The organism is Streptomyces sp. NPDC059008 (genome assembly GCF_042749045.1).
In the GTDB taxonomy this organism is placed as follows: domain Bacteria; phylum Actinomycetota; class Actinomycetes; order Streptomycetales; family Streptomycetaceae; genus Streptomyces.
In genome coordinates, this window is record NZ_JBHYJC010000003.1 from 207,308 (window position 1) to 319,256 (window position 111,949).

At 71.8% G+C, this 111,949-nt stretch carries 109 protein-coding genes and 3 pseudogenes; 69 read left to right on the forward strand and 43 right to left on the reverse strand.

What is annotated here, in order from left to right; genetic code table 11:
- Nucleotides 1-282, forward strand: a pseudogene (locus ACFWZH_RS06205) (hypothetical protein); the annotation flags it as partial.
- Nucleotides 283-381: 99 nt separating this feature from the next.
- On the opposite strand, the gene ACFWZH_RS06210 reads toward ACFWZH_RS06205, so the two are convergent.
- Nucleotides 382-1,071 (reverse strand): SDR family oxidoreductase, encoded by a 690-nt coding sequence (locus ACFWZH_RS06210; RefSeq protein ID WP_384426166.1) that lies wholly within the window; start codon nt 1,069-1,071, stop codon nt 382-384.
- A complete protein-coding gene (locus tag ACFWZH_RS06215; RefSeq protein ID WP_384426168.1) occupies nt 1,068-1,964 on the reverse strand; it encodes an NAD(P)H-binding protein in 897 nt (298 codons plus the stop codon). The genes ACFWZH_RS06210 and ACFWZH_RS06215 overlap by 4 nt, the downstream gene beginning before the upstream one ends.
- 67 nt (nt 1,965-2,031) lie before the next feature.
- Between ACFWZH_RS06215 and ACFWZH_RS06220 the strand changes: the two genes are divergently transcribed.
- Complete coding sequence (locus ACFWZH_RS06220) at nt 2,032-2,841, forward strand: LysR family transcriptional regulator (RefSeq protein WP_384426171.1); 810 nt, start codon at nt 2,032-2,034, stop codon at nt 2,839-2,841.
- 89 nt (nt 2,842-2,930) lie between these two features.
- On the opposite strand, the gene ACFWZH_RS06225 is transcribed toward ACFWZH_RS06220, so the two are convergent.
- Both ACFWZH_RS06225 and ACFWZH_RS06230 read right to left on the reverse strand, forming a co-directional pair.
- Nucleotides 2,931-3,473, reverse strand: coding sequence for a YciI family protein (locus ACFWZH_RS06225; RefSeq protein WP_384426174.1), 543 nt, complete (start codon nt 3,471-3,473; stop codon nt 2,931-2,933).
- 81 nt (nt 3,474-3,554) lie between these two features.
- Entirely contained in the window at nt 3,555-5,069 is a 1,515-nt protein-coding gene (locus tag ACFWZH_RS06230) for a serine hydrolase domain-containing protein (protein WP_384426177.1), read from the reverse strand.
- Between the two features lie 109 nt (nt 5,070-5,178).
- On the opposite strand from ACFWZH_RS06230, the gene ACFWZH_RS06235 reads away from it, so the two are divergent.
- The 3 genes from ACFWZH_RS06235 (at nt 5,179) to ACFWZH_RS06245 (ending at nt 9,650) form a co-directional block, all read left to right on the forward strand.
- Entirely contained in the window at nt 5,179-6,399 is a 1,221-nt protein-coding gene (locus tag ACFWZH_RS06235; protein ID WP_384426179.1) for a sensor histidine kinase, read from the forward strand.
- Nucleotides 6,390-7,037, forward strand: coding sequence for a response regulator (locus ACFWZH_RS06240; protein ID WP_384426182.1), 648 nt, complete (start codon nt 6,390-6,392; stop codon nt 7,035-7,037). The genes ACFWZH_RS06235 and ACFWZH_RS06240 overlap by 10 nt, the downstream gene beginning before the upstream one ends.
- Nucleotides 7,038-7,232: 195 nt before the next feature.
- Complete coding sequence (locus tag ACFWZH_RS06245) at nt 7,233-9,650, forward strand: SpoIIE family protein phosphatase (RefSeq protein WP_384426185.1); 2,418 nt, start codon at nt 7,233-7,235, stop codon at nt 9,648-9,650.
- A gap of 78 nt (nt 9,651-9,728) precedes the next feature.
- Here the strand turns inward: ACFWZH_RS06245 and ACFWZH_RS06250 are convergent, their stop codons facing one another.
- The 3 genes from ACFWZH_RS06250 to ACFWZH_RS06260 form a co-directional block, all read right to left on the reverse strand.
- A complete protein-coding gene (locus ACFWZH_RS06250) occupies nt 9,729-10,892 on the reverse strand; it encodes an NAD-dependent formate dehydrogenase (RefSeq protein ID WP_384426188.1) in 1,164 nt (387 codons plus the stop codon).
- Nucleotides 10,893-11,104: 212 nt separating this feature from the next.
- Complete coding sequence (locus ACFWZH_RS06255) at nt 11,105-11,383, reverse strand: antibiotic biosynthesis monooxygenase family protein (RefSeq protein WP_384426191.1); 279 nt, start codon at nt 11,381-11,383, stop codon at nt 11,105-11,107.
- Nucleotides 11,384-11,467: 84 nt separating this feature from the next.
- The gene (locus ACFWZH_RS06260) at nt 11,468-13,393 is read right to left on the reverse strand and encodes a fumarylacetoacetate hydrolase family protein (RefSeq protein WP_384426193.1); all 1,926 of its coding nucleotides are present in this window, start codon (nt 13,391-13,393) and stop codon (nt 11,468-11,470) included.
- Nucleotides 13,394-13,471: 78 nt separating this feature from the next.
- Between ACFWZH_RS06260 and ACFWZH_RS06265 the strand changes: the two genes are divergently transcribed.
- Nucleotides 13,472-14,071 carry a TetR/AcrR family transcriptional regulator gene (locus tag ACFWZH_RS06265; protein ID WP_384426196.1) on the forward strand — a complete coding sequence of 200 codons (600 nt, stop codon included), beginning with the start codon at nt 13,472-13,474 and terminating at the stop codon, nt 14,069-14,071.
- Between the two features lie 47 nt (nt 14,072-14,118).
- Here the strand turns inward: ACFWZH_RS06265 and ACFWZH_RS06270 are convergent, their stop codons facing one another.
- The 3 genes from ACFWZH_RS06270 to ACFWZH_RS06280 all read right to left on the reverse strand — a co-directional run bounded on the left by ACFWZH_RS06270 (nt 14,119) and on the right by ACFWZH_RS06280 (nt 18,239).
- The gene (locus ACFWZH_RS06270; RefSeq protein WP_384426199.1) at nt 14,119-15,870 is read right to left on the reverse strand and encodes a PKD domain-containing protein; all 1,752 of its coding nucleotides are present in this window, start codon (nt 15,868-15,870) and stop codon (nt 14,119-14,121) included.
- Between the two features lie 311 nt (nt 15,871-16,181).
- Entirely contained in the window at nt 16,182-16,778 is a 597-nt protein-coding gene (locus tag ACFWZH_RS06275) for a Type-2Aa cytolytic delta-endotoxin (protein ID WP_384426201.1), read from the reverse strand.
- Nucleotides 16,779-16,871: 93 nt separating this feature from the next.
- Nucleotides 16,872-18,239: a helix-turn-helix domain-containing protein gene (locus ACFWZH_RS06280; RefSeq protein ID WP_384426203.1), complete on the reverse strand. Its 1,368-nt coding sequence runs from the start codon at nt 18,237-18,239 to the stop codon at nt 16,872-16,874.
- 423 nt (nt 18,240-18,662) lie between these two features.
- Here ACFWZH_RS06280 and ACFWZH_RS06285 point away from each other — a divergent pair, with 423 nt between their 5' ends.
- Together ACFWZH_RS06285 and ACFWZH_RS06290 are read left to right on the forward strand one after the other, a co-directional pair.
- Nucleotides 18,663-19,373: a DUF4232 domain-containing protein gene (locus tag ACFWZH_RS06285; protein ID WP_384426206.1), complete on the forward strand. Its 711-nt coding sequence runs from the start codon at nt 18,663-18,665 to the stop codon at nt 19,371-19,373.
- Nucleotides 19,374-19,488: 115 nt separating this feature from the next.
- Nucleotides 19,489-19,950, forward strand: a complete 462-nt coding sequence (locus tag ACFWZH_RS06290; protein ID WP_384426208.1) for a hypothetical protein — start codon at nt 19,489-19,491, stop codon at nt 19,948-19,950.
- A gap of 83 nt (nt 19,951-20,033) precedes the next feature.
- On the opposite strand, the gene ACFWZH_RS06295 is transcribed toward ACFWZH_RS06290, so the two are convergent.
- From ACFWZH_RS06295 to ACFWZH_RS06310, 4 genes are all read right to left on the reverse strand, one after another.
- Complete coding sequence (locus tag ACFWZH_RS06295; protein WP_384426211.1) at nt 20,034-20,816, reverse strand: GNAT family N-acetyltransferase; 783 nt, start codon at nt 20,814-20,816, stop codon at nt 20,034-20,036.
- A 70-nt stretch (nt 20,817-20,886) separates the two neighbouring features.
- Nucleotides 20,887-21,690, reverse strand: coding sequence for an SDR family NAD(P)-dependent oxidoreductase (locus ACFWZH_RS06300; protein ID WP_384426781.1), 804 nt, complete (start codon nt 21,688-21,690; stop codon nt 20,887-20,889).
- A gap of 357 nt (nt 21,691-22,047) precedes the next feature.
- Nucleotides 22,048-24,567, reverse strand: coding sequence for an ATP-binding protein (locus ACFWZH_RS06305; protein WP_384426214.1), 2,520 nt, complete (start codon nt 24,565-24,567; stop codon nt 22,048-22,050).
- A gap of 332 nt (nt 24,568-24,899) precedes the next feature.
- A complete protein-coding gene (locus ACFWZH_RS06310) occupies nt 24,900-25,274 on the reverse strand; it encodes a hypothetical protein (RefSeq protein ID WP_384426216.1) in 375 nt (124 codons plus the stop codon).
- A gap of 662 nt (nt 25,275-25,936) precedes the next feature.
- On the opposite strand from ACFWZH_RS06310, the gene ACFWZH_RS06315 reads away from it, so the two are divergent.
- From ACFWZH_RS06315 to ACFWZH_RS06360, 10 genes are all read left to right on the forward strand, one after another.
- Complete coding sequence (locus tag ACFWZH_RS06315) at nt 25,937-26,104, forward strand: hypothetical protein (RefSeq protein ID WP_384426219.1); 168 nt, start codon at nt 25,937-25,939, stop codon at nt 26,102-26,104.
- A gap of 205 nt (nt 26,105-26,309) precedes the next feature.
- Nucleotides 26,310-27,893 carry a radical SAM protein gene (locus tag ACFWZH_RS06320; protein WP_384426221.1) on the forward strand — a complete coding sequence of 528 codons (1,584 nt, stop codon included), beginning with the start codon at nt 26,310-26,312 and terminating at the stop codon, nt 27,891-27,893.
- Nucleotides 27,894-28,006: 113 nt separating this feature from the next.
- On the forward strand, nt 28,007-29,890 hold the full coding sequence (locus ACFWZH_RS06325; RefSeq protein ID WP_384426224.1) for a carbamoyltransferase C-terminal domain-containing protein: 1,884 nt from the start codon (nt 28,007-28,009) through the stop codon (nt 29,888-29,890).
- A 138-nt stretch (nt 29,891-30,028) separates the two neighbouring features.
- Entirely contained in the window at nt 30,029-30,931 is a 903-nt protein-coding gene (locus tag ACFWZH_RS06330; protein ID WP_384426227.1) for a phytanoyl-CoA dioxygenase family protein, read from the forward strand.
- Nucleotides 30,924-32,276: an MFS transporter gene (locus ACFWZH_RS06335; protein ID WP_384426230.1), complete on the forward strand. Its 1,353-nt coding sequence runs from the start codon at nt 30,924-30,926 to the stop codon at nt 32,274-32,276. The genes ACFWZH_RS06330 and ACFWZH_RS06335 overlap by 8 nt, the downstream gene beginning before the upstream one ends.
- 3 nt (nt 32,277-32,279) lie before the next feature.
- Nucleotides 32,280-33,215: an NAD(P)/FAD-dependent oxidoreductase gene (locus tag ACFWZH_RS06340; protein ID WP_384426233.1), complete on the forward strand. Its 936-nt coding sequence runs from the start codon at nt 32,280-32,282 to the stop codon at nt 33,213-33,215.
- Between the two features lie 120 nt (nt 33,216-33,335).
- The gene (locus ACFWZH_RS06345; protein WP_384426236.1) at nt 33,336-34,253 is read left to right on the forward strand and encodes an SGNH/GDSL hydrolase family protein; all 918 of its coding nucleotides are present in this window, start codon (nt 33,336-33,338) and stop codon (nt 34,251-34,253) included.
- A gap of 11 nt (nt 34,254-34,264) precedes the next feature.
- On the forward strand, nt 34,265-34,450 hold the full coding sequence (locus ACFWZH_RS06350) for a hypothetical protein (RefSeq protein WP_384426239.1): 186 nt from the start codon (nt 34,265-34,267) through the stop codon (nt 34,448-34,450).
- Nucleotides 34,451-34,463: 13 nt separating this feature from the next.
- Nucleotides 34,464-36,344, forward strand: a complete 1,881-nt coding sequence (locus tag ACFWZH_RS06355) for a carbamoyltransferase (protein WP_384426241.1) — start codon at nt 34,464-34,466, stop codon at nt 36,342-36,344.
- The gene (locus tag ACFWZH_RS06360; RefSeq protein WP_384426244.1) at nt 36,322-36,495 is read left to right on the forward strand and encodes a hypothetical protein; all 174 of its coding nucleotides are present in this window, start codon (nt 36,322-36,324) and stop codon (nt 36,493-36,495) included. The genes ACFWZH_RS06355 and ACFWZH_RS06360 overlap by 23 nt, the downstream gene beginning before the upstream one ends.
- Nucleotides 36,496-36,567: 72 nt before the next feature.
- Here the strand turns inward: ACFWZH_RS06360 and ACFWZH_RS06365 are convergent, their stop codons facing one another.
- The 3 genes from ACFWZH_RS06365 to ACFWZH_RS06375 are packed head-to-tail and all read right to left on the reverse strand — an operon-like array spanning nt 36,568 to nt 38,526.
- Nucleotides 36,568-37,194 (reverse strand): class I SAM-dependent methyltransferase, encoded by a 627-nt coding sequence (locus ACFWZH_RS06365; protein ID WP_384426247.1) that lies wholly within the window; start codon nt 37,192-37,194, stop codon nt 36,568-36,570.
- Nucleotides 37,195-37,222: 28 nt separating this feature from the next.
- Nucleotides 37,223-38,077 carry an NAD(P)H-binding protein gene (locus tag ACFWZH_RS06370; protein WP_384426250.1) on the reverse strand — a complete coding sequence of 285 codons (855 nt, stop codon included), beginning with the start codon at nt 38,075-38,077 and terminating at the stop codon, nt 37,223-37,225.
- Nucleotides 38,074-38,526, reverse strand: coding sequence for a nuclear transport factor 2 family protein (locus tag ACFWZH_RS06375; RefSeq protein WP_384426253.1), 453 nt, complete (start codon nt 38,524-38,526; stop codon nt 38,074-38,076). The genes ACFWZH_RS06370 and ACFWZH_RS06375 overlap by 4 nt, the downstream gene beginning before the upstream one ends.
- A gap of 141 nt (nt 38,527-38,667) precedes the next feature.
- Here ACFWZH_RS06375 and ACFWZH_RS06380 point away from each other — a divergent pair, with 141 nt between their 5' ends.
- Complete coding sequence (locus ACFWZH_RS06380) at nt 38,668-39,303, forward strand: TetR/AcrR family transcriptional regulator (protein WP_384426256.1); 636 nt, start codon at nt 38,668-38,670, stop codon at nt 39,301-39,303.
- Nucleotide 39,304: 1 nt separating this feature from the next.
- Here the strand turns inward: ACFWZH_RS06380 and ACFWZH_RS06385 are convergent, their stop codons facing one another.
- Nucleotides 39,305-40,102 carry a phytanoyl-CoA dioxygenase family protein gene (locus ACFWZH_RS06385; RefSeq protein ID WP_384426259.1) on the reverse strand — a complete coding sequence of 266 codons (798 nt, stop codon included), beginning with the start codon at nt 40,100-40,102 and terminating at the stop codon, nt 39,305-39,307.
- 335 nt (nt 40,103-40,437) lie between these two features.
- Between ACFWZH_RS06385 and ACFWZH_RS06390 the strand changes: the two genes are divergently transcribed.
- From ACFWZH_RS06390 to ACFWZH_RS06415, 6 genes are all read left to right on the forward strand, one after another.
- Nucleotides 40,438-41,331, forward strand: coding sequence for an SMI1/KNR4 family protein (locus ACFWZH_RS06390; protein ID WP_384426260.1), 894 nt, complete (start codon nt 40,438-40,440; stop codon nt 41,329-41,331).
- A 456-nt stretch (nt 41,332-41,787) separates the two neighbouring features.
- Nucleotides 41,788-42,555 carry a hypothetical protein gene (locus ACFWZH_RS06395; RefSeq protein WP_384426263.1) on the forward strand — a complete coding sequence of 256 codons (768 nt, stop codon included), beginning with the start codon at nt 41,788-41,790 and terminating at the stop codon, nt 42,553-42,555.
- Nucleotides 42,556-42,757: 202 nt separating this feature from the next.
- A complete protein-coding gene (locus ACFWZH_RS06400; RefSeq protein ID WP_384426267.1) occupies nt 42,758-43,243 on the forward strand; it encodes a hemerythrin domain-containing protein in 486 nt (161 codons plus the stop codon).
- A gap of 119 nt (nt 43,244-43,362) precedes the next feature.
- Nucleotides 43,363-44,079 carry an amidohydrolase gene (locus tag ACFWZH_RS06405; RefSeq protein ID WP_384426270.1) on the forward strand — a complete coding sequence of 239 codons (717 nt, stop codon included), beginning with the start codon at nt 43,363-43,365 and terminating at the stop codon, nt 44,077-44,079.
- A 153-nt stretch (nt 44,080-44,232) separates the two neighbouring features.
- Nucleotides 44,233-45,297 carry a PP2C family protein-serine/threonine phosphatase gene (locus ACFWZH_RS06410; RefSeq protein WP_384426273.1) on the forward strand — a complete coding sequence of 355 codons (1,065 nt, stop codon included), beginning with the start codon at nt 44,233-44,235 and terminating at the stop codon, nt 45,295-45,297.
- Between the two features lie 38 nt (nt 45,298-45,335).
- Nucleotides 45,336-45,734: a VOC family protein gene (locus ACFWZH_RS06415; protein ID WP_384426276.1), complete on the forward strand. Its 399-nt coding sequence runs from the start codon at nt 45,336-45,338 to the stop codon at nt 45,732-45,734.
- A gap of 32 nt (nt 45,735-45,766) precedes the next feature.
- On the opposite strand, the gene ACFWZH_RS06420 is transcribed toward ACFWZH_RS06415, so the two are convergent.
- The 3 genes from ACFWZH_RS06420 to ACFWZH_RS06430 all read right to left on the reverse strand — a co-directional run bounded on the left by ACFWZH_RS06420 (nt 45,767) and on the right by ACFWZH_RS06430 (nt 48,602).
- A complete protein-coding gene (locus ACFWZH_RS06420; RefSeq protein WP_384426279.1) occupies nt 45,767-46,627 on the reverse strand; it encodes a YwqG family protein in 861 nt (286 codons plus the stop codon).
- Between the two features lie 83 nt (nt 46,628-46,710).
- Entirely contained in the window at nt 46,711-47,358 is a 648-nt protein-coding gene (locus tag ACFWZH_RS06425) for a LuxR C-terminal-related transcriptional regulator (RefSeq protein ID WP_384426281.1), read from the reverse strand.
- Nucleotides 47,343-48,602 carry a sensor histidine kinase gene (locus ACFWZH_RS06430; RefSeq protein WP_384426284.1) on the reverse strand — a complete coding sequence of 420 codons (1,260 nt, stop codon included), beginning with the start codon at nt 48,600-48,602 and terminating at the stop codon, nt 47,343-47,345. The genes ACFWZH_RS06425 and ACFWZH_RS06430 overlap by 16 nt, the downstream gene beginning before the upstream one ends.
- 193 nt (nt 48,603-48,795) lie before the next feature.
- Between ACFWZH_RS06430 and ACFWZH_RS06435 the strand changes: the two genes are divergently transcribed.
- From ACFWZH_RS06435 to ACFWZH_RS06445, 3 genes are all read left to right on the forward strand, one after another.
- Nucleotides 48,796-49,236: a hypothetical protein gene (locus tag ACFWZH_RS06435; RefSeq protein WP_384426288.1), complete on the forward strand. Its 441-nt coding sequence runs from the start codon at nt 48,796-48,798 to the stop codon at nt 49,234-49,236.
- Nucleotides 49,237-49,477: 241 nt separating this feature from the next.
- Nucleotides 49,478-50,155, forward strand: coding sequence for an EF-hand domain-containing protein (locus ACFWZH_RS06440; RefSeq protein WP_384426783.1), 678 nt, complete (start codon nt 49,478-49,480; stop codon nt 50,153-50,155).
- Between the two features lie 14 nt (nt 50,156-50,169).
- On the forward strand, nt 50,170-51,984 hold the full coding sequence (locus ACFWZH_RS06445; RefSeq protein ID WP_384426291.1) for a sulfatase: 1,815 nt from the start codon (nt 50,170-50,172) through the stop codon (nt 51,982-51,984).
- Nucleotides 51,985-52,020: 36 nt separating this feature from the next.
- Here the strand turns inward: ACFWZH_RS06445 and ACFWZH_RS06450 are convergent, their stop codons facing one another.
- Nucleotides 52,021-52,779, reverse strand: a complete 759-nt coding sequence (locus tag ACFWZH_RS06450) for a DeoR/GlpR family DNA-binding transcription regulator (protein WP_384426294.1) — start codon at nt 52,777-52,779, stop codon at nt 52,021-52,023.
- Nucleotides 52,780-52,852: 73 nt separating this feature from the next.
- Between ACFWZH_RS06450 and ACFWZH_RS06455 the strand changes: the two genes are divergently transcribed.
- Nucleotides 52,853-54,067 (forward strand): MFS transporter, encoded by a 1,215-nt coding sequence (locus ACFWZH_RS06455; protein ID WP_384426785.1) that lies wholly within the window; start codon nt 52,853-52,855, stop codon nt 54,065-54,067.
- Nucleotides 54,068-54,104: 37 nt separating this feature from the next.
- Here ACFWZH_RS06455 and ACFWZH_RS06460 read toward each other — a convergent pair whose 3' ends face one another.
- The 6 genes from ACFWZH_RS06460 to ACFWZH_RS06485 form a co-directional block, all read right to left on the reverse strand.
- Entirely contained in the window at nt 54,105-54,962 is an 858-nt protein-coding gene (locus tag ACFWZH_RS06460; protein WP_384426296.1) for an SAM-dependent methyltransferase, read from the reverse strand.
- Between the two features lie 38 nt (nt 54,963-55,000).
- On the reverse strand, nt 55,001-55,201 hold the full coding sequence (locus tag ACFWZH_RS06465) for a hypothetical protein (protein ID WP_384426298.1): 201 nt from the start codon (nt 55,199-55,201) through the stop codon (nt 55,001-55,003).
- 121 nt (nt 55,202-55,322) lie between these two features.
- Nucleotides 55,323-56,894, reverse strand: coding sequence for a SagB family peptide dehydrogenase (locus ACFWZH_RS06470; protein WP_384426301.1), 1,572 nt, complete (start codon nt 56,892-56,894; stop codon nt 55,323-55,325).
- A gap of 39 nt (nt 56,895-56,933) precedes the next feature.
- Complete coding sequence (locus ACFWZH_RS06475; RefSeq protein WP_384426303.1) at nt 56,934-58,925, reverse strand: TOMM precursor leader peptide-binding protein; 1,992 nt, start codon at nt 58,923-58,925, stop codon at nt 56,934-56,936.
- Nucleotides 58,915-60,768: a hypothetical protein gene (locus tag ACFWZH_RS06480; RefSeq protein WP_384426305.1), complete on the reverse strand. Its 1,854-nt coding sequence runs from the start codon at nt 60,766-60,768 to the stop codon at nt 58,915-58,917. The genes ACFWZH_RS06475 and ACFWZH_RS06480 overlap by 11 nt, the downstream gene beginning before the upstream one ends.
- Nucleotides 60,769-61,810: 1,042 nt before the next feature.
- Nucleotides 61,811-62,662 carry a helix-turn-helix transcriptional regulator gene (locus ACFWZH_RS06485; RefSeq protein WP_384426308.1) on the reverse strand — a complete coding sequence of 284 codons (852 nt, stop codon included), beginning with the start codon at nt 62,660-62,662 and terminating at the stop codon, nt 61,811-61,813.
- A gap of 54 nt (nt 62,663-62,716) precedes the next feature.
- Between ACFWZH_RS06485 and ACFWZH_RS06490 the strand changes: the two genes are divergently transcribed.
- The 4 genes from ACFWZH_RS06490 (at nt 62,717) to ACFWZH_RS06505 (ending at nt 67,654) form a co-directional block, all read left to right on the forward strand.
- A complete protein-coding gene (locus ACFWZH_RS06490; protein ID WP_384426311.1) occupies nt 62,717-63,541 on the forward strand; it encodes an SDR family NAD(P)-dependent oxidoreductase in 825 nt (274 codons plus the stop codon).
- A gap of 314 nt (nt 63,542-63,855) precedes the next feature.
- On the forward strand, nt 63,856-65,943 hold the full coding sequence (locus ACFWZH_RS06495; protein ID WP_384426314.1) for a SpoIIE family protein phosphatase: 2,088 nt from the start codon (nt 63,856-63,858) through the stop codon (nt 65,941-65,943).
- A 297-nt stretch (nt 65,944-66,240) separates the two neighbouring features.
- On the forward strand, nt 66,241-66,906 hold the full coding sequence (locus ACFWZH_RS06500; protein ID WP_384426317.1) for a CBS domain-containing protein: 666 nt from the start codon (nt 66,241-66,243) through the stop codon (nt 66,904-66,906).
- Between the two features lie 46 nt (nt 66,907-66,952).
- The gene (locus ACFWZH_RS06505; RefSeq protein ID WP_384426320.1) at nt 66,953-67,654 is read left to right on the forward strand and encodes a CBS domain-containing protein; all 702 of its coding nucleotides are present in this window, start codon (nt 66,953-66,955) and stop codon (nt 67,652-67,654) included.
- A gap of 132 nt (nt 67,655-67,786) precedes the next feature.
- Here ACFWZH_RS06505 and ACFWZH_RS06510 read toward each other — a convergent pair whose 3' ends face one another.
- Nucleotides 67,787-68,362 (reverse strand): hypothetical protein, encoded by a 576-nt coding sequence (locus tag ACFWZH_RS06510; RefSeq protein WP_384426322.1) that lies wholly within the window; start codon nt 68,360-68,362, stop codon nt 67,787-67,789.
- Nucleotides 68,363-68,538: 176 nt separating this feature from the next.
- Between ACFWZH_RS06510 and ACFWZH_RS06515 the strand changes: the two genes are divergently transcribed.
- Nucleotides 68,539-69,246 (forward strand): response regulator, encoded by a 708-nt coding sequence (locus ACFWZH_RS06515; RefSeq protein WP_384426325.1) that lies wholly within the window; start codon nt 68,539-68,541, stop codon nt 69,244-69,246.
- A gap of 152 nt (nt 69,247-69,398) precedes the next feature.
- Here ACFWZH_RS06515 and ACFWZH_RS06520 read toward each other — a convergent pair whose 3' ends face one another.
- Nucleotides 69,399-71,108 (reverse strand): GAF domain-containing protein, encoded by a 1,710-nt coding sequence (locus ACFWZH_RS06520; protein ID WP_384426328.1) that lies wholly within the window; start codon nt 71,106-71,108, stop codon nt 69,399-69,401.
- Between the two features lie 302 nt (nt 71,109-71,410).
- Here ACFWZH_RS06520 and ACFWZH_RS06525 point away from each other — a divergent pair, with 302 nt between their 5' ends.
- From ACFWZH_RS06525 to ACFWZH_RS06535, 3 genes are all read left to right on the forward strand, one after another.
- Nucleotides 71,411-72,403, forward strand: coding sequence for an Acg family FMN-binding oxidoreductase (locus tag ACFWZH_RS06525; RefSeq protein WP_384426331.1), 993 nt, complete (start codon nt 71,411-71,413; stop codon nt 72,401-72,403).
- A 161-nt stretch (nt 72,404-72,564) separates the two neighbouring features.
- Entirely contained in the window at nt 72,565-73,461 is an 897-nt protein-coding gene (locus ACFWZH_RS06530) for a universal stress protein (protein ID WP_384426334.1), read from the forward strand.
- 178 nt (nt 73,462-73,639) lie between these two features.
- A complete protein-coding gene (locus ACFWZH_RS06535) occupies nt 73,640-74,233 on the forward strand; it encodes a CBS domain-containing protein (protein WP_384426337.1) in 594 nt (197 codons plus the stop codon).
- Between the two features lie 44 nt (nt 74,234-74,277).
- Here ACFWZH_RS06535 and ACFWZH_RS06540 read toward each other — a convergent pair whose 3' ends face one another.
- The gene (locus tag ACFWZH_RS06540; RefSeq protein WP_384426340.1) at nt 74,278-75,138 is read right to left on the reverse strand and encodes a universal stress protein; all 861 of its coding nucleotides are present in this window, start codon (nt 75,136-75,138) and stop codon (nt 74,278-74,280) included.
- A gap of 308 nt (nt 75,139-75,446) precedes the next feature.
- On the opposite strand from ACFWZH_RS06540, the gene ACFWZH_RS06545 reads away from it, so the two are divergent.
- From ACFWZH_RS06545 to ACFWZH_RS06580, 8 genes and pseudogenes are all read left to right on the forward strand, one after another.
- Nucleotides 75,447-75,677 (forward strand): hypothetical protein, encoded by a 231-nt coding sequence (locus ACFWZH_RS06545; protein WP_384426342.1) that lies wholly within the window; start codon nt 75,447-75,449, stop codon nt 75,675-75,677.
- 274 nt (nt 75,678-75,951) lie between these two features.
- The gene (locus ACFWZH_RS06550; protein ID WP_384426345.1) at nt 75,952-76,524 is read left to right on the forward strand and encodes a toxin; all 573 of its coding nucleotides are present in this window, start codon (nt 75,952-75,954) and stop codon (nt 76,522-76,524) included.
- 48 nt (nt 76,525-76,572) lie between these two features.
- Nucleotides 76,573-77,817 (forward strand): MAB_1171c family putative transporter, encoded by a 1,245-nt coding sequence (locus ACFWZH_RS06555; RefSeq protein ID WP_384426348.1) that lies wholly within the window; start codon nt 76,573-76,575, stop codon nt 77,815-77,817.
- Nucleotides 77,814-78,815: an aldo/keto reductase gene (locus tag ACFWZH_RS06560; RefSeq protein ID WP_384426351.1), complete on the forward strand. Its 1,002-nt coding sequence runs from the start codon at nt 77,814-77,816 to the stop codon at nt 78,813-78,815. The genes ACFWZH_RS06555 and ACFWZH_RS06560 overlap by 4 nt, the downstream gene beginning before the upstream one ends.
- 70 nt (nt 78,816-78,885) lie before the next feature.
- Nucleotides 78,886-80,292, forward strand: a complete 1,407-nt coding sequence (locus ACFWZH_RS06565) for a cellulase family glycosylhydrolase (protein WP_384426787.1) — start codon at nt 78,886-78,888, stop codon at nt 80,290-80,292.
- Between the two features lie 132 nt (nt 80,293-80,424).
- Nucleotides 80,425-81,642 carry an FAD-dependent monooxygenase gene (locus tag ACFWZH_RS06570; RefSeq protein WP_384426354.1) on the forward strand — a complete coding sequence of 406 codons (1,218 nt, stop codon included), beginning with the start codon at nt 80,425-80,427 and terminating at the stop codon, nt 81,640-81,642.
- A 519-nt stretch (nt 81,643-82,161) separates the two neighbouring features.
- Nucleotides 82,162-82,488, forward strand: a pseudogene (locus tag ACFWZH_RS06575) (cyclase family protein); the annotation flags it as partial.
- Between the two features lie 45 nt (nt 82,489-82,533).
- Nucleotides 82,534-84,100 (forward strand): annotated as a pseudogene (locus ACFWZH_RS06580) (GMC oxidoreductase).
- A gap of 6 nt (nt 84,101-84,106) precedes the next feature.
- On the opposite strand, the gene ACFWZH_RS06585 reads toward ACFWZH_RS06580, so the two are convergent.
- Nucleotides 84,107-85,147, reverse strand: a complete 1,041-nt coding sequence (locus tag ACFWZH_RS06585; protein ID WP_384426356.1) for a CorA family divalent cation transporter — start codon at nt 85,145-85,147, stop codon at nt 84,107-84,109.
- A gap of 212 nt (nt 85,148-85,359) precedes the next feature.
- Here ACFWZH_RS06585 and ACFWZH_RS06590 point away from each other — a divergent pair, with 212 nt between their 5' ends.
- From ACFWZH_RS06590 to ACFWZH_RS06600, 3 genes are read left to right on the forward strand one after another with little or no spacing between them, the layout of a single operon-like run.
- Nucleotides 85,360-85,584 carry a hypothetical protein gene (locus ACFWZH_RS06590; protein WP_384426358.1) on the forward strand — a complete coding sequence of 75 codons (225 nt, stop codon included), beginning with the start codon at nt 85,360-85,362 and terminating at the stop codon, nt 85,582-85,584.
- A 60-nt stretch (nt 85,585-85,644) separates the two neighbouring features.
- Nucleotides 85,645-85,773 carry a hypothetical protein gene (locus ACFWZH_RS06595; protein WP_384426360.1) on the forward strand — a complete coding sequence of 43 codons (129 nt, stop codon included), beginning with the start codon at nt 85,645-85,647 and terminating at the stop codon, nt 85,771-85,773.
- A 36-nt stretch (nt 85,774-85,809) separates the two neighbouring features.
- Nucleotides 85,810-88,224, forward strand: coding sequence for a phosphoketolase (locus ACFWZH_RS06600; RefSeq protein ID WP_384426361.1), 2,415 nt, complete (start codon nt 85,810-85,812; stop codon nt 88,222-88,224).
- Nucleotides 88,225-88,281: 57 nt separating this feature from the next.
- On the opposite strand, the gene ligD is transcribed toward ACFWZH_RS06600, so the two are convergent.
- The gene (gene ligD / locus ACFWZH_RS06605) at nt 88,282-89,208 is read right to left on the reverse strand and encodes a non-homologous end-joining DNA ligase (RefSeq protein WP_384426363.1); all 927 of its coding nucleotides are present in this window, start codon (nt 89,206-89,208) and stop codon (nt 88,282-88,284) included.
- A 200-nt stretch (nt 89,209-89,408) separates the two neighbouring features.
- On the opposite strand from ligD, the gene ACFWZH_RS06610 reads away from it, so the two are divergent.
- From ACFWZH_RS06610 to ACFWZH_RS06645, 8 genes are all read left to right on the forward strand, one after another.
- Nucleotides 89,409-90,716, forward strand: a complete 1,308-nt coding sequence (locus ACFWZH_RS06610; protein WP_384426789.1) for an NAD(P)/FAD-dependent oxidoreductase — start codon at nt 89,409-89,411, stop codon at nt 90,714-90,716.
- A 152-nt stretch (nt 90,717-90,868) separates the two neighbouring features.
- Nucleotides 90,869-91,192 (forward strand): DUF6479 family protein, encoded by a 324-nt coding sequence (locus ACFWZH_RS06615; protein WP_384426365.1) that lies wholly within the window; start codon nt 90,869-90,871, stop codon nt 91,190-91,192.
- The gene (locus ACFWZH_RS06620; RefSeq protein WP_384426366.1) at nt 91,170-91,538 is read left to right on the forward strand and encodes a low affinity iron permease family protein; all 369 of its coding nucleotides are present in this window, start codon (nt 91,170-91,172) and stop codon (nt 91,536-91,538) included. Before ACFWZH_RS06615 ends, ACFWZH_RS06620 begins: the two co-directional genes overlap by 23 nt.
- Nucleotides 91,535-91,879, forward strand: coding sequence for a hypothetical protein (locus tag ACFWZH_RS06625; protein ID WP_384426368.1), 345 nt, complete (start codon nt 91,535-91,537; stop codon nt 91,877-91,879). Before ACFWZH_RS06620 ends, ACFWZH_RS06625 begins: the two co-directional genes overlap by 4 nt.
- A 420-nt stretch (nt 91,880-92,299) precedes the next feature.
- Nucleotides 92,300-92,962: an endonuclease gene (locus ACFWZH_RS06630; protein WP_384426370.1), complete on the forward strand. Its 663-nt coding sequence runs from the start codon at nt 92,300-92,302 to the stop codon at nt 92,960-92,962.
- A 68-nt stretch (nt 92,963-93,030) separates the two neighbouring features.
- On the forward strand, nt 93,031-93,258 hold the full coding sequence (locus ACFWZH_RS06635; RefSeq protein WP_384426372.1) for a DUF6458 family protein: 228 nt from the start codon (nt 93,031-93,033) through the stop codon (nt 93,256-93,258).
- Between the two features lie 306 nt (nt 93,259-93,564).
- Nucleotides 93,565-94,557 carry a histone protein gene (locus ACFWZH_RS06640; RefSeq protein ID WP_384426373.1) on the forward strand — a complete coding sequence of 331 codons (993 nt, stop codon included), beginning with the start codon at nt 93,565-93,567 and terminating at the stop codon, nt 94,555-94,557.
- 6 nt (nt 94,558-94,563) lie between these two features.
- The gene (locus ACFWZH_RS06645) at nt 94,564-95,526 is read left to right on the forward strand and encodes an SRPBCC family protein (protein ID WP_384426375.1); all 963 of its coding nucleotides are present in this window, start codon (nt 94,564-94,566) and stop codon (nt 95,524-95,526) included.
- A gap of 63 nt (nt 95,527-95,589) precedes the next feature.
- Here ACFWZH_RS06645 and ACFWZH_RS06650 read toward each other — a convergent pair whose 3' ends face one another.
- The 9 genes from ACFWZH_RS06650 to ACFWZH_RS06690 all read right to left on the reverse strand — a co-directional run bounded on the left by ACFWZH_RS06650 (nt 95,590) and on the right by ACFWZH_RS06690 (nt 99,740).
- A complete protein-coding gene (locus tag ACFWZH_RS06650) occupies nt 95,590-95,829 on the reverse strand; it encodes a CsbD family protein (RefSeq protein WP_384426377.1) in 240 nt (79 codons plus the stop codon).
- Nucleotides 95,826-96,239: a gas vesicle protein K gene (locus ACFWZH_RS06655; RefSeq protein WP_384426379.1), complete on the reverse strand. Its 414-nt coding sequence runs from the start codon at nt 96,237-96,239 to the stop codon at nt 95,826-95,828. Before ACFWZH_RS06655 ends, ACFWZH_RS06650 begins: the two co-directional genes overlap by 4 nt.
- The gene (locus ACFWZH_RS06660; RefSeq protein WP_384426381.1) at nt 96,229-96,501 is read right to left on the reverse strand and encodes a gas vesicle protein; all 273 of its coding nucleotides are present in this window, start codon (nt 96,499-96,501) and stop codon (nt 96,229-96,231) included. The genes ACFWZH_RS06655 and ACFWZH_RS06660 overlap by 11 nt, the downstream gene beginning before the upstream one ends.
- Nucleotides 96,498-97,307 carry a GvpL/GvpF family gas vesicle protein gene (locus tag ACFWZH_RS06665; RefSeq protein ID WP_384426383.1) on the reverse strand — a complete coding sequence of 270 codons (810 nt, stop codon included), beginning with the start codon at nt 97,305-97,307 and terminating at the stop codon, nt 96,498-96,500. Before ACFWZH_RS06665 ends, ACFWZH_RS06660 begins: the two co-directional genes overlap by 4 nt.
- Nucleotides 97,304-97,753, reverse strand: coding sequence for a gas vesicle protein (locus tag ACFWZH_RS06670; RefSeq protein ID WP_384426385.1), 450 nt, complete (start codon nt 97,751-97,753; stop codon nt 97,304-97,306). The genes ACFWZH_RS06665 and ACFWZH_RS06670 overlap by 4 nt, the downstream gene beginning before the upstream one ends.
- On the reverse strand, nt 97,746-98,027 hold the full coding sequence (locus ACFWZH_RS06675; protein ID WP_384426386.1) for a gas vesicle protein GvpG: 282 nt from the start codon (nt 98,025-98,027) through the stop codon (nt 97,746-97,748). The genes ACFWZH_RS06670 and ACFWZH_RS06675 overlap by 8 nt, the downstream gene beginning before the upstream one ends.
- 9 nt (nt 98,028-98,036) lie before the next feature.
- Nucleotides 98,037-98,750, reverse strand: a complete 714-nt coding sequence (locus ACFWZH_RS06680; protein ID WP_384426387.1) for a GvpL/GvpF family gas vesicle protein — start codon at nt 98,748-98,750, stop codon at nt 98,037-98,039.
- 3 nt (nt 98,751-98,753) lie between these two features.
- Nucleotides 98,754-99,236: a gas vesicle structural protein GvpA gene (locus tag ACFWZH_RS06685; protein WP_384426389.1), complete on the reverse strand. Its 483-nt coding sequence runs from the start codon at nt 99,234-99,236 to the stop codon at nt 98,754-98,756.
- A gap of 90 nt (nt 99,237-99,326) precedes the next feature.
- The gene (locus ACFWZH_RS06690; RefSeq protein WP_384426391.1) at nt 99,327-99,740 is read right to left on the reverse strand and encodes a gas vesicle protein; all 414 of its coding nucleotides are present in this window, start codon (nt 99,738-99,740) and stop codon (nt 99,327-99,329) included.
- Nucleotides 99,741-100,103: 363 nt separating this feature from the next.
- Here ACFWZH_RS06690 and ACFWZH_RS06695 point away from each other — a divergent pair, with 363 nt between their 5' ends.
- The 9 genes from ACFWZH_RS06695 (at nt 100,104) to ACFWZH_RS06735 (ending at nt 105,426) form a co-directional block, all read left to right on the forward strand.
- Complete coding sequence (locus tag ACFWZH_RS06695; RefSeq protein WP_384426393.1) at nt 100,104-100,280, forward strand: hypothetical protein; 177 nt, start codon at nt 100,104-100,106, stop codon at nt 100,278-100,280.
- Complete coding sequence (locus ACFWZH_RS06700; RefSeq protein WP_384426395.1) at nt 100,277-100,762, forward strand: monovalent cation/H+ antiporter complex subunit F; 486 nt, start codon at nt 100,277-100,279, stop codon at nt 100,760-100,762. Before ACFWZH_RS06695 ends, ACFWZH_RS06700 begins: the two co-directional genes overlap by 4 nt.
- Complete coding sequence (locus tag ACFWZH_RS06705; RefSeq protein ID WP_384426397.1) at nt 100,762-101,031, forward strand: hydrogenase subunit MbhD domain-containing protein; 270 nt, start codon at nt 100,762-100,764, stop codon at nt 101,029-101,031. Before ACFWZH_RS06700 ends, ACFWZH_RS06705 begins: the two co-directional genes overlap by 1 nt.
- Nucleotides 101,028-101,786 carry an MnhB domain-containing protein gene (locus tag ACFWZH_RS06710; RefSeq protein ID WP_384426399.1) on the forward strand — a complete coding sequence of 253 codons (759 nt, stop codon included), beginning with the start codon at nt 101,028-101,030 and terminating at the stop codon, nt 101,784-101,786. Before ACFWZH_RS06705 ends, ACFWZH_RS06710 begins: the two co-directional genes overlap by 4 nt.
- Complete coding sequence (locus tag ACFWZH_RS06715) at nt 101,783-102,130, forward strand: sodium:proton antiporter (protein ID WP_384426401.1); 348 nt, start codon at nt 101,783-101,785, stop codon at nt 102,128-102,130. Before ACFWZH_RS06710 ends, ACFWZH_RS06715 begins: the two co-directional genes overlap by 4 nt.
- Complete coding sequence (locus tag ACFWZH_RS06720; RefSeq protein ID WP_384426403.1) at nt 102,127-103,932, forward strand: complex I subunit 5 family protein; 1,806 nt, start codon at nt 102,127-102,129, stop codon at nt 103,930-103,932. The genes ACFWZH_RS06715 and ACFWZH_RS06720 overlap by 4 nt, the downstream gene beginning before the upstream one ends.
- A gap of 185 nt (nt 103,933-104,117) precedes the next feature.
- On the forward strand, nt 104,118-104,273 hold the full coding sequence (locus ACFWZH_RS06725; protein ID WP_384426405.1) for a DUF6131 family protein: 156 nt from the start codon (nt 104,118-104,120) through the stop codon (nt 104,271-104,273).
- A gap of 62 nt (nt 104,274-104,335) precedes the next feature.
- Nucleotides 104,336-104,767, forward strand: a complete 432-nt coding sequence (locus ACFWZH_RS06730) for a hypothetical protein (protein WP_384426407.1) — start codon at nt 104,336-104,338, stop codon at nt 104,765-104,767.
- Between the two features lie 8 nt (nt 104,768-104,775).
- Nucleotides 104,776-105,426 carry a TetR/AcrR family transcriptional regulator gene (locus ACFWZH_RS06735; RefSeq protein WP_384426409.1) on the forward strand — a complete coding sequence of 217 codons (651 nt, stop codon included), beginning with the start codon at nt 104,776-104,778 and terminating at the stop codon, nt 105,424-105,426.
- 43 nt (nt 105,427-105,469) lie between these two features.
- Here the strand turns inward: ACFWZH_RS06735 and ACFWZH_RS06740 are convergent, their stop codons facing one another.
- On the reverse strand, nt 105,470-106,534 hold the full coding sequence (locus tag ACFWZH_RS06740) for a LacI family DNA-binding transcriptional regulator (protein ID WP_384426411.1): 1,065 nt from the start codon (nt 106,532-106,534) through the stop codon (nt 105,470-105,472).
- Nucleotides 106,535-106,971: 437 nt separating this feature from the next.
- Here ACFWZH_RS06740 and ACFWZH_RS06745 point away from each other — a divergent pair, with 437 nt between their 5' ends.
- From ACFWZH_RS06745 to ACFWZH_RS06760, 4 genes are all read left to right on the forward strand, one after another.
- Nucleotides 106,972-108,279 carry an ABC transporter substrate-binding protein gene (locus ACFWZH_RS06745; protein ID WP_384426413.1) on the forward strand — a complete coding sequence of 436 codons (1,308 nt, stop codon included), beginning with the start codon at nt 106,972-106,974 and terminating at the stop codon, nt 108,277-108,279.
- Nucleotides 108,280-108,297: 18 nt separating this feature from the next.
- Entirely contained in the window at nt 108,298-109,314 is a 1,017-nt protein-coding gene (locus ACFWZH_RS06750; protein WP_384426415.1) for a carbohydrate ABC transporter permease, read from the forward strand.
- Nucleotides 109,311-110,144: a carbohydrate ABC transporter permease gene (locus ACFWZH_RS06755; protein WP_384426417.1), complete on the forward strand. Its 834-nt coding sequence runs from the start codon at nt 109,311-109,313 to the stop codon at nt 110,142-110,144. The genes ACFWZH_RS06750 and ACFWZH_RS06755 overlap by 4 nt, the downstream gene beginning before the upstream one ends.
- 93 nt (nt 110,145-110,237) lie before the next feature.
- Nucleotides 110,238-111,878 carry an alpha-amylase family glycosyl hydrolase gene (locus ACFWZH_RS06760; RefSeq protein WP_384426418.1) on the forward strand — a complete coding sequence of 547 codons (1,641 nt, stop codon included), beginning with the start codon at nt 110,238-110,240 and terminating at the stop codon, nt 111,876-111,878.
- The last annotated feature ends 71 nt before the right edge of the window (nt 111,879-111,949 follow it).

The following is a 111,949-nucleotide window of genomic DNA, read 5'->3' on the forward strand; positions in this document are numbered from 1 at the left end:
CCCGGGCCTGCCCCCCCCCCCCTCGGCGCGCGCGCCGCGCCCGCGCCCCCCCCCCCCCCACGACTCGCCTTCGGGGACATCTGGCTGACCCGGGAAGGGGTCGGTTCCGCTGAGGTCTCCGCCCGGTGGCCGCAGGTACGGCGACTGGAGATCGAGCGCGGGGCGGTCAGGCTCGACATCGACGGCACCTGGCACACCCTGTCGGACACCCCGTCCACGATCCGGAACCTCTTCGTCCTCCGCGTGCTCGTCGAGCACTTCCGCACAGACGGCGGGCGCTGATGACGACGACGAGACCGCCTCGCCACGCTCACCACGGCAGCTGGGGCGGAGCACCGGGCCGTGGTCGTCTCCCGGCCGGCGAGGTCACTCCGGCGACCGCTACCAGGGCACCGGCTGATCCTGGTAGTTGAGGAACTTCAGGCCCGGTTCGCCGCCGTGGCGGTTGATCGTGTCCACCACGCCCGGGACGGACTGGTCGATGGTCAAAGGTGCGGCTGGTCCGCCGAGTTCGGTGCGGACGTGGCCGGGGCACAGGAGCAGCAGCGTGTGCGTGGCGTCGGCGTATCGGGCGGCGTAGCTGCGCATCAGCTGGTTCAGGGCGGACTTGCTGGCGCGGTAGACGTCGTGACCGCCCTTGGTGTTCAGGCCGAGGCTGCCCTGGCGCGAGGACATCACGCCGATGGTCCCGGTCGGCGCGACCAGCGAGCGGAAGGACTCGACCACGCGCATCGGGCTGAGCGCATTGGTGACCATGACCTCGGCGAACATCTCCGTCGGGACCTCGCCGACGGGGATGTCGCCCCGGGTGATGCCGGCGTTGACGAACAGCAGGTCGAGGGTGCGCTTCGCCAGGCGTTCGCGGAGCGCGGCGATCTCCGCCGGCTCCGTCATGTCCAGCGACTCGACGGTGACGCGACCGTCCGAGGCCTCGGCCAGGTCGTGCAGTCCGGTGCGCCGATCGCCCCGGACCGTCCCGATGACCTCCCAACCCCGCTGCGCGTACTCGGTGGCCAGGCCGAGCCCGAGGGACCGGGACGCCCCGACGATGAGGGCGGTTCGGGCGCTCATGCCTGCACCGCCGGCTTGAGGACCTGCTCACACCACGCGCGGAACGACGTCGGGCTCGCGGTCTGCGGGGTGCGCCGCACCCCGTCGTCGAGGCCCTCGTCCTTGGCCCGCATCATGTCGAGGTACCCCTGCACGACCGCGTCCCCGGTGCCGTGTCCGGCGAGTGAGGCGCGGAGTGCGTCGAGCGTCTGCCGCTCGTAGCGGATCGGGCGGCCCAGCACCTCGGACATGATGCGCGCGAGGTCGTTCGGTGAAAGATCCTCGGGGCCCAGTACCGGGACCTCGCCCGTCCCCGTCCACGAGCGGTCGAGCAGGAGGTCGGCGGCGGCCGCGGCGATGTCCCGGGTGGCGGCCGTCGGTGCCTTGCGGTCAGCGGTGCCGGTGCCGGTGAACACGCCGTCGTCGCGGATCGAAGCCACCTGCCACAACAGGTTGTCGACGAATGTCGGGTTGGCGAGCGCCCGGTAGGCCACGCCGGTGCTCGCGATGAGGTCGTCCATGGCCAGCGACGCCGTCACGTGCCCGGCGCGGCCCGCGACGGGGGTGCCCCGGCCGAGCGCCGAGACGCCGACGACGTGTCCGACGCCGTGGTGTGTGAAGGCCTTCGCGGCGGCGCGGGTGAACTCGGAGTACAGGGCGTCCAGGCTCGGCGCCCGGGGGGTCGGGGGGACCACCCAGAAGACGGCGTCCGCGCCGGCGAAGGCCCGGTCGACGACCTCGGCGTCGCCGTGCGAGCCGGTGACGACGTCGACGCGGGTGCGGACCGCGTCGGGAAGCTTCCCGGGGTCACGCGCGACGACGCGCAGCTCCTCGCCGTGCGTGCGGGTCTCGCCCAGGAGTATCTCCAGGAGCCGGCCGCCGATCTGGCCGGTGGGAGTGGTGATGACGATCATGCGTCAAGTCTTGGTGCGGCCGTCCGCGGCGTCCAATACCCTTCCCGACAATTGATACCTTCAGGGCATGGATCTCGATCTGCGCAAGCTCCGCTACTTCGCCACGGTGGCCGAGCACCGGCACTTCGGCCGGGCGGCGGAACAGCTCTACATCACCCAGCCGGTTCTCAGCCGTCAGATCAGGTCTCTGGAGGAGGAGTTGGGGTGCACCCTGCTCGTGCGGTCCACCCGCAGCGTGGAGCTGACCGACGCCGGGAAACAGCTCTACGAGGAGGCGCAGCAGATCCTCCGGTCGGTCACCGCGGCGGTGCGGCGCGTGCACGACGTCGACCAGGGCGTCCAACGGCTCGTGGTCGCCTTCTCCCCGGGGCTCCATGTGGCCGACGCGATCCGGGCGTTCGCGTCGCGCCACCCGGACGTCGAGACCGACGTCGTCCCGGCACGCTGGTGGGAGCAGGACCGGCCGCTCCGGGACGGCCGTGCCCAGGTCGGCTACCTGCGGCGCCCGTTCGACGACTCGGGCCTGCGCACCATCCCCATCGGCCGCGAGCCCAGGGTCGCCTGCATGCCCGCGGCGCACCCGCTGGCGTGCCGTCAGCAGCTCACCTCCGCGGACCTCGACGGCGAGCGGATGCTCGACGTACCCAGGCGGCGGACGTCGTCGCTTGAAGAGAAGTTCGAGCTCATCGCCTCCGGGCACGGCATCGCGCTCGTCCCGCTGAGCGTCGCGCGGTCCTACTCCCGTCCCGACCTCGCCCATCTCCCCGTCACGGACGCCCCAGGGGTCGAGTCCTGCCTGGCCGTTGCAGCGGACCGGCGCGAGAAGCTGCTACGCGACTTCCTGGAGATCGCCACCGCGACACTGCGGCGCCCCTGAGCGGTCGGCGCGCGAGGCCACGGCCGACCGCTCCCGGGCCACCGGCGCGGACAGCCCCAGGACGTGATGACGGGCCACGCCCCGATTCCTCACGACCGCCCGCCGAACTGCCAGTTGTGGACCTCGATGTCGGCGTATCGCTCCCGGGTCAGGACGGTGCGTGCCGAGTCCGGGTCCGGCGCCCGGACCAGGGCCGCGGTCCCCACCCAGGTGGTGCCGTCGTCGGACAGCAGCGGACCGTAGGCGATCAGCTCGTCCTGGTCGGCCGGCAGCGCGAGGTCGGCTGCCGGCCCCGTGCCGAGACCGAGCACCAGGTAGCGGTTGCCGCCCTCCTCGCCACCGGGGAAGTCCCACATCGTGCGCCCCAGTATGTTGCGCCACCGACGCAGCAGCACGTCCCGGTACACGCCGGCCTGGTAGCCGGGCTCGTCGAAGGCGAACGCGCGCGCCGCGGCGAGATCGGGCAGATCGACGATGTGGACGCTGCCGGTGGGCACGTCGCCGACGAGCGTCGGACCGCGGGCGATCATCTCCTTCGCGTAGCGGTCCATGTAGGACCAGTGCTCTTCCAACAGCTCCTCGCGCAGTGCCAAGGAGCCGGGTCGATCGCGGTGGTAGCAGAAGAACTCCATGACCACATTATTGAGGTGTCGGCTTCTGGGGCGACGGGTGCCCCGGCGTCGGCCGGTCTCGCGGCCGACGCCGGGACGTGTTCAGGTGCGGATCGGCCGCGCAGCAGGCCTGCGCAGCAGGGCCACGGTGCGTGCGGTGACGACCGCGGTGGAGGCGAGTGCCGCCGCGGTCGCGCAGACGACGAGGGCGGGCCAGGCGTAGGTGGTCTGGGCGAGGGTGCCCGAACGGTTCATCAGAAGGCCTAGTAGCGCGGCGAGTTGGGTGAGGACAAGGAGGGGAAGGACTTGGGGCAGCATCCGCAGCGCCCCTCGCCACCACGGTCGCCGTGCGGTGCGCAGCGCCCACCGGCGGGCGCGCAGGACGCCGCGGACGCCGAGGCCCAGGGCCAGCAGGGTGAGGGCCGCCAGGACCCAGTCGGCCGTCATCGAGAACGGCTCGGCCACCTCCGGGTGCCTGCCGTGGGCGAGGTCGACGAGGCCCTGCAGGATCTGGGGTGCGTCGTCCCCGGCGATCAGACCGGTGTTGGTGACGACCGCGATGCCGACCCTGCTGTCGGGCAGCAGGGCCGCCATGGAGTTGTGGGTCAGCAGTTGGCCCGTGTGCTGGATCTCCCTGGGGCCGCCGTCGTGCCGGTTCTCCGTCCAGCCCATCGCGTAGTCGCTGTCCCGGGGCGCCGGTGGCGGGGTGTGGGTGACCTCGATGGTGCGCGCGGTGGCGATACGGCGTCCGTCGGCGGACACCCCCTGGTTGTTCTGGGCGATCAGCCACTGGGCGAGGTCGTCGGCGGTGGTGACGACGCCATGGCCGCCGGCGGCGAACCAGCGGGGGTGGGAACGGGGGATCACCGCGCCGTAGGCGCGGACGTAGCCGCGGGCGTGGTCGGGCATGTCGTCGGTGCTGTCGACGGACGTGGTGTGCGTCATGCGCAGCGGCGTGAAGAGCTTGGCGGACAGGTAGTCGGCGAAGGGCCGTCCGCTGACGACCTCGACCAGGCGGGCCGCGACGAAGTAATTGGGGTTGTGGTAGCGGTACTTGGTGCCGGGGGCGGTGGCAAGGTGCGCCCCGCGCATCGCGGCCACCGCCTCTTTGAGGGTGTGCGGTTGGGCGTGGGCCAGGTCGGGATAGGTCGAGTCGGCCATGCCCGAGGTCTGGGTGAGCAGCTGGCGGACGGTGATCCGCGCCGCGCGCCGGTCGGCCATGGCGAACTCGGGCAGATAGCGGTGCACGGGCCGGTCCAGGCCGACCTTGCCCGCCTCGACCAGCTGCATGACGGCGAGTGCGGTCATGGACTTCGACAGCGACGCCACGGGCAGGCGGGTGCGCGCGGTCACCGTCTGCCCGGAGGCGGTGTGCCCGTAACCGGCCGTGTGGACCACCCGGTCGCCCTTGGTCACGGCGATCACCGCGCCCGGCAGACGTGTCTGCTCCAGGTAGTCGGTGACGAAGCGGTCGATCGAGGCCGGAGTCAGGCTCGCGGGGGGCTGGGCGGCCGATGCGGCCGGGGACAGGGAAGCGGCGGCCGTCGTGATGCCGAACGCGGCCACCAACAGGCCCAGTCTGCGACGGACGCCACTGCGGACGGGGAACATTCTCATGGCGCCCAGTGCACCGGTTCGCCCCGGGCCGGCGCACTGGCGTACACGGGAGTCCGAAGGTAGTGCCAGCACTACCGCAGCAAGATCCCCGCCACGGTACGGTCGGCGGGTGCGACATCGAACCGCCTGGCAGGCCCTGGGCCAGAACCCGTTGACGATGCTGCGGTCGAGCTGGCCCTGGCGGTCGTTGGCCTACCTGCTGTCCGGGGTCGCCTTCGGTGCCGTCGCCACGGCCGTCCTGGTGAGCGCGCTGATCGCGGGCCTCGTCTCCCTGATCGTGGTCGTGGGCGCGGTGCTGCTGCTCGGCGTCGCGCTGTCGGGCATCGCCGTCACCCGCTTCGAGCGGTGGCGCCTGCGCCTGGTGGACCTGGACCCGGTGCCCGACCCCCATCAGACCCCCGAGCGCCCGGGGTTGCGCGGCTGGCTGCGGACCCGGCTGCGGGAGCCGGTGACCTGGCGCGAGCTGGGCTTCACCGCGGTGTCCTCGGCCGCCCTGTGGTGGATGGACTTCCTCGTACTGGGCTTCGCCCTGGTCGTCCCCGTAGTGGTGATGTACTCGCCGGCCGACGACCCCGGTGCCTGGCCGTTGACGATCGTCGGCCTGTGCCTGCTGCTCGCCGCGCCGTACACCATCACCGCGTGGGCGGGTGCCAGGGCCGCCGTCACCCGCCTGATGCTGGCGCCCCGCGACAGCGAACTGGGCCGTCAGCTCACCGACGTGCGGGCCTCCCGCGCACGTCTGGTCGACGCCTTCGACGCGGAACGGCGCCGGATCGAGCGGGACCTGCACGACGGAGCGCAGCAGCGGTTGGTCTCCCTCAACGTGACGCTCGGCCTGGCCCGCCTCGACGTCGCGCCGGACTCACCGCTGGCCGGGCAGCTCGCCGACGCCCAGACCCAAGTCACCCTCGCCGTCGAGGAGTTGCGCGAGCTCAGTCGCGGCGTCCATCCGAAGGCCCTGACCGACCACGGCCTGCCGGCGGCCGTCGAGAACCTCGCGGCCCGCTCCGCCCTGCCCGTCACGGCCGACATCCGCCTGCCACGCCGGATGCCGATCGCCGTGGAGACCACCGCGTACTTCGTGATCGCCGAGGCGCTGACCAACGCCACCAAGCACAGCCGCGCGACCCGAGCCGAGGTGCACGCCCGCCTCCACACCGACGTACTCACCCTGTCCGTCAGGGACGACGGCATCGGCGGCGCCGCCCCCGAGGGGGGCACCGGCCTGACCGGCCTCGCCGACCGCGTCGCCGCGGCGGACGGCAGACTCCGCGTCTCCAGCCCGCCGGGCGGACCTACACTCCTGCACGTGGAGCTGCCGTGCCGCTGACCGTCGTGCTCGCCGAGGACTCCCCGCTGATGCGGGACGGCCTGGTCGGCGTGCTCACCCGCTTCGGCCACCAGGTGCTCGCCGCCGTAGGCGACGCGGACGCCCTGGTCGCCGCGGTCCGGGAGCACCACCCCGACATCGTCGTCACCGACGTCCGCATGCCACCGGACAACACCGACGACGGGCTGCGGGCCGCGGTGTTCCTGCGCCACGAGCGTCCCACCCTGCCGATCCTGGTCCTCAGCCAGTACATCGAGCAGTCCTACGCCGCCCATCTGCTCGATCTCGGCAGCGACACCGGCGTCGGCTACCTCCTCAAGGACCGGGTCAGCGCCGTCGGCGAATTCGTCGACGCGGTGGCCCAGGTCGCGGCGGGCGCGACGGTGGTGGACCCCGAAGTGGTCGGTCAGCTCCTGAACCGCCGCCGTGATCCTCTGCAACGCCTCACCCCGCGCGAGCGCGAGGTGCTCTCCCTGATGGCCGAGGGCCGGGCCAACGCCGCCATCGCCCGCGAGCTGTACGTCACGGAAGCGGCGGTCAACAAGCACGTCAGCAGCATTCTGCAGAAGCTCGACCTGCACCTCGACGGGCAGGGACACCGCCGCGTCCTGGCCGTCCTCGCCTATCTCCGCGGCTGACGGCCGCCGGGGGAGGGCGGGTGGTGCGCTGTGACGGCGGGCGCGGGCCCATGCGTATGCCCTGTGAAGCGCGCGGAGTGCATTTACCAGGCCGATACTGGGTGCGAGTCGAGCCAGGCGCCCGATCAAGGCGGATCGAGCAGCGTCCCGGCGCCGACGCGCGGTCCCACTGGGACGGTACGAGGGTGGTAGGTGATGGACACACCGGTGACGACGTTCAGCGAGGGCCCGGACGACCCGTTCGCCGTGCGTCGCTCGGCCTCCGCGGTGCTGGACGGCAGGGGGCGGGTCGTCGGCTGGAGCGAGCGCGCCGAGGAGCTGCTCGGCCACTCGCCGGAGCAGGTGCTGGGCCGGACGGCGCGCGAGGTGCTGCTCGACCCGCGCGACGAGGACATCATCATGGCCGCGGTGGCGCACTGCGTGAGCGCCGGGGGCTGGTTCGGGGTGATCCCCGTACGGGAGCGCGACGGCAGACGGGTGGAGCTGGGCTGCCGGGTCCGGGCGGTGGCACGGGCCGACGGCGATATCGAGTGGGTTCTCGTCGGCGCGCCCGCGGAGCAGGTGGTCCAGTGGGAGACGGACCGGTCCGTCCTGGACGGGATGTTCCGCCGGTCCCCGATCGGACTCGCGGTGCACGCCCCCGACCTGAGCCTGCTGCGGGTGAACCGGGCGATCGCGCGGTTCGGCGGCATCCCGGCCGAGTACTACCACGGGCTGCGCACCGGAGACTTCGTCATCGGCCGGGACGCGGAAACGGTGGAGGCGAAGCTGCGGCGGGTGCTCGAAACGGGCGAGCCGCTGATCTTCACCGAGCAGCCCTGCCATCTGCGGCACGACCCCGACCGGGAGCTGGTGGTGTCCGTGTCGGCCTTCCGGATGCAGGACTCCGCCGGCCGCATCCTCGGCGTCACCCAGATGGTGGAGGACGTCACCGACCGCTATCGGGCCCGCCGGAGACTGGCGCTGCTCAACGAGGCCGGCGCCGGTATCGGCACCACCCTCGATGTGGAGCGCACGGCGCGCGAGCTGGCCGAGGTGGCGGTCCCCGAACTCGCGGACTGCGTCTCCGTCGACCTGCTCGAGTCGGTCACCCGCGGTGAGGAACCGGGGCGGGAGGAAGCGGCCCGCATGGTCCGGGCGGCGGTCCGCAGCATCTCACCCGAGGCTCCTCCGGTGATGTATCCGGTGGGCCACGCGATGCACTTCCCGTCGGATGCCCCGCAGGCCCGGTGCCTGGCCGAGCGGACGCCCGTCCTCGAACCGGTCCTGGAGTTCTCTCCCGGCTGGTCCTCCCTCGACCCGGACAAGGTCGAGCGGGTCCTGGAGCTGGGCGTCCACTCGCTCATCGTCGTGCCACTGGTCGCGCGTGGCCTCGTACTGGGCGTGGTGAGCCTGTGGCGGTGGCGGCGACCCGAGCCGTTCGAGGAGGACGACCTCACGCTGGCCGAGGAGTTCGCGGCCAGGGCCGCCGTCTGCATCGACAACGCCCGCCGCTACACCCAGCAGCACCAGGCCGCGCTCGCGCTCCAGCGCAGCCTGCTGCCGCGCGAGATGCCCGAGCACCCCGCGGTCGAGATCGACCACCGGTACCTGCCGGCCGACGCCACAGCCGGCGTGGGCGGCGACTGGTTCGACGTCATCCCGCTCTCCGGACTGCGGGTCGCCCTCGTCGTGGGCGACGTGGTCGGTCGCGGCATCCACGCGGCGGCCACCATGGGCCGGCTGCGTACCGCCGTCCACACCCTCGCCAACCTCGACCTGCCCCCGGACGAGGTCCTCTCCCACCTGGACGACCTCGTGGACCGGCTGGCAGCCGAGCAGGAGGCGACCGGCGAGCGTGCCCCGCAGGTCGTCGGCGCGACCTGCCTGTACGCGGTCTACGACCCGGTCTCCCGGCGCTGCGCCCTCGCCCGCGCCGGTCATCCGCCGCCCGCGGTGGTGACACCGGACGGACGGGTGGACTTCCCCGACCTGCCGGCCGGCCCGCCGCTCGGCCTCGGCGGACTGCCCTTCGAAGCCGCCGAGCTGGAACTGCCCGAGGGCACCGTGCTCGCGCTCTACACCGACGGCCTGCTGGCGCGTCACCGCCGCGACCTCGACGAGGGCCTGGCGCAGTTGCGCGGGGCGCTGAGCGGGCCCGCCCGTTCGCTGGAGGACACCTGCAAGGCGGTCGAGGACGCGCTGCTGCCCGACCGCCCCAGTGACGACATCGCCCTGCTCACCGCCCGCACCCGCTGCCTGGCCGCACACAAGGTGGCCACCTGGGAGCTGCCGGAGGAGCCGACCGCGGCCGCCGAGGGCCGGACGCTGGCGGTGGCCCAGCTCAAGGAGTGGGGGCTGGCGGACCTGGTCTTCACCACCGAGCTGATCGTCAGCGAGCTGGTCACCAATGCCTACCGCTACAGCAGCGGCCCGGTCACCCTCCGGCTCATCCGCGACCGCGACCTCATCTGCGAGGTCTCGGACACCAGCAGCACCTCCCCCCATCTGCGCCACGCCGCCACCACCGACGAAGGCGGGCGGGGGCTCTTCCTGGTCGCCCAGCTCACCGAACGCTGGGGCACCCGCTATGTGCGCAACGGCAAGACCATCTGGGCGCAGCAGCCGTTGTGAGGCTGGAAGGCAGGGAGGCAGCCCTGGTCCATGGGCTCCCCCCCCCGCGACGACTTCTCGTCCACCGGTCGTCGCCGGTCATCCGGCGACCGTGTACGAGCGCGCTCCCGTCCCGGCGAGTCCGCCCCCGTCGACGATCAGGTACTCCGGGCGGACGGGCCGTCCGTCGAGCCAGCACTCCAGGATCTCCCGGGTGCCGGCGGCGTAGCGGGCCTGCGCCGACAGCGTCGTACCGGCGACGTGCGGGGTCATCGCCTCGTGCGGCATGGTGCGCCAGGGATGGTCGGCGGGTGGTGGCTGCGGATACCAGACGTCACCGGCGTATCCGGCCAGTTGTCCGCTCTCCAGGGCCCGCACCACGGCGTCCCGGCTGACGATGAGCGCGCGTGCGGTGTTGACGATGTACGACCCGCGCTTCATGACCCCGATCAGCTCGTCGTCGAAGAGGTTGTGGGTCTGCGGATGCAGCGGGGTGTGGATCGACAGCACGTCGATCGCGGCGGCCAGGGAACGGGCGTCGGGGTGAAAGGTGAGCTCCAGATCCTCCTCGACGTCCTGGGGCAGCCGGTGCACGTCGCAGTAGTGCAGGGTGACGTCGAACGGCCTGAGGCGTCGCAGCACCGCCTGGCCGATGCGGCCGGAGCCGAGGACGCCGACGTCCATGCCTTCGAGGTCGTAGGAGCGCGAGACGCTGTCCGCGATGTTCCAGCCCTTCTTAGCGGTCACCCACTGATGGGCGGGCAGGTAGTCGTGCACCAGGGTGAGGATCTGCATGACGGCGTGCTCGGACACGCTGATGCTGTTGCTGTAGGTCACCTCCGCCACCGTCATGCCGTGGGAGATGGCGCTCGGCAGGTCGACGTGGTCCGACCCGATCCCGGCGGTGATCGCGAGTCCGAGCCGGGGCGCCGCGGCGATCCGGTCGGGGGTCAGATAGGCGGGCCAGAAGGGCTGCGAGATCACCACGTCGGAGTCGGGCAGCTCGCGGTCCAGCGCGCAGCCCGCGCCCTCCTTGTCGGACGTGACGACGAGGGTGTGGCCCCGCTCCTCAAGGAAGCGGCGCAGTCCCAGTTCTCCCGAGACGCAGCCGAGCAGCTGTCCCGGGGTGAAGTCGACGGCTTGCGGGGTCGGCGCGGTCTGACCGCCCGGATAGCCGGTGATGGTGGGAATCGCGTCGCGGGCGTATTCGGGTGGATAGCCGCCCACGGGATCCGGATAGAGCACCGCAAGGATCTTCGCCATGGCCGCCCTCCATCAGTGGGGCCACTGCAGTGGAATACCGGTGGTGCACCGGTGAATCGAAGAAATTATCGATGATCTTGAATTTTAGTCGTGCGGCCGTCCGCCCGGCAAACCTCCAAATGGCGCGCCGGGTGCGGTACGGCCCGCGCCGACCGGCGCCCGACCGGATCGCACCGACGGCCCCGCAGCCCACGAGGACTGCGGGGCCGTGCTCAGGCCGCGACCAGCGGAACGATCTCGCGGGGGCGTGACTCGCGCTCGTCGTAGGTGACGTCCACTCCGGCCTCCGCCACGGCGGCGAGCGACGCGTCCCGTGCCTCCTCGGACTCCCACCGCACTATGGAAATCACCGCGTCGCCGGACACCCAGCACTCACCCGAAAGGCATCCCGGTGTCCGCAGCATCACCTCGCGGACTTGGTGGACGCGCGAGATGAACTCCTCGCGGTGAGCGGCGTGCGGATAGTGGTACGCCACCATTCCTACCTTCATGGTGCTCTCCTTTGTCATTTCTCCACGGTCTTTCCTGCGCCGGATCCGCGACCGAGCCGTGCCGTCGTTTGATCGGCAGTCGGCTCACCGCATCCGCCGGCTGTCCCATTCGGCCATCAGGCCGAACAGGGCGAATCTGTCGACCACGGGCTGGTCGGGGTGGATCTCGCGGTAGCGCCGGTAGACGTTGACCACGATCCGTTCGGCGTCCAGCCAGTCCGCGTACTCGGCCGGATCGATCCCGAACGCCGCCTCCTGGAAGTCGAGTCCCCTGGCGTACGCGGCGTCCGTCTGATCGATGACATGGCCGAAGTAGTCGCGGACGGCGCGGATCCCGTCGGCGTCCGTCACCGGGCCGTGGCCCGGCACCACGGTGGACGCACCGAGGTCGATCATCGCGTCGCAGGCGGCGATCCAGTTGGAGAGGGGGCCGCTCCAGACGATCGGAGTGCACCCGATGAACAGCAGGTCGCCGGCGAAGAGCACCCCCGCGTCGGGAACGTGCACCACGGTGTCGGCCTCCGTGTGCGCGGGCCCGAGGTCGAGCAACCGCACCTCGCGTCCGCCCACTTCGAGGGTGAGCTGCCGGTCGAAGGTCTGATCGGGGGTGCGCAGGCGGATACCGCCGAAGTCGAACGCGCCGAAGCGGTCGCGCAGGAACGGCGTGAGTACCGGCCCGAAGTCCATGACCTGAAGGGCCGCGGTCAGCTCCGGCGCCATCTCGGTGCGCATCTCCCGCGCCGTGCCCTCGGCGGCGAGGACGCGTACCGGGTCGGGGAGCAGTTGGCCGCCGTGGGTGTGGTCGCCGTTGGCGTGGGTGAGCACGGTGTGGCTCAGCGGGTGCCGGTCGGTGATCGGCCGCATACCGGCCAGCATCTCGGCGGTGAGCGGCAGGTCGTAGAGCGTGTCGACCAGCAGTGACGAGCCCTCGCCCGCGATCAGCCCCGCGTTGCTCCTGCCGTACCCGCCGTCGGGCAGCAGCCAGGCCCAGACGCCGTCACCGACCTGGTGCAGCCCCTTGGTGTAAGGCAGCGCGGAGCGGGCCGGGTTGACCCTCGGCCGGCGGGGCCGCGCGGTGGGATCGGGTCTGGCGGCGAGCGGATGGGGAGCGGCACCGGCCCGTACGGTCTGCCGCACCTCGCCCAGCCCCTCGGCGCGCAGCGACACCACATCGCCGTCCTTGAGCCAACCCCGGAACGTCGCGAGGTCGCCGAGGTCGAGGTGTTCCAGCAGGCAGCAGCCGGGCACGGTGCCCGAGCCGAAGACGTCGCCCGGCCGCAACTCGACCCCGCGGGAGGCGTAGGAGACGACCTCGCCGAAGGACCAGTCCATCGCGTCGGTACGGCCCTCGCCGACCAGTTCGCCGTTGACCTCCGCCCGTACCTGGAGCGCGAGCCTGCCGTTCGGGGCGAAGGGCAGCTCGTCGGGTGTGACCAGCCACGGCCCGAGCGTGGACGCACCGTCCTTGCCCTTCGCCTGGCCGATCTTGAGCTGGCTTTCGAGGCCCTGCAGGTCGCGGGCGCTCCAGTCGCAGAACAGGGTGTAGCCGGCGATATGGCCGTCGGCCTGTTCGGGTGTCAGGTCGCGGCCCGCGGTGCCGATCACCGCGCCGATCTCCAACTCGAAGTCGAACCAGGCGCTGCCGGGGGAGACGGGGACGTCGTCGTGGGGGCCGATGACGGTGGCGGGGTTGGCGAAGTAGAAGGCGGGGATCCGGTACCAGGTCGGATCCAGCGTCCCTGTGCCGCCGGCGGCCTTGAGGCAGCCGCGCATGTGGTCGAGGAAGCACAGGCAGTCCCGAATGGACGGCGGCCTGGGGAGGGGGGCTCGGAGCGTGACGTCGGCGAGCGCGACGACCTCGTCGGGCTCGGCGAGCGCCCGCTCGCCCTCCTGCCGCAAGGAGCCGAGCAGTTCGAGCAGGGTGGTGCCCTTGGGTAACGCATGGATCAGATCTCCGTTGACGACGCCGGCCCGGTCGCCGTCAGCCGAGGCGTATGTGACGAAGCGCAATGCCAACCCCTCCTCATGCCGTCCCGCATCCTATGTTGGCCAGCATAGAATATATTGACGAGCAGAGAAGGGGGCGGTGTGGCGACGCGACGAGAGCAGACCAGCCACGAGAGCAGCGAGCGGATCCTTGCGGCGGCCGCGGAGTTGTTCGCGGCGAAGGGGTATCGGCAGACCACGTTCGCCGACGTGGCCGAGCGGTCCGGGATCAGCAGGGGATCGATTCCCTGGCACTTCGGCAGCAAGGAGGGCCTGCTGCTGGCCGTACTCGAACGCTCGGTGCAGCTGATGAGCGCCGGCCTGGCCGAACCGGGTGAGGCGGAGGCGCCGGAGGTGGGGTTCGACCGCCTCGTGGAGGGCGCCCAGGGCATGCTGGAGGCGCCCACCACCAAGCTGTTCGTCACGCTCCTGGTGGAGGCGCTGGAGCCGGGCTCACCGATCCACGGCCGCTATGTCGAGATCCACGAGACCCTGCGGGGCCACTGCCGGCGGTGGCTGGAGCGACTGCCGCTGCCGCCCGGTCTGTCCGCGGAGATGCTGGCCGTCACGATCAGCGGCGCGGTGATCGGCATCCACCAGCAGTGGCTGCTGGCCCCCGACCGGGTCGACCCGAAGGGCGCCCTGGTCGCGCTGCGCGCGATGGTGGCGTCGGTGGTGCTGCCGACGGAGGGGCATGCCTAAAGGGGCGGCCCGCGTCTGCGAGCCGCCCCTGGGTCCGGTAGGGGACGTCAGTCCGCCGTGACGGCCCGGGTGGCCTCGGCCAGGACCCGTCCGCCGTCCCGACCGGTCATCACGACCCGCGGCAGCCAGGGCCCCTTGCGGTCGTAGGCATGGTGGACGGTCGGCTCGTTCGTCTCCTGCTGCGTACCGTCACCGAAGTACCAGTGGTAGCGGTACCCGTCGGCGGGCGGCTCCCCGTCCACCGTCACCGACAGCGGCACCTCGCTGCCGACCTGCGCGTCCTTCGGGGCCTCCAGCTGCGCCCGGGGTCCCTGCCGGGGGAGGTCGAACCAGGTGCGCACACTCGGGTTGAGGAGGAAGGCGTCGGCGTACTGCCGGGCGCCCTCGATGTCGGGGTGACCGACGGCCGCGGACAGGCACTGCACCGGGGTCGAACTGAGCTCGGGGCAGGCGCGCGTGCGCAGCGGGAACGCCGGGTCGGTCACCGGAGTGTTCCAGACCTTGGAGTCCCGGGTGAGCAGGGCGTTGTCCACCGTGAACAGCCCGTCGGCCGCGACCGCGTACGGACCGTCCGCGGACGCCTTGTTGGCGGCGGCCGCCGCTTGGTGGTAAGCGGCATTGGCCAGTTGCGTGTACTGCTCGTAGCGCTCGGCCACGTTGCCGAGGGCGGCCTTGCAGGAGGCCAGTCGGGCCCCGGCGACTCCCGGGGTCGAACAGGTCCGCACCGGGATCGGAGAGCTGCTGCGGCTCAGCGCGTAGTAGAAGTCGGCCACGAGCACCTTCGGCCGTCCCGGCAGGGAGTGGGCCTTCTCGATCGCCGCCTGCATACCGCGTCCGCCGTATCCGACCTTCGCGCCACTGAAGTAGGGCACGTCCTTGGCCGGGTTCTCCGGTGCCGCGCCGACGCCGGAGCACTCGCGCTTCACCGCCTTGGGCAGGTCCTCCGAGCCGGGGGTGATGCCGACGCCGATGCCGAAGAAGGGATCGAGGTCGTTGATGCACCCGTTGATCACGACCAGATCGAGACCGTAGCCGCCGGCCCGGGCCTGTGCGCCCGCCTTCTCCAACTGGCAGAACACGTCCGGCATCTGCTGGGTGACCTCGCCGAACTCCATCTCCCCGTCGCCGTCCGGGTCCTGCCTCTCCGTCGTGCGCAGGCAGGCCGCGTCGTCGTTGCCCGCGGGCAGCTCGGGCGCGTCGAGCACCGCGCCGGAGATCGAGTAGTCCAGGTTCTGATGGCCCCGCCCGGTCGCCCGGCCGAGCAACTCACCCGTCAGATAAGGGAACTTCTGGTCGTGGTCCAGCCCCTGACCCCAGACCACGGAGTCGCCGACGGACGCCACCCGCACCGGGTCGCACCCCCGGCGGACCGTGTCCCGCCAGACCTTGCCGTAGTGGCCGGGCGCACGGCCGTCGGAGGCGGCGATGCGGGCATCGATCTGCACGGCGGTCTCGGCCGCGGGTACCCGGTCGAAGGGGATGCTGAACTCCGCCGTACCGACATTTGCCGCCATGGCGACGCGCCCGCCGGCCAGTTGCTCCGCACCGGCGCGCATCCGCCACTCCACGGTGGCTTGGGCCTTCGCCGCGGACGGGGCGTAGATCTCCACCCGGCCGTGCACGCTTCCGCTACACACCGGGTTCGGCGTCAGGTCCACATCCAGGACGAGGGGGAACGCCGATCCCGGCAGCAGGCCGGTCTGCGCCGCGGCCGGGTGCCCGCCGAGTAGCTGGCCGAGGAGTACGGCGGCCGCCCCCACCGCCGCGAAGCGCCTCGCCGCCCACGAGCGGCGGGCCACCCCCGGCCGCCTCGGCACGGCACCCGAGTCGGTGCCCGCCCGCCCGGGCGCAACCCGCCGCCACCACGCTAACTTCACGCCAACACCCCTGAATTCGCTGTCATTTCGGTCCGCGCGGAGTGTGCGGAGCCAACCGCATTCCGCGCCACTAGGGATCATGGCAGCCAGAAGACCGGTATGGACCGCGAGCGGGTCCCGTACTGAGTGAAACTGATCACTTACCCGCAGTTACCGGCCTGTTGGTGGCGTGAAGGCGAGGAGAGCGGAGAAGAGAGCCGGGGCGTGGCGCACTGCCGTGCCCCGGCCGGCGGTCAGCCGGCGGACCGGAGTGCCTGTCGCACGGCGACCGCGTTGAGCCGGATGGTGAACCGGGCGACGTCGTCGAGGGCCAGTGTGCGTGCCCGCTCCCCGTCCAGCGCGACGGTCACATCGGCGCAGAGCGCGAGGACGTGGACGAAGCCCTCGGTCTCCTCGTCCTGGAGCGCGAACAGCAGGTTGTAGTAGTAGCTGGTGCTGTCGACGGCGTCCCCGTGGAACGACAGGTGGGTGCCGTGTTGTTCGCCGAGGCCGACGAAGGTGTCGGCGAGCGCCGCCTCGGCCTTCTCCCAGAACGCGGGGTTGCCGAAGGGGTGCGTCAGCGCCTGGCGGACGGTCTCCCTGAGCGAGAGCACCATGACGCCGGCGGGCGCGGTCTCCTGGAGCCCCCAGCCACGGATGATCTTGACGATCGAGCCGTCGGGGATCGCCTCCGCGGCGCGGCGGATCTCACCGAAGTCGTAGTCCACGGTCGCCGGGGCGACCGCGTGCTGGAACGCGTCGGCCATGCGCTGTGTCTGCGCCAGGGCATCGGGGCCCACTTCGAAGACCGTCCGGAACGTGGTCTTCTGGGCGGTGGGCTGGTCGGCCATGACTGCTCCTCACATGCGGAAATGAACACGTCGCGCCGACAGGCAGTATGCCGTCGTGCTCATCGGGGGCCGAACAGGGCTCCCGTATGCCGCCTACTCGGGCACCCACTTGTACTTGTCGGGCCAGTAGGAGAAGTGGTCGCGGCCGTCGACGGCGCTGGTGCGGAACGGTTTTCCGCCGTCGTCGATACGCACGGTCCCCCGCCGGTCGCCGCTGCTCCAACCGAGCTCCAGGTACCAGCTGACGTCGTGGCCCTCGGTGTGCAGGTCCAGGTTGAACACCTGCGGGTCCTGGGTGGAGACCTTGAAGGGGAAGTCCTTCGCGGGGACCTCGATGTCGCCGTCCTGTCCGGCCACGGGTTTCGTCGTCGGCCGGTCGGAGTCCAGGTCGATGTCGAAGCTCTGCGGGGTGACCCCGCCACCGCAGCCCTCGCCCATCGAATACACGGGCCAGGGGAGCGCGGCACGCTTGCCCACCACACGGACGTGCAGCGAGGTGAGGACGACGGCCTCGTCCGTGCTGCCGGTCGCCGTGAGCTGGAGCCGCAGATGTCCGCCGTCCACGCCGCCCAGGGCACGCGACCAGCCGCGGGCGTCCTGCGGCGGGGGCGGCGGTGGGACGTGCTCCGGCTGCTGCTGGAGCAGGTAGTAGACGCCGCAGGGCCCGTCCCAGTTGTACGAGCTGACGCCGACCTGCGGTGCGGAGCCGTCGCGCTTCCCCTTGTCGCCGGCGGGTTCGCGGCGCGCGTCGGGAGCTTTCGGGCGGCCCGACGCGGAGGAGCCGTGCTCGCCCTTGTCGCCGGGTGCGGGGGAGTCCTTCGCGGCGGAAGGGGCGGGGGCGGGGCGGTTCTCGGGCGTGCGGACGGGATGATCGCCGGCGGCCGGGAGGCGCGCGGCACCACGCGAGTCCCGGGGGGCCTCCTCCGCCGGGGCTTGCTCCAAGGCCAGTGCCGCCGGTACGGCCAGGGAGACCAGGGCAAGGGCGGCGAGGGCGAAACGGAGCCGCTTGCGGGTGGGGGTGCGGGTGCGGGTGGTGGTGGCTGTGGCGGAGGTGGGCGCGGTGGCCGCGGTGGCGCTTTCCGCGGAAGCGGTGGTGGGGGGTGTGGCGTTGGGGGGTGGATCGGCGTCGGCAGCTGCGTCCGCACCTGAGTCCGCATCTGCGTCGGGGGCATCGGGGGTGTCGGGGGCGGTCGGGGCCGGGGCCGAGCGTCCTCGGCGGCGTCCCTCGTCCGCGATGATCCACTGGCGGTGCAGCTCCACCATCTCCTCGCGGTTCGCCCCGCACAGCCTGGCGAGGCGTGCGACGGGGGCGAAGTCCAGCGGTACGGCGTCGCCGTTGCAGTAGCGGTGCAGCGTGGACACGCTTAAGTGCAACTGTCCGGCGAGGGCGCCGTAGCTGCGTCCGGAGCGCTCCTTGAGCCGGCGCAGCAGGTGCGCGAAGTCCTCTGTCCCTGTGGCCACCCTGATCCCCTGTTCGTTCCGCCGTTCCAGGACGGTGTTCCAGGGAATGGTCGTTTCCCCAGGTCAAACCCACTGTCGGCGTTCCAGCTTCTCTCATTGTCCAGGATCGGTTGGCGCGGTGGCGACCCACCCGCAGGCTGGACGCAGCACCACCGAGACGGGAGACCCGATGCGAACCCGCCCGTGCCTCAGCGATGTTCTCGCCCTCACCGTGCTGATCGTCTGCGTCGCAGTCGTCGTCATCTCGCTGTTCGACCGGAACTGAGATCCGGCGACCCGGCGACCTCGCCGGCAGGGACAGAGCCGCGGCAAGCACCCGGATGGATCCACCCCACCCCACACGCACAGACACGTCCAGAGCCACCTCCACCACTGTGGAGTGACCACCTCCACCACCGTGGAGCGAAAGGAACACCCTTCATCATGCTGCGCATTCGCCCCCGTACCGCCGTCGCCGCAACCGCCGCCGTCATCGCCGCGCTGTCCCTGACCGCCTGCCAGGGTTCGCCGTCCGACGACCCCTCCCCGGGGAATGCCGCCGCCGACGGCGCCTCGGCACGCCCGGGGGACAAGGCCGACGGCAGCGGCAACAGCGGTGGCAACGGCAACAGCGGCGGCAACGGCAGTGGCTCGGCCTCCGGCGCCGGGAAGAATCCCTCCGCCCCGCGGCCCTCGGACGGCGGAAAGGCCCCCGATCGCGGAGCCGGCTCGTCCGATGCCTGCGCGGGGGGCAACATGACGGCCACGGTCACCAAGGTGCCGCGCCCGATCAACCACCTGCTGCTGACGGTCACCAACAAGGGCTCCCGCCCCTGCAGCGCCTATTTCGCGCCCTCCCTGCGCTTCGACGACGACCAGTCCGCGACGCGGGTGAACGACGACAGCAAGCCGCAGGCCGTGGTGACCCTCGCACCGGGCCGATCCGCCTATGCGTCGGTCCTGCTCAGCGGCGAGGCGGGTGGGGACACCCACGGCCGTGTCGCCCGGAAGCTGACGGTGTACTTCACGCCGCGCAGCGGCTCCGGTTCGGTCGGCGCGCCCCTGACGCTCAGCCTGCCCGCGGAGACGCACAAGGACGACAACGCCTCGGTGACCTACTGGCAGACCTCCGCGCCCGACGCGCTGCAGTTCTGATCCGAGGGGCCGGAGGCCGGCGCCGAGTGGTGGAACGAGGAGTCGAAGCGGGCCGTCTTGGTTACCGAACGGACAGGCCCGCCTTCGACACCCCCGGCCCCAGGAGAGGGAGCGCATGAACCGCGCCACGGCAGGACGCAGCCAACCCCCGAACGAGGTGGAGATCGCCTTCAGAGCGGCGATCGGGACCGTGTTCCTCGAATTCGGGAGCTGGGCGCTGAACGCGTTCGTCCTCCCTCCCACGGGCTTTGCGCAACTGCGCGACCACGAGGGGCTGTCGGGCGCGATCCGCCAGCTCTCCCTGTCCGCGGCGGTGCTCGCCGTGCTCGCCGGCGCATGGCTGCTGTGTGCGGTGTGGATGCGCCGAGGACGCAACTGGGCCCGGCTGGTGATGATCGTGGCGGGCGCGGGCAACCTGCTGTTCCTGCTGAACGACATGAGCATGAGCGGGCTCGCCGCCCTCGACTGGAGCCTCCTGTCCTCGTACGCCCCGGACCTCTTCATCGCCGTGATCGCAGTGGTCCTGCTCCTGCCCGCCTCGCGCGCGTACTTCTCCGCGGCCGAGCCCGCCGGCTGAACGACGCCCCGGCGGGCACCCCCCGGTCCGCGACGACCTGGAGCGCCCGTCGACTCGGGCATCGGCCTCCTCGGCCCGGGGCTTCAGCCGGTGATTCCGGCAGCGCGGCGGGCCGGCTCTCCGGTGAAGTAGTGAACGTATTCGTGCTCCAGGCGGAAGCCGGCGTTCCAGGCGAGGAGCCGGCTCGGCCGGTTGTCGCGGGAGCACCTCCAGCTGGGGATGTGGCCGCGGGCCGCGACATCCGCGCACAGTGCGGTGACGCAGGCCAGGGCGAGGCGCTGACGACGGTGTTCGGGGCGGGTCACGCAGGCCACGTCCTCGTAGGTGCTGCCGCGGAAGTACGTACAGGCGAGGGCGAGGATGCGGTCCTTCTGGAAGGCCGCCCAGCCGTGCCCGGAGGCGGCCAGCCCCGCGGCGCCACCCCAACTGGCGTGGATCCAGGCGGTGTCCGCGTCCAGTGCGGCGAGCGCCGGGGCGTCCTCGGGCGCCAACCGGCGCACCGTCACGCCGTGGGGCGGGCGCGGAACCGATACGGGCAGCGGGCCTCGGTGGACGTACACCATGCGTTCCCACGGCAGGAGCAGATCGAAGGCGCTGCTCAGCAGCGGCAGGAAGCCGGCGGGGGCCTGTACGTAGTGCCCGGCGAACCCGGCCAGCGAGATCGGTGCCAGGGCGGTGGGGTCGCCGCCGAACAGCACCTGGTCGGCGCAGGAGACGGCGACGGCACGGGGGTGGTCGGCGCGGTCGGCCCACCAGCGACCGGCCCCCGTGAGGAGTGCGTGTTCGGCCTGCGCCGCGGCCCCAGGGGGCCCGGCGGCGAACCATGGGGGAACGGCCGGGAGTCGGTGGCGGGAGAGTTCGATCACGGGGTCTCCTTGGGGCGCTCGCGGGGTGGCCGGGCCCTTCCGCCGGGCCTGGTGGTCGCCTTGTGGTTCTTCAGGCGTGGTGGCCGACGAGCTGGTCGGCGAGCTTGTTGAGGCGCTTGACGGTGCGGACCTCGGTCGCGGCGGGTGCGGGTTCGACGCGCTGGTCGCAGTCGTAGTAGGCGCCGTTGACGATCTCGGTGGCCGGGTCGCAGAGGCGTACGACATGGGCCGCGCCCGCTGCCGCTGGGCCGCCGTTGTTCGCGTAGAGCGACAGCAGGTCCGTCTCACAGACGCCCGGGTGGACGGAGACGGCCGTCACCCGCGGGTCGGCGGCGAAGACGGTGAGGGCGAGCTGCGACTGCGCGTAGGCCGCGAGGCGGGAGTAACGGCGGGCGCGGTGCGGGTCGCTCCACTGGATGGCGGCGGTGCGGTGCAGGGACGAGGAGACGTTGACGACCCGGCCGCCGGGCCGGCTGGTGAGTGCCGGTTCCAGGAGGCAGGTCAGCAGGTAGTGGGCGAGGAAGTTGACCTGGAAGGCGATCTCGTTGCCGTCGGCGGTGAGGGTGTGGCGTTCGGGCGCGGCGGTGGCGGCGTTGTTGACCAGGGCGTCCAGGTGCGGGTGCTCGGCGACGACGCGCCGCGCCATGGCCTCGACCTCCTCCAGGCGCGTGAAGTCGGCGCCGAATCCGCGGAGTCGGCCGGATGCGATGCCGGCCGTGGCGATGAGCCGGTCGGTCGCGGCCTGCGCGTCCTCGGCGGTGCGGCCGTGCACGAGGACGGTGGCACCGCGTTCGGCGAGCCGGCGGGCGGTCTCGTAGCCGATGCCGGAGGTGGCGCCGGTCACCAGGACGGTGCGGGAGGAAAGGTCGGACATGGTCCCATCCAGGTAGGGGATGTAGGTATGAGTGGGTACCCCGAAGCCGAAGCCGAAGCCGAAGCCGAAGCCGAAGCCGAAGCCGAAGCCGAAGCCGAAGCCGCGGGGAATGACGTACGGGTAGGCGAAAGGGGCGCCTGATCGGGTCATGGCGCCCCGTAGGGATGCGGGAGGGTCTCAGCGGGCGGCGGAGACCTCCGGGCAGCGCGGCGCACGACGCGGAGCCACCGGATGAGGCGGACGGTCGAGGAGAAGCCAGGCGCTGTTCACGTCAACCATCAAATGCCCCGCCGCGCAGGGCTTCAAGAGTTCCCCGTCCCTCTTGACGGCCCCCTGATGAACTGCCCCCTGGGCGCGTCAGGCCGGCTCCTCCGCGGCGGCGGCGCGCAAGGAGAGGACCATGGTCAGTCCGCCTCCGGGGGTGTCCTCGGGGGTGAGGGTGCCGCCCATCGCCTCGGCCAGGCCTCGGGAGAGGGCCAGTCCGAGCCCCAGGCCGGTGGTGTTGTCGCTGTCGCCCGTCCGCTGGAACGGTACGAAGATCCGGTCCCGGTCCTCGGGGCGCAGCCCCGGCCCCCGGTCGATGATCCTCAGCTCCACTCGCGGGCCGAGGGCGCTGGCGCTGATCAGCACCCGTTGGCCCGGGGGCGAGTGGCGGACCGCGTTGACGACCAGGTTGGCGATCACCCGCTCCAGCAGGGGCGGATCCGCGGACACCTCGCAGATCTCCGCCAGCCCCTGCGACTCGATCGGCACCGATGTCGCGGAGAGGGTGTCGAGCGCCAGGGGGAGCACGTCCGCGAAGGCCGTGGGCTGAAGGTGCAGCGTCAGGGCCCCGGCCCGGAGCCGGCTCATGTCCAGGAGGTTGTCGACCAGGCGGTTGAGCTTGGCGAGCGACTCGTCGGCGGTCGTGAGCAGTTCGTCCCGCTCCTCTTCGGAGAATTCCACGTCCGTGCCGCGCAGGGAGCTGACGGCGGCCCGGCCCGCGGCCAGCGGGGTCCGCAGATCATGGCTGACCGCGGCCAGCAGCGCGGTGCGCATCCGGTCCGCCGCCTTCACCGGTTCGACCTCGGCGGCCGCCTCCGTGAGACGGGCGTGGTCCAGGGCGGCGGCGAGGTGTGCCGCGAAGGCGGTCAGCACCCGGTGTTCGGAGGCGGGCAGGGTGCGGCCGCGCAGGACCAGCATCTGGTCGGGCCCGGCCGGCACCTTCACCAGGCCGTCCCCGCCCTCCAGCGCCTCGGCCTCCTGTCCCGAGCGCGGGACGAGTTCGGCCGACGCCATGCCGAACGTCTCACGGGTGTGCTCCAGCAGCATCGACACCGCCTGGTCACCGCGCAGGATGTTCCCGGCCATGGACGAAAGGGTCTCGGCCTCCGCGGTGGCGCTGGCCGCGCGCCGTGACAGCCGGAGGGAACGCTGCACGATCGCGGCGACCGTGACGGCGACCGCCACGAAGACCGCCAGGGCGAGCGCGTTGTTGGGCTCGGTGATGGTGAACTGCCCACTCGGCGGGATGAAGTAGTAGTTCAGCAGCAGCGACGCGGACAGCGAGGCGAGCAGCGCCGAGACCACACCGCCGAGGCAGGCCACACCGATCACGGTGACCAGGAAGAGCAGGGCCTCGCTGGTCAGGTTGAGCGTGCCGCGGGTCTGGGCGAGGAGGACGGTCAGCAGCAGGGGAAGCAGCAGTCCGGCCACCGGCCCCGCGACCCGGCGCGCGTACGGCAGTCGCCGGCCCGGCAGGGACAACCTCCGGCCGCGGCCCGCGCGTTCGTGGGTGACCATGTGGACGTCGATGTCGCCGGAGAGCTCGACGGTGTCCTCGCCGATACCGCGCGGCGCCAGCAGCCGGGACAGCCAACTGCGGCGGCTGGTGCCCAGGACGAGCTGGGTGGCGTTCTCGGCGCGTGCGAAGTCCAGCAGCGCGGTGGGCACATGGTCGCCGACGACCGAGTGGTAGCTGCCGCCCAGGCTCTCGACCAGTTCGCGCTGTTTCGCCAGCGCGGCGGGGGACGCGTAGGCGAGTCCGTCGCTGCGGGCGACATGGACGGCCAGCAGATCGCCGCCGGAGGACCGGTCCGCGATCCGTTCCGCCCGGCGGATCAGCGTTTCGCCCTCCGGGCCGCCGGTCAGCGCCACCACGACGCGTTCGCGGGTCTCCCACACGGTGCCGATGCCGTGCTCGGAACGGTACTTCTGCAGGGTCTCGTCCACCCGCCCGGCCACCCACAGGAGCGCGAGTTCCCGCAGGGCCGTCAGATTGCCGACCCGGAAGTAGTGCGCGAGCGCGGCGTCGACCTTCTCCGGCCGGTAGACGTTGCCGTGCGCCATCCGCCGGCGCAGCGCCTCGGCGGGCATGTCGACGAGTTCGATCTGGTGGGCGCGGCGCACGACCTCGTCGGGGACGGTCTCCCGCTGCGGGACGCCGGTGATCTTCTCCACGACGTCGTTGAGCGAGGCGAGATGCTGGACGTTGACGGTGGTGACGACGTCGATCCCGGCGGCGAGCAGCTCCTCGATGTCCTGCCACCGCTTGGCGTTGCGGCCCCCGGGAACGTTGGTGTGCGGCAGCTCGTCGACGAGCGCGACCTCGGGACGGCGGGCCAGGACGGCGTCGAGATCCAGCTCGGTGAACGTACTTCCCCGGTACTCGCGCCGCGTCCTGGGCAGCAGCTCCAGCCCCTGGAGCTGCTCCTCGGTGTGCGGCCGGCCGTGGCACTCGGCGTACGCCACCACCACGTCGGTGCCGCGTCGAGCGCGACGGCGCCCCTCGTCCAGCATCCGATAGGTCTTGCCGACCCCGGGCGCCGCTCCGAGGAACACCTTGAGCTTTCCTGGCCGTACGCCTGGCGTATCGGCTGCGACCACCCTCGGCGCCACCGAAGGCCCCTTCCTCACCGTTCCTGCGCGGACCCACGGCGCCTGGTACTGCGAGGGGATCTCGGGCGGCCGAGCGGACATGGGTGGTGTCCCATGGTCACAGCAGCCCGGCGGGAGCGTGCTCCAGCTCGACGATGTTGACGCTTTCCTGATCCGGAAGGCCGGGATGCGGCCCTGGACGGCCCCTGGCCAACGCCGGTCGCCAGGCCCTCGTCCGTCGCCGTGGCGTGCTGCCGCACCGGCCGGACCGCCCCCGCGCGGGGAAGGGGGACCCGCCCGTTGCGGGCAGGTCCCCTGGGTGAAAGGCCGTCGGTGCTTCCGTGGCCGGTCGATCAGCCGTGGCCGCCGCCGTGGCCGCCGCCACCGAATCCGCCACCGAATCCGTGACCGCCGCCGTATCCGCCACCGTGGCCGCCGCCGTATCCGCCGCCGTAGCCATGGCCGCCACCGCCGTATCCGCCGTAGCCGAATCCGTGGTCGTAGAAGCTGTAGCTGAGGCCGTGGAAGCCGTGGCCGTAGTAGGCGTCGCAGTCCCAGTCGTCCCAGGTCCAGTAGTCACAGCGCCAGTCGTGGTTCTGGACGTGGGAGGTGGCCGCCGCCGGTGCGGTGGACGCAGCCGCGCTCGCGGCGCCGGCGCCGGCGAACACGAGGAAGGGCACTGTGCACAGTGCTGCGACGATGCGATGGGTTCTGGTCTTCGCGCGCATGGTCGTCCCCTCTCGGGGCTGGTGCCTGGCCGATGCGTCGGCGTACCGAGGTCATCGGCGTATCGATGTGGAGTTCTCCGGCCCCACCCACGTGCGCCGGCAACGCGTGCGGCCCCGGCCGCACCGGCGGGGCGACTTCGCAGGACTCCGACCTGCTTCGCCGACGTCGCGGCAATCGATGTTGCACTCTCAACGACGTCTCTTCCGAGCGTAGGCACGCCACCCCGGCACGGTCAAAGGAGATGCGTTCCGTATGCGCCCGGTCACGAGGGGACGCCCCACGAGTCGTCCGCCACCCCGCGGAACGCTGCGGGCGGTGGCGGGGAGCGCACGCCTTGTCACCGCGCCGGGACCGCCGGTCCGCCCCGGCCGCGCTCCGTCCCACCCCGCTTCTGGCTGGATCTCATCCCGCGCAAAGAAAATCGAAGTGCGCTCGGCGACGCGCCCGGCCGTATGGGATCACGCGGGCGTGCGGGCGAATTGGCCGCTCAGCGCAGCACCCGCCGAATACTGAAAGATCCATTCTCCGTGGAACGCTCGGAAAGTGTTGGGAAATGTGAGCGAGGTGTTTTTCCGAGCATGACCGGTAGAAGTCTTATCGAGCGTTCATTTCTTCTGCTTCAGTGGGGCGCGTTGTGAGTCGCACTTACTGAGGAGGCCAGATGGCCGAAGTCAAGAAGGTCGCCCGCCCCGCGGTCACCGCGTCGTCCCGCCCGTGCGCGTTCGTGTCGCCGGACAAGGGCAACGCCCCGACCATCACACCCGCCCGCAAGCAGGCGGAGGTCGTCTCGACCTCCGCTGAGCAGCGGAAAGAGGGTGCGTCGGCCTAAGGGCTGAGGTTCCCCGGGGCCCTGCCCACCGGCCGGGCCCCGGTCTGTCGCGCGGGCCGGACCCGGGTCCGGGACCGGTCCGCGCCCCACGGCCCCGCGCCGAAATCCCCTTCACGGCGCCGTGTCGCACGCCGTACGCCGCGCGCCCGGGGGCCGCGCGATACGCCGGGTCGGAAGTCGTAAGACGCAGGGAGAAACCTTCACCATGCAGAATTCGATGTACCAGTCCTCGCGCTACGTCCGCACCCTGCGTGCCGCGGGCGACCGGGATTTCACGTCGTTCGGGGGCCGGCTCGGCTCCTACGAGGGCGACGAGCGGACCATGGCCTTTCATTCACTCTTCGGAAATGCACGGCTGATCGACCGGGATATCGTCGAACTCCTCAAAGAGGCCTCCCAGGGCCTCAGTTGGGAGCAACTGAGGAAGCGGGCCGACGACGACTCGCTGCGCGACCTCCTCGACGCCCGGTTCCTCGTCGAGGCCGGACACGACGAGGCCCGGGAGATCGACGGGCTGCTGGAGAGCCGACGGAGCGCACTGGGCAGCGGTGTGTTCCACTCCTCCATCCAGCTCGTGCTCACCAACGCCTGCAACTTCTCCTGTCAGGGCTGCTTCGCGTACAACTTCGACGGCGGCGTCGAGGAGCGCAACACCTCCGGCGAGTCGGTGAAACCCGGACCGGTCCTGGTCGAACTGCGCCGCTCGCGCGACGACGCCGGCCCGCTCCGGCAGGACTCGGGCCCCACGCTCGCCAAGGGCGACTGGAACCACGGTGCCGACGAGGGCCGCAACCCTTCGATGCACATGTCGCGCGAGGTCGCCGAGAAGACCGTCAAGGAAGCCGTCGAGCTGCGCAAGGCCAACGGAGGCGGCCATCTGACGGTCTCGTTCTTCGGCGGCGAGCCCACCCTGGCGCGGGGCACGATCCTGCACGTGCTGCGCACGTTCGGCGACCGCTACGACGGGGTCACCCTCTCCTACGACCTGACCAGCAACGGCTCCCGCATCGACGACGAGCTGCTGGCGGCGCTCGCCAGGCACCGCGTCGACACCACCGTGTCCATCGACTATCTGGTCCCGGAGACCGGCGAGTTCCGCGGCGGACAGCAGCAGCGCACACCGTGGGCCGTGGTCCGCAAGGCGATCCTCGACATGAAGGGCGCGGGCGTCCCGGTCAGCATCACCTCGGTGCTCTCCCAGTACACCTGGGACAAGTGGGGCACCCCGCTCATCGACTTCGTTGCCGAGGCCGGGCTGGACGCCCTGGACGTCATCGTGTCGTTCCAGGCCAGGGAGTTCTTCGAGCAGCACAGCCCGCACGACGTGGCGCAGCGGCTGCTGGCCGCCGTCGACTACGGGCGCGAGCGCGGGGTGCAGCTCAGCGGCTACTGGTACCAGACCTTCCAGATGATCATCGACGAGGCCAAGTGGGCGGAGCAGGCCGACTACAAGACCTGCCCGGCGGTCGGCCGTCAGCTCTCCATCGAGCCCAACGGCAGCGTCTTCGCCTGCAAGGCCACCGCCCGCAAGCTCGGCACCATCGACGACTGGCGCGGCATCTTCTCCTCTCCCGCCTACCAGGACTACGGCATGCGGGCCTACACCAACGGCCCCGGCTGCCAGGGCTGCGAACTCCAGGGCACCTGCTCGGGCGGCTCCGCCGGAGCGCTGGAGGAGGAGAACGGTTCGATCCAGCTGATGTCGCCCGGCTACTGCGCCTATATGCGCGAGGTGGTGCAGGGCCTCCTGGAGCGCCATCACGCCCAGGGCCTCGCCACCCTGTCCTGACCCGGCCCGTCCCGACGTTCTCCGCAACGGCCCGCCCCCTCCGTGAGGCGGGCTGCCGATCCACGACCCGGCCCCGCGACTCTCCTCCGGGCCGAGGAAGGGTGACTGGTTCCATGGCAACGATGGGGATGCACTTCGGCCATGACGCGGGTGCCGCGCTCACCGACGCGGGCGGCTACCGCGTCATCGAGGCCGAGCGCCGACTGGGGCTGCGTCATGTGTGCGGCGGCAACGGCGACTTCCCGCGGGCCGCCGCCGAGTGGCTGGCGGAGCTGCGGGAGCGGGCGGCGAGCCCGGTGACCGGGATCGCCGTGGCCGACTGGTACACGCCGAGGTGCCAGGTGCTGCCCCCGGCGCTGGTCGAGCTCGTCAACGAGGACGCCCGCTGGACGGCCACCGGCGGCACCGGACTCGCCGACGCGGTCACCCGGGTGATCAAACCCCTGGACTGGCCGCTGGCCAAGGGGTTCGGCGACATCACGCTGACCGCGGTGCGCCACCACTACGCGCACGCCGCGCTGGCGTACTACACCTCCGGGGCCCGCAAGGCCCTGGTGCTGGCCCTGGACGGAACCGCCAACTACGCCGAGTGCGGCATGGTCTGCCTCGGCGACGGCGACCAGCTGACGCCGGTGATGTCCTTCACCAACCGCACCGGCCCGCGCTTCGGCCTGGTCTACGAAGCCCTCGCACGACGCGTCCACGGCAGCCAGTTCGACACCGGCAAGCTGCTCGGGCTGACGGCCACCGGGGAGAGCGACGCCTCGCTGCTGCCGGTGCTGCACGCCATGCTCGTCCCGCAGTCCGTCCGCCGTGCCTCCCCGGACCTCTTCGAGCCGCTCGACGAGGATCGGCTGACCGGCACCGCCCTGCGCTACGCCGACACCTGGTGGGAGTACGACCCGGACAGCGGCGGATATCTGGACGCGGGCCTGGCCGACTCCTCGGACGACGACGTGGTGCACTCCTTCGGCTCGGTCTTCCCCGACGAGATCCGCACCGCGGACGGCCGGACGACCGTGGTCGGGGCCTCCCCCGACGAGCGCGTCTGCAGGGACCTGGCGGCCACCTTGCAGACCGCCGTGGAGCGGGACCTGACGCGACTGGTCACCGGCGTCAGCCGACGCTTCCCCAGCTACACCACGCTCTGCTACGCGGGCGGCTGTGCGCTCAACATCACCGCCAACAGCCGCCTCGCCGAGTGCGGCCAGTTCACCCGGGTGTCCATCCCGACCTGCTGCGACGATTCGGGGATCGCACTGGGCGCGGCGCTGGCCGTCGCCGACCCGGCCGACCGCCCGGCACTGCGCAGCCGCTCGCGATCCACGTCGCTGGCCTACGCCGGACCGCCGCTGGCGGGCCTGGACACGGTGGACGGCGACGACACGGCCCCAGCCGGTGGCCCGGCACGGCGACTGGCCGACCTCGGGTTGTCCCTGCGCCGCCCGGCCGACGACGAGGAGTTCCTCCAGACCGTCGCCGATCTGCTGGCGGCCCGGCGCTGCGTGGCCTGGCTGGAGGGCGGCCTGGAGACCGGGCCGAGGGCGCTGGGCCACCGTTCGCTGCTGGTCTCGGCGCACTGGAGCGGCGCCCGCCGCTACGTCTCCCAGACGATCAAGCAACGGGAGTGGTTCCGCCCGGTCGCGCCGATCTGCCCGGAGGAGGTGGCCGACCAGTACTTCACCGGCCCCCTGGACCACACCGAGACCATGCTGTTCGCGGTGCGGGTGCGGCCCGACCGGTCCCGGCAGCTCGCCGAGGCGCGGCACATCGACGGCACGGCCCGCCTGCAGACCGTACGGCCCGACGCCCAGCCCCTGCTGCACCGGTTGTGCCACGCGGTCGCCGCCCGCACGGAGTTGCCCGTACTGATCAACACCAGCGCCAACGGCGGCGGCCGCCCCCTGCTCAACCGCCTCGACGAGGCACTTGAGTTGCTCACGGGGACCGAGCTGGACGCCGTGGTGCTGCCCGAACGCCGCCTGATCATCGAGTGACCCCCAGCCCCCGTCCAGCGCCCCGTCATACCCGTTTCCCCCGACATTCGACCGGGCGAAGTTTGGCCGAATCGGACATGTCGGGGCCGGCCCGTCCCACCCGATCCTGTGCAGGCGTCGTGTCCCTGGAGAGTGCCCGTGGCCGCCATCCCACTGCGAGACATCCACAAGACGGAACCACTGCGCGTCCTGTCCCCCGCGGACTGGCAACAATGGACCACGCAAGGCTATGTGATCGTGCGTCAGGCGGTGGCGCCGGAGACGGTCACCGCCCTGACCGACGGCCTGTACTCCTTCCTCGACATGCGTCCCGAGGCCCCCTCGACCTGGACCTCGCCGCACACCGGCAACGACCGGCTGCCGGGCCACAGCGGGCTGGTCGAGATGTACAACCACCAGGCCCAGTGGGACGTCCGGCAGACCCCCCGGGTGTACGGGGCCTTCGCCGACATCTGGGACCGCACCGACCTGTGGGTCACCATCGACTTCGCCAACGTCAACCCGCCCAACCGAGGGGCGCGCGCCTTCGACGGATTCGTCCACTGGGACGTGGACACCTCCACCGACCCGCTGCCGGTGAGCTGCCAGGCGGTGCTCTCGCTGACCCACGGCGACGAGGAGGTCGGGGGGTTCCAGTGCGTGCCGGAGATCTTCACCGAGTGGGAGAAGTGGGTGAGCGACCAGCCCGCCGACCGCGACCCGGGCACGCCGGACATCACCGGCTACTCGATCACCACACCGGAGGTCGCACCCGGCGACCTGATCATCTTCAACAGTCTGCTGCCGCACGGGGTGCACCCCAACGTGTCCGAGGACCGGGTGCGCATGGCCCAGTACCTGACCATGGCACCCGCCTGGCAGGAGAACGCCGACCTCCGCGAGGCCCGGGTGCGGTTCTGGCGGGAGCGGATCCCGCCGCATCCGCCGGAAGGCGGGGTGCGCAAGGACGAGGCCGAGCTGTACGGGCCGGCGACGCTGACCGAACTGGGCGAGCGGTTGCTGGGCCTGCGCGCGTGGCCCGAGGGGAGCGCCGTTGACTAGTACCGCCCGGTCCGGGACCCGCCCGGCCCGCCGCGCGGACCTGGGCCGCCCGTTCCGCTGGCTGTGGGCCTCGACGGCCGCCTCCAACGCGGGCGACGGCGTCACCCGTACCCTGCTGCCGCTGCTGGTGGTCGCGCACCACCCCGACCCGGCGGCGGTGGCCGGACTGACCGCGGTCAACATGCTGCCCTGGCTGCTGTTCGCGCTCCCCGCGGGCGTCCTGGTGGACCGCGTTGACCGGCGCCGGATCGTGCTGGGCAGCAACCTCGTCCGCGCGGCGGCCCTGCTCGGGGCGGCCCTGGTGCTCGCCGACGACCGCCCGCTGGCCCTGCTGTACGCGCTGGCGTTCCTGCTGGGCATCGCCGAGACCCTCGCCGACACCGCGGCGCCCGCGATGTTGCCGCGCCTGGTCGACGAGCGGCACTTGGAGCGCGCCAACGGGCGGCTGATGGCAGCGCAGATCGTGCTCAACGAAACGGCCGGGCCGCCCGTGGCGGGCCTGCTGGTGGGCCTGACCGCGGCCGCGGCGCTGGCCACCGGCGGGGTGCTCTACGCGCTGGCCGCACTGCTGCTGTGCGGCCTCGCCCCGCTCGTCCGCCCCGGCCGCGAGGCGGCACCCGGCGGGCCGGCCGGCGGCGTGCTGCGCGACATCCGCAAGGGGCTCGGCTTCGTCCTGGCCGACCGCACCCTGCGGCTCACTCTGGCCGCCAGCGCCCTGTACGGCCTGGTGTTCTCGGCGACCTTCTCGATGCTGGTGCTGTTGAGCGACCGCACCCTGGGGCTGAGCGAGACCGGGTACGGGCTGCTGCTCGCCGCCGGGTCGCTGGGCGCCGTCGCCGGCAGCTGGCTGGCGCCCCGGGCCGCCGCCCGGCTGCCCACCGTACGTCTGGCCCGGTGGTCCCTGGTGGCGTCCGGAGCCGCCTACACCGCGCTGGGCCTGGTCCGCCACCCGGTCCTGGCCGCGCTGGCGCTCGCCGCCAACGGCGTCTTCATGATGGGCTGGAACATCCCCGTGATGTCGCTGCGCCAGCGGCTCACCCCGGAAGACCTCCAGGGCCGGGTGATGAGCGTGTCCCGGCTGTGCGCATGGGGCACCATGCCGGTCGGTGCGACCCTCGGCGGACTGCTCGCCGAAGCCCTGTCCGTGCCCGCGGTGTTCGTGGTGTGCGGGGCCGTCCTGGCCGCGGGGGCCCTACTGCTGCTCGCGCCCCTGCGCGAGGACCACTCCGCGCCCGCCGGCCGGCCCGCGCCCGCCGGACCCCCGGCGCCCGGCGCACCACCACCGTCGTCCGACCGGCCGCCGTCCGATCCGCCCCCGCACCACGACCCTCTCGACAAAGGATGACCCTTGGACACACAGCTCTACGACACGGTGATCGTCGGAGGCGGCCCGGCCGGCCTCAACGGGGCGCTCTATCTGGGCCGTTCACGCCGCCGGGTGCTGCTGATCGACTCGGGCGACGCCCGCAACATGGCGGCGGGCGTCATGCACAACGTCCTCACCAACGACGGGGCGACGATCGCGGACTTCCGAGCCCGCTCCCGCGCCCAACTCGCCGCCTACGACGTGACGTTCCATGACGACGAGGTGGTGTCGGCCGAGCCCGACGGCGACCATGTGCGGGTCACCACCAAGGAGTTCGGCACCTTCCGTGCCCGCACCCTGCTGTACGCCGCCGGTGTGCGCTCGGTGCTGCCGCCGGTCCCGGGCCTGGCCGACCTGTGGGGCAGGACGGTCCTGGAGTGTCCGTACTGCCACGCCTGGGAAGTACGGACACGCAGCTTCGCCGTGTACGGGGGAACCGTGCCCAGCGAGTGCCTGGCCGCCACCCTGACGGTCTGGTCCGACAGCATCACCTACCTCACCGACCGGCGCGCGCTGCCCCAGGACGAACGCGACCGGCTCACCGCGGCCGGTGTGCCCGTCGTCACCGACGGGGTCGGCGAGGTGAAGCCGCATCCCGAGGGTGTCGAGGTCTTCTTCGAGGACGGCCGGTCCGCCAGTTTCGGGGCGCTCTTCCTGCACCTGGACATCGAACCCCGGGTGGCCCCGCTGCGCCCCTGGCTGCAGGCTCCGGACCTGGAGTCCGTACAGACCGACGAGCGCGGCCGCACCAGCCTGCCCCGGCTGTACGTGGCGGGGGACCTCGGCCGGAACATGCAGCAGGCCGCGATGGCTGCCGCCAGCGGAGGCCTGGCCGGCATGGCCATCAACGCCGACCTCATCCGCGAGGACCGCCCCGGCTCCCTGCCCGAGCCCCCGCCCCCGATGCCGGCCCGCTGAGCGCACACCGCCCCGCCCGCACCCGCCGTGCGCACGGTCCGCACCCGCGCACGGCAGGACGCCGGTCACCACGGAAGGCACCACAGCCACGCACCGCGCACCGACGGGAGCCCCTTCGCGATGACGTCACCCCGCGCCGAGTTCACCCCGCACATGGAGCACTACACCTTCGTCCTGGAGGACCAGCCCTATCTGGGGTACTTCCAGTACGGCAATGAGAAGACCCCCGTCTACACCACCGACCGGCACGGTTTCCGGGTCACCCCGGGCCCGGACGGGCTCCGGGCGACCGTCGGCGACGACCGCCCCGACGGCCCGGTACGGGTGCTCGCGGGCAGTTCCGCGGTCTTCGGTGTGGGCGCCACCGGTGACGCGGCCACGATCACCGCACGACTGTGGAACACCCACGCACCCCGGCTGCCCTGGCTGAACATCGCCGGGCAGAGCCACAACTCCGCCCAGGAACTCCTGCTGTTCACCCTGTTCCAGCACGAACTCCCGCCGGTCGAGGACATCGTGCTGCTCTCCGGCGTCAACAACCTGGTGCTCAGCCGGCTGCCAGAGGAGCAGCAGGGCCGCCACGGCGCGTTCTTCGACTGCGGACCCGCCCCCGACGTCGTCCCGCCACCGGACCGACGAGTGGCGCACGCCACCGAATTGACGCTCCGTCATCTCGGTGGGTGGAAGTCGCTCGCCAACGCCCTGGGGGCCCGGCTGACCTTCGTCCTCCAGCCGCTCGCGCCCTGGGTGCGTGCGGAGCCGCTGCCCCGCGAGCAGCAGCTCTTCGAGGAGCTGGACGAGGTGTCCAACTTCCGCCGGTTCCACCACGACATCTCCACCATGGCGGTGGGCCGCGCCTACGCGGACCGGCTGGCCGCCGGATGCGCCCGCCTCGATGTCCCCTTCCTGGACATGAACGTGGCACTGGCCGAGGCCGCCGGCCCGGAGGACTGGCTGTTCATCGACCGGGTGCACTGCACCGACCTGGGGTACGACCTGGTGGCCCGGCAGCTGGCGGACCGCCTCGACCTGGCGTGAGGAGCCCATCCATGCCCGACGACAGCAGCGCGGCGCCCGCATCGGCGCTCCGCCGCCTCGCCTCCTGGCTGCGGCACCGGGGCCACCCCGAGCCCTCGCCCGCCGTCCCGCCGGACCGGCCTGCCGCCCAGGCTCCGCCGCCGTCCCGACTGCGGCCGCAGCCCGAGGACGACGCGTCCGTCTACCCCCTGTTCTGACATGGAAAGCGGCATGGGCGGCGCGCGCACCGACCGCTCGGGCCCCGGCGGGCCGCACCGCCCGGTCCTGGGCGTCTCCGCCTACTACCACGACAGCGCGGCCGCGCTGGTGGCCGGCGGCACCCCGCTCGCGGCGGCGCAGGAGGAGCGGTTCACCCGGCGCCGCCACGACCCCGGCTTCCCCTCGCGCGCCGTCTCCTTCTGCCTGCGCGAGGCCGGCCTGCGCCTCGACGAGCTGGCGGCCGTGGCGTTCTACGAGGACCCCGGACTGAAGTTCCGCCGGGTGGCGGCGACCTGGCTGGCCACGGCCCCGCACGGCTTCTCGGTGTTCCGCCAGGCGTTCCCGCAGTGGGCCGGCTGGAAGCGGCGGGCGCTGGACGACGTACGGGCGCACCTGCGCGAACTGGCGCCCGGGCGGCCGCTGCCTCCGGTGGTGGCCTACCGGCACCATGCCTCGCACGCCGCGTCGGCGTTCCTCCCGAGCCCGTACCCGTCGGCGGCGGTGCTGTGCGTCGACGGCGTGGGGGAGTGGGCGACGACGACACTGTGGCACGGCCGGGGCACCGAGCTGGTCCCGCTCGCGGAACTGCGCTTTCCGCACTCGCTCGGCCTGCTGTACTCGGCGTTCACCTACTTCTGCGGCTTCAAGGTCGACTCGGGCGAGTACAAGCTGATGGGCCTGGCGCCCTACGGGACGCCGCGCTACGCACCGCTCATCCGGGAGCGGCTGATCGACGTCAGGCCGGACGGCTCGTTCCGTCTGGATCTGCGTCACTTCACCTTCCAGTACGGGCGGACCATGGTCGGGAGGGCCTTCGAGGAGCTCTTCGACGGGCCGCGCCGGACACCCGAAGGCCCCCTCACGGAAAGGGAGTTCGACCTGGCGGCGTCGGTGCAGCAGGTCACCGAGGAGGTGATGCTGCGGCTGGCCCGGACGGCGTTGGCACGCACCGGCGAGCGACGGCTGTGCCTGGCCGGCGGTGTGGCGCTCAACTGCGTGGCCAACGGCCGGATCCTGGCCGACGGGGTCTGCGACGAGATGTGGGTCCAGCCGGCCGCCGGTGACGCGGGCGGGGCGCTCGGCGCGGCCCTGGCCGAGTCGCACCGCCGCGGAGCGCCCCGCGCGCATGTGGGGCGCGGCACCGACGCCATGGCGGGGGCGCTGCTCGGCCCCGGCTACCGCGACCGGGAGGTCGGGGAGTTCCTGGCCCGGGGCGGCTACCCCGCCGTACGGCTGCCGGAGCGGGAGCTGGTGGAGCGGGTCGCGGCGGAGCTGGCGGAGGGAAAGGTGGTGGGCTGGTTCCAGGGACGGATGGAGTTCGGACCACGGGCGCTGGGCAACCGGTCGATCCTCGCCGATCCGCGCGACCCGGCCATGCAGTCCACCCTCAACCTCAAGACCAAGTTCCGGGAGTCCTTCCGTCCGTTCGCGCCCGCGGTGCTCGCGGAGGACGCCAAGGACTGGTTCGACCTGACGCAGGAGAGTCCGTACATGCTGCTGACCGCCCAGGTCGCCGCGGCACGGCGGCGGGAGTGCGAGGCCGCGTCCGAAGGGGCCACGGGGCTGGACCTGCTGCGGGTGCCCCGCTCGACGATCCCGGCGGTCACCCATGTCGACGGCTCGGCCCGGGTGCAGACCGTGTCGGCCGAGCGCAATGCCCGCTTCCACGCGCTGCTCACCGCCTTCCGGGACCGCACCGGCTGCCCGGTGCTGGTGAACACCTCGTTCAATGTGCGAGGGGAGCCGATCGTGCGCGACGCCGAGGAGGCGTACGCCTGCTTCATGCGCACCCGGATCGATCTGCTGGTCCTCGGCGACTTCCTGCTGGACAAGCGGGACCAGCCCGAGTGGCGGGAGGAGGGCGACTGGCGTGCCGCGATCCCGATGGACTGAGCGGCTGCGGCACCTGGGCCTGGCCGCGCTGTACTTCGCGGTCCTCACCCCGGCCGGGCTGTGCGTCCGGGCGGTGCGGGACCCGTTGGGTCGTTCCTGGGACGGCCGCCGAACGAGCTACCTCGACCGTCCCACAGGTCCTCGCCGGTAGCGAGGGGGACCGCCCGTGTTGCCCCTGGCCCATCGGACACGCCCTGGCCGACGCGCGCCGGGGCCCGTCGCCTCAGCGATCGCCCGGTTCCACGGCCGAGGTCAGCACCACGCGACGCGTACCGAGGACGAGGACGCGGGAATCGACCTCGGTGAATCCGCACTCCGCCGCCCAGGCGCTCGCCTCCTGCGCGGTCCGGGGCAGCGGCAGATCACGGGCGACATGGCCCGAGAAGCGCCCCGACGGACGGAAGTGCGTGGCCAGGGGCAGCGTGAAGCCCACCCGGCCACCCGGGCGCAGGGCGCGCCGCCAGTCGGTCAGGGCCCGGCGCCCCAGGAAGTGCAGCGAGGACGCGCAGAGCACGACGTCCAGGGAGTGATCGGCAACCGGCAGCGGTACGGCATCGGCGACCCGCCAGTCGATCGCCGTGTCAGGTACCAGGCCCGCGGCACGGGCCCGGCCCACCGCGACCATTCCGGGGGACAGATCGACGGCCAGGACGGGGCGCGCGGTGTCGGGCCGGCTCCGCGCGAGTTGCCGGGCGACGGCTCCCGCTCCGCACGCCACGTCGGCGACCGCGTCGCCCTCACCGGGGGGCACCCATGCGATCAGCGCCCGTGCGATCTCCTCGTGGTGCCGGTGATCGTAGCTGTCGGCCAGCTCGTCGAAGGCCCCGGCCAGCGTCGCGCTCTGCTTCACCGTCCGATCCTAAGGCCTGTCCGACGGGTCATGGCCGGGTCCCCTGAGCCAGCTCCCGTTCGGCGACCGCCCGGAAATCGTGCGGCGGGCGTCCGGTGAGGCGCCGGACGGTGTCGGTGGTCCGGTCCTCGGCTCCCTCGGCGATGGCACGGTCCATACCGGCCAGCATCGCGGCGAACTCTTGTGGCAGCTGCGCGGCCAGACGGTCACGCAGCTGTTCGTACGTCAGGGCGCGGTGGGTCACGGGGCGGCCGGTGACCTCCGTGACGACGGTGGCGATGTCGTCGTGGCTGAGCGCCTCCGGCCCGGTCAGGATCAGGTCGGAGTCGGGCGCGTGGTCGTCGGTCAGGGCATGCACGGCGACGGCGGCGATGTCCTCGGCGTCGACGAATCCGACCCGGCCGGTCCCGGCGGCGGTCAGGATGACGCCGTCCTCACGGATGCTGTGTGCGTGGCCGTGGGTGCCGGTGAAGTTCTGCATGAACCAGGAGGGCCGCAGCACCGCCCACTGCTCGAACAGGCCGGGCAGGGCCCCGTGCACCGCCCCCACCGCCGGGCCCCCTTCGGGGATGGCCGAGGAGCTGAGGAGCACCACGCGGTGGACGCCGACGGCGCGGGCCTGCCGGAGGAAGGGCAGCATGACCGCGGCCGGGTCCGGATCCCCCACGGGCGGGACGAGATAGGCGCGGTCGGCTCCGCTGAGCGCGCCGTCGAAGGTGGCGGGGTCGTACCAGTCGAAGCGGACCGGTTCCGCGCCCGCGACCGGTGTGGCGCGGCGGCTGGCGGCCTTGACGCGGTGGCCGGCGGCGGTCAGTTGCGCCGCGGTACGGCTGCCGGTGGTGCCGGTGGCGCCGACGACGAGGGTGGCGGCGGAGCTGGTCATCGGGCGTCGCTCCTGGCGAAGTCCATGCCGGGGGCGTGGACGGCGAGGGAGTTCCAGTAGTCGCGGTAGGAGGTGAAGCGTCCGTCCCGCACGCATACGACGGCGATATACGTCATGTCGAAGGGACCGCCGGTCCGCACCACCCGGCCCACGCCGCGCATCTCGACGACGATGGTCCCGGGGACGGTGGTCTGGTGGATCCGCACGTCGAGGAAGTCGTGCAGGTCGATGTGGTCGGGATAGTCGCGCATATAGGCGGCGATGGCCTCCCTGCCCTCCAGCCGCTCGGGCCGGCCCGGGGGAGCGAAGGGGAACTCCATGACACCGTCCGCGGCCCATAGGCCGACCCAGGCGGGAATGTCCTTGTCCAGCAGAAGCCGCAGGCCGTGGCGGTACACCTCTGCGGGCGAGGTGTGCGCGGGCAGGGGCCCTGGGGTGGGTTCGGACATGGGGCCGGACGTGGGTTCAGACGTGGGTTCGGGCATGGGTCCGGGCATGAGTCCTCCGTCGCGTACGATGGCGATGCGGACCGACGGTCCGCTTCTATGAAGATACGGACCGCCGGTCCGCATCGCAACTGGAGGAACCACATGACCGAGCGCAGACCGCGCAAGGACGCGGCGCGCAACCGGGCGGCCGTCCTCGCGGCCGCCGACACGCTCTTCGCCCGCTGCCAGAGCCCGGAGGAGGTCACCATGGCCGACGTCGCGGCGGCGGCCGGTGTCGGCAAGGGGACGCTCTTCCGTGCCTTCGGCGATCGCACCGGGCTGATCCGTGCGCTGTACGAAGCCCGCCTCGAACCGATCGGCAAGGCCGTCGAGGAGGGCCCGCCACCCCTGGGGCCCACCGCCCCGCCGCTTCAGCGCGTACCGGCCCTGCTCGACGCCGTCCTGTGCTTCAAGCTCGACAACCGTCACCTCGCGCTGGCCCTGGAGCAGACCGGCAGCGACAGCCCCTATCGCACCGAACACTACGAGCGGTGGCACACCCTGCTCCGGGACCTGCTGGAGCGGATCCCGCATCCGACCGCCGGCGATTTCACCGCCCACGCACTGCTCGCCGCCACCCGGGCCGACCTCGTCGAGTACCTGGCCGGCGACAAGCGCGTGTCCCGGGAGGAGATGCGAGGGCAGCTGGCGGCCTTCGTCGCCGGTGTCCTCGGCACCCCTCCGGGGCCCGACGTCAACTGCCCTGCGCCCCCGAGCGGTCAGAGCGTCCGCCCGTAGGTCAGGTGCGCGGCGAAGTGGGCGGCACGGTGTCCTGCCCCAGGCCCTGACGGATCGCGATCTCCACGGGTGAGTACGCGCCGTCGGCCCGCTCCAGTTCGTACGGCGCGGCCGGCATCAGCGGCGGCTGGGCCATGAAGCGCGGCCGCACCCCATGGTGCGGTTGCGCCGAGTGCACCAGGAACGGGTGGCACAGGAAGACATCGCCCGGGGACCCGGTGGCGAGGGCGAGCGGCCGGTGGTCGGACGCCGCCACCAGGTCGGGCGCGAGGGTCAGCCCGCTCGCCCCGTCCTCCCCGTACTTCTCCAGCACCTTCGGCACGTCGAGGTGTGAGCCGACCCGGATCCGGGTCGGGGCGTCCTCTTCGCCGACCTCGCTGAACAGGAACAGCATCAGCAGCGCCCGGCCCCGGGAGCGCAGATTCGTGAAGTACCAGCTCTCGCCCTCCGGCAGATAGCTCCCCTCGATGTGCCAGCCCGCGTCGTCCGGCTCCTCCTCGTGCGGGAAGCGCAGCGGGAACGTGCCCAGTGAGTAGCGCGGCTCCCAGCGTCCCTCGCCGACCAGCAGGTCGTACGCGTGCTGCAGGGACGGGGAGTTGGGTGCGGCGGCGAACGGCCCCTGCGCCATGCCGGCCACCCAGTGCACGGGCTGCGTCCACGTCGCCGGATCGTCCGGGTCACAGCCCGTCTCTCGCCACAGAAGCCGCGCGCAGTCCGCTGCCACGCGCGGGGCGACGGCGCCCTCCAACTTCACGAAGCCGTCGCGGAGGAATCGGGATACCAAAGTCGTGTCATCCATGCCCTCATCGTGCGGCGGCGCTGGCCCCGCTCACCCGACATTCTCCGCACCGCCTTTGTCGGGTGATCTCCGAGCCACTGTGCCTCTCCAAGGCCCCCTCGGGCGGTGAGCGCGCAGGCACAAGGCCACCCCAGCCCCACACCTACCAGTAGACCCTCTTGGCGCCTTCGGCAAGGGTTCCGTCGCGACACCACCCGCCGAACGCGCCACCGCCCGCGCCGACATGGCCGCCAGAAGTCGACGAAGTGGGTGAAGGTATGGGCGGCGGCCGGCGCCGCTGCCGCCGCACTCACGCTCGGCCCGCACCTCCCGCCTATCGGTTCTAAGGTGTGCTCATGATCGATGCCCACAGCCCCCTCGCCCGCGTCATCGAACGGGTGCCACCGCCCGCCGAGGCGATCCATGGGCACGGCGACTGGGCCGAGGCAGAGCGGACGCTGGGCACCCGGCTGCCGGACGACTACAAACAGCTGGTCGAGACCTACGGCCGCGGTGACTTCTGGGGCGCACTGTGCCTGTGCACCCCGTTCGGCGACGACAACCCGGTCCGGCTCGAAGCACACCTCCTGGAGGACTTCGGGCCGATGCGCGAGCGCCGGCCCGAGGACCACCCCCATCCCTTCTTCCCGGAACCGGGTGGACTGCTCACCTGGGCAGTGACCGACGACGCAGCGCAGTTGTGCTGGCTGACCGAAGGGCCGCCCGAGTCCTGGTCGGTGGTGATCTGGTCACGGGACAACGACTACGAGCGGTTCGACGGCGGGGCCGCGGCGTTTCTCGACGGGTGGATCAGCGGCCGCATCAGCTCCGAACTCCTGCACCGCGAACCGGAAGCCGCCCCCTGGTTCGATGCGGCGATCGACCGTGACCACATCTACGTCCGCCTCGACGAAGGAGACCTCCCCTACACCGAGCGCCTTCGGATCCTGCGCGACGCGCTCGCCCCCACCTCGGACCGCGGTGGTTACGCACACGACGGCAGTCGACAGGACCACTTCGTCGTCACCGAGCCCGGCTGGCAGCTGACGTACGAGACGGCCTACGGGCATCAGCTCCGTGTCGCCTTCCCGCCCGGCGACAGCGAACGGGCCCGCCGCGAAGTCCTCCGCGCCATCGACCGCATGGGGTGTGCCGTGCAGGCCATCCACACCATCCACGGCACGTCGTCCTGGGCTGCCGCCCCTGCCCCGTCGGACCGGTCCCAGGCCGGTCCGACGGGTCGGTCCTAGTCCGGTCCGGCAGGTTGTGCGCGCAAGCCATCCGGCGGGCCCGAGGGCGAGCGGGTTCGGTGGGCGAACTCGGCGGTTTCGTGGGGTGTGCTCTGGAGAGGCGCGTGATGCGGGGGTGTGACACGGACGGGAGGCGACGTGGCGGACCGGGGCGACAGTGCGGATGCGAGTGCGGGGGCGACGGGCGGACCGGACGGGGTGAGCGGGACGAGTCGCCGGACGGTGCTCGCCGCCACCGTGGCGACGGGGCTCGGACTCCTCGCGGGATGCGGTGAATCGGCAGGGCCGGACGATCCGGCGAACGGTGCGCCGCCGCCCCCGCGGGCATCGGAGCCGACGGGGCCGCACCGGTCCTCGAAGCCCTCGGCCTCCGCGGAGCCGTCTCGTTCCGCGTCGGCCGGTTCCGGTCGGCACGGGGCGCATCGTCGGCCCGAACTGCCGTGTGGTGGGCGGGAGTTGTTCCCCCGATACCGGCTGGTGGGCTTCTGCGGGGTGCCCGGTGCGGCGGCGCTCGGCCGGCTCGGTACAGGCGACCTGCGCGCCCGCGCCGCCGAGGTGGAGAAGGTGGCGCACGGGTACGCCGCCGGGCGCGAGCCGCTGCCGGTGCTGGAGTTGCTGGCGACGGTCGCCAACGCGTCGGCCGGGCGCGACGGCACCTACCGTTCGCGGACCCCGGCCGCCACGATTCGGCGCTTCCACGGCATGGCCCGCGAGCGGCGTGCGCTGCTCCTGCTGAACATCCAGCCCGGCCGCGCGGCCCCCCTCGACGAGGTGCGGGCGCTGCGCGAGTGGCTGGTCCATCCCGATGTCGGCATCGCACTCGACCCGGAGTGGGAGATGGGGCCCGGCGAGGTGCCGGGCGGGAAGTACGGGCACACCAGCGGACGGGAGGTGACCCGCGTCGCCCGCTACCTCTCCGGCCTGGTGGCGGAGCACGACCTGCCGGAGAAGCCGCTGGTCTTCCACCAGGTCGCGGAGTCCGTCCTGCGGGCGGAGTCCGCGCTGCGGCCGCAGCCCGGCGTTGCGCTGATCAAGAGCGTCGACGGGATCGGCTCGCCGGGGCTGAAGCGGGGCACCTGGCGCCGGCTGGTGGCGCGGCTGCCCGACGGCGTCCACTCCGGCTTCAAGCTGTTCTACGAGGAGGACGCGGAGGGGAGCCGCTTGATGACCCCGAAGGAGGTCCTCGCGCTCACCCCGCGACCGGAGTACGTGATGTACGAGTGAGGGGCGCGCACCGAGCCGATGTGATCGAACCCTGCTTCCCTGGACGCATCCCGGGGGCTGCCCGGCGGCCCTTCGGCGAACTCGACGAAGGGCCGCCGGGCTTGCCGTTCCACCGCGTCGCGTGATCAGCTGACGCCAGCATCGCGTGCCGGTGACGGACGGCGTCAGGCATGGAGGTGCGGAATCGAAGGGACCGCCATTCGTGGCTTCCCGTGACGGCGACCGTGTGGTCGCCTTGAGTCGGCAGCTCGCGCAAGCGCATCAAGAACTGCGCCGCCGGCTCGGTGAGATCAGGACCGGTCTGGGACACCGCCGGTTGAGCGACGATGTACTTCTCACCCATTGCCTGGCCTTCTGTGCCGCGTTGACCTCGCACCACCAGGGTGAGGACAACGGGATGTTCTCCCTACTCCTACGGGAACGTCCGGATCTTGCCCCGACGGTCGCGCTTCTCGTCGAGGACCATGGACTGATCACCTCGATCCTGTCCCGGGTGGGCGAACTCGCCGACCGGGCTGCCGCATCGCGCGGTCCGGCCCTGGAAGCGATCGGGCGCGAACTCGACGGACTGGCGGCGATCATGGAATCGCACTTCCGCTACGAAGAGCGGACGATCAGTGAGGCGCTCGACGGCGGAATGTCTGACACGGACTGGCGCGACAGGGTGTTCGGGTTCGGCGGGGCGTGACGTGCCTGAGCATCAGGTGAGTTGGTATCCCTGCTGGTCTGGGGTCCTCCCCGCCGAGCACCGCACTCGGGGACACCCGACCTCCGCCAGCGCCGCCCGGCGCGGCAGCCGTCGCGCCTATGAGTCGGCCGGCCGGGGGCTGCCGCCACCACAGGGGCGAGACCTTCTACCCGGCGGAGGAGTTCGGCGACCTGCCCACCAGGTTGGACGCCCGCGGCTTCCAGTGCTTCGTCCACGCCACCGGCGACCGGGGCATCCGCACCGTCCTCGACGCCGTCGAGCAGGCCCGCACGGTCAACGGGCCGCGCGACGCCCGCCACCAGGTCGTACACGTCGAATGCCTCGACCCGCGCGACACCCCGCGCTTCGCCCGGCTGGGAGTGGTGGCCTGTATGCAGCCGCGGCACTGCGCCCCGGAGATCGCCGGGCCCGGCCAGGACTGGGCGCGAAACGTCGGTCCCGAGCGCCGGCACAAGGCCTGGCCGATGCGCAGCCTGCACGCCGAGGGTGCCGTGCTGGCCTTCTCCAGCGACTGGAACGTCGCCGAGATGGACCCGATGATCGGCATCTACACGGCCGTCACCCGGCAGCCGCTGGTCGGTGGTGCGGCCTGGCGGCCGGAGGAGACGGTGAGCGTGGAGACCGCGGTGCACGCGTACACGATGGGTTCGGCGTACGCCAACTTCCTGGAAGAGGACCGGGGGTCGCTGACCGTCGGCAAGCTGGCCGACTTCGTCCTCTCCCGGGACGTCCTGCGGGTCGGCCCGGAGGACATCCCCGGCACGGTCGCCGAGACCGTGATCGTCGGCGGGGAGGTGGTCGTGCACCAGGGCTGACGGGGAGGTCGTGCGCCAGGGCCGGGCGGGTCCGGAGTGGAACACTCACCCTCGGCGAGGCAGGCTGTACGCATGTGGTCGCTCTTCCGCGCACGCCCTCCACCAGGAGGGGCAGGCGGTCATAGCCGGGTCCTCTTCAGGTTCGCGCAGTGTGTGCCGTTCGTGATCGTGCTGCTCGGGCTGGGGATCGAACTCTCACCCGCCCACGTGCTGTACACCGGTCCTCTCCTCACCGCGATGCCGGCACTGGCCTCGCTGACGATGGGCCCGAAAGGCACCCTCTCCGTAGCGGCCGGAGCACTGGGCGTCAGCTTGATCACCGCCACCCTGCATCAGGCGTGGGGCGGCCAGCAGATCTACAGCAACCTCCTGGGGCTGCTCGTGGTCTCCGTCGCCAGTGTCACCACGAGTAACGCCGTGCGTACGCGCAGGCAGGGCGAGCTCGATCAGGTGCGCCGGGTCGCCGTGGCGGCCCAACAAGTCCTCCTGCGGCCGGTACCCGCCCGGCTGGGTCCGGTGCGGGCGGCCAGCCTGTACCTCGCGGCCGAGTCGGAAGCGGAGATCGGCGGTGACCTGTACGAGGTGGTGCACACCCGGTACGGGGTGCGGATGATCATGGGGGACGTCCGCGGCAAGGGACTGCCTGCCGTGCGCCTGGCCGCAGCCGTGCTGGGCGCGTTCCGGGAGGCCGTGCACTACGAGGACGACCTGGTGGAGGTCATGGACCACTGCGCGGCCGCGCTGCGGCGGGAGTGCGCCGTGCCGGGTGCGGTCGGCCGGGCCGAGGAGGAGAATCGGGCCGAGGACTTCGTCACCGCGCTCGTGGCCGAGGTGCCCGACGAGCCCGTGGTCCAGGTGGTCAACCGCGGCCATCCGCCTCCACTGCTGCTGCGCGGGGGCAAGGTCCAGGCGTTGACCCCCAGCACGCCCCTGCCGCCGCTCGGCCTGGAAGACTTCATCATCGGTCCTCCCGTCAAGGCGGAGAGCTATCCCTTCCCGCCCGGCGACCGTCTGCTGCTGCACACCGACGGCGTGATCGAAGCGCGCGATCGCCACAACGCGTTCTTCGACCTGCCCCGGGCCATGGAAGCGGTGGACACCTGTACCCCGCCGGAGTTCCTGAACCAGCTGCACCAGGCATTGATCCGCCACGCACAGGGCCGTCTGGCGGACGACGCCGCGATGCTCCTCGTCGACCGAAGCGACGAGACGATATAGGTCAGGAACCGACCTATATACGCTGCACACTTGCCCGCATGACGACGTTCCGTGGCCTTGCCACCATCCGCTACCACGCCGACGACCTGGCCGCCGCCCGCGCCTGGTACACCGAAGTCCTGGGCGTGGAGCCGTACTTCGAGCGCCCCACATACATCGAGTTCCGGCTCGGCGACCATCTGCAGGAGTTCGGGATCTCCCGTACTCCCTCCGCCCCGGCCGGCGTGGTCGCGTACTGGCACGTGGACGACGTCGATGCCACGATGGCGCGGCTGTACGGGCTCGGCGCGAAGGAGCACGAGCCGCTGCGGGACTACGGCGACTTCCGAGCCGGAGCCGTACTCGATCCGTTCGGCAACATCCTCGGTGTGATGCACAACCCGCACTACCTGGAGGTGCTGGGCGAACGCGGCCGGACCGACTCCGTCAGTCGATGACACCCGAGCCGGCCGGGCCGGACCGACTCCCCTCAGCTGCACTGCCAGGTGAACATCGCGCGGTCGAAGCGGCGTTCGGCGAGGTCCTCGGGGCGTATGAGCCAGTAGAGGGCGCCACAGTCACCCCACATCATGTCGGCGTCGTCATCCGTGTCGAACTGGGCGAGCAGCACCCAGCGCAGAGCCTCCTCCTCGATGCGGGGGTCGTCCCACGGCGGGCTGTCCAGGGCGCCGCGGGCGACCTCGAACTCCACCGCATCCTGCACCGGGTTCGCGTGCCCGCCGATGCGGTGCTCCGTGCCCTCGCCGTGGTCCCACAGGGCTTCCTCGAAGTCCTCGTTGCGCACCGGGTGGTCAGCGGGCATCGGTGCGAACTCCCGGTGGACCACCGGATGCCCGAGGTACGGCGCGGTCGTCTCCACGCGGGCCGTCAGCGGTACTTCGGGGAACGGCCGCAGCTCCGCCGGCGCGGCCCGTTCGGCGACCGGAACGCCCGCCGGTATGTACAGCACCCGCGCACCCGCCCAGGTGTGGGGCTCGTCGGGCGCGACCACCGCACAGCCGTCGTCCACCTGTCCGTCGAAGTAGAAGAAGGCCAGCGTCCCGTCTTCCGGCAGGGCGATGTCGAGGGCGGTGGAGGGGAGCGCGGCACAGTCGAGTGCGGCGACGAAGGACAGCGGGCCGTGTCCCTCCCATACGGGCCACTCCGCGCCCTTCGGCAGCTCCGGCAGGCCGCCGAGCCGGCCGACGACTGGATCCGTGCCCGTGCCCGTGCCCGTGGCGTTCTCCAGGCGCAGGCTCGGCCGGAGCAGGCCGATCCACCGCTCGGCGATCTCGGCGGGCAGATGCTCGCGGGCGAGCGTGTGCAGCGGTTCAGTGGTGCTCTGTGTCATGGGAACGATGATGCACGCACCCACTGACAACGGCCGCGGAGGGCCGACCCGGGCCTCCGCGGCCGCCTGGATCTGAGCGGTACTCAGGGGTTGTTCAGGTAGGCGAGGACGGCCAGGACGCGGCGGTTGCCGTTGTCGTCGTCGGTGATGCCGAGTTTGCCGAACATGGAGGTGGTGTACTTGCTGATGGCGCTGTCACTGAGGAAGAGCCGCCGGCCGATGGCCTGATTGGACAGCCCTTCGGCCATCAGGCCGAGCACGGAGTGTTCGCGTTCGGTGAGCTGCCCGAGGCGCCGGTTCGAGGGCCCGCTGGACAGCAGTTTCGCGATGACGGCCGGGTCCATGGCGGTCCCGCCCCCGGCGACGCGCTCCAAGGCGTCGACGAACTGGTCGGCGTCGAACACGCTGTCCTTGAGGAAGTAGCCGATCCCACCGGAGCCGTCGGCCAGGAGCTCGCGGGCATAGAGCTGTTCGACGTACTGCGAGAGAATCAGCACCGGCAGTCCGGGCAGTTCGCGGCGCGCGGCCAGGGCCGCCCGCAGGCCCTCGTCCGACTGGGTCGGCGGCATGCGGACGTCGACGACGGCGACGTCCGGCCGCCACGTCAGCAGCGCGTCGAGCGTCTCGGGGCCGGTGGTCGCGGTCGCCACCACCTGATGTCCGTAGGCCTCGATGAGGCGGACCATCCCGTCGCGCAGGAGGTAGAGGTCTTCGGCTACAACGATTCGCATGGCACGACCATCCTGACACGGGTCGGACCGCCTGCCGGGCTGCTGATCTCCAGGGTGCCGTCGAAGACCGCGAGGCGGCGGCGCAGCCCGGCGAGTCCACCGCCGGTTCGCTCGCCGGCCCCGCCCCGACCGTCGTCCTCGACATCGACGACGATGTCGTCGCCGTCCCGGGCGACGCGGATGCGCGCCCGGGACGCACGGGCGTGCTTGACCGCGTTGGTCATCAGTTCGGCGACCCCGAAGTACAGGGCGGACTCGATCGGCGGGTCCAGCCGCAGCGACACCTCGGCGCCGACCGCGGCTTCGAGCGGGCTGTCCAGGGCAAGGGCGCGCAGGGCGTCGACGAGCCCTCGGTCGTTGAGCACCGGCGGGTTGATGCCCCGGACCAGTTCGCGGAGTTCGGTCAGGGAGGTGGCAGCGCCGGCTCGCGCCTCCCGCAGCAGCTCCTTGGCCCGGTCGGGGTCGGTCTCCATCAGCTTCTCCGCGGTGGCCAAGGAGAGACCGAGCAGGACCAGGCGTGCCTGCGCCCCGTCGTGCAGGTCCCGTTCGATCCGGCGGATCTCGGCGGCCTGCGCGACAGTCGTGTCCGCGCGTTGGGCGCTCAGCTCGTCCACCCGCTCCGCCAGCGCCATCGCGGGCGACGGGCGCAGGAAGCGGACGGCCACCGGTTCGACGGGCCGCCAGGCGTACGGGGCGCCGGCGACGGCCACGACCAGGCCGAGCACCCCGACGACGCGTGCGGCCGACTCCGACTGGCCGAGCCCGAGGACCGCCGCGGCCACCCCGGCCGGCGGGAGGGACGCGACCACGCCCGCGGTGAGCGGCGCGATCGCTGTGAACCGCACATCGCGCCAGTTGGCGGGGTCGCCCCACCGGACCCGCCACTTCTGGTCCAGGAGGGCGTCGCGGCTGGTGCGTTCGTAACTGAAGCCGTTCCACCAGTAGCCGGTGGACATCCGCGTCACGGGTCCGGCCTGCCGGTAGCCGGAGGGGACGACGGTGGCGGTCCACCTCGCGACGAGGCGGCGGACCAACTGGCAGACGGGGCGGGACAGCACGAGCGTGCCCACGCCCACCAGCACGAGGGGCGCCACCCACGACCAGGGGTTCGCCGCGCCCCACCAGATCCCCAGGGCCACGGCGGCGGCCCATACGGCCGGTACCAGCATGCTGACGACCGTCACCACGCACGCTCGCACGAACCCCACGCAGGCGCTTGCCACCCACGACTTCAGCTGTCGCATGAATCTTCCTTCTCACGTCGGCTCGGTGAGTCCACTGTGCGCCGCCCGGAGCCGGATTCCCCCCGGATCGGCTCGGGAGTAGGTCCAGCCCCACCCACCCGTACGTCCAGGCCGATACCGCGCCGTCCACGCGCTTCCTAACGTCGACATCGCACCGGAGATCGCACCGGACAACGCAACGGAAGTAGGAACCATGGACACCACCCAGCGCACCACGGTCGAGCCCACCCACCTGAACCGTCCGGACACCCGACCGGACTTCGGCAGGGTGAAGCTCCTCGTCGCGGCCTACGGCGCGCTGAGCGCCGCAGTCCTCGTCACGGTCGTCGTCCTCGCGATCACCGGACGGCCGGTGACCCCGTTCATGTGGGGCCGATCGGCCGGAGTGCTGGCGAGCGCCGCGGTGACCTACTGGCTGACCGTCCTCGCCGCACGCGGGGCGCGATGGGCCTATCTGCGCATACGCCTCATCACGATCATCATGCCGCCCGTGATCATCGCTGTCGACACGATCCCCGGTGCCCTCCCGTTGTGGTTCGTCCTGATGCAGGCCGCATGCGCGATCGCCCTGGCCCCGGCCGCGTTCATCGTCAACGGATCCGCCCTGCGCGCCGCCTTCCCCCGAACCCGCTGACCGCGCACGCTTGTGTCGACGTCACCGTCCGAGGCGGAGAGCCGACGGGTTCACCCCGCTGGTGTCGCGTGGCGGGAGGACCGGCCGCGGCCTCCGGTCCACCGCGCAGGGCGGACCGCGAAGTCGGCACCTCCACCCGCCTGTTCCGCTGCCCATCGCCTCCGGCGCGCGGGAGTACTGGCGGTGCCTGGCGAAGCTCGCCGGGGTGGCCGAGGACGGGCAGCCCGCCGAGACGGCGTTCGTGGACGCCCTGGAAGCACGGGAGGCGTTCGCGGCTCTGGACCGGGACGGTGACGGACGGCTGACGGTCGAGGAGTGGCAGCAGGCGGTCGTCGAGTACTACACCCCTGCCGTCCATCCACGCGGCCGCCCCCTGGGGCTACACCGAACTGACCGCCGGCCAGCAGGTGCCCACCCATGTCGACGGCATCCCCGACCCGTCCGTGGCCCCTCGCCGGTTGGGCCGGATCGGCGTCGTACTCGACGAGGCCGACAGCGGAGGCGAGTTCTACATCGAGACCACGTCCGGCGGCAGCGTCTGGAGCGGCCCACCGGACCCGGTGGACCACCAGCGCGGGCAGCGGCATCGCCGTCGCCTACGGCGCGCAGGTCATCCACGGCGTCACCGGCGTCCACGCGGGCCGCCTGCGGAAGTTCGTCACCGATCTGCTGGACGCACCGGCCCGCTGACCTCTTCCTTCCCTCGACCTCGACCGCCCTGGAGGCCGGACCGTTCACCCGGTCCGGCCTCCAGGCGCGTGTGGGGGAGGTGTCCGCTCCGGCAGCGCCGTCACCCGAAAAGGCCCGAAGTGCCGGTCAGGTGGTTGAACGCAGCCCGCCCGCAGGCCGTACAGATACAGACAACGGCGGGCGCCGTCCTCCCGGGCGCCGCCGGCCGTGTCGCTGCCGGGCTTCGTAGGGAAGGACCATCGGGTGCCGTACTTGACGCGCTCTCCTCAGCTGCCGGAGACGGACGGGGCAACGGAGCCGCCGGACCGGGCAACGGAGACGGTGGCGGGCCGGACGCCGGAGGAGGGCGGCGCCGAGCCGCCCGAGGGCCGGGGCGGGGACGGTGCTGGCGGTGGCCGGCGCGGACGGTACCCGGTCGCCGCGCGGGTCCTGGCGCGGACGACCACCGTTCTGTCGGCGGTACTTGTGCTCTTCGCCCTGCTCCTGCCCGATCAGCTCTCCGGCCTCACGCCAGGGCGGTTCGCGCGGATCCCGGTGGAGGGGATCGCCGGTGCCGCGCTGTTGCTCCTGCTGCCGCCCAGGGCGCGGCGCGTGGCCGCGGTGCTCGCCGGGGTGGCCCTAGGCCTGCTCACCGTCCTCAACCTCCTGGACATGGGCTTCTATTCGGTGCTGGCCCGTCCCTTCGACCCGGTGCTCGACTGGGGCCTGTTCGGCGACGCCGAGTCCTTCCTCAGGGATTCGGCCGGTGAGGCGGGTGCCATAGGCGCCGTGGTCGGCGTGGTGGTCCTCGTCCTCGCCTTGCTGGTCCTCATGACGCTGGCGGTCGTCCGGCTGAGCCATGCCATCGCCCGGCACGGTGCCGCGGCGACGGGCACGACCCTGCTACTGGGCACGTCCTGGGTCGTCGTCACGGCGCTCGGCGTGCAGGTCGCCGGAGTTCCGGTCGCTTCCAGGAACGTGGCCGAGCTGGTCGGCAACCGTGTGCAGCAGGTGCGTGCGGACCTGAAGGACGAGCGCGAGTTCGCCGAGGCCGCCGCCGGCGACGCCTTCCGTGACACTCCGCCGGGCCGACTGCTGACCGGGCTGCGCGGCAAGGACGTCATCTTCACCTTCATCGAGAGCTACGGGCGCAGCGCCGTCGAGGACCCGAGGATCGCTCCGGAGGTCGATGGGGCACTCGCGGACGGGACCCGCCGACTGCGCAGGGCCGGGTTCTCCGCCCGGAGCGCCTGGCTGACCTCACCGACCGCGGGCGGGGGCAGCTGGCTGGCGCACTCCACCTTCATGTCGGGCCTGTGGATCAGCAACCAGCAGCGCTACCGCACCGTCACCTCCAGCGACCGGCTGAGCCTGACGGGTGCCTTCCGTCGCACGGGGGCCTGGCGGACCGTCGGCATCATGCCGGGCGTCACCCGGTCCTGGCCGGAGGGCGCGTTCTACGGTCTCGACCACGTCTACGACTCCCGGAACCTCGGATACCGGGGGCCGAAGTTCAGCTGGTCGACCATGCCCGACCAGTACAGCCTGTCGGCCTTCGAGCGCCTCCAGCACGGCAGGCCGGGCGGCAAGCCGCTGATGTCGGAGATCATCCTGACGTCCAGTCACAACCCCTGGGCGCCGCTGCCCAAGATGATCGGCTGGAACGAGGTCGGTGACGGCTCGGTCTACGACGCCATCGAGAAGGCGGGCAAGAACCCCACGGAGGTGTGGCGGGACCCCGCTCAGGTGCGTACCGAATACGGGCGTGCCATCCACTACTCGCTGCGCAGCCTCATCTCCTACGTGGAGAAGTACGGCAACAAGAACACCGTGCTGGTCTTCCTCGGCGACCACCAGCCCGTTCCGGCCGTCACCGGAGAGAACGCCAGCCGGGACGTGCCGGTCGCGATCGTCGCCCACGATCCGGCCGTGCTGGAACGGATCTCCGGCTGGGGCTGGCAGACCGGCCTGAAGCCCGGCCCGAAGGCACCCGTCTGGCACATGGACGCCTTCCGCAACCGCTTCCTGACGTCCTACGGCCCGCATCCCGGCTCCGCCGCGTCCGCCCCGACCCGGTAGCCGGCGCACGGCCGGCCGTGCGGGCCTCGCCGACGCTCACACCGTCCGTACGGTCACGCCCGCGGCGGTCAGCGCGTCGGTCTCCTCGCCCGGGGCGGCCTCGTCGGTGACGAGGGTGTGCAGGGCGGCGGCGGGAGCGACGAAGGCGAGGGCGGTGCGGGAGAGTTTGCCGCCCTCCGCGACCGCGATGACGCGGCGGGACGAGGCGATCGCGGCGCGCTTGACCGCGGCGTCGTCGAGGTCGTACGCGGTCAGGCCGTCCGCCGCGGTCACGCCGCAGCAGCCGATGACGGCGGTGTCGAAGCGCACGGCGGCCAGCGACGCCGCGGTCAGCGGGCCGGTCAGCGCCAGCTCGCCCGGCCGGGGCCGGCCGCCCGGCACCAGCAGCGTCAGCTGCGGTGCCCCGGTCAGTGCGTTGGCGGCGTGCAGGGAGAGCGGCATCACCGTCAGGCGGCGGTGTTCCAGCGCGTGGGCGACTTCCAGGCAGGTGGTTCCGCTGTCGAGGACGACGGACTCGCCGTCGGCGATCAGTTCGGCGACCGCGGTGGCGAGGCGCCGCTTGGTCTCCTGCCCCTCCTGCACCCGCAGCGCGAACGGGGGCTCGTCACCGCGCAGCAGCAGGCTCCTCGCCCCTCCGCGGTAGCGCTCCAACACGCCCTGGTCGGCCAGCACCTCCAGGTCGCGGCGAATGGTCATCTCCGAAGCCCCGGTGAGGGCCGCCAGCTCCGCGACGCCGATGCGGCCGGCCTCGCGGACGACGTAGGAGATCTGCCTCAGTCGGTCTGTGCTCGCCATGCCCTCATTGAACATGGTGTCTGCTCGAATGGCAATCTTTCGAACATCAATCATGTTCGATATGTTCGTTCACATGGAGAGAACGCTACGAGCCGGCCGGCTCGCCACCTTCGTCTACTTCGCCCTGAACGGCTTCCTCATGGGGATGTGGGTCGTGCACATCCCCGCTGTCGAGCACCGTGCCGGGGTCGGCCATGCCGTGCTCGGCTGGCTCCTGCTGCTGCTCGGTGCGGGAGCCTTCGCGGGCATGCAGCTCGCCGGCCGGCTCACCGACCGCCTCGGCGCCCGCAGGGTCGTACCGGTCGGCGCGATGCTGTGCAGCGCCGCGCTCGTCCTGCCGGGACTGGCCACGAACGGCTGGCTGCTGGGAACGGCGCTGCTGGTGCTCGGCTTCGGCAACGGCTGCCTGGACGTCAGCATGAACGCCCACGCCGTCCAGGTGGAGCGCGGCTACCGACGGCCCGTCATGTCCGCCTTCCACGCCACCTTCTCCATCGGCGGCGTCCTGGCCGCGCTGGTCGGCGCGCGCACTCTCGACGGCGGCGCGGGCCCGGCCGTCACGCTCGGCGCGGTGGCGCTCCTCGGCCTCGTCGTTGCCGTACTGGCGGCTCCCGCACTGCTGCGCCCCGAGCCCGCGCGCACCGCGAACGCGCCGACGGGGCCAGGCACCGACGTTCCCGACCCCACCGCGGCCCGGGCCCGGCCCCGTACGCCCCGGCGCATTTGGCTGCTCGCCGTGCTGGCGCTGATGCTCATGCTGTGCGAAGGCGTCGCCAACGACTGGAGCGTGCTCCATCTGCGGGACGTCCTGGATGCTCCCGCAGCCACCGCCGCCCTCGCCTATGGGGCCTTCGCCACGGCCATGACCGTCGGCCGGCTGCTGACCGACCGGATGGCCGCACGCTTCGGCCCGGTGGCCATACTCCGCTACGGCGCGTCCATCGCGGCACTGGGGCTGACGGTGGCGGCGCTGTCCCCGTGGACGCCCCTGGCACTGGCCGGCTGGACCCTGTTCGGGGTCGGACTGTCCGGCTGCATCCCCCAGCTCTTCAGCGCCGCGGGCCACACCGACCTGGACGCCGCCGGCGCCAACGTCTCGCGCGTCGCCGGCCTCGGCTACCTCGGCATGCTCGCCGGGCCCGCCCTCATCGGCCCGCTGACCCACCTCGTGCCCCTCAACCTCGCCTTCTTCCTGCCCGTCGCGTGCTGCCTCGTCGCCGCCTGCGCGGCGGGCATCCTGCGTGCCGAGCGTCCCGCTCCCGTCCGCCAGGAGGTGGAGGCCGTCTGAGCACGGCGGGTCGCAGCCGGTGAAGGTCCGTGCCGGGTCAGCGCGGTGGAGGTGGGTGGTGCGACTGCTGTCCGGGGATGGTGGCGGTGACCAGCCAGGACGCCGATGACCCGGGGCTGGTGTGCGCCATCGCCGCGGCGGGGATGCGATGGTGGGCCACCGCCTGCTCGATGATGTCGTGGGCGTGTGCCTGCCAGCCGTGGCGTGCCAGCCAGGGTTCGGGTCGGCCGGGCAGCGCCGGGTGTGCCACGCCGACGCCGGCCAGATGCCGGCCACTGGGAGCGTCCGCCACCGCGCGCATGGCTTCCGGGTTGTAGGTGAGGGCGAGCGTGCTGTCCGGCGCCGACAGGCGTCCGACCGCTGTCAACAGCCGGTCGGCGACCTCCACCTCGAGATACGGCAGGAGCCCCTCGGCGAGCCAGGCGACCGGTCGCGCGGGATCCAGACCGGCGGCGCACAAGGCGGCGGGCCAGTCGTCGGTCAGGTCGATGGCCAGCGGCGTACGGCGGCAGGTCGCGGCCGCGCCCCGGCTGGCGAGGACGGGCTCCTTGAACGCCAGCAGTTCGGGTGTGTCGAGTTCGTAGAGGCTGGTTCCGTCCGGCCACGGCAGCCGGAAGGCGCGGGTGTCCAGTCCGGCGCCGAGCAGCACCACCTGCCGGATGCCGCCGACGGTCACGCTCCTGAGGTGCTCGTCGAAGAAGGCGGTCCGGGTCGCCACTGCCACGGGCAGCGCTGCGCAGAACTCGGCGGGCGGGGTGCTGGCCTCCGCACCCGCCGCGGTCAGGAAGGCGGCCGCGTGGTCGTCGTGGAACAGCCGGTCCGGGCGGCGGTGCTCCACCGCCCGGGCCCAGGCGACCCACAGGGCGGTGGTGCCCGGCGAGCGCGATGAGGTCACCTGACTCATGGTGTGTGCCGGCTCCACCGCGGACTGCTTCAGACGCCGCCCAGGAGGCCCATCAGGGGGTCGAGGAGGCCGCCGCCGTCGCCACCGGCAGGGTTGGCGGCGGCCTCCTTCGACAGGGACGTGGCCGGTGAGTGCTGGGCCGCCGAGGCGGGCTGGGTGCCGGCCAGGGCGAGGGTGACAAGGGCCAGGGGGAGCGCCGAGGTGATGACGGTGACGCGGACGGATCGCATGCTGTACCTCCAGGATGATCGGTTAGGTGTCGGAGCCCGCTCTGACCTGTGCTTGTGGTCCCGCGGGCAATACCATGCCTAACGCGCCGCGGGAACGACGAAACACCGGCCGGGCCGGGCGTCATGCGTTCGGCGTATGACCCCATGGGCCGCCCGAGCGGCGGCCGTGGGCGGCTCCCTGTGCGCGGCCCGGCTCGGATCTGCCCTGAGCCCGCGCCCCGTGGGCGGCAATGGGGTGATCCCATGTGGAGGCTGCGCGCGGGACCCCGATCAGCAGGGCCGAGAGGACAGCCTGGGTCCCGTCGAGTCCCAGGCCGGCGGTGAGTTCGGGGGCTTCACCGGAGTGGATCCGGGCCGCCAGGCCGACCGCGGCGGCGGCCAGAGCGCCTCGCTGCAGGGCGATTCCCACGTCGGCCTGCAGCAGTCGGTACCAGCGCGCACCGAACGGCACCAGGCCCCCGACCGGATCACCGACCGGCAGCAGTACGGCAGCCGCCTCACCCACCGGTGTGTGCGACAGGACCGGGGCGAGGTCCCGCGGCGCGCTACGGATGTCGCACAGTGCGTGCTCCACCGGGTCGTAGCGGTACGCGCCCGCGGGGATGCCGTCGACCCGCAGGGCCAGGCAGTACACCGCGGTCGCGCGCACTGCTCCCGGAAGGCCGGCGGCGGCCGCCTCCAGCACGCCGGCGAGCGGCGCGTCGCCGATGCCGTCGGGGAGGAAACCGTCGGGGGGCGAGCGCCGGAGGTCGATGCCGTCGGCGGACCGTACGGGCAGCCGCGGCAACGTGATCGGTTCGCCCAGGGGGTGGGGATGGCGGGGCGGTCCGGGAGAGGTCCCGGGCCCGGTCGTCAGGCTCGCCTCGTGCAGTGCGGCGGTGGCCGGCAGCCGGTCCCGGATCGGCGGTACGTCGAACAGCGGCTCGGGTACGGCCTGTTGGACGAGGCCGTCGTAACCGGGCCCGGAACCGGCCGCCGGGCCGCCCGACGCCGCCCCGTGCAACGTGATCACCACCATGGCGGCTTCCGCGGACGGGGTGAGCCCGAGCAGCGCGTTCACCCGCCGGTCGGCGAAGTTCAGATGGACCTCGGCCGGGACGCCGAGCCGGTCCGCCACCGCGACGGCCTGTGCGGCCAGCACACCGGCTTCCTGGGTCTGCAGCCGGTAGCCGAACTCCCGGTACTTGACGGCGTTGCGCCAGAACCGGCTCGTCAACACCAGGACGAGGGCCGGCGGCGTCGGGGGCGGCACGTGCAGCAGGCCGGTCAGAGCCTCGCGATGGTCACCCCGGCGCAGCTGTTCCAGCGCGTGGTGGGCGGGGTCGTAGTGGAGGAGCGCGGGCTCCATGGCAGGGCCGCCCACGGCCAAGTACGCCTCCATGGGGTGCAGTCCGCCGCCGGACGGCGCCGGGCGCCCCAGATGCGCCTTGACCGTGCCGCTGATCCGGTTTCCCTGGAGGTCGACACCCGGCATCCACACCATGCGGGTCAGCCCGCACAGGTTCCGCAGGAACGCGCCGAGCACCGACAACGGGGAGTCGCCGACCGTGCTCTCCCACGGCAGACCGATCCGGGGCACACCGGGATAGACCTTGTGGCGGGCCGGCACCTCCCGCAGGTCGAGCGGTCTGCGATCCGGAACATGGCCGTGGGGGACATAGCCGGTCAGTGCCGACCGGGCTTCGAGCGTCACGAGCTTCTCCCTGTCGTCATCTCCGTGGCGTGGTCTCCGTTACGGGAAGGGATGCGGATACGGATTCACCTCCGCCAGCGGGAGGTCGTCCTGCCGGTGTCCGAGCAGCCGCGGCACGGTCAGGATCCGCGGCAGCCCGTGGTCGCGCCGGTACGCGTGGCCGAAGGTCATCGGCAGGGTGCCGGGAACGATGACCTTGGCACAGGAGAAGTTCCCGACCCGGTGCTCGGAGGAGGTCTGGTCGACGGCCAGCACGTCGAGTCCGGACGCCACGTATCGGCCGACCAACTCCGCGAGGTCCCCGGTCAGATCGTGGTGCACCGGCCAGGTCCGCCGGGGAATCGGCCGGGTCGGCCCGTCGAGTGGCAGGAAGCCCAGCCGGTCGAACGCGTCGGGATGGCCGTAGAGCGTGCCGTGGTCGTCCATCTCCCGGACCCGGCCGCTGTCGGCCAGCAGCCGTGCCGCCGCCCGCGGGTCGTAACTCCTGACGGCCGCGCCCAGCATGATGGCAAGTTCCTGCATGCCTCCCAGCAGCGCGGGTTCGGGCAGCAGATGCGCGGCGGCTCCGCACAGGACCTTCGGCCGGGTCCCGTCGTCCTCGGCGGCCACCGCCATCAGCCAGAACGCCGGGATGCCCTGTTCCACCGTGCAGTCGAAGGCCATCAGTGCGTAGCCGAACTCGTGCCGGATGCGCGCGGCGAGGAGGGGGATGCGCCGATCGACCGCCGAGTCCAGATCCAGCCGGGGCGCCGGAATCCGTCCGTACCAGGTGAGCAGGAAGGCGTCGCGTTCGGCCACCTCCAGCAGGCCGTACATGATCGCCTCGGTCAGCGAGCCGCCCAGAGCGCATCCGTTCGACGTCTCGTACACGATGCTGCCGTGGTGCCGGCCCCCGCTGTCCGCATGCCCGTTGCGCTGCCCGTGCCCGTTGCCGTGCCCGTCGTCGTGCGTGTGGGCGCATGCCGCGTAATAGGCCACCGTCTCGGGGACGAGCACCGGTTGCGCCCGTGCGAACGAGTAGGCCCACACCCAGGACAGCGCCACGTCCGGATGGTACGGACGGAATCGGAATCCGGGCGTCTCGTACCGCGCCGGCGGGTAGAGGCCGAGGCTCTCCGGGTCCACGGCGTGGTCGGCGATGTCCGCGTAGGCGGCCCGCACGACGGTGCGGCGTCCGCGCGGCCGTTGCCCGCCGATGCGTTCCAGCGCTTCGGCCACCGCGGATGCCCGGGTGGTGTCCGGGACCGCGCCGCGGCCGTACCCGTTGTTGCTCGTGTGCCCTCCGGACGCGTCGAGCACGGCCATCGCCGCCTGGCATCCGCCGGTGGCCCAGGAGCTGACCGAACGCACCACCCCCGTCTCGGTGTCGACGTAGTGCCGGCGCAGCTCCGGCAGATCCTTCGTCAGATCGCGCACCCTGAACGCCTCCGGATGCGGTTTGGGCTCACGGCGGAGCGTGATCCGCGCAGATTCGGGGGCGTCGTCGGGCAGCCGGGCGCAGTCCGGGCAGAGCGGGTCCGGCAGCACCGGGTGGGTCGTCGTCCGCCCGGTTTCCAGGGACAGACACACCAGCTCGCGCTGGGGGGTCCCGGCGCGGAGCCGGCTCACCATCGCCTGCACGACCGCGGCCGCCCCCGTCGCCGTGACCTGGGTGAGCAGCGGCGAGCGCCGCTCGGAGAGCTCCGCACCGAAGCGTTCGAGGAGCGCCGTGTGCGCGGCCGCGTCCTGCCTGTTGCGGTCCCGGCGCCGCTGGGCACAGGTCGGGCAGCCGGGGACGCCCGGCAGCCAGCCGGGGCCGATCAGGACGCGACCGTCCTCGACCCGGACCGGAAGCCAGGGGACGCGCTCGCCGACCGCGTACGGGTGGACCTTCGTCCGTGCCGCGACACCCGGTCCGTCGTCGGTGGCGACGACGGCCTCACAGCGGGCGCCGTCGGCGATGGTGCGCACCACGCGATGGGTGGGTTCGAGCGACCGCCGCACCGCTGCGGCGAGCAGCCCCTGTCCGACGACCGCGATGTCACCCCTCACGCAGCACCACCCTGACCATGTGCGGCACGAGGGCCGCCAACGCGGCGTCACCGTCGAGGTCCTCCACCACCGGGTGGTGACCGGCCTTGTGGACGGCCTCGGTCAGTACGTCGACCGCGTCTGCCGTCTCGTCCGAAACCGGTGCCCCGCGCCACGTCCGCCGCCCCTGCCAGGCGAGCAGGGCGCGCTCCAGTCCGTCCGCCAACGCGTCCTGTGGCGTGGACGCGCATGCCACCACCTCGTCGCCGTCACCGGCCCGGACCGCGTAGGCCGGAGCGCCGAGCAGCGGGGTGAGGTCCCAGGCCGTCACCTTCTGCCGGGCCAGTTCGAGCTGGCGCAGCAGAAAGTCTCCCGCCTCGTCCACCGGTGCCGCGCACGGATCCAGCGTCCGGCCGGAGGCGCCGGCCGCCCGCTGCGCCACGAGCAGCGCCTCGCAGTGCTGCCGCAGTGCCCACGCGAGCGCGTCGGAGCGGCTGAGTCCGGCCGCGACACCCGCCGGTACCCGGAAGGGGCCGCGCGCCGGGGCCGGGACGGACCGTTCGGGGATCCTGCGTACCTCGCCGGTGACCAGGTCGAGGCCCTGCGCCGCACCCGGGCGCGCGGCGAGCCAACCGTAGGTCGAGAGCGCGGCGAGCAGGGCCCGCAGGCGGGCGGTCTCCTGGTCCGGTGCCCATCCGATCTCCTCCGGCGGCGGGCTCCAGGCCGGCAGGACGCCGTACGGGTCGGAGACGGCGGCGCGTTGGACCGCCAGCGGGAACTGCGGGAGTTCCGCTGCCTCGAGGGCGACGAGGACGCCGGTGTGCTCGTCGACCAGTCTCGGCAGGTGGGCCGGCAGTCCGCTGCGGGTCAGGGGCCCCGGATCGCCGGTGGTGACCGCCTTCGGTCGGGCGGCACTGGGGTGCGGCAGCGCCGTGTGGGTGCTCGTGTCCAAGGTGCGCAGATCGAGTCGGGTGGCCGGCGTCGGGTGCGGCTCTTCGACGGCCGACTCGTCCAGACCGGTGCGGTGGCGGAAGCAGCCCAGGACCGCGTGTGCGGCGAGCAGAGCGGGTACCGGCCCGGAGAGCCACGGGCCGTCCACCGGCGGGACGTTGTCGCGGTGGACGCCGCGGAGGCGGTGCCAGAGGGACTCCGCGGCGGTCTCCGTCGCCCGCCCGACCCCGGAGAACCACGCCTCGTCCCCGGTGAGCAGCACCTGCGCGAGTGCGACGTCCGCCTCGGCGCATTCGCGTGCGACGGCGATCAGCTCATGCGGGCGGTCGGAGACCTGCAGGACGATGTCGGTGGCCGCGAAGCCCGTGTCGTCGGTGGCGACGATCCGTTGCCGCTCGTCCCGGCGTGCTGCTTTCGCGGCCCGAGGCCACGTGCCCGTGCCCGTACCCGTGCCATCCGTGTCGGTACCACCGGAGGCGACCCGGATGTCGGCCCACCCCGAGCGCACCCCGGCGTCGACCACGGCGGCCAGGACCGGGTCGGGTGCTCGCCGGCCGAGCAGCAGTACCCGGGTGTCGCGATGGCGCTGGAACCGGTGCTCGGGGGAGTCGAGTGCGCAGGCGATGAAGGCGATTTCCGGTGCGTAGGTCGTGCGTTCCGCCGGTGTCAGGGTGTGCGGGGTGTCGTCCTGTACGTCGGTGACGAATCCGTGTTCCCGCAGGAGTCGCACCGTGGTCTCGACGGTCTCCCGCTGCGCGGGGGGCAGTGCCGCGGTCAGCTCGTCCACCGTGTGGTCGCCGGTCAAGTACGGGCTCAGTCGCCTCAGCCACTCGTACGCATGTGAACCCCGCAGCGTCCGGGCGCCGCGATCGCCGTACAAATAGACGCCGTCGGGGCACGGCACGTAGCGCACGCCAGGATTCAACCTCGGTCGCATTCATTCTCCCTTGATGACGTTCCACCACAGTGGCGTATCGATGGGAACTCGACTTGTCGGTCCTCAGTGTATGGGCTCGGCTGATCCCCGTGCGGAATTTTTTTTATGGATGTGGATAAGTCGCCGCACCGACATCAGGAATCACGGGAGTCACTCAAATAAATACCCATCACAGGTGAAACCCAAATGCCTTCCCCTGTCGGTGTACATCCGATTCGACTGGCCAGAAGTCACCCCTTATAAGGGCCTATTCAATAATTTCTGGCGCTGGAATGGTGGGACGCTATAGCTTGGTACGGAGTCGACACCGGCTCATTGCTGAGAAAAGGAGCGGGAGCATGCCTCCTGTGTCAACGGCGTTGGCCGCCGATTTGGCGGACCTCGCGGCGGAAGAACTCGTCATGGCGCCCAAGGGGCGAAGGTCGGACGGTGCGGCGGATTCGCAGATTCCGCCGTGTGACTGCAGCCCCTGCGGCTGTACGGACTGCGCGACGACCTGCAGCGGCTGCGGTGCCTGCGGCCGGTGTACCTGCCTTCCCATGTGAGTACCGCGGACTGCCCGCGCCATGTGTGCGGGCAGCCCGTCGGACGGCTCTTTTCGACGCTGTTCGAACGGGGGTGTCGATTGTGGCGGTGGTCGGCCCTGTAGTGGAACCGGAATGTCGGGAACCTCTATAGGGCACGGGTCCCTGCAGGGCGCGGGCCTCTATAGGGCGCGCCGGTGGGCGAATCGCACAGCGATCGAAAACGAGAGGGTGGGCGGCGTCTTTGTCGAGGGCCTCGTCGGTGATTCGGGCGTGCGCCCGCGCCTGCCCGGACGCCGGTCGCGGAGCATTTCCTGACCGGTACATGTCTTCTTCTCGCTCCGGTCGACGCGCCCGCCGGGACTGCGTCACGCGCCCCGTCCCGTCGTGGGTTTCTCCCGCTGCGAATTCCGCGCAGGGTGAATTCGCACGCGCCACACCGGAATACTGCCAGGCGGAATTGGCCCGCCCTCGTGCGTACGAGCGAATAGCGGCTAGCCGGGCACGACCATGCTCTGTGTGCCGACGACGGACAGCAGCCGCATCGCCTCCGCGGACGGCGAGCCAGGGGTGGCGGTGTAGATGACGACCCGCTGGTCCCGGTCGGTGATGTCCAGGACGTCGCAGGCCACGGCGACGGGGCCGACCAGCGGGTGCTGGAAGGTCTTGCAGAGGGTGGGCCGGGCGGCCACCTCGTGGGCGGCCCAGAGCCGGGCGAACTCCTCGCTTCCGGCAAGGAGTTCCGCCACCAGACCGGTCACTTCGGGGTCGTCGGGATAGCGGGCCGCGGCGGCACGCAGGTGCTGGGCCGAGGTCCGGGCGAACTCGTCCGCGTCCGAGACGCCGTACAGCCGTCGGCCGTCCCGATACGGCCCGAGGAAGGCGCGCCGGATGAGGTTCCGGTCGCGGCGCGACAGTGCGGAGAAGTCCTCCATCAGGGCGGTGGCCAGGTGGTTCCAGGCGATGACCTCGTACGTCGCCGACATCACGATCGCCGCGGCCTCCGGCAGCCGGTGCAGCAGGTCGACGACGCTCTGCCGCACCTCTCGTGACGGGCCGGCCGGGGGACCGGGCGGGGCACCGGCGAGGTGGTGGAGGTGGTCACGCTCGGCGTCCGACAGGCGCAGGGCGCGGGAGAGTTGGGCCAGCACCTCCCGGGAGGGGTGCGGCGCGCGGGCCTGCTCCAGCCGCGTGTAGTACTCGGTCGAGACGAACGCCAACTGCGCCACCTCCTCGCGGCGCAGCCCCGGGGTGCGGCGGCGCGGTCCGGCGGGCAGCCCCACGTCGGCGGGGGTGATGCGCTCACGCCTGCTGCGCAGGAAGTCGGCCAATTCTCTTCGGTTCACCTCCCCAGTGTGCGCGGGGACCGAAGCGCCCAGCCAGGTACTGCCGGTGCCTGGATGAGCGGGGCCGCCGGACACAGGCTCGTCGGCATGAACCACACACCGATCACGTCCACCGCGACCGCCGGCCTGCTCGCTGACAAGGTCGCCTTCATCACGGGTGCCGGCAGGGGCATCGGCGCCGCGGCGGCGCGGCTGTTCGCCAGGGAGGGCGCCCGGGTCATGCTCGCGGCCCGCACGGAGTCCCAGCTCAAGGCGGTGACCGAGGAGATCCGGGAGGCCGGCGGCAGCGCGGACTACGTGCTGTGCGACCTGGCCGACGCGGACAGCGTCCGCGCCGCGGTCCACCGGGCCGTGGAGCTGTACGGCCGGCTCGACGTCGCCTTCAACAACGGTGCGACGGGTCAGCCGCCCGGCCCGATGGACCAGCTGTCCGAGGCCGACTTCGACCACGTCTGCGCCGTCGACTTCAAGGGCCCGTGGCTGGCCATGACCGCCGAGATCGCCGCCATCCGCGACACCGCGAAGCGCGGCGCCATCGTCAACACCTCCAGTGTCGGCAGCCTCATGGGCAACCCCTGGCTGCCCGCCTACGGCGCGGCGAAGCGGGCGGTCAACAGCCTCACCGCATCGGCCGCCATCACCTACGGCCCCGAGGGCATCCGCGTCAACGCCATCGCCCCCGGCACCACGCTCACCGAGATGCTCCACGAGTGGGACGAGAAGTCCCCCGGCACCATCGATCAGCTCAACGCCCGCACCCCGCTGGGCCGCGCGGCCGATCCCGACGAGATCGCCCAGGCCGCAGCCTGGCTCCTCAGCGACCGCTCCTCCTACGTCACCGGCACGGTCCTCCGGGTGGACGGAGGGATGCGCGCCTGAGCCGGCCGGTCCCGGCGGGCGTCGGTGACTCCGCGGCCTCCGCCCACGGCATGCGGCGAGGAGGCCGCGGTAGTCGCCGAACTGCAGAGCGTTACCCGCGTGCGGGAGCCGGAGTCCGGCGGTGAGGGGTTCCGTGAAGCGTCCCGCGCGGCGGTTGCGGTACCGCGGCCGGACGAGGTGTCCGCTCGGCCGGTCCGGGGGGACCATGGAAGCCGGAGCACTCACGGGACGTGGCGACGGGCCACACCCGCCGGCAGGCCTCGGGCCGGAGCGAGGAGAGTGCGGCGCGGTCCGGCGACGGAAGGAGGGCCCGGGTGAGCGCAGCCGATGACCTTCCGGCCGGCACCGCCGAGCCGGAAGGGGGGCCGCCCCGGCCGAGCGGACTGCTGGACCTCCTCGGCGTCGCCGCGGTGCTGCTGGACGCCGAGGGGCGGATCGTCCTGTGGAGTCCGCAGGCCGAGGACCTGTACGGATACCCGGCCGAGGAGGCGCTCGGACAGTACGCCGCCCAGCTGCTGGTCAAGGAACAACACTGGGACCTGGTGCTCAAGGAGTTCGCCAAGGTCATGGAGACCGGCAAGAGCTGGGGCGGCACGTTCCCCGTGCGGCACAAGGACGGCACCGCGCGGCTGGTGGAGCTGCGCAACATGCGGTTGCTCGACGACCGCGGCGACTTCTACGCACTCGGGCTCGGCACCGACTCACCGACGCTGCGCGAGGTGGAGCGGGACGTCGCCCTGTCCACCCGGCTGATCTCCCAGTCGCCCATCGGGCTGGCGATCCTCGACACCGACCTGCGCTACGTCGCCGTCAACCCGGCCCTGGAACGGATGCACGGCATCCCCGCGAAGGACCACCTCGGCCGGCACTACCGCGAGATCATGACCGCGGCGAAGTTCGAGGTCCCGGAGGCCGCGATGCGCAAGGTCCTGGCGACCGGGGTTCCCATGGTCGACCAGTCCACCATCGTCGGCCGCACCCCGGCCGACCCGGGGCACCAGCACGCCTGGTCGATCTCGCTGTACCGGCTGGACGACCCCCAGGGGCGCGTGCTCGGAGTCGCCGACCTGGTGGTCGATGTCACCGACCGCTATCAGGCGGCCACGGAGGCCGCCGAGGCCCGACGGCGCCTGGCCCTGATCGCCGACGGCTCCGCCCGTATCGGCACCACCCTGGAGGTCGGCCAGACCGCCCGTGAGCTGGCCGAGGTCACCGTTCCCGAACTCGCCGACGTGGTCACCGTCGACGTGCTCGACTCCGTACTGGACGAGCACCGCCCGGCCAGCAGGGACGGCCCCGCGGTCTTCCGCGCCCTCGCGGTCAAGGCCGCCTACCCCAACGAGGCCGTCGAGGCCGTCGACCGCCCCGGTGAGATCGCCGCGTTCGACGCCGACCGCCTGGCCACCCAGTGCGTACGGACCGGCCGGCCGATCCTGATCTCCCACACCGACGACACCGACCTGGCGCGCATCGCCCGCGACGACCGCGCCGCCGCGCTGCTGGCCCGCGCCGGCGTGCACTCCTACATGCTGGCCCCGCTCACCGCCCGCGGCCACATCCTCGGCTTCCTCGGCCTGAGCCGCGCCCGCAACCCACTGCCCTTCGGCGAGGACGACCTCGCCCTCGCCGCCGAACTGGCCTCCCGAGCCGCCGTCTGCATCGACAACGCCCGCACGCACCAGAGCGTGCGCGCCGCCGCCGAGACCCTGCAGCGCAGCCTGCTCCCCGACCATCCGCCCCACCGCCCCGGACTGCAGATCGCCTCCCGCTACCGGCCCGCACTGGCCACCTACGAGATCGGCGGCGACTGGTACGACGTCCTCCCGCTCGACGGCGACAAGACCGCCCTGGTCGTCGGCGACGTCATGGGCAGCGGCATCGACGCCGCCGCGACCATGGGCCGTCTGCGCACCGCCACCAGCGCCTTCGCCGACCTCGACCTGGACCCGGCCCAGGTCCTGCAGCACCTCGACAAGATCACCTCGGGGCTGGAGCACTACATCGCCACCTGCGTCTACGCCAGCTACGACCCGCACCGCGCCGAATGCCATATCGCCACCGCCGGCCACCTTCCCCCTGCCCTCGTACGCAGCGGTAGGCGCCCCGAATTCCTCGACCTGCCCACCGGCACCCCGCTGGGCGTCGGCGGCGTCCCCTTCGAGACCACCACCTTCGACCTCGGCCCCGATGACCAACTGGTCCTGTACACCGACGGTTTGGTGGAAACCCGCCACCACGCCATCGACGAACGCCTCGAAACCCTCCGCCAGTTGCTCGACGCGCCCGACCGCACACTGGAAGAGACCTGCGACCGACTCCTCCGCGAACTCCGCCGCCCCGACGACCCGGACGACGTCGCCCTCCTCATCGCCCGCACCCGGCCCTTCGCGCCTGGCGCCTAGCGCGGCGAGTCCGTACAGCATCTACCGAGCCGCGCTGGTCGAGTACGGGCGGGCCTTCGCTGACTGGTGGCTGACCTTCGACGATGAGTGAGAGCGAACTGGCTGCGGCGGCCGCTCCGCTCGCCGGCCCGTGGGTCGGGTGGCCCGTTCGCTGGAGCCGATGCCGCCGGAAGGCAGGAACGGAGGGGGCCGGACGGCCCTGTCGGTCGGCGCGGGCGGGCTTCAGGCTGGAGGTGTCGACATGGACATACCTCCACGGTCTGCGTGCTGCCGGCCGGGTTCCGAGGAGGCGCCATCATGGGGAAGGTCCCGCACTTCGTCAGTGACGTGATGACCCGGCCCGTGGTCGCCGTCGATCACGGGGCCCGGTTCAAGGAGATCGTCGAGACCATGGAACAGCGGAAGGTCAGCGCTCTGCCGGTGCTCGCGGGGGAGGGGCGGGTGATCGGTGTGGTGTCGGAGGCCGATCTGCTGCCCAAGGAAGGGTTCCGTGAGCGGGACCCGGAGCGACTGGAGCGGTTGCGGCGGTCGGACGACGTGCGCCGGGCGGAGGCGGTGACGGCGGGGGAGCTGATGACCAGCCCCGCGGTGACGGTGCGCGCCGACGCCACGCTGGCCCAGGCCGCGAGGACGATGGCGCGTGAGTCCGTCAAACGGCTGCCGGTCGTGAACGCGGACGGGCTGCTGGTGGGCATCGTCAGCCGGGCCGACCTGCTGAAGGTCTTTCTGCGCTCCGACGACGACCTGGCGCAGGAGGTGCGTCATGTCATGGCGCAGCTGTTCGCGTCACCTGCCAAGGATCTGGAGGTCACGGTCGTGGACGGGGTGGTCACGCTCAGTGGCGACTTGCGGGACCGGTCCCTCGTTCCGGTGGTGGCGCGTCTGGTGCGCGGCGTCGAGGGCGTGGTCGACGTGGGTTTCGATGTGACCGGCGCCGCTTCGGTCCGGCCACCGGCAGGCTGAAGGTGTCGCAGCGGTAGGGCGGCAGCGGCCCGTAGGAGGAGGCGTCATGGCGCGCACCCCGCACAGCGTCAGCGATGTGATGACCCAGACGGTGGTCGCCATCGGCGAGGACGCACGCTTCAAGGAGATCGTCGAGACCATGGAGCAGTGGCAGGTCAGCGCTCTGCCGGTGCTGGCGGGGGAGGGGCGGGTGATCGGTGTGGTCTCCGAAGCCGACCTGCTGCCCAAGGAGGAGTTCCGGGACGAGGATCCGGGCCTGCTGCAGCAGTCGCAACGGCTGGAGGCCCTGCGCAAGGCCGGCGCCCTGACCGCGGGCGAACTGATGAGTGCGCCCGCGCTGACCGTGCACGCGGGTGACTCCCTCGCCCAGGCGGCGCGGACCATGGCGCACAGGTCCGTCAAGCGGTTGCCGGTGGTCGATGTCCACGGGATGTTGCAGGGCATCGTCAGCCGCTCCGATCTGCTGAAGGTCTTCCTGCGCTCGGACGAGGACCTGGCGGCGGAGGTGCGTACCGAGATCGTCGACCGGCTGTTCGCCGAGAACCCGAAGGAAGTGCAGGTCGCAACCACCGATGGTGTGGTCACTCTGCACGGTCGGATCCGCGACAGGGCGCTGCTTCCTGTTGTGGCCCGCCTGGTGCGCGCGGTCGAGGGCGTGGTGGATGTGACGTTCGATCTTCGGGCGGACGGGGAGCCGGGGGTGGATGAAGCCGAGGGGGCTGAGGGGCGGGCCTCCGGTACTCAATGACCGCGGTACTCATTGACTCCGGCGCCCAATGACTCCGGTGACTCCGGCGCCCAATGGCCTCGGTGCCTGATGACTGACGGTGGCGAACGGCACGCAGGAGAGGCGAGCGGTGCTCGGCAGCGGGCGTCTACCTCACTGCCAGTGGCGCCGCCCCTGCGAGTCGAGTTCCGCCCACTCCTTCTCCCACTGGGCGGAGCGCTTGCGGTTCAGCAGGCGGACGCCGACCTTGTCCGCGCCGAAGAGCAGGAATCCGGTGCCGGACGCGGCCACGGTGCCGGCCACGATGCTCAAGGCCAACGGGTCCCCAGGGGAGCCCGGGTCCCTCACCAGTGCGCCATGTCGGTCCAGCCACACCGTGGTCCGGTCCCCCACGCGTACGCCGGGCGCCACGGTCGTCTCTCCCGTGTGCACCGTGCGGTCCGGGGCCGTCCACCGGACCCACGCATGCACCCGGCCCGCCGAGCCGCCACTGGTGTCGACACCGACGCGGGCGGGCGGCTCCTTCGCCACCACGGCGGTGACCGTGTGCCAGCCGGCGCGCTGGTGCTGGGACGTGGTGTGCACCGCCTGACCGGCCACCACTCCGGCGACCGGCGCCGCCACGGCGATCGCCAGCCCGGTGGCCAGCGCCATCCAGGACTGCACCACGTCCGTGCCACGCCGCAGCGGCTCGCGCCGCCATGGTGGGTGAAGCTTCCACGGAGTCATCCGGCACTCCCTTCACCTGCTGTATCGAGGGTCTCACCGCAGGCAGGCGGGGGCGAGTGCCGAACGTCCCCGTCGGCATGCGCTCCGCGTGGTCGGGCCGGGACCGTTCGGCCCTGGCGCACCACCGTGGGGAGCGCCACGATGAATCAGGGGCGGGTACTTCCCCGGAGGACGCCATGAGCGAGACGGGTACGTTCTCACCGCAGCGGCCGATCCGAGTCTTCCTGGTCGACGACCACGAGGTCGTCCGGCGCGGTGTGCGGGACCTGCTCGATGCCGAGCCCGACATCGAAGTGGTCGGGGACGCCGGGACGGCCGGCCATGCGCTGGCCCGGGGCCCGGCATTGCGGCCGGATGTCGCGGTGCTCGACGTCCGCCTGCCGGACGGCGACGGCGTCTCCGTATGCCGTGAGCTGCGCTCGCGGATGCCGGCGCTGGCCTGCCTGATCCTCACCTCGTTCGACGACGACGACGCGCTGCTCGACTCGATCATGGCCGGCGCGGCCGGTTATGTGCTGAAGGAGATCAAGGGGGCGGATCTGGTCGCCGCCGTGCGCACGGTCGCCTCGGGGCGCTCCATGCTCGACCCGGCGACCACGGCACGGCTGATGCGCCGACTGCGGGGAGAGGAGGACGAGGCGAAGCCCGAGGAGGACGCGCTGTCCGGGCTGTCGCCACGGGAGCGGGAGATCCTCGGCCTGATCGGCGAAGGGTTGACGAACCGTCAGATCGGCGCGCGGCTCTATCTGTCGGAGAAGACCATCAAGAACCACATCTCCCGCATGCTGTCCAAACTCGGCGTCGAGCGACGCATCCAGGCCGCGGTGCTCGCCACCCGGGGCGGCGCGGTGCCCGCCGCGGACATGGGGCGGCCCGGGAACTGAGCGCCTGCTCGGAACCCACTGCCTGTTCGTCGAGGCTCAGACCTGCTCATCGCAATCCGGACGTCTGCTCGTCGCAGCCCGGACGCCAGTTCGTCGAAGCCCGGGCGCCTGCGCGTCCAGGCCCAGATGTGGCCGCCGGATCGCGGCCGGTGCTACTCGGGGAGCGGTGCCCACCACAGCAGCCGGGTGCCGCCGTCCGGCCCCGGCTCGACGGCCATCGCGCCGCCCGCGCTCTCGGCCCGCTTGGCCAGATTCAGCAGACCGCTGCGCCGGCCGTCCTCGGACATCCCCACTCCGTTGTCCGTGACGGTCAGGGTGATCCGACGGCCACGGGCGATCAGGGAGACGTCCGCCGCGCTCGCGTGCGCGTGGCGGACGATGTTGCTCAGCGCTTCCCCGAGGGCCGCCAGGACATGCTCGGCCAGCCCGTCCGGTACGTCGGTGTCGATGAGGCCCTCCATGTGCAGGGACGGCGTGAACCGCAGGGTGCGGGCGGCCTCTTCCAGCGCGGTGACCGTGCGGACCCGCAAGCCCTGCCGGCCGTGCGCGGCGTCGCGGGTGCGGAGCCCGAAGATGGCGGATCGGATGATCTTGATCGTCTCGTCCAGGTCGTCCACCGCGCGCAGCAGCCGTTCGCCGGCCTCCGGGTGGTCCACGAAGCGGACCACGCTCTGCAGCGTCATGCCGATGGCGAAGAGCCGCTGAATCGCCAGATCGTGCAGGTCACGGGCGATCCGGTCGCGGTCCTTGAGCAGGGTCACCTGCTCCGCGGCGGCGCGCTGCTCGGACAGCTCCATCGCCAGCGCGGCCTGACCGGCGAACGTCAGCAACGGCGCGGTCTCCGGCTCGGTGAACGGGCCGCGCCCGTGGAGGCGGGCCAGCAGCAGCACCCCGCGGACCCGTTCGCCGGTGGCCATCGGGACCGCGACGGCGGGCCCCAGCCCCCACCAGCGGGGCGGACCGGCCGTGATCCTGGGGTCGTGCTCGATGTCGTAGCTGGTCAGGGGGCCCTTGGCGGTGAACGCCGTGCCCATGAACGACCCGTGGCGGGGAAGGACCAGACCGCGGTGCGCTTCGGCGTCGACCCCCGAGGCCAGTTCGACGCGCAGGCAGTCACCCTCGACGGGCACCGCCAGGACGCCGAGGTCGGCGGAGAGGATGCGCACCGCGTGATCGACGATCGTCGCGAGCACATCGGCCGCCTCCGCGCCCGGCAGCAGCCCGGCGACGATCTCGCTGTTGGCCTCCAGCCACTCCTGGCGGTAGCGGGCCTCCTCGTAGAGCCGGGCATGTTCGATGGCCACCCCCGCCGCCACCGCCAGTGTCGACAGCAGGGTCTCGTCCTCGGCGGTGAAGTGCCCGCCGCCGCGCTTCTCGGTCAGGTACAGGTTGCCGAAGACCGCGTCGTGGACCTTGACCGGGACTCCGAGGAACGAGTGCATCGCCGGATGGTGCGGTGGGAATCCGTAGGACGCGGGGTGCTCGCCCAGTTCGGTCAGCCGCAGCGGAGCGGGGTGACGGATCAGCTCACCGAGGATCCCGTGGCCGGCCGGCAGCGGGCCGATGGTTCTGACCTGCTCGTCGGTGACCCCGACGGGAAGGAACTGGCTGAGCCGGCCGTCCTCGCCGATCACCCCGAGCGCTCCGTACTCCGCGTCGGCCAGCACGACGGCGGCCTCGACGATACGGCGCAGCACCTGCGGCAGCTGCAGCCCCGTGCCCACCGACAGCACCGCTTCGAGCAGCAGGTGTTGCGGCCGGTCGGCGGTCCGCTCGGCCGTACGGAGGCGTTCCAGCAGGTCGTCGGGGAGCGCGTCCAGGCGTGGCCGCGCACCGTCCGTCCGGCCGGGATCCTCGCCCACGACACCCTCCGCTGCGGCCGGCGTCGACGGCCCGGCCACATCACCCACGGTAGTGCGACGAGCCGACGGGCACCTTGCGGGCCGAGGTCCCCGGCGGCCGAGTGCACGACGGGCAGCAGGGCACCGCGGCCGACAGGAGCCCTTCGGCCCGGCCGCCCGCCTTACTGCCCCCAGCCGACCGGACCGCATCCAGGGCCCTATGGCCCCTGACGGCACCGACGACGCCGGCGCCACGCTGAAGGAGCCGGCAGATCCACCGTCCGTGCCGCGGCAGCGCGGTCCGAACCGCCCGGGAGGCCTCCGTGCTCACGCACACCACCCTCGACGACACCGCCGTGCGGGCCCTCGTCGCCGACGCCGTCACCGCTCCGTCGATGCACAACGCCCAGCCGTGGCACTTCGACTACTCCCGCGCGCACCGCACCGTCACCCTCTCCGCGGACTTCGACCGCGCCCTGCCGATGGCCGACCCCACCACCCGAGGTCTCCATCTCGGTTGCGGCGCGGCCCTGTTGAACCTGCGGGCGGCCGCCGCACACGCCGGCCTCCGGACGAAGACGACCCTGTTGCCCGACCCGCGCACTCCCGCGCTCCTGGCCGCGGTCCGTCTCGACGCACCGCACGAACCCCTGGACGCCGGGCTCGGCGGCCTCCATCGCGCGATCCGCGAACGGCACACCAGCCGCTTGCCCTTCGCCGAGCGGCGGATTCCCGACAGCGTCCGCGCGGCCCTCGTCGAGGCCGCGACCAGGGAAGGGGCGCGGCTGGAGTTCCTGACCACCTGGCACCGCGAGGCCGTGCTCGACCTGATCGTGCACGCCGAGGGCTACGACCGCATGGACGACGGCCGGGACGCCGAACAGCGGAGCTGGACCCGCGACAGCTCCGCCGCATCGCCCGTCGACGGCGTTCCGGACTACGCCTTCGGCCCCGTGAAGTCCGGGGGCGGGGCACCCATACGGGACTTCGCGGGCCGGCGTTCGCTGCCCGGCCGCGGTTACGCCGCCTTCGAGCAGCAGCCGCAACTGGCCTCGCTCACCACCACCCGCGACGGCCCCGCCGACTGGCTCCGCGCCGGCCAGGCCCTGGAACGCGTGCTGCTGCTCGCCGCCAGCGAGGGGCTCGCCGGCTCCTTCGCGTCCCAGGCCCTGGAATGGCCGGACCTGCGCTGGCTGCTGCGCGACCCGCTCCACGGCACCGGCAACGTGCAGATGATCCTTCGCCTGGGCTACGGCCCCCAGGGGCCGCGCACGCCGCGGCGCCCGGTGGACCAGGTCCTGACCATCACGCCGTGACCACACCCCTGCCGGGTCGAACCCGGGCCGTTCGGCCCCCTGGCAGCGCCCAACGACTCATTGGTGCGGATGCGGGGCGTCCAGCAGGCTTGAGAACACGGGTCGGCCACCCGGCGACCCGGGAAGGTCCACGCTCTCACCGCCTGGGAAGAAGGACAGCCATGGAGCCGGAAATCATCACGGTGGGGCTCGACGGATCGGTGGAGAGCCTGGCAGCCGCTCGCTGGGCGGCCGACGAAGCGGACCGGCGCAACGCCGTGTTGCGGCTCCTCCACGCATGGATACTGCTCGCCGCCGAGGCGCCGGACACACCGCCCGACCGCGACCAGAACGCCGGCGCCCGCCGGATCGTGCGCCAAGCCCTGGACGAGGTGCGCCAACGCCATCCTGATGTGCGGATCGTCGAGGATCTGGTGGGCGCCGAGGCCGATGCGGCGCTGCTGCGTGCGGCGGACGAGTCGCGGATGGTCGTGCTCGGGACCCGGGCGCTCACCGCGTGGGAGAGCTATGTGCTCGGCGATGTGAGCCTTGACGTCGTGGGCCGGGCCGAAGGGCCGGTCGTGCTGGTGCGGGGGAGCTGGTGCGCCGAGCCGCGGCGCTCCGAGGCGGCGGACGAGGCCGACTCGGGCCGGGAGCCGCGAGTCGTCGTCGGCGTCGGCCTGAACGGCCCTTGCGACCCCCTGCTCGCCTTCGCCTTCGACGCCGCGGCGACCCGGGGACTGCCGCTGCAGGCCGTGCACGGACGGTCCCTGCCCGTGCACGCCTACGCGCCCTGGGGGGTCGACCCCGAGGTGGCCGAGGAGGTCACCAAGGAAGCGGACGCCGAGCTCCGAGAGTGCGTGGGCCCCTGGGCGGAGCGCTTCCCCGACGTGGCGGTGCGGCTGACCGTACTGCCGGAGGGTCCGGCGCGGGCCGTGATCCAGACGGTCGCGGGGGCCGAACTCCTGGCGCTCGGCCGCAGACGCCACCGTCCGCTGCTCGCACCGCGCATCGGACCCGTCGCACACGCCGCGATCCACCATGCGACCTGCCCGGTGGCCGTGGTCCCGCACGAGTGAGGCCAGGTGACCGAGGACCGTCCGGGGGAGCGTCGAGGCCGTATGGGGCAAGCCCGGCATCGCCGTCCCGGTCCCGCACCACCAGGGACGGATACTGGCCGGCACATGGGCGCGGCAGGCTCATCGGCACAGGACGTGAGCCTGGTATGCACAGCACTTGAGAAGGGACCGGCCCGAGATGCGGCATCGCAGCGTTGCCGACCTGATGACGCCCCATGCCGTCGTCGCCCAACCGGGCACCCCGTTCCGGGAGATCGCGCGGTTGCTCCACGAGTACGACATCACCGCCGTTCCGGTCGTCGATGAGGACGAGCGGCCGGTGGGAGTCGTCTCCGAGGCCGATCTGCTGCGCCGGCCGTCCGACGAGCGGGGCACCACCGCCGGTGCGCTCATGACCAGCCCCGCCGTGGTGGCGCGGCCCGATTGGAGCGCCGTACAGGCGGCCCGGACGATGGAGGAGCGGAAGGTCAAGCGCCTCCCGGTGGTCGACGATTCCGGCCGGCTCATCGGGGTGATCAGCCGCAGCGATCTCGTGCAGCTGTTCCTGCGGCGGGACCGGGCGATCCAGGAGGAGATCCTGGAGGACATCCTGACCCGCACCCTGGACATCGCGCCGTCCGCCGTCACGGTGGACGTCGCCGACGGCACGGTGACGCTCAGCGGCACCGTGGCACGCAGGAGCCTCGTGCCCATCGCCGTGCGTCTGTGCGAGAGCGTCGACGGCGTGGTCGAGGTGATCGACCGGCTCACCGCCGAGGCGGACGACGCCTAGGGTCTGTCCGATGAGCCAGGGCCGGGTCCGCGCCCGGTGCACGCTCAGACGCCCGGCACGACCGCCACCGGGCAGGGGGAGTGGTGCAGGACGGCGAGGACGACGGGGCCGAGCAGCATGGGGGAGCGCCGCACACCGCGTCCGATGACCAGCAGACCGGCCTGCGAGGCGTTCGCCAGCAGTACGGGCACCACTCTGCCGCTCTCCATCTGCTCGGTCACGTCGACTTCGGGGAACTTCCGCCGCCAGGAACGCAGGGCGTCGGTGAGCGCCTTCCGCTCGCTGCGGATCAGCTCCGGGTCCTCCGGGGGAAGGCCGGAGGCGTCCGCGGCGAGACCACCGAGATCGGGCGGCTGCCGTACGCGCACGGCCCGCAGCCCGGTGTGATGGGTGTCGGCGGCGGTGAACCCGAAGTCCAGTACCGGCTCGCCCGCCACGCCCGTGTTCCGTACCCCGACCACGATCTCCGGCTCGGCGTACGCGCCCGCCTGCTCCTCGCGCACCGTGACCACCGGGCATCCTGCGCTTCCGAGCACATGCAGGCTGACCGAGCCCAGCAGGAAGCCGTTGATGGCGCTGTGCCCGCGCGAGCCGAGCACCAGCAACGACGCCCCTCCACTACGCTCCGTCAACGCGGTCACCGCGTCCTCGGAGACCTGCTCGGTCGTCACCGCGATGTCCGGACAGGCGGCACGCGCCGCCGCCTCGGCCGCCTCCAGCACCTCGGTGCCGCAGCGTCGCCTGTCGTAGGCACGACGCGTGTCGCGGACGCTCGAAGGCTGCGAACTCCGTGAATGCAGGAGGTGAAGCGGCAGGTCGCGGGCCGCTGCCTCGGTGGCACCCCAGCGCACCGCCGGCACGCTGTTCCCGGTGCCGTCCACGCCGACGACGACTGAGCCGCTCATGATGCACCTCCGCGGAGCCGGGCCCCAGACCACATCCCCTCCTGCTTCCAGCATCGCGAGAGCAGGGAGTGGACTCATGGGCCGAGCGGGCCCAACCGGGTGGGCACATGGGCACACCGACGGATGTGGGGCGAATTTTGCGATTGTTCCGATTTTGGGCAGTTGCTTGTATGGTCCTCTGTACGTCTCCGTGAAGCTGCGGCCCCAAGTGCGTGGTGAAGGGGGTGTAGGGCCTCGGCCTGCGGCGAAGCGGTTGAGTGCCCGGCCCCCTCAGGCAGTTCGCGCACGCGTGGGAACTGGGAGGAGCCATGAAGAAGCTCATCGCGACAGTGTTCGTCGCCGCATTGTGCGCCGTCGGTGGCGCCGGTACCGCTTCCGCGGCCACCGCGTCGCCCGGGCCCCCACCGGGACCCGATACCACCACCGTGACGTTTCACTGTCCACGCCCGCACGGCACCTTCACGATCACGGCGGGTCCGTGGGTGTTGGGCCAGTACGAGTGGTATTACGCAAAGCTCGGCTGCGCCCACACACCGTAGCCCTGCGCGCCCCTGACGGTTGCCTTCTCCAAGGCCTCCACTTCCGAGCGTCCGACCCCGCTCGCCGCGGCCCGCCTTCCGGTCGGGCCAATCACCGCTCCGTAGGCCTGAATTCACCGGGACCGTCGATCGACGGGCATCCCGGAAAATGCGTCGCACTATCAGAAGGGCTACTGTGCTGGGGTGTCTTGTGCGGCGCGCCACGGCTCCTGCGGGCGTGCCTTCGTTCGGCGAGACGACGAGACCGGTCGTGAGGAAGGAGTAGGCACAGGCCGTGGCCTTGACCTCCGGGGCTCACAAGCAGTCCCGCAAGAAGGAACTCAAGCACCTGCGACGGGCCTCGGATGCCGTACTGGCACGCCTGGACCTGTCCGACGGATGCGATATCACCACGCTGGTGGAACAACTCAGCGCGGACAGAGGACGCCCGATCCGGCTGGTATCGCTTCCCCTGGGCGCGGAGGCTCCCTGCGGGATGTGGCTGGCGACGGACACCTTCGACGTCATCGTGGTCGAGGCGGACACCAGCCGTCTGCACCGGGACCACATCATCGCCCACGAACTCGCGCACATGCTGTGCAACCACTGCGACTCCGCGGGGTTCAACACCGCGATGATGCGCGATCTGATGCCGAATCTGGATCCGCAGCGGGTGCGGGAGATGCTGGGGCGCACCAGCTACTCCACCGCGGAGGAGCAGGAGGCGGAGATCGTCGCCTCCCTCATCCTCGAACGCGTCACCCGTCCTTCGGTGGAGTCGGTGTGGAGCGTTCCGTCCGCTGACGCCGAGACGGTCGGACGTATCGAGAGCTCGCTCAATCCGGGCCCGGGGCCCCATGCCCACTAGGGCGTGTCCGCCGGGTCATGGCCGGGCCGTCGGCCGACAGGAGCTCTCATGACCGCCGTGAAGGCCGTCGTCTTCCCCGCGTGTGCCGTCCTGTGCGCACTCGCGCTGCTCTACAAACTGCGCGACCTGCGCCATCACAGACGCGATCCGGCGCTGCTCGCCCTGCTCATCGCCTTCGGCTGCAAGGGCATCTCGTTCACGCTCTCCACGCCCTCCGTCGCGCAGGCCGTGGACGCGCGCGTCGGGGTGGCCGACATCGGGGCGCTGGGCATCCATCTCTTCGGCGGCGTCGCGTCCAGTGCCGCCTTCCTCACGGCGATCGTCTACTGGGTGTACCCGCCCGAGGCCGCCCGGCGGCGCGCCCTGGTCCGGCTCCTCATCGCGGCCCTGTGCGCGGTCGCCATGGTCACCATGTGGGCGGCGGCGGGCACGGGCGCGCAACCGCGCAGCGCCCACTATCTGCTGCAGAACGCGCACCGCCCGTTGGTCGCCGCCTATCTGCTGCTCTACGTCAGCGCGTTCGGTGCCGGGATGATCGAGATCATCCGACTGTGCCGCCGCTACGGGCGGGTGGCCGGACGGCAGTGGTTGCGCAGGGGGCTGTACTGCACGGCGATCGGCGCCGGCGCCTGTCTCGTCTACTGTCTCAACCGCCTGCTGTCGCTGATCGCGGTGCAGAGCGGACTGGACCCGCTGGAATGGGAACTGCTGACGCCGGTGGCCAACGGGACCGGCATTCTCTTTCTGGTGGCAGGACTCACCATGCCGTCCTGGGGACCGCGGGTCGCCGAGTGGCGGCGGCTGGTCCGCAACTTCGTCACCTATCAGCGGCTGCATCCGCTGTGGGCGGCGCTGTACGCGGCCGTGCCGGACATCGCGCTCAACCCGCAGCATGCCGGTCGTCTCGCCCGCTTCCTGCCCGGCGACATCAGCTACCGCCTGTACCGCATGGTCATCGAGATCCAGGACGGTCTGCTCGCGCTGCGCCCGTACATGGCCCCGTCCGTGGCCGCCGGCGCCCGGCAGTCGGCCGAGGAGGCGGGGCTGTCGGGCGACCGGCTGCACGCCATGGTGCAGGCCAGATCGCTGGTGTCGGCGCTGCGCGCGAAGCACGACGACCGGCCGCCGGTCCGGGAGTCCGCGGCGGTCGGCCCGGAGCCCGCCACGGACGGGGGCTACGCCGAAGAAGTCGGGTGGCTGCTGCATGTCGCCCGCGCCTACACGGCCGTCCGGTCCGCTGATCGGTCCACTGTCCGGTCGGATGACCGGTCCACTGAGGGGAAGGTTCGATGAAGTACCGCAAACTGGGCGCCGACGGCCCCGAGGTGTCCGCGATCGGCCTCGGCTGCATGGGCATGTCGATCGCCTACGGGGTCCCGGACGAGGAGGAGTCCCAGCACACCCTGGACCACGCCCTCGAGGCCGGCATCACCCTCCTGGACACCGCCGACGCCTACGGGCAGGGCAGCAACGAGGAGTTGGTCGGCCGCTGGCTGCGCAGGCACGCCCATGAGCGCGACCGGGTCGTCGTGGCGACCAAGTTCGGGCTCCGCCACGACGCGGCCACGGGCCGGGTCGGCGACGTCGACACCTCCGCCGACTACGTTCCGCTCGCCTGCCGGGCCTCGCTGCGCCGCCTGGGCGTCGAGCACATCGACCTCTACTACGCCCATCGCCGCGACCCCGCCACCCCCGTGGAGGAGACGGTCGGTGCCATGGCCCAGCTGGTGGAGGCCGGGCTGGTACGCCACATCGGACTGAGCGAGGTCAGCCCCGCGACGCTGCGCAAGGCCCATGCCGTCCACCCGGTCAGTGCGGTCCAGGTGGAGTACTCGCTGTTCACCCGCGGCGTGGTGGAGGGCGAACTGCTCGCCACCTGCCGGGAACTGGGCATCGCCGTCGTGGCCTACTCCCCGCTCGGGCGCGGCATGCTCACCGGTGCCCTCTCCTCCCGCGGCGACCTGGCGCCGCAGGACAACCGCCGGCGCTGGCCCCGGTTCGCCGACGAGAACATCCAGCGCAACCTGGCGCTCGTCCAGGCCGTACGGGACGTCGCCGAGCGGATCGGCTGTTCGCCCGCCCAGGCCGCACTGGCCTGGCTGCTCGCCCAGGGCGAGGACATCGTGCCCATCCCGGGTACCAAGCGCCGCCGCTACCTGGAGGAGAACGTCGCCGCCGTGGCACTGGCCCTGACCGAGGCCGACCGCGAACTGCTGCGTCGGGCCGTACCCGAAGAGGCCGTGGCGGGCGAGCGCTACCCGGAAACGGCCCTGGAGCGGCTGGGGCACTGAACGGGTTTCAGCGCAAGGGCCGACGGACATCCGTTCGACAGGGTGTGTCGGCGTGCAGCGTGGGGGGACCATGGCCGGGTGCGGGTTCAGGTTCAAGGCGGGAGCGGCCCTCGCCGCCGTCTTCGCGCTGCTCGCTCCGGCCGCGGCACGCGCCGACGCGTCGCCGGCACCGCCGCCGCTCACCGACGACCGCGGACGCACGCTCACCCTGCGCGGCTGGAACGTCGAGGACAAGACGCACCGCGGCGCCGACGCGCTCAGCGCCATCACCGAGCGGCACTTCCGCGACATGCACGACCAGGGGCTCGACTTCGCGCGCCTGCTGGTCTTCTGGGACGACCTGGAACCGCGACCCGGCCACTACAGCGCGCGCTACCTCCGCAAGATCGAGCGGATCCTGGACTGGGCCCACCGCTGGCGCATCCAGGTCGTCATCGACGCCCACCAGGACGTCTTCGGCCCCGCGTTCGGCCATCGCGGCATTCCCGAGTGGGCCACCCGCACCGACGGGCTGCCCTTCACCCCGCACCCGGAGGACTGGTTCGCGGAGTACTTCGAACCCGCCGTGCAGGCCGCCTTCGAGCACCTCTACGAGGACCGGGACCTCCGGCGAGCGCAGGCCCGCATGTGGCAGGTGCTCGCCCGGCGCCTGGCCCACCACCCCGCCGTGTTCGGGTACGACCTGATCAACGAGCCCATGGGGAGGCTCCGCGCGGGCGAGGACCTTCCGACGGCCGCCCACCGCATCGAGTCCGAGCAACTGACCCCGATGTACAACCGGATCGCGGAAGCCATCCGCACGGCCGACCGCCACAGCAGGCTGTTCGTCGAACCGACCCCGATCGTCGGCGAGGGCCTGCCCACGGGCCTCGGCCGGATCGACGACCCCAAGGTCGTCTACGCACCGCACTTCTACAACGCCACCATGGAAGCGGGCGGCGACTACGACCCCTCGGCACGCTGGATCGAGACCTACGAGAACACCGTCACCCGCTACCCGAGCGCCCAGCGGATACCGGTCGTCGTCGGCGAGTGGGGCCCCCGCAACAGCGCGCTGCCCAACATGGCGCGCTTCTACGGTGACGCCCTCGCCTCCCTCGACCGCTACAGCTCCGGTTGGGCGGGCTATGTCTGGTGCTACGGAGGCGGGTACTGCGCCGTCGGCGAGGACGGCCGCTTCCACGCCAACAAGGAGCAGACCGCGCGTCCCTACGCCCCTGCCGTCGCCGGCACGGTGCGCGAGCAGCGCTACGACCCCGCGGCGCGCACCTTCCGCCTCGTCTACGACTCCCCGGGGCGCCCCGGCGTCAGTGAGCTGTCCGCTCCGCCCACCTCCGCGGGATGGCGGGTGTCGGTACGCGGCCCGGCGGTGGCCTGGCCGCGCACCGTGCCGGCGGGGGAGCGCGGCACGGTCCGGGTGCGGACGCGCCCGGGCGCCTCCGGGCAGGTCACGGTGACGGTGACAGCCCGGGGCTGAGGCCGTCGCCCCAGACAGCGGTCCGCACGTGTCAGCGCCCTGTCGGCGCTGTCACCGCCCTGTCGGTGCCCCGTCGGTGTCGTCGGCCAGTCTCGGACGTACCGAAATCCGCAGACCGACGAGGAGCCCGCAGTGTCCACGAGCGGCGAAACGAAGCACCCCAAGGACATGAGCGTCCTGATCTCCGGCGCCAGCATCGGCGGCCCCACCCTTGCCTACTGGCTGAACCGGTACGGGTTCCACGTCACGGTGGTGGAGCGGGCCCCCGGTCTGCGGCCCGGCGGACAGGCGATCGACGTCCGGGGCCCGGCGCTGGAAGTGGCCGAGCGCATGGGGGTACTGGACGAGATACGCCGTCAGAGCACCGCCCTGCGCGGGATGTCGGTCGTCGATGACGACGGCAACGAACTGTCCAGGACCACCGAGCACACCGCCAGCGGTGGGCGGATAGACAGCCCCGACGTCGAGATCCTGCGCGACGACCTGGCGCGGATCCTGTTCGCCGCGGGCGGCGACGAGATCGAGTATCTCTTCGACGACTCCATCGCCACCCTTGAGCAGGACGACAACGAAGTCCGGGTCGTCTTCCGCAGCGGCACCGCACGCACCTTCGACCTGGTCGTCGGCGCCGACGGCGTGCACTCCCACACCCGGGGGCTCGTCTTCGGGGCGGAGGAGAACCACCTCCGCCACCTCGGCAGTTACCTGGGGGTGTGGTCGGCACCGAACCACCTCGGCCTGGACCGCTGGGAAGTGCTCTACCGCATGCGGGACGGTGATCAGTGGGGCGCCATGGTGATGAGCGTCCGGGACAACACGGAGGCACGCGTCTTCATCGGCATCGAGTCGGACCAGCCGCCCGCGCGGTTCCTCCCCCGCGATGTCATGGAGCAGAAGCGTCTGGTGGCCCGCGAGTACGCGGATGCCGGGTGGGAGATGCCGCAGCTGCTGAAGGAGATGTGGGACGCCCCCGACTTCCACCTCGACTCCGTGGCGCAGATCCACATGGACTCCTGGTCCCGCGGCCGGGTCGCCCTTCTCGGCGACGCGGGCTACTGCGCCTCACCCTCCTCCGGCCAGGGCACCACCATGGCCATGGCCGCCGCGTACGTCCTGGCGGGCGAGCTGCGGGACGCGGCCGGCGACCACCACGCCGCCTTCGCCGCGTACGAACGGGAGTTGCGCGACTTCGTGGCCGCGAACCAGGAGATCGCCCTGGTCGCCCGAGCCCACATACAGCAACAGCGCGCAGCGGACACGGACCTGATCGAGGTGCTTTCCCGGCACGAGGAGGGGGACTTCGCGAGGGTCTTCAAGAAGGTCCTCGCCTTCCGGCTCAAGGACTACTGAGCCGCGCGACGGCAACGCACGAGGGCCCCGGGGTGCGCGGAGGCGGGAGCGGGCCGACAGTGGGAGGTGAGCCCTGCGCCGGACGAGGAGGAGCTCACGTGACGACCGTACTGGCGGGACCGAATCGGGGGCGCGCCCCGGCCCGCTCCCGTGAGCCGTGGCACCCCACCTGACCAGGCCGAAGCCACCATGAGCGGGCAGTCGCACCCGGCAGCGCCGCAGTCCGCGGCGCCGCGCTCCATGTCCGAGGCGGCCTTCCGCGCCCTGTACGGCCGGCTGCGCGAGCAGGCCCGCAAGGGCCCGGATCAGCGGCGCGGCGCACTGGGCCGGCTCACGCCCGAGCATGTGGTGGCCGCTGCCGCGGAGGTCCGGTGCGGCCGCACCGTGTCGCTGGCCGCCCCCATCGAGACCAGACCGGGGCCCGACAACCCGCAGCCCGCGTCCCACCGGATGACCGTGCCGGCGTACGACGGGGAGGGCGAGCCCCGCGGGCTGTGGTTCGCCCTCGACCGGTTCGCCATGAACGTGCACGGGGACGCCGACAGCCACCTCGACGCGCTGTGCCACGTCGTCTTCGACGGCGAACTCCACGGCGGTGTCCCGGCGAGCAGCGTGACACCGGACGGTGCCCGCGCGCTCACGCTGGACCTGGTGCGCGACGGCATCGTCGGCCGCGGCGTCCTGCTGGACGTCCCGCGCCTGCGGGGCCTGCCCTGGCTCGAACCAGGCGACCATGTCACCACCCACGACCTGGCGGCGGCCGAGACCGCGCAGAAGGTCACGGTCGGGCCGGGCGATCTGCTCTTCGTGCGCGTCGGGCACCGCCGTCGGCGCCGGAGCCGCGGTGCGTGGGACGCGGCGCAGGCCCGGGCGGGTCTCCATCCGACGGCGATGCGCTTCGTCCTCATCATCGGCACCGGCGCCGGCGGCGGGACGCTCGCCCACCGGCTCGCCCCTTCCGGCAAGCGGGTGCTGATCCTCGAACGCGGCGACTACCTGCGACGCGAACGCGACAACTGGGACTCCACCGCCGTGTTCGTCAGGGGCAAGTACCGGGCCGAGGAGTTCTGGCTCGACAAGCACGGCAACGCATTCCCACCCGAGGTCAACTACTACGTCGGCGGCAACACCAAGTTCTACGGTGCGGCGCTGTTCCGGCTGCGCCCCGAGGACTTCGGCGCACTGCGCCACCATGACGGCGTCTCTCCGGCCTGGCCGATCCGTTACGACGACCTGGAGCCGTACTACACCCAGGCGGAACACCTCTACCTGGTGCACGGCAGGCACGGCGAGGACCCTTGGGAAGGGCCGTGCAGCGGACAGTACGCCTACCCGCCGGTCGAACACGAGCCGCGTATCCAGCAGTTGAGCGACGACCTGGAGAAGCGGGGACTGCACCCCTTCCACCTTCCCATCGGAGTCGACCTCACTCAGGACGAGAACGGGCGGGCCACCCACTCCAGCGTCTGCATCCGCTGCAACCGGGTCGACGGCTTCCCGTGCCTCGTCCGCGGCAAGTCCGACGCCCAGGTGATCTGCGTGGAACCGGCGCTGCGGTACCCCCGACGTCGAGATGATCACCAGGGCCCGGGTGACGAGACTGGAAACCGACCCCACTGGGCGCAGTGTCACGGCGGTCGTCACCCAACTCCCGGACGGGGAACAGGTCCGGTTCTCGGCGGACATCGTGGTCGTGGCCTGCGGGGCGGTCAACTCCGCGGCCCTGCTGCTGGCTTCGGCGAACGACCGGCACCCGCGCGGACTGGCCAACAGCTCGGACGTGGTCGGCCGGCACTACATGCGGCACAACAACCTCGCCCTCATGGCCGTTTCGCACCAGCCCAACGACACCCAGTTCCAAAAGACCCTCGCCCTGCACGACTGGTACCTGGGCGCGGACGACTGGGACTACCCCCTCGGAGGGATCCAGATGCTCGGCAAGTCGGACGCCGAGCAGATCCACGGCGAGGCGCCGCGCTGGGCCGGCGAGGCGGCACCGGACATGCCCTTCGAGGTCCTGGCCCATCACGCCGTCGACTTCTGGCTTTGCGGAGAGGACCTGCCACAGCCCGACAACCGGGTCACGCTGGACGGCGACGGCCGTATCCACCTCACGCTCGACGAGAACAACAACATCACCGCCCTCAAGCGCCTGCGGCACAAGTTCGAGCACCTGCTCGGCCACCTGGGCATGCACGAACACCGCCTGCTGTCCCACAGCATCTACCTGCACAAGGGCATGCCGATCGGTGCCACCGCACACCAGGCCGGCACGGTGAGGTTCGGCGACGACCCCGCGTCCTCGGCGCTGGACGTCAACTGCAAGGCGCACGACCTGGACAACCTGTACGTCGTCGACACGAGCTTCTTCCCGAGCATCGGCGCGGTCAATCCGTCCCTGACGGCCATGGCGAACGCGCTTCGGGTGGGCGACCACCTCATGGCCCGACTCGGCTGACCGACCTCACCGGCGTGCCGTCCGCCGCGCGTGCGGACTCACCGTCCCTTCGGACCTTCGTCGTTCCTCCGGACCCTCCTCGTCCCGCAGCCTCCGCCAGATCTGGGTGCGGTGCAGCACGTAGAGGGCGACGAACAGGACGGACGCCTGCAGTCCGACGGCCAGCAGCCAGAAGACGGCCCGGCTCTCCAACTCGTTCGTCAGATAGCTGAAGTTCATTCCGAAGAACCCGGTCAGGAACGTCAGCGGCAGGAAGATCGTCGACACGATGGCCAGCCGGTTGATCACGCCGTTCTGCTCGCCGGAGACGAGGGAGGCATGGGTGGCGAACGCCCGCCGGGCGGCGTCCTGCAGGGACTCGATCTCGGTGAGCACCAGCCTGGCGGCGTGCTGGAACTCCCGGGCGAGCCGTTGGCGCTCCTCGGGGAAGCTGCGACTCAACATCCTCCGGGTGAACAGCTCGTCCGTCACCTGGAGGTAGGGCAGGAGGGAGTGGTGCAGCAGGGCGGCGCGTCGTCGCAGTCTCGCCAGGCGGTAGATCTGCTCGGGGCGTCGTTGCTCGAACATCTCGTCCTCAAGGTCCTCCACGGCCAGGAGGGCCTGCACGGCGTCCCGGCGGAAGGTCTCCAGAGCGTCCTGCAGCAGCAGGAAGAGTACGGCCGCGGTGTCGGGCGGCCGTTCCTGCCCCAGCCGTGCGGTGAGGCCCGCCAATGCCCGGACCGGTCCTCGGTGAACGGTGATCAGCTGCCGTTCGGTCACCACGGCATGGACATGGGCGACCTGGTCGCCCTCGATCACGGGTACGACGAAACCGGCCCGGTCCCCGAGGAACTCCGCCCGCGCGGGTTCCCCCGCCCGACCGAACCAGGTCAGCCGCTCGGGCTCCAGGCCGAGCTGGTGGACGATCGGTTGTTCCTCGGGCGTCGGCTCGTCGGGGAGCTGGATGTCGACGAGCAGGAAGTCGGACTCGGCGAGACGTTGCCGCGCCTCGGACATGTCGGTGCGAGTGACCGTCCCTCCCGGCATCGACACCACGGATACGATCATCGCTCCTCACCGCCGTCGCAAGGCCTGCCAGGCCCACAGGTCCCACGGTGCGCACGCGCCGGCGGACCCCGCATGCGGAGCCACGCAAGCGCCGCGACGGGTGCCCCGGAAGAGTGAATGCCGCTTGCGCGGTGCGCGCCGCCCCTGCGCGGGCGTGGGGATCGAGCCGACCCGGGGGGAATACCGGCACGACGGTGAGGAAGGAGAGCGCCATGACTGCCATGACTGCACTGACTGCGCTGACTGCCACGAGCTCCCTGGTCGCCCTGGCTACGGAGCCGGTACCGGACGGCCCGGGCCCCGTGCCCAGGGCGCCCGATCCGCTGCCGCGTGACCCGGTTCCCGCCGGGCCCGATCCGGGGAAGCCGGGTCCCGGCCGGGAGGAGCCGCCCGGTGCCCGACCCGACGAGAACCCGTCCCCCGAGCCGCCGGACTGAGGCGAGCGAACCGGCCGACACCGGTTGCCGGCGCTCCGCCGTCATCGCAAGGTGGGAGGAATGGCGCATGTTCGCCAGGCGGACGCCGGCTTCTCGGAGATCGCGCCCATCCCGATCGGTGGCGACCGCGGAGCGCCGTTCCCGCACCGGGCGGAAGCCGAACCGCTGCCCGCGCCGCGCGAGCCGTGATCGCACCCGCACACCCCTCTCGGTGAGGAGACGAGCATGCCCGACGTCCACCCTGGGACAACGGCGGGGACCGGCCCCGCCCCGTCGGCGGCGGGGCCGCTCGACGCGGACGAGCTGCGAAGGCTGGACGCGCACTGGCGAGCGGCCAACTACCTGTCCGTCGGGCAGATCTATCTGATGGCCAATCCGCTGCTGACGGAGCCACTGCGCCCCAAGCACATCAAGCCGCGGCTGCTGGGCCACTGGGGCACCTCGCCGGGCCTGAACCTGGTGCACACCCACCTCAACCGTGTCATCAAGGCCCGCGAGCTGGACGCGCTGTGCGTATGGGGCCCGGGGCACGGCGGGCCCGCTGTGGTGGCCAATTCCTGGCTGGACGGCACGTACTCCGAGACGTACCCCGACATCGGCCGGGACGGAGCGGGTATGGCGCGGCTGTTCCGGCAGTTCTCGTTCCCCGGCGGGATCCCCAGCCATGTTGCACCGGAGACGCCCGGATCGATCCACGAGGGCGGTGAGCTGGGCTACTCGCTCGCGCACGCCTACGGTGCGGCCTTCGACAACCCACGGCTGCTGGTCGCCTGCGTGGTCGGGGACGGAGAGGCGGAGACCGGGCCGCTGGCCGCGTCCTGGCACGCCACGAAGTTCCTCGACCCGGTGCACGACGGTGCGGTGCTGCCCGTCCTGCACCTGAACGGCTACAAGATCGCCAACCCGACGGTGCTCGCCCGGCTGCCGCAGGACGAGCTGACCGCCCTGCTGCGCGGCTACGGCCATGAACCGCTGCACGTCGCCGGAGACGACCCCGCCGCGGTGCACCAAGAGCTCGCCGCCGCCATGGACCACGCGGTGGACCGGATCGTGGACATCCAGCGCCGGGCGCGTACGGACGGCGCGACGGAGCGCCCCCGCTGGCCCATGATCGTGCTGCGGACGCCCAAGGGCTGGACCGGGCCGCGCGAGGTCGACGGGCAGCCGGTCGAGGGCACCTGGCGCTCGCACCAGGTCCCACTGGCCGGCGTCCGCGACGACCCCGAACACCTGCGGCAGCTGGAGGACTGGCTGCGCTCGTACCGGCCGGAGGAGCTGTTCGACGCGGAGGGCCGGCCACGGCCCGACGTGCTCGCCTGCGTACCCGAAGGGACGCGGAGACTGGGTGCCTCTCCGCACGCCAACGGGGGCCTGCTGGTGTGTGACCTGCCGCTGCCGCCGCTGGAGCGGCATGCGGTGGAGGTCGACAAGCGCGGCAGTGTGCTGCACGAGCCGACCCGGGTGCTGGGCGGGCTGCTGGAGGCCGTCATGACGGCCACCGCCGAGCGCCGCGACTTCCGGGTCATGGGCCCCGACGAGACCGCGTCGAACCGGCTGGAGGCGCTCTACGACGCCACCGGCAAGGCCTGGCAGGCCGAGACGCTTCCCACCGACGAGCACCTCGCACGGGACGGCCGGGTCATGGAGGTGCTCTCCGAGCACCTGTGCCAGGGATGGCTGGAGGGCTACCTGCTGACCGGCCGGCACGGGCTCTTCTCCAGTTACGAGGCGTTCGCCCATATCGTCGACTCGATGGTCAACCAGCACATCAAATGGCTGCGGACCGCGCGCCGACTGCCCTGGCGGCGCCCCATCGCCTCGTTGAACTACCTGCTCACCTCGCACGTCTGGCGGCAGGACCACAACGGCTTCTCCCACCAGGACCCGGGCTTCGTCGACCACGTCCTCAACAAGAGCCCCGAGGTGGTCCGGGTCTACCTGCCACCGGACGCCAACACCCTGCTGTCGGTGGCCGATCACGTGCTGCGCAGCCGCGACTACGTCAATGTGGTCGTGGCCGGCAAGCAGCCGACCTTCGACTGGCTCACCCTCGACGAGGCCCGGGCGCACTGCGCACGCGGCGCCGGTGTGTGGGAGTGGGCCGGTACCGAGGGCGGCAGCCACGACCCGGACGTGGTGCTCGCCTGCGCCGGGGACGTCCCCACCCAGGAGACGCTGGCCGCCGCCGGTCTGCTGCGCCGGCACCTGCCGGAGCTGGCGGTACGTGTGGTCAACGTCGTCGACATGGCCCGGCTGCTGCCGGCCGGGGAACACCCGCACGGCATGCCGGACTTCGAGTACGACGCCCTGTTCACCCCCGACAAGCCCGTCATCTTCGCCTACCACGGCTACCCCTGGCTGATCCATCGGCTCTGCTACCGCCGCACGGGCCACCGCGACATGCACGTCCGCGGCTACAAGGAGGAGGGCACCACCACCACGCCCTTCGACATGGTCGTCCGCAACGATCTCGACCGGTACCGGCTGGTGATGGACGTGGTCGACCGGGTGCCGGGCCTCGGTGTCCGCGCCGTCGCACTGCGCCAGGAGATGGCGGACGTGCGCAACCGTCACCACGCCTGGATCCGCGAGCACGGCACCGATCTGCCGGAGGTCGCGGACTGGACCTGGACCGGCTGAGCCCGCGACGGAGGGCACGGGCGGCAGGAGGCGGTTTCCGCTCGCACGCGGCGCTGGTCAGCGCAGCTTGTCGAGCCGCTTCCGGGCCGTGCCCAGGGACCGCCCGCGACGCGGCACCTCGGACCACGGCTTCGACCGCGCCTGCTCCAGGACGCCCGCCGCATCCCTCAACGACCAGCGCCGCGCGGTGAGTCGGGGATCGTCGAGCTGCCGATGGCTGATCGGCGCGGCGACCGGGGCACCCGGCTTCGCCCGAAGTGACCAGGGGGCGACGGCCGTCTGCGCATAGCCGTTGCGCTGCACGTCGAGGTAGAGCCGCTCGCCGCGCGCCTTCTTGCGCACGGCCGTGGTGAGCCGGTCCGGGTGCCGCTGCGCCAGCACCTCCGCCGCGTCCCGGGCGAAGCCGCGCACCGTGTCGAAGTCGCCCCTGCCGTCCAGTGGAACGATGACGTGCAGTCCTCTCGACCCCGTGGTCATCAGCGCGGTCGGCAGTCCGAGTTCGTCGAGCAGCCCGACGACCGCCCGCGCTGCCTCGCGTACCGGCTCGAAGTCGGCGCCCGGCGGGTCGAGGTCGAACACCAGCCGGTCGGGGTGGTGGGGCCGCCCGGCGCGGGACAGCCAGCGGTGCAGGGTGAGGCAGGCCTGGTCGGCGAGGAAGAGCAGGGTGGCCTTGTCGTCGCAGACCGGGTGGGTGACGGTGCCGCCTTCCTTGGCGACCTCCGTCCGGCGGATCCAGTCGGGGTAGTGGTCGGGGGTGTCCTTCTGCATGAAGTGCGGGCCGTCCAGCCCCTCGGGAAGCCGTTCCAGCATCAGCGGCCGGCCGCGGAGCTGCGGGAGCATCGCCGCGGCCACCTGGCGGTAGTAGCCGACGACGTCGGCCTTGGTCAGGTCGTCGGCGGGGAACAGCACCTTGTCCGGCCGGTGGATGCGCACGGTCCGGCGGCCCGCGCGCACCGTGTCCCTGTCGCTGTCCGTGGTGTCCATGCGGGCGGGCGTACCCGCTGGGCGGCGCCGTACGCTCCGGCGTCCGGGTGGCGGGGTGTCCCTTTGCCCGGTTGGTTGAGTAACAAGCCCGCCAACGGGCACGCGACGCCTTCAGGAGCAAGGTGGCAGGAGCTCCTGCTCCTGACTCGACACACCCCTCGACCGCAGGAGTCCACGTGACGCGACGTCGCCCTCGGATCGTGATCGTCGGAGCCGGTTTCGCCGGCTACCACTGTGCCCGCACACTCTCCCGGCTGGCCAAGGGAGCCGCCGAGATCGTGCTGCTCAACCCCCTCGACTACTTTCTGTACGTCCCGTTGCTGCCCGAAGTGGCGGCCGGAATCCTCGAACCGCGCCGGGTCTCGGTGTCGCTGACCGGCACCTTGCCGGACGTCCGCCTGCTCCTCGGGCAGGCCCATGACGTCGACCTCGACGCCCGCCGGGTGGCCTACACCGACGCCGAGGACCGGGAAGGGACCCTGTCGTACGACCGGCTGGTGCTGACCGTCGGCAGCGTCAACAAGCTGCTGCCCGTCCCCGGTGTCGCCGAGCACGCCCACGGCTTCCGGGGGATGCCCGAGGCGCTGTACCTGCGCGACCACATGACCCGCCAGATCGAGCTGGCCGGGGCGTCCGACGACGAGGAAGAGCGGGCGGCCAGGTCCACCTTCGTGGTGGTCGGCGCCGGGTACACCGGCACCGAAGTCGCCGCCCACGGCGTGCTGTACACCGAGGCGCTGGCCCGTCAGAACGCCCGGTTGCGGGAGGGGCCCCGGCCCCGTTGGCTGCTGCTGGACGTCGCCGACCGGCTGCTGCCGGGACTCGACGAGCGGCTGTCCCGCACCGCCGACCGGGTCCTGCGCGCCCGCGGGGTGGACGTCCGTACCGGCACCTCCGTCAAGGAGGCGACGGCGGACGGGGTGCTGCTCGACGACGGCGGGTTCATCGCCAGCCGCTCGCTGATCTGGTGCGTGGGCGTACGCCCCGACCCGCTGGTCGCCTCCCTGGGACTGCCCACGGACAAGGGGCGGCTGTGCGTGGACGAGTACCTGAACGTCCCGGGGCGACCCGAGGTGTTCGCCTGCGGCGACGCCGCGGCCGTACCGGATCTGACCCGTCCGGGCGAGGTGACGCCGATGACCGCCCAGCACGCCCAGCGGCAGGGCAGGGTCGCGGCCCGCAACGTCGCGGCCTCCTGCGGCAGGGGCGCCCCGCGCGCCTACGAACACCACGACCTGGGCTTCATGGTCGATCTCGGCGGGATCCAGGCCGCCGCCAACCCCCTGCACCTGCCGATCTCCGGCCCGGTGGCCAGTGTCGTGACGCGCGGTTACCACCTCCTGGCGATGCCCGGCAACCGCGTCCGGGTGGCCGCCGACTGGCTCCTGGACGCCGTGCTGCCCCGCCAGGGCGTCGGCCTCGGCCTGGTCGCCCCCTGGTCGGTGCCGCTGGACACCGAGTCGCCCGAGGTGGCCCGGCTGCCACGCGGCACGACGGGGAGCGCGTAGCCAAGGACCGCACAGCCAGGACCACACAACCAAGGACCGCACAGCAAGGACGTACGGCAAGGCGTACGGCATGACGCACGGCAAGGGCCGATCTGCCCGGCGCGCGTGGCTCTCGCCTCGTCGGGCAGCCGACCTGGAAGGAGACTGTGACCGTGACTGCGACTGTGGCTGCATCGAATCCGCACCTGTCCGAACAGCTGGCCGCTCCACCGGGGGCGGGTGAACTACTCCTCGTCGGCGGGGGTGTCGCCCTGGTCGCCGTGCTGCTTGCCGCCTTCGTCTGGGGACGGCGCCGCAAGGCCGACGAGCCCGGTCCGCCCCGTCCCGAGGAGCAGCCGAGGCTGCCGGAGGGCGGCCCGGTCGGCGACGTCGTCGAGAGCCGGGAGCCCGACGCGTTCCCCCGAACGGAGCAACGGCTCACCCCGCACGAGCTGAAGGACAACGGCGGTGCCCATGACTCTTCGTCACCCCGCTAGCCGAGGCGGCGAGCGGCGGGGCCGCTTCGCCGAGCTGGCCGAGAAGGCTTCGCTGTTCACCAGCTCCCCCGCCTTCTTCGTCGTCTGCCTGGCGCTGGTCGCCCTCTATGTGGCCGTCCACCTCGCGCATCTCTCCGTGGAGTGGCAGCTGCTGGCGGGCGATGCCATGACGGCGGTCACCCTCCTTCTCCTCGCGCTGCTGAAGAACTCCGAGCTGCGCGCCGAACACGTCATCCAGCGCAAGCTGGACGCCCTGGCCACAGCCCTGCTGGAGGAGCACGAGAAGAAGGACGGGCAAGCCGCCGAGGACCTCAAGAAGGTCATCCGTCTGGAGGACGAGACATGACACGGCACCGGATCGCCCGTGTTTGGCGGACCTGGCGTCGGCCGCCCGACCTCTCCGTTCCGATGGGGGCCGTGGACGTGGAGAGCGCCAACCGCCGCTTCCTGATGTACGGCGTGCTGCCGCTCACTGCCCTGGCGTTCCTGGGAACGCTCCACGCCGACCAGGTCCGCCGCCTCCTGCGCGGTGCCCGGGACGCCGACGACTGGAAGCTGCTGCCCAAATCGTCGCCGCTGCCCGCCCGGTACTTGGCCGGGTTCGGGATCGGTGTGGGCCTGTGTGTGGCACTGCCGTACGCCGAGGAGATGTTCCGGTGCCTCAAGGCGGCCCGTCGCCATGCATGACGTCGGGGGCCCGGGCGCCGTGCGGGCGCGCCAGGCTGCCGGGCAGAGCGGTGCTCGGCGGGCCGGTGTGCGGGGCGGGGCGCGGATCGGGGGCCGGGCCGGGCGTGGGACCTGGTGTCGGGGGCGCCGGGTTGGGCGGCACGGGATCCGGTTCGGGGCGTGGAGGGGGCGGCGGTACCGGGTCGGGGCCGGGTGCGGGGACCGGTCCGGGTGCGGGGCCCGGCTGCGGACCCAGCGGGCCGGGTTCCGGACCCGGTGTGGGCGGGACCGGATCCGGACGGGCGGGGCCGGCCGGCCCCGGGGGTTGCGGCACTGTCATGTCGTCCTCCGACCGACGTGAAGAGCGTTCCCTCCACCGTACGACGGACGGCGCCGGGGTGGCGGCACGGTCCGCACCGTCGCATTTCGAGGAGGGCGGCCATGAGAGCGGGCAGTGCGCAACGGGCCCTGGTCCGGGCCCTGTTGGGCCGATATGGCGAGACCTATGCCGAAGAGTGCGGCATCAAGCTGCGGAACACCCCGCAGCCGCTCTACCAGCTCCTGGTGCTGGCCGATCTGCTCAGTACGCGGATTCGCGCCTCGGTGGCCGTCGCGTCGGCGAGGGCCCTGTTCGACGGCGGGATGAGCACCCCGCGCCGTATGCACGACGCCACCTGGCAGCAGCGCGTGGACGCGCTCGGCGAGGGCGGCTACCGGCGCTACGACGAGAGCACCGCCACCCGGCTGGGGGAGGGCGCCGAGCTGCTGCTGGGCGAATGCCGCGGCGATCTGAGAAGGCTGCGGGAGGCGGCCGGCGGCGATGCCGGTGAGCTGCGCCGGGCGCTTCAGAAACTGCCGGGCATCGGGCCCACGGGATCCGCCATCTTCCTGCGCGAGGTGCAAGGGGTCTGGACGGAGTTCGCTCCGTTTCTCGATCCGAAGGCCGTACAGGGCGCGGAGCGGCTGGGGCTACCGGGCGACCGTACGAAGCTCGCGCGGCTGGTCACGACGGACGAGGCGGCCGCGTTCGCCTCGGCGCTGGTGCGCGCGGCGCTGGACCGGGAGGTCGCCGAGGAGGTGCGGGCGGCCGTGGGAGCCGGGTAAGCCGCCCGCTTCAGGGTAGGCGGGTTGCAACGGAAGCAACGGGCACACCAGTTACGGAGGCTGACACGATGGGTATCGGCGGGTGCATCGGTCTGCTCGCGGTGGGGGCCATCCTCACCTTCGCGGTGGACTGGCACATGGCCGGAGTCAACCTCGACCTTGTGGGCGTCATTCTGATGGCCGTCGGCGTCATCGGCCTGGCGGCGTACGTGAGCATCCTCAAGCGGCGGCGTACCCAGCCGCCCTCCCCTGGCGCACCAGTGGTCGACGTCGAGGACAACCGCTACTACAAGTAGCCGCGCGAACGCCGGCCGATGACCGTCGTCGGACCGGTGACCGCGTCCCGGGCAGCCCGGCTGCCCAGTTGCCCGCCGAGGACGGGAAGGGTGACGGCACGGTCCGGAAGCGCGATACCACAACCCTCGGAAACTCAAACGGCTCCGGGAAAGGCCCTGGTCGGGCCCTTCCCGGAGCCGTTCACTCATATGGCCTAACGCCCCGGATCCCCACCTTCGGACCGTTCGAGATGCGCAGGTCGCGACACGCATCACTCTGGAAGGGAGGCGCCGATCGGCAGCACCGCCGGGAGAAGGTACGCATCCATGAACGATGGAACCAAGATCATGCTCGCCGCAGCACTGGCCGGTGGGTACGTGCTGGGCCGAACGAAGAAGGGCCGGTTCGCTCTCACAGCTGCCTCCTATCTCGCCGGGCGGCAGTTCGGGCTGCAACCGCGCCAGCTGCTGGCCGAGGGCGTACGGCGGCTGGGCGAGGTCCCCCAGGTCGCGGAGCTGGGGGAGCAGCTGCGCGGCGAGGTCATGGACGCCGGCCGGCAGGCCCTGGCGACCGCCGCCAATCGCCGTCTGACCGAACTCGCCGATTCGCTGCACGACCGCACCCGCCTCCTCGAAGGCGCTGGGGCCCCCGAGGAGGAAGAAGAGGGGGAAGAGGCGGAAGAGGAGGAGGGGGAGTACGAGGAGGAAGGCGGGCCTGAGGAGGAGTACGAGGAGGGCGAGGAGGAGGAAGAGGAGGAAGAGGAGCCCGAGGGGGAGGAAGAGGAGCCGGAGGAGGAAGAGCCCGAGGAAGAAGAGCCGGAGGCAGAGGAGCCCGAGGAAGAGGAGCCCGAGGAACGGCCGCGGCGCCGCGGCCGCCGGCGCACGGAGCGGGCGGAGCCGGCGAAGGCGGCCCGACGGCGGCCGTCGGCCGAAACCGCCGCGCGGAAGAAGGCTCCCGCAAAGAAGAAACCGGCCAAGAAGGCCGCACCCGAGAAGGCCGCGGCGAAGAAACGCCCGGCCAAGAAGACCGCCGCGAAGAAGACCGCCGCGAAGAAGGCGCCGGCCAAGAAGGCTCCCGCGAAGAAGGCCGCCGCGAAGAAGGCTCCGGCCAAGAAATCCGCGGCGAAGAAGGCTCCCGCGAAGAAGAGCACGAAGCGGACCGCGAAGAAGACCACCAAGTCGACCGCGAAGAAATCCACCGGACGAGCCGCGAAGAAGACGACTCAGCGGCCGGCCAAGAAGACCACCCAGAAGTCCGCCAGGAAATCCGCCAAGAAGACCACCAAGAAGACGACGTCGCGCGCTACGGGCCGGAGGTGACCGGGCATGGCCAAGACCGAACAGGGCAACGTGGACTCGGGGGTCGAGCGACTCCGCGAGGAGCTCGGTGACTTCCTCACGGCGTGGGCCGGGAATCTGGCCGAACGGGCCGGCGACAAGCTGGGTGATGTGACGGAGCAGCTCACCGACGTCGCCAAGAACGGCGGGTCACTGTCCTCCGTCGGAGCCGGCCTGCTCAAGGGGGATTCCCCCCTCAAGGCCGTGCTGACCGGAAAGGCGAAGGACGTCAAGGACAAGGTGCTGGAGAAGGCGAAGGATGTCCTGGGCGGTGGGAAGGGCAGCGGCTCGGGGAGTCAGAAGGTCACCAATATCGTCGAAGTGCTCGATGTCGGTGTGTCGTTGCGCACCGCCTACGACTACTGGACCCAGTACGAGAAGTTCAGCAGCTTCACCAAGGGCGTCCGCAGCGTGTCGGTGAACGACGAGACGGCCAGTGACTGGAAGGTGAAGGTCGGCCCGTCGACGCGGAGCTGGAAGGCGACCGTCCAGGAGCAGATACCGGATGACCGCATCGTCTGGACGTCCGAGGGCAGCAAGGGGTCGACCCGTGGTGCGGTCAGCTTCCACGAACTGGCGCCCAATCTGACCCGCATCGTGCTGGTCGTCGAGTACTACCCGTCGGGGTTCTTCGAGAAGACCGGAAATCTGTGGCGCGCCCAGGGCCGGCGGCTGCGGCTGGACTTCAAGCACTTCCAGCGTTTTGTGACGTTCGCGGACGAGGCGCCGGAGGGCTGGCGCGGTGAGGTGCGCGACGGCGAGGTCGTACGGACCCACGAAGAGGCCATGGAGGAGGAAGAGGGGGAGGCGGACGAGGACGAGGAGGGCTACGAGGACGAGGAGGGCTACGAGGACGGCGAGGAGGACGAGGAGGACGAGGAGGAGGAAGACGGCGGGAACGGCGAGCAGGAGGAGGCCGACGAAGAGGAAGAGGACGAGGAAGAGGAGTGAAGCGCCGCTCCCCGCTTGAGGGTCCGCTTCCCGCCCGGGGGCCCGCTCCCGCCTGCCCGACGGTCAGTGTTTGAACGGGTGCTTACCCCTCTCCACGGCCTGCTTCATCTTCCCCTTGATCTGCTCGGCCTTTCCCTTCTGTTCCACTTGGGTGTCTCCGCGCACCTTTCCGATGACTTCCTTGACCTTCCCTCCGGCCATTTCGCCGAGGTGCTTGGATTTCTTTCCGATACCCATGTCGTGCTCCCGTTGAGTCCTTCTTCGTTCGGTGGTCATTGACGTGTCGTGGTCATAGGTGGTCATTCGGACGGTGGCAGCAAGGTGCCGAGCGGACCGAGGTCCAGGTTGAGGTCCTGCATGGTCAGGTCGTACCGCGCGCAGAGCTCCACCATCCGGCTGTGCAGGATCATCAGCGTCGCCCCCAGCCGTTCCTCCTGCTCTTCGGTGAGGTCGCCGGCGTCGACGCGTTGGAGGGCCTGGCGCTCCATGAGCTGCCGCAGCAGTTCGACGAGGGTGAGGACGAGCTTGACCAGGTCCCGTTCCACGGTGTCGGGGTCGGTGCTGACCCGGTGTGCGGGCCGGTGCCGCGCCGCGCCGGGCGGGGGCAGGGTGTCCTGGGGCGCCGCGGGCAGCAGTCGGAAGGCGCGGGTCGCCGCCTCGGCGACGTCGTCGAAGCGGGTGCCGTGCGGGCGGTCGCCCCCGTCACTCGTCATGGCCGCCTCGCAGGGCCGCGCCGGCGGGTGCGAGGGCGGCGGACCAGGGGCCGGGGTTCTCCTCACTGATGGCGACGATGAGCGCGCGCAGCGAGATGCGTACGAGGTCGATGTCGGCTATCGACAGGACGATGTCCCCGGTGAGCACCACACCGCCGCTGAGCAGCCGGTCCAGCAGGTCGATCAGCGCGATCTGCCGGTCCGGCAGCGGCTCGTCCGCGGTCGTCCCGGGCGTGGCCGGCGGACCGCCCGCGGCCCTCACGGCGCGGCTCTCTTCAACGGTCCGGCTTCGGCGGGGGCGGCGAAGGAGTACGGGGCCCAGGGGCCGGTGACCTCGACGCGTACGCCGGGCAGCCCCTCGGCGACCCGCAGCACGTCGGCGCGGAATCCCTCCGCGTGCCGCTGTGGGACGAGGTAGGCGTCGTTGACGACGTTCTCGCCGGGGCCGCGGGCCAGTTCGCCCTGCTGCGGCCGGTGCTGGACCCGGTCGACCGCGTAGGCACGCGCGGCGTCCTCCACCCGCCGGGCGACCTGCTCGGCTTCACGGTAGGCGTCGTCGCGGGCGTGCCGCTGTGCTCTGCGGTGGCTGAGGTAGGCCCGGCCGGGGCTCAGTCCGGTGTCCGGCGGAGTCTCGTCCGGCTGTCCGGCCGCCGCCTCGACGTAGATCTTGACCCCCCACTCCACATGCGCGTCCAGCGCGGAGAGCCGGTCGGTGAACGCCTGCCGGCGGTCCTCGAGCATCAGCCGCACCCGTTCGTCGTCGAGGTAGACGGTGGCCAGCCGGAGCGGCAGGACGGTGGTGCGGGCGGCCAGCGCCTCGATGACCCTGTGGTGGGCGCGGGCGACCGACTCCAGCCACTCCAGGTCCTCCAGGTGGGCCCGCAGCGCGTCCTCCTCGAAGTCCTGCGCGGGCACCGGGCTCACCGCGACGACCACGTCGGCGTCCTGCCCCGTGCGCACCAGTCGCACCGGCGCGTCGGCCACTCCCGGGAGTCCGGCGAGCGCGTCCTCCAACGAGCCTTCGGCGTCCCGCGCCACGGCGTACGCATAACTGACGGTGCCGGTCACGACTCGTCCCGCTTCTTCTCGCGGGTGCCGGAGCCGGCCCGCTTGCCACCGGTGCTCCGCGACGGTTTCGAGGTACGCGAGGTCCGCCGCTCCTCGGCCGGCGGCAGTTCGGCGTCCTCGCGCAGCTCCGCGATCTCGGCGCGCAGCCGCTTGTTCTCCTCGGCGAGTGAGCGGTAGCCGTCGGAGGCCCGGGACGAGAGGGCAGGATCGTGCTCCCACCAGTCGATGCCCATCTCCTTGGCCTTGTCGACGGAGGCGACCAGCAGCCGCAGTTTGATGGTGAGCAGCTCGATGTCCAGCAGGTTGATCTGGATGTCGCCGGCGATGACGATGCCCTTGTCCAGGACCCGCTCCAGGATGTCGGCGAGGTTGGCCGAGGAGCCCTGGCCGTACGGGGTCGCCCTGGACGGGTAGTCGCCCAGCCGCCTGGCGACGGGTTCACTCACGGCCGCTCCCCTCGATGCCCGGGTCGGACGCGGTTCCCTGGAGGTGGGCCCGGATCTCGTCCAACCGGTCCAGCAGTTCGTCCTCGCGCCGGTCGAAGGTCTCCTCGTCGATCTCGCCGGCCAGGAGCCGGCGCTCCAGCTCGGCCAGTTCCCGCTCGACGGGCCCGGGGTCGTACGCCTCGCGCTCCGCGGCCTCGACCACCCGTTCCATGACCCAGGCCACCCCCCGCACCGGTGCCAGCGGAAGGGTGGCGAGGTGTGTCAACAGGCCCATGGGGACTCCCTAGACGAAGCTGTAGGCGGGCAGCGGGCCGCGCAGCCGCAGTTCGAAGTCGGCGCCCAGGTCGTCGGCGAGCTCCTTCTCGGCAGTGCGGAAGCGGTCCGCGTGGTCCTCGTCCACCAGGAACGACACGTTCAGGAAGTCGTCGCCGGTGGGCTCGGACAGGCGCTCCTCGCGGGCGAGGCCGCGCAGCGCCTCGACGATAGAGGTGGCGAGCCGGTCCTGGCGGGCCTGTACTTCCTGGGCGACCAACTCACCGAGGGCGAGCGAGGCGTCGGGCCCGGCGAGGCCGCTGATGATCTGCTCGTTGAGGTCGCGTGCCTGCTCGGATTCCCGGAGGATCTGGCGCAACAGGGCATCCTCGTCCTGGGCGGCCTTCAGGTGGTATTCGGCACAGCGCTCAAGGGCCTGGAGCCGTTCGGTGAACCGCTCGGCCCGCTCCTCCAGCACCGCGCGTACCGCGTCGTCGTCCGTGGTGGTGAAGCCGAACTGCAGGGGCAGGACCGTACCGTCGGACATCAGCCGTTCCTGGACGGCCTGGTGGGCGGCGAGGTCGCGTCGTTTGGCCCGGAGCTCTTCGGGGGCGTCGCTGACGACGGCGGACAGCTTGCCGGCCGCCACGGTGCGCAGCGCGGTGGGTGGATCGCCCACGCCGTCCACGCCGTCGAGGCGTTGTGGATGCGTGGTCGCGACGATGGAGTAGACATAGACGGGCATCGCTCATTCCTTCCGGTGCCGCACGGATCGACGGGCCGGCCGCTCCCGCTTCCCGGCGGGCTCCTTCTGCCGCTCCTCGGCTTCCTCGTGCTCTTCGTCGTCCTCGTCGTCCTCGTCGCCCCCGCTCCTGCCCTTGAGGGCGTCGGTCACCGCTTCCGCGGCTCCGCTGAGAGCCCCCTTGGCCTTGCCGTGGGAGCCGCCCTCGGTCACTTCGCCGACGATGTCCGTCAGCTCGCTGGGCTTCTTGTTCCCGGCCTCCAGGTCGAGGCGGTTGCAGGCTTCGGCGAAGCGCAGATAGGTGTCCACGCTCGCCACGACGATGCGGGCGTCGATCTTCACAAGCTCGATGCCCACCAGTGACACCCGTGCGAAGACGTCGATGACCAGCCCGCGGTCCAGAATCAGGTCGAGCACGTCGTAGAGGTTGCCGGAGCCGCCTTGGCCGCCCCTGGCGATGGTTCCTTCTCCCTGCGGCACCAGAGTCACGGTGCCTCCCTTCACCGGCTCACCCCGCTCGTGGAGCGGCCGTGTTCCTCGTCCGGCGAACGGGGCGGCGGAGCGGCACCCGGAGCCACCTCATCTGCGGGGGTCGATCTGCCCTCGGGTGTAGCGGCGGGTGCGCTCGTACGCCATCAGTTCGCCCTCCTCGTCCAAGGTCACCCGGTAGCTCGCCATCACGCTGGTGGTCCCGGGGACGCGTTCCAGTTCCAGGACTTCCACGTCCGCCTGCCACCCGTCCGCCGTCGGTTTCACCGCGGAGACGGATTCGGGTGCCTTGCCCAGCAGCTCCTGCAGTTGCTGGGCCGCACGCCGAAGGGCCTGCGATGCCGAAACGCGGCGGGCCGCGCGCTTCGTTCCGTCCTCGCCCGTCCGGCTGTCGCCCTGTGTTCCGCTGCTCTTCCCGGCGGTCTTCCGAGCGGTCTTGTCGCCGGTCCTCCGGCCGGACGGGCGCCGAGCCGGCGCCGTCCCGCCCTCTTCACCTGCGGCCATGTTCCTGCTCCGATGTCGGAGGCGGCATGCTGCCCGCGCCAGATCAAAAGACGCCATTACATGGTATATGGTGCATTTGCTTGAATGCTTGACAATCTCCCGAGGGGCCTTGCGTGCGCCCCACGGGAGCATTGCGGTCCGTGATGCTCCGTGACGCCCCGCGTCGCCGCGTGATGGCTCCCTCACGACCCCACGGGATCACGCCGGGCGACGGCCGGTAGCCGCGCGTACGCCCGCAGCAGGCCCCGGCCGCCACGTGAGCCGCACACCCCGACGGAGTAACCCGCGGCGCGGTGACGGGGCGCTCCCGGCCCCGCATGTGAGCCTGTGGCCGGGATCCGGTCGGCGGGAGGTGCGTACGCGGTGACCCGGCAGCTGGCGGCGAGCGCCGAACTCATCGGCTGGTGGGCGGCGTTGACGCTGCTGTGGATCGTGCTGATCGGCCCGGTCGACGCGCTGGAGTGGATCGTGGGCGCCGCGGCCGGGCTGATCGCCGCCGGTGCGGCACGCGGGGCGCGGCGCGCGGCCGGCGGCCGGTGAACGGCTGGACCGCCGCGGGGACGGCGCTGCTGCTCTTCGGCGTCACCCCGGCCGCGTACGGCGCGGCCTCCGGGCCGCTCGGGCGGCGGGTGCCCGCGCAGAACCTGGCGACCACGCTCCTCGCACTGGTCTTCCTGCTGCTGGCCCAGGGCTTCGGCCGCACCGCCTACGTCGACACCGCGCTGGTGCTCTGCGTGCTGGGGCCGGCCGGCACCCTGCTCTTCGTGCGGCTGCTCGCCGACCGGTTGGCCGCCGGTCCGCCGCGGCCGCGCTCGCTGCTCGCGACGACCAGGCTGAACTACTGCGCGGTGGCGGCGGTGGTGGTGCCGTTGGGCATCGCCGCCGGCCCCGGCCGAGCGCTGCTGAAACTGCTGGTGATCGGCGCGCTGTTGGTGCTGGGCAGCGCGGTGGCGAGGCGCGCGCTGACCGCCGTCGCCGCGGACGACGGGCGGCCCGCGCCCGCCGAGGGGGCGGGCGGCTGATGGCTGACGACCTGCCCGTGCTGCTCGGGCTGCTGCTGGTGGCCGCGGCCGGGACCGGCACCGTGCTGGTCCGCGACCCGGTACGCCAGTCCTTCCTGCTGTCGCTGCTCGGGCTGGCGCTGGCCACCCTCTTCCTGCTGCTGCAGGCCCCCGATGTCGCGCTCTCCCAGCTGGCGGTCGGCTCGGTGCTGACGCCGCTGATGGTGCTGCTGACCGTACGGAAGGTACGGCGCAGGGCGCGCAGCGAGCGCCGGGAGGAGCGGGCATGAGCATGCGGTCGCGGCTGTGGGTCATGGCCCTCGGCGGGCTGGGCACGGCCGTGCTGTTCGCCGTCGCCTGCTGGGGTCTGCCCCCGTTCGGCGGGCGGTGGCATCCGTACGGCGACCGGGCGGTGCGGGCGGCGCTCGCCCGGCACACCGCCAACACCGTCTCCTCGGTCAACTTCGACCAGCGGGCCCTCGACACCCTCGGTGAGGAGTCCATCCTCTTCGGCGCGGTCCTGGGCACCGTGGTCCTGCTCCGCCAGACCCGCGACGAACACCGCCTGCCGCCCGAGCCGGCCGGGGTCGCCCCATCGGTGCGCCGCTACGCCCTGCTCGCGCTGCCGGTCACCCTCCTCATCGGCCTGTACGTCATCGCACACGGCCAGCTCAGCCCGGGCGGCGGCTTCCAGGGCGGGGTGGTGGCGGCGACCGCGCTGCATCTGCTCTACATCGCGGTGGACTACCGGGCGTTGGAGCAGATCAGGCCGGTGGGCCGGTACGAGGTGGCGGACGCGGCGGGCGAGGCCGCCTATGTCCTCGTGGGCGCCGCCGGGCTGCTGGTGGGGGCGGCCTTCCTCGCCAACTTCCTGCCGCTCGGCACCTTCAACACGCTCGCCTCGGGCGGCACCGTCCCGCTGCTCAACGCCGCCATCGGCGTGGAGGTCGCGGCCGGGGTCGTCGTCCTGCTGGCCCGCTTCCTGGACCAGGCGGTGGAGATCGAGAACGAGCAGGGCGACGACCGGGCGGAGGCCGGGAGATGAGCGTGCTGCCGTACCTGATCGCGGGGTGGCTGTTCCTGATCGGTTGTTACGGGCTGGTGACCAGCCGCAATCTCCTGCACGCGGTGGGTTGTCTCGCCGTCTGCCAGTCCTCGACGTATGTGCTGCTGCTCGCCGTCGGCTACCGGCGCGGTGGCACCGCCCCGGTCTTCTCCGACCTCACCCCGGGCTCCCGCCCGGTCGTCGACCCCGTCGTCCAGGCCCTCACCCTCACCGACATCGTCATCGGGGCGACCGTCACCGCACTGCTGCTCGCCCTGGTCATCCAGGTCGCCAAGCGGCACCGGACGGTCGACCCCGACGAGCTCTCGGAGCTGCGGGGGTGACCGTCGCCGAGGCCCTGCCGCTGATCGTCGCCACCCCGCTGTTCGGCGCGGCGGTGCTGGTCGGGGCCGGGCGGCGACTGCCGCGGTACCTCGCCGAGGCCCTGGGGTGCCTCTTCGCGGCGGGCACCGCGGCGCTGGCCCTGTACGCCTCGGCCGCCACCCCCTCGTCCACCGCGCGGCCCGTGGAATGGGTGGGCGGCTGGCGGCCGCACGGCGGGGTGAGCGTGGGCATCGTGCTGGTCGGCGACCGGATCGGACTCGGGCTCGCCACACTGGTCTCGCTGCTGGTGCTGGCCGCCCTGGCCTACGCCTGGCGGTACTTCGACGAACCGCCGCGCCGCCATGCCGGTTCCTTCCCCGGGCTGGTGCTGCTCTTCCAGGCGGGCATGTGCGGTTTCGTGCTCACCGGTGACCTCTTCAACGCCTTCGTCTTCTTCGAGCTGATGGGCGTCGTCGCCTACGCGCTGACCGGTTACCGCGTCGAGGAGGCCCGCGCCGTCCAGGGCGCCCTGGTGTTCGGCGTGGTCAACTCCCTCGGCGGATACGCCACGTTGCTGGGCATCGGACTGCTCTACGCCCACACCGGCGAACTCGGCCTGGCCCAGATCGGTGGTGCGCTGGACGCCCACCCCGGTGGCGGCCCGGACGCGCCGACGGCCGCCGCGTTCGTGCTCGTCGTCACCGGGCTGCTGGTCAAGGCCGCCGCGGTGCCGTTCCACTTCTGGCTGGCCGACGCCCATGCGGTCGCGCCCACACCGGTGTGCATGCTGCTGTCGGGGGTGATGGTCGAGCTGGGTCTCTACGGTACGGCCCGGGTCTACTGGACGGTGTTCGCCGGTCCCGGAGGCCTTCCGGCGCCCGACGCGCACCGGGCACTGCTGACCCTCGGGGTGCTGACGGCCGCGACGGGAGCGGTGCTGTGCTGGCAGCAGCGTCATCTCAAGCGCCTGCTCGCCTACTCCACGGTGGCGCACACGGGGCTGTTCCTCGTCGGCCTGGCGATGCTGTCCCCGGAGGGAGTCGGCGGCGTAGCCCTCTACGTCCTCGCCCATGCCGGCGTGAAGGCCGCGCTCTTCGCCTGCGTGGGGATCCTGCTGGACCGGTTCGGCAGCGTCGACGAGCACCAGCTGCACGGCGCGGGCCGCGAACTGCCGTGGGTGGCGGGGATGTTCGCGACGGGCGGCCTGGCGCTGGCCGGGCTGCCGCCGTTCGGCACCGGCCTCGGCAAAGCGGTCGTGGAGGAAGCGGCCGGTAGCTGGGCGACCGCGCTGTTCGTCCTGGTGTCGGCGGTGACCGGCGGCGCCGTGCTACGGGCCGGAGCCCGGGTGTTCCTCGGCCTGGGCACCCGTCCGCCCGATGCCCCGGAGGAGACGACCGGGAAGGCGGAGGAGCCGGAGACCCGGGGCGGGCGGCTGTCGCGGGTCCCGGACAGCATGCTCGTGGTACCCGCATTACTGCTCGCCGGCGCGCTCGCGGTCGGCCTGGTGCCCGGCCTGTGGACCGGCGTGGGCCAGGCTGCCGACGCCTTCACCGACCACGGCGGCTACCTCGCGGCCGTGCTGTACGACCGGCCGGAGGAGCCCGCGCCCACTCCCGCACCGCACTGGACGACGCCCGGTGTGCTGTGGGACCTCCTGGCCACCGCGCTGGCCGTGAGCCTCGCGTGGCTGGCCGTACGGCGACCGACGGGTGAACCGGCTCGCTGGTCGACCGCGCTGCGGCGGCTGCACTCGGGGCATGTGGGCGACTACGTGGCGTGGTTCCTCGCGGGCATCACCCTGCTGGGGTTGCTCGTCGTCTGACGGACCCGCCCCGCGGTCACGGTCTTCGTGGCGCTCGGCGCCAATCTGGTCATCGCCGTGCGCGACGGGAGGGGGCCACACGCCGAGCCGCACATCTCCGAACCAGGCGTCGATTCGCCAGCGGTTGCCCTTACCAAAGGCCGGGACGAACCTGAAAGAAGACGCATACGAGATCGGAGAGCACTGTGATCGTTCTCGGAGTCATCTTGTTGATCATCGGCTTCCTGACCGGCATCGCCATCCTGTGGACGATCGGGATCGTGCTGCTCGTCATTGGCGCGGTGTTGTGGATTCTCGGCTCGATAGGGCACGCGGTCGGCGGGCGACGACATTACTGGTAGCGGCTTCACCGCGGACACCTCCTCTATTGACCATACGGTCAACTGCGTCTAGCGTTGACCGCATGGTCAATAGTGTGGAAGTGGACGAACTCGACAGGCCGGCAGTGGGGTTGGCGCCGCTCACGGGGGTGCGGCGACTGGTGGGCGCCTACGTGGCGCTGGCTCTCGGCACCTTGGTGGCACTGGCCGTCATGGCCGTGGTGGCGCCCTCTTCGGCGACCTCGGAGGCCTGGGGGCATGCCGTGGTCGTCGCCGCGTTCGCGATCGTGCTGCCGCTGCGGACGCGCGCGGCGCTCAACGGGAGTCGCACCCGTCTCCGTGCGGTCACCATCATCGGGTGTGTGCTGCTGGTGGTGAATCTCGTCGAGGCCGCGCTCCCCGGCGTCTTCCCTCCGTGGATGCGCGTGGAGATGCTGGTCGTCGCCATGATGATGCTGACCCTGGCGACCCTGTCGGTCCGGGCTCGCCGAAATCCGCCGGCCGGTCGCCGATGACCGGGCCGGTGATCGACGGTGACGGCGGGACCGGCCTGTCCTCCTCCGCCTCGGAGCCGGGTGCGCGCCGGCAGCGACTCGACGAGGACCGGCGCCGGGCGCAGATCATCGCCGCGGCCGTGGCGGAGCTCGCCGAGCAGGGTTACGACGGTCTGTCGTTGACCCGCGTCGCCAAGCGGGCCGGCGTGTCCAAGGGCCTGGTCTGGCACTACTTCGCCGGCAAGGACGACCTGATGGAGTCCACCGCCAGAGCGACGATGACGACCATCAGGGACCGCATCGCGGACTCGCTCGACCTGACCGAGCCGGTCCCGGACATCCTCCGCGCGGCCCTGCGCCGGGCCGCGGCCTTGAACCTCACCCACCGGGTGGAACTGACCGCACTCAACGGCATCGTTCACAACCTGCGCCACCCCGATGGCACGCCGCGGCTGACCCTCGACGTCTACGAAGAGACCTACCAGGCGCAGGAGTCGCTGTTCCGGCGCGGCCAAGCCGAGGGAACCCTCCGGGACTTCGACACCCGCGTGATGGCCGTCACCTACCAAGGCGCGATCGACATGATGCTCGGATACCTCGGCAGCAATCCCCGCGTCGACCCCGACGACTACGCCGACAAACTCGCGGACATCCTGCTCACCGGCATCCAGCGAGGCTGACCTCCGGCCACGAGGAGAGGCGGGAACGCCGCCGTGCCGGTCGTCAGGCCCCGGGCTCTCCCGCGCCGCCGGCCTTCTCCCCGCCGGCCGCCAGCGGGATCGTGCTGCCCCGGGGGATCAGCCGGGTGGGCAGGACGATGTGCTGCGCCGGGTCGGTGTCCGGGTCGTTGACGAGGGAGCAGGCCAGTTCGCCGGCGGCGCGGCCGATGGCCTCGGGGGACTGGGCGATCGTGGTGAGGTCGGACCATTCGGCGATCGGGTGGTCGTCGAAGCCGAGGACGGAGAGCCGTTCCGGCACGTCGATACGTGACTTGCGCAGCGTCCAGACGACGGAGGCGGCGAGCTCGTCCTGCTCGGCGAAGATCGCCGTGGGCGCGTCCCGCAGGCTGAGCAGCTCGCCCACGGCTTCCGCGATGCTGCGCTTGTCGGCGACGGGGGCCGCGACCACGAGATCGTCGTCCAACGGGACACCCGCCTCGGTGAGCGCCTGCTGGTAGCCGACGAGCCGTTCGTTGGAGCTGAAGGCGAATCCGCTGGCGCCGATCGTCTGGAAGAAGGCGATACGGCGGTGCCCGAGATTGAGCAGGTGCCGGGTGCCGCGGCGCGCGCCCTCCACATCGTCGACATACACGCTCGGGCACCCCTCGGCGTGCTGGCTGACGTAGATCACCGGCATCTGGAGGTCGTCCAGCCGCGCGGTCTCCTCCTCGGTGAGGTCGAAGGAGAAGACCAGCAGCGCATCGGCGTTCCGGCGGGCCGGCAGCCGCTCGAAGAAGTCGGCGCGCTCGGTCATGTCCGGGGTGACGTAGACGAGCAGGTCCATGCCCGCCGCTCGCAGTTGCGGCCCGAGCGTGGAGACCGCCGAGCCGATGAACCAGGAGTTGAGCGTGGGCGTGAGCACCGCCACCACCCCGGTCTTGCCGGTGACGAGACTGGCGGCCTGCCGGGAGACCGCGAAGTTCAGCTCGCGGGCGGCCCGCTCGACGCGCGCGCGGACCTCGGGCGAGACCGTCGACAGACCGCGCAGCGTGCGCGAAACGGTGGAAGCGGAGACCCCGGCCCGCTCGGCGACGTCGGCCATCGTGGGGTGCCGTTGAGCTGGAGGCATGAGCGGACGGTAGCACAGCGAGCACAAGCGCGAGCCGATGCCATGACAGCGCTGTCATCGCGGCGCCCGGCGGTATTCGTCCGAGTCGCCCCTAGTGAAAGCTGCAGCGTGCACGCGAATGACCTGCGGATTACCGCGACGTAACGCATTGACTTCCCCTGTGTGGACTCCTAGCTTGAAAGCGCTGTCACGCAGTGGTTGAAGCAACTCGTTCGGAGCGAACCTCTGACGCTTTGACCTGCGGTTTCATCATGCTCAATGAGGGCGGCAGCGCAGTCACGGCGCATCTGCCGTGTTTTCATGGCCCTCTCTCGCCTTCCCCTCACATTTCCCTCGATGTCGCCCCGCCGGCCTTCCGCTGCCGTGGTGACCGGCTCGTCGCCTCCCACCGCTCGACAAGGAGCGACGTTCCGTACTGCTCGACCAGGAGAGACAGAGTGAAGACCAGGACCACCAGAGCGCTGAGCGCGGGTGCGGCTCTCGCCGGGCTGGCGTCCGTCGCGGCCTGCGGCGGCGGCAGCGGCGCCGTCACCGCGGCGGGCGGCAGGCCCTCCTTCGAAGGGCGCGGCCCCATCACCTACGCCGCCGGCAAGGACGCCAGCGGCGTCATCCAGTCCGTGCTCGACCGCTGGAACAAGCAGCATCCCGAGGAGAAGGTCACCTTCATCCAGCTGCCGACGGACCCCGACGCCCAGCGTCAGCAGATGATCCAGAACGCGCAGACGAAGTCCGATGCCTACACGGTGCTGTCCCTCGACGCCGTGTGGACCTCGGAGTTCGCCGCGCACCGGTGGATCGACCGGCTGCCGGAGGACCGTTTCCCGCTGCGGCAGATGCTCAAGCCGATCGTGGAGACCGGCGAGTACCGCGGTGGCCTGTACGCCGTCCCGATGAGTTCGGACGGCGGGATGCTCTACTACCGCACCGACCTGCTCAAGAAGGCCGGGATCGCCCGGCCGCCGGTCACCTGGGCACAGCTGAAGGCGGACTGCGCCAAGGTCAAGAAGCTGCCCGGGGCGGCGGACACGTCGTGTTACGCCGGGCAGTTCCAGAAGTACGAGGGCCTGACGGTCAACTTCGCCGAGGCGGTGAACTCCGCCGGCGGCGTCGTCACCGACTCCAAGGGCCGACCGCACGTGGACAGCCCGCAGGCGAAGAAGGGCCTGGACTTCCTGGTCGACTCCTTCCGGGACGGCACGATCCCCAAGGACGCCCTGACCTACCAGGAGGAGGACGGCCGCCGCGCCTTCCAGGACGGCAAGCTCGTCTTCCTGCGGAACTGGCCGTACATGTACTCCCTGACCTCCAAGAAGGACGGCTCCAGCAAGGTCGCCGGCAAGTTCGGCGCCGCGCCGCTGCCCGGCCTCGACGGCCCCGGCACCTCCAGCCTCGGCGGCCACAACCTGGCCCTGTCGGCCTCGGCGGAGAACAAGGCCACCGCGATCGACTTCATGAAGTTCTTCGCCGGCCAGGAGATCCAGCGCTTCACGCTGTCGCGGGCCCCGGGAGCGCCGACCTACCGCGCGCTCTACGACGACCCGAAGCTGATCGAGCAGTACCCGTACCTCCCCACCCTCAAGAAGTCGGTCCTGCGCGCCGTGCCGCGGCCCCGGGTGTTCCAGTACGGCGATGTCACCGCGGCGGTCCAGCGGGAGGGCTATGCCGCTCTGACCGGCGGCAAGAGCAGCGCGCAGGCGCTGAAGGACCTCCAGAAGACCCTTCGGCAGCAGCCCGCGACGGACTGAGGAAACGAGGAGTACGCCATGGCGACCACCCACACCACGGCAGCGCCCCGGGCCCCGCTGTCCGTACCGACCAGACCCCCGGGACGACGGCGCAAGGCGACCACCGGGTCCGGACGGCTCGCAGCCCTGCTGATTTCCCCGACACTGCTGGTGCTGACGATCGTGGTCCTCTACCCGACGATCGTGGCCCTCAAGGACTCGCTGTTCGGCACCCCCGGACTCGACCCGACGACCGGATTCGTCCGGGACACCGATCCGTTCGTGGGAGCCGAGAACTACACCGCGATCTTCGGTGAGGCGGGCGCCCGGTTCTGGAACGCGTTTTGGAACACCACCTTCCTCACCGTCACCACGGTCGCGCTGGAGGCCGTGATCGGAGTGGCGATGGCACTGGTCATGCACCGCGCGTTCCAGGGCCGGGCCCTGGTACGGGCCGGCATCCTGGTGCCGTGGGCGGTACCCACCGCCGTCAGCGGCCTGCTGTGGCGATGGATCTTCAACAGCGACGGCATCGCCAACGCCGTCACCGGCCAGCACGTGCTGTGGACGACCGAGGGCTTCCACGCCAAGGTCGCGGTCATCATCGCCGACGTATGGAAGACCGCGCCGTTCATCGGGCTGCTGGTACTGGCCGGCCTCCAGGTCATCGACAAGGCGGTCTACGAGGCGGCCAAGCTCGACGGGGCGAGTGCGCTCCGCCAGTTCTGGCACATCACCCTGCCCCTGGTGAAGCCCGCCCTGCTGGTGGCCGTGCTCTTCCGGACGCTCGACGCGCTGCGCATGTTCGACCTGCCGTACATCCTCATCGGCGCGCAGAAGAGCTCCGTGGAGACGCTGTCGATGCTCGCCCAGGACCAGGCGGCGAACGTACGGTTCGGACCCGCCGCGGCCTATGCGGTGATCCTCTTCGTCTATGTCTTCCTGATCGCGCTGGCCTTCGTCCGGCTGCTCGGCGCCAATGTCGTCGCGGACGACGACGCGGCCCCCAGGCGCGGCCGGCGACGCCTGCGTCTGCGCACGGGGGTGGCGGCATGACGAACTCGCTGAACTGGCGCAAGTGGCTGCTGTACGCGGGGGTCGCCCTGGTCGTCGCCTACTGCCTCGCACCGTTCTACTGGATGCTGGTCTCCAGTCTCCGGCGCACGTCGGACATCTTCGACAACTCGCTGATCCCCACCCGCTTCTCGTTCGAGAACTACCTCGCGGTCCTCGACCCCTCCCAGTCCTTCACCCGCGCCCTGCTCAACAGCGTCGTCGTGGCCGGTATCACCACTGTCCTGGCGCTGGTCCTCGCCACCTTCACCGCCTATGCGATGGCGCGGCTGGAGTTCTGGCTCAAGCGTCTGGTGCTCACCCTGATCATCGCCACCTCGATGTTCCCGGTGGTGTCGATCACGGTCCCGCTGCTGAAGATGTTCGTCGACTTCGGCTGGATCAACACCTACCAGGCGATGATCGTGCCCAGCATGTCCTTCACCCTGCCGCTCGCGGTGTGGAACCTCACCGCGTTCTTCCGGCAGATGCCCGACGAGCTGGAGCACGCGGCCATGGTCGACGGCTGCACCCGCGGCCAGGCCTTCCGCAAGGTCATCATCCCGCTGGCGGCGCCCGGCATCTTCACCACCGCGATCATCACCTTCATCGCGTCCTGGAACGAGTTCCTGATCGCCCTGTCGATGACGAACAAGGCGGAGATGCAGACCGCACCCGTGGCGATCTCGAAGTTCTCCGGGGCCACCCAGTTCGAGACGCCGTTCGGCAGCCAGATGGCGGCCGGAGTCCTCGTCACCGTCCCGCTCGTGATCATGGTGCTGATCTTCCAGCGCCGGATCGTCGCCGGCCTCACCGCAGGTGCGGCGAAGTAGGGCCGGTCCGATGGGCCAGGGTCGGACAGGCCCCGGCCCTCCCGCCCTCCGTACCGCTTTCCGCACACTCTTCCCCAAGGAGTACGCCCGACCATGCCCAGCACCGCACCCTGGTGGCGCAGCGCCGTCATCTACCAGGTCTACATCCGCAGCTTCGCCGACGGGAACGGCGACGGGATCGGTGACATCGCAGGCATCCGCTCACGTCTTCCCTACCTCAAGTCCCTTGGCGTCGACGCCATTTGGATCAACCCGTGGTACAAGTCGCCGATGGCCGACCACGGATACGACGTGGCGGACTTCCGGGAGATCGACCCGCTGTTCGGCAGCGTCGCGGAGGCCGAGGCGCTCATCGAGGAGGCGCACCGCTGCGGCATCCGCGTCATCCCCGACATCGTGCCCAACCACACCTCCGACCAGCACGTATGGTTCCAGGCCGCGCTGGCCGCCGGGCCCGGCAGCCCGGAGCGCGAGCGCTATGTCTTCCGGGACGGACGCGGCCCGGACGGTGCCGAGCCGCCCAACGACTGGAAGTCCTGCTTCGGCGGTCCGGCCTGGACACGGCTGCCCGACGGACAGTGGTACCTGCATCTGTTCGCCCCCGAGCAGCCGGACCTCAACTGGAAGAACCCGGAGGTACGCGCCGAGTTCGAGGACATCCTGCGGTTCTGGTTCCGCCGCGGCGTCGACGGTTTCCGTATCGATGTGGCGCACGGCCTGATCAAGCACCCCGAACTGCCCGACCTGCCGGTCCCTGCGGACCCGGGCTCCCCGGAGGACCAGGCTCCGGTCGACCACCCGCACTGGGACCGCGACGAGGTGCATGAGATCTACCGCTCGTGGCGCCGGGTGGCCGACGAGTTCCCCGGCGACCGCAAGTTCGTCGCCGAGGCATGGGCGCCCAACCCCGAGCGGCTCGCCCGCTACGTCCGGCGCGACGGCCTGCACACCGCCTTCAACTTCGACTTCCTGATGACCAGTTGGGACCCCGGGGCGCTGCGCGAGGTCATCGACAGCTCGCTCGCCAGCCTCGGCGCCGTCGGCGCCCCCGCCACCTGGGTGCTCTCCAACCACGACGTCGTACGCCACCCCAGCCGCTTCGGGCGCGCGGTGGTCAGGAAGTGGACCGCCAATGTGCCCTACCGGCCGGAGGGCCCCCTCGACCTCGGACTCGGCATCCGCCGCGCCCGCGCCGCCGCCCTGCTGATGCTCGCCCTGCCGGGTGGCGCATACGTCTACCAGGGCGAGGAGTTGGGCCTGCCGGAGGTCGAGGACCTGCCCCAGGACGTGCTCCAGGACCCCATCTGGGAGCGCTCCGGAAACACCGACCCCGGCCGCGACGGCTGCCGCGTCCCGATCCCGTGGTCCGGGCAGCAGGCACCGTTCGGCTTCAGCCCCGACGACGCCACCGGCGCGCCCTGGCTGCCCCAGCCGGCCAACTGGCACGCCCTCAGCGTCGAGGCGCAGACCGGCGACGAGACATCCATGCTGGAGCTCTACCGCCGCGCCCTCCACCTGCGCCGGGACCACGCCGCACTCGGCGACTCCGGCCTGACCTGGCTGGACACCCCACCCGGAGTCCTCGCCTTCACCCGCGAGCCGGGCTTCGCCTGTGTCGTCAACCTCTCCTCCGAGCCGTACCGCCTCCCGGAGCACGACGCGGTGGTGCTGGCGAGCGGGCACCTCGAGGACGGCCGACTGGGGGCGGACGAGGCGGTCTGGTTGGCGCTGTGACGGTGTGACGGCGCAACGGCGCCGACTGTGCGGACGGGCGACCGACCGGCCGACTCCAGGCCGGACGGTCG

Excerpts from the sequence above, each read along its gene's own strand:
- ACFWZH_RS06755 (WP_384426417.1), top strand. The coding sequence starts at position 109,311 with ATGACGAACTCGCTGAACTGGCGCAAGTGGCTGCTGTACGCGGGGGTC.
- ACFWZH_RS06705 (WP_384426397.1), top strand. The coding sequence starts at position 100,762 with ATGGCTGACGACCTGCCCGTGCTGCTCGGGCTGCTGCTGGTGGCCGCG.
- ACFWZH_RS06730 (WP_384426407.1), top strand. The coding sequence starts at position 104,336 with ATGGTCAATAGTGTGGAAGTGGACGAACTCGACAGGCCGGCAGTGGGG.
- ACFWZH_RS06640 (WP_384426373.1), top strand. The coding sequence starts at position 93,565 with ATGAACGATGGAACCAAGATCATGCTCGCCGCAGCACTGGCCGGTGGG.
- ACFWZH_RS06405 (WP_384426270.1), top strand. The coding sequence starts at position 43,363 with ATGAGTCGGCCGGCCGGGGGCTGCCGCCACCACAGGGGCGAGACCTTC.
- ACFWZH_RS06385 (WP_384426259.1), bottom strand. The coding sequence starts at position 40,102 with ATGGATGACACGACTTTGGTATCCCGATTCCTCCGCGACGGCTTCGTG.
- ACFWZH_RS06540 (WP_384426340.1), bottom strand. The coding sequence starts at position 75,138 with ATGAGCGGCTCAGTCGTCGTCGGCGTGGACGGCACCGGGAACAGCGTG.
- ACFWZH_RS06530 (WP_384426334.1), top strand. The coding sequence starts at position 72,565 with ATGGAGCCGGAAATCATCACGGTGGGGCTCGACGGATCGGTGGAGAGC.
- ACFWZH_RS06285 (WP_384426206.1), top strand. The coding sequence starts at position 18,663 with ATGCTGCGCATTCGCCCCCGTACCGCCGTCGCCGCAACCGCCGCCGTC.
- ACFWZH_RS06760 (WP_384426418.1), top strand. The coding sequence starts at position 110,238 with ATGCCCAGCACCGCACCCTGGTGGCGCAGCGCCGTCATCTACCAGGTC.
- ACFWZH_RS06600 (WP_384426361.1), top strand. The coding sequence starts at position 85,810 with ATGCCCGACGTCCACCCTGGGACAACGGCGGGGACCGGCCCCGCCCCG.
- ACFWZH_RS06555 (WP_384426348.1), top strand. The coding sequence starts at position 76,573 with ATGACCGCCGTGAAGGCCGTCGTCTTCCCCGCGTGTGCCGTCCTGTGC.
- ACFWZH_RS06595 (WP_384426360.1), top strand. The coding sequence starts at position 85,645 with ATGGCGCATGTTCGCCAGGCGGACGCCGGCTTCTCGGAGATCGCGCCC.
- ACFWZH_RS06675 (WP_384426386.1), bottom strand. The coding sequence starts at position 98,027 with ATGGGCCTGTTGACACACCTCGCCACCCTTCCGCTGGCACCGGTGCGG.
- ACFWZH_RS06455 (WP_384426785.1), top strand. The coding sequence starts at position 52,853 with ATGGAGAGAACGCTACGAGCCGGCCGGCTCGCCACCTTCGTCTACTTC.
- ACFWZH_RS06535 (WP_384426337.1), top strand. The coding sequence starts at position 73,640 with ATGCGGCATCGCAGCGTTGCCGACCTGATGACGCCCCATGCCGTCGTC.
- ACFWZH_RS06315 (WP_384426219.1), top strand. The coding sequence starts at position 25,937 with ATGGCCGAAGTCAAGAAGGTCGCCCGCCCCGCGGTCACCGCGTCGTCC.
- ACFWZH_RS06750 (WP_384426415.1), top strand. The coding sequence starts at position 108,298 with ATGGCGACCACCCACACCACGGCAGCGCCCCGGGCCCCGCTGTCCGTA.
- ACFWZH_RS06320 (WP_384426221.1), top strand. The coding sequence starts at position 26,310 with ATGCAGAATTCGATGTACCAGTCCTCGCGCTACGTCCGCACCCTGCGT.
- ACFWZH_RS06680 (WP_384426387.1), bottom strand. The coding sequence starts at position 98,750 with ATGCCCGTCTATGTCTACTCCATCGTCGCGACCACGCATCCACAACGC.
- ACFWZH_RS06585 (WP_384426356.1), bottom strand. The coding sequence starts at position 85,147 with ATGATCGTATCCGTGGTGTCGATGCCGGGAGGGACGGTCACTCGCACC.
- ACFWZH_RS06650 (WP_384426377.1), bottom strand. The coding sequence starts at position 95,829 with ATGACCACCTATGACCACGACACGTCAATGACCACCGAACGAAGAAGG.
- ACFWZH_RS06210 (WP_384426166.1), bottom strand. The coding sequence starts at position 1,071 with ATGAGCGCCCGAACCGCCCTCATCGTCGGGGCGTCCCGGTCCCTCGGG.
- ACFWZH_RS06630 (WP_384426370.1), top strand. The coding sequence starts at position 92,300 with ATGAGAGCGGGCAGTGCGCAACGGGCCCTGGTCCGGGCCCTGTTGGGC.
- ACFWZH_RS06710 (WP_384426399.1), top strand. The coding sequence starts at position 101,028 with ATGAGCATGCGGTCGCGGCTGTGGGTCATGGCCCTCGGCGGGCTGGGC.
- ACFWZH_RS06545 (WP_384426342.1), top strand. The coding sequence starts at position 75,447 with ATGAAGAAGCTCATCGCGACAGTGTTCGTCGCCGCATTGTGCGCCGTC.
- ACFWZH_RS06350 (WP_384426239.1), top strand. The coding sequence starts at position 34,265 with ATGCCCGACGACAGCAGCGCGGCGCCCGCATCGGCGCTCCGCCGCCTC.
- ACFWZH_RS06380 (WP_384426256.1), top strand. The coding sequence starts at position 38,668 with ATGACCGAGCGCAGACCGCGCAAGGACGCGGCGCGCAACCGGGCGGCC.
- ACFWZH_RS06420 (WP_384426279.1), bottom strand. The coding sequence starts at position 46,627 with ATGACACAGAGCACCACTGAACCGCTGCACACGCTCGCCCGCGAGCAT.
- ACFWZH_RS06325 (WP_384426224.1), top strand. The coding sequence starts at position 28,007 with ATGGCAACGATGGGGATGCACTTCGGCCATGACGCGGGTGCCGCGCTC.
- ACFWZH_RS06635 (WP_384426372.1), top strand. The coding sequence starts at position 93,031 with ATGGGTATCGGCGGGTGCATCGGTCTGCTCGCGGTGGGGGCCATCCTC.
- ACFWZH_RS06655 (WP_384426379.1), bottom strand. The coding sequence starts at position 96,239 with ATGACGAGTGACGGGGGCGACCGCCCGCACGGCACCCGCTTCGACGAC.
- ACFWZH_RS06230 (WP_384426177.1), bottom strand. The coding sequence starts at position 5,069 with ATGAGAATGTTCCCCGTCCGCAGTGGCGTCCGTCGCAGACTGGGCCTG.
- ACFWZH_RS06715 (WP_384426401.1), top strand. The coding sequence starts at position 101,783 with ATGAGCGTGCTGCCGTACCTGATCGCGGGGTGGCTGTTCCTGATCGGT.
- ACFWZH_RS06450 (WP_384426294.1), bottom strand. The coding sequence starts at position 52,779 with ATGGCGAGCACAGACCGACTGAGGCAGATCTCCTACGTCGTCCGCGAG.
- ACFWZH_RS06310 (WP_384426216.1), bottom strand. The coding sequence starts at position 25,274 with ATGCGCGCGAAGACCAGAACCCATCGCATCGTCGCAGCACTGTGCACA.
- ACFWZH_RS06740 (WP_384426411.1), bottom strand. The coding sequence starts at position 106,534 with ATGCCTCCAGCTCAACGGCACCCCACGATGGCCGACGTCGCCGAGCGG.
- ACFWZH_RS06435 (WP_384426288.1), top strand. The coding sequence starts at position 48,796 with ATGGACACCACCCAGCGCACCACGGTCGAGCCCACCCACCTGAACCGT.
- ACFWZH_RS06465 (WP_384426298.1), bottom strand. The coding sequence starts at position 55,201 with ATGCGATCCGTCCGCGTCACCGTCATCACCTCGGCGCTCCCCCTGGCC.
- ACFWZH_RS06370 (WP_384426250.1), bottom strand. The coding sequence starts at position 38,077 with ATGACCAGCTCCGCCGCCACCCTCGTCGTCGGCGCCACCGGCACCACC.
- ACFWZH_RS06490 (WP_384426311.1), top strand. The coding sequence starts at position 62,717 with ATGAGCGGGGCCGCCGGACACAGGCTCGTCGGCATGAACCACACACCG.
- ACFWZH_RS06590 (WP_384426358.1), top strand. The coding sequence starts at position 85,360 with ATGACTGCCATGACTGCACTGACTGCGCTGACTGCCACGAGCTCCCTG.
- ACFWZH_RS06510 (WP_384426322.1), bottom strand. The coding sequence starts at position 68,362 with ATGACTCCGTGGAAGCTTCACCCACCATGGCGGCGCGAGCCGCTGCGG.
- ACFWZH_RS06250 (WP_384426188.1), bottom strand. The coding sequence starts at position 10,892 with ATGGCGAAGATCCTTGCGGTGCTCTATCCGGATCCCGTGGGCGGCTAT.
- ACFWZH_RS06515 (WP_384426325.1), top strand. The coding sequence starts at position 68,539 with ATGAGCGAGACGGGTACGTTCTCACCGCAGCGGCCGATCCGAGTCTTC.
- ACFWZH_RS06425 (WP_384426281.1), bottom strand. The coding sequence starts at position 47,358 with ATGCGAATCGTTGTAGCCGAAGACCTCTACCTCCTGCGCGACGGGATG.
- ACFWZH_RS06500 (WP_384426317.1), top strand. The coding sequence starts at position 66,241 with ATGGGGAAGGTCCCGCACTTCGTCAGTGACGTGATGACCCGGCCCGTG.
- ACFWZH_RS06560 (WP_384426351.1), top strand. The coding sequence starts at position 77,814 with ATGAAGTACCGCAAACTGGGCGCCGACGGCCCCGAGGTGTCCGCGATC.
- ACFWZH_RS06355 (WP_384426241.1), top strand. The coding sequence starts at position 34,464 with ATGGGCGGCGCGCGCACCGACCGCTCGGGCCCCGGCGGGCCGCACCGC.
- ACFWZH_RS06430 (WP_384426284.1), bottom strand. The coding sequence starts at position 48,602 with ATGCGACAGCTGAAGTCGTGGGTGGCAAGCGCCTGCGTGGGGTTCGTG.
- ACFWZH_RS06565 (WP_384426787.1), top strand. The coding sequence starts at position 78,886 with ATGGCCGGGTGCGGGTTCAGGTTCAAGGCGGGAGCGGCCCTCGCCGCC.
- ACFWZH_RS06375 (WP_384426253.1), bottom strand. The coding sequence starts at position 38,526 with ATGTCCGAACCCACCCCAGGGCCCCTGCCCGCGCACACCTCGCCCGCA.
- ACFWZH_RS06625 (WP_384426368.1), top strand. The coding sequence starts at position 91,535 with ATGACACGGCACCGGATCGCCCGTGTTTGGCGGACCTGGCGTCGGCCG.
- ACFWZH_RS06225 (WP_384426174.1), bottom strand. The coding sequence starts at position 3,473 with ATGGAGTTCTTCTGCTACCACCGCGATCGACCCGGCTCCTTGGCACTG.
- ACFWZH_RS06255 (WP_384426191.1), bottom strand. The coding sequence starts at position 11,383 with ATGAAGGTAGGAATGGTGGCGTACCACTATCCGCACGCCGCTCACCGC.
- ACFWZH_RS06215 (WP_384426168.1), bottom strand. The coding sequence starts at position 1,964 with ATGATCGTCATCACCACTCCCACCGGCCAGATCGGCGGCCGGCTCCTG.
- ACFWZH_RS06345 (WP_384426236.1), top strand. The coding sequence starts at position 33,336 with ATGACGTCACCCCGCGCCGAGTTCACCCCGCACATGGAGCACTACACC.
- ACFWZH_RS06275 (WP_384426201.1), bottom strand. The coding sequence starts at position 16,778 with ATGGCCGACCAGCCCACCGCCCAGAAGACCACGTTCCGGACGGTCTTC.
- ACFWZH_RS06245 (WP_384426185.1), top strand. The coding sequence starts at position 7,233 with ATGGACACACCGGTGACGACGTTCAGCGAGGGCCCGGACGACCCGTTC.
- ligD (WP_384426363.1), bottom strand. The coding sequence starts at position 89,208 with ATGGACACCACGGACAGCGACAGGGACACGGTGCGCGCGGGCCGCCGG.
- ACFWZH_RS06300 (WP_384426781.1), bottom strand. The coding sequence starts at position 21,690 with ATGTCCGACCTTTCCTCCCGCACCGTCCTGGTGACCGGCGCCACCTCC.
- ACFWZH_RS06505 (WP_384426320.1), top strand. The coding sequence starts at position 66,953 with ATGGCGCGCACCCCGCACAGCGTCAGCGATGTGATGACCCAGACGGTG.
- ACFWZH_RS06690 (WP_384426391.1), bottom strand. The coding sequence starts at position 99,740 with ATGGCCGCAGGTGAAGAGGGCGGGACGGCGCCGGCTCGGCGCCCGTCC.
- ACFWZH_RS06220 (WP_384426171.1), top strand. The coding sequence starts at position 2,032 with ATGGATCTCGATCTGCGCAAGCTCCGCTACTTCGCCACGGTGGCCGAG.
- ACFWZH_RS06645 (WP_384426375.1), top strand. The coding sequence starts at position 94,564 with ATGGCCAAGACCGAACAGGGCAACGTGGACTCGGGGGTCGAGCGACTC.
- ACFWZH_RS06415 (WP_384426276.1), top strand. The coding sequence starts at position 45,336 with ATGACGACGTTCCGTGGCCTTGCCACCATCCGCTACCACGCCGACGAC.
- ACFWZH_RS06290 (WP_384426208.1), top strand. The coding sequence starts at position 19,489 with ATGAACCGCGCCACGGCAGGACGCAGCCAACCCCCGAACGAGGTGGAG.
- ACFWZH_RS06620 (WP_384426366.1), top strand. The coding sequence starts at position 91,170 with ATGACTCTTCGTCACCCCGCTAGCCGAGGCGGCGAGCGGCGGGGCCGC.
- ACFWZH_RS06390 (WP_384426260.1), top strand. The coding sequence starts at position 40,438 with ATGATCGATGCCCACAGCCCCCTCGCCCGCGTCATCGAACGGGTGCCA.